The organism is Ornithinimicrobium carbonis, from assembly GCF_977012275.1.
Genome location: NZ_OZ348993.1, coordinates 1,366,499 through 1,481,841, shown reverse-complemented (window position 1 = coordinate 1,481,841; position 115,343 = coordinate 1,366,499). Strand labels below are relative to the sequence as shown.

94 protein-coding genes and 2 riboswitches (1 of these 96 cut by a window edge) are annotated in these 115,343 nt (G+C 73.1%); of the genes, 43 read left to right on the top strand and 51 right to left on the bottom strand.

Annotated features, from left to right (window positions below; all coding sequences use genetic code 11):
• Positions 1-144 precede the first annotated feature (144 nt).
• Together ACWHYA_RS06585 and ACWHYA_RS06580 are read right to left on the bottom strand one after the other, a co-directional pair.
• Positions 145-933, bottom strand: coding sequence for a dienelactone hydrolase family protein (locus ACWHYA_RS06585; RefSeq protein ID WP_425942114.1), 789 nt, complete (start codon positions 931-933; stop codon positions 145-147).
• 1 nt (position 934) lies between these two features.
• Positions 935-1,312 carry a phage holin family protein gene (locus tag ACWHYA_RS06580; RefSeq protein ID WP_425942115.1) on the bottom strand — a complete coding sequence of 126 codons (378 nt, stop codon included), beginning with the start codon at positions 1,310-1,312 and terminating at the stop codon, positions 935-937.
• A 180-nt stretch (positions 1,313-1,492) separates the two neighbouring features.
• Here ACWHYA_RS06580 and hisC point away from each other — a divergent pair, with 180 nt between their 5' ends.
• Positions 1,493-2,599, top strand: a complete 1,107-nt coding sequence (gene hisC, locus ACWHYA_RS06575; protein WP_425942117.1) for a histidinol-phosphate transaminase — start codon at positions 1,493-1,495, stop codon at positions 2,597-2,599.
• Positions 2,600-2,729: 130 nt separating this feature from the next.
• Here hisC and ACWHYA_RS06570 read toward each other — a convergent pair whose 3' ends face one another.
• The 12 genes from ACWHYA_RS06570 to ACWHYA_RS06515 form a co-directional block, all read right to left on the bottom strand.
• Positions 2,730-3,131 carry a hypothetical protein gene (locus tag ACWHYA_RS06570; RefSeq protein ID WP_425942119.1) on the bottom strand — a complete coding sequence of 134 codons (402 nt, stop codon included), beginning with the start codon at positions 3,129-3,131 and terminating at the stop codon, positions 2,730-2,732.
• Position 3,132: 1 nt separating this feature from the next.
• Positions 3,133-3,942, bottom strand: coding sequence for a bifunctional hydroxymethylpyrimidine kinase/phosphomethylpyrimidine kinase (locus ACWHYA_RS06565; protein WP_425942121.1), 810 nt, complete (start codon positions 3,940-3,942; stop codon positions 3,133-3,135).
• An 82-nt stretch (positions 3,943-4,024) separates the two neighbouring features.
• Complete coding sequence (locus ACWHYA_RS06560; RefSeq protein ID WP_425942123.1) at positions 4,025-4,252, bottom strand: RNA-binding S4 domain-containing protein; 228 nt, start codon at positions 4,250-4,252, stop codon at positions 4,025-4,027.
• Positions 4,249-4,644, bottom strand: coding sequence for a GNAT family N-acetyltransferase (locus ACWHYA_RS06555; RefSeq protein ID WP_425942125.1), 396 nt, complete (start codon positions 4,642-4,644; stop codon positions 4,249-4,251). Before ACWHYA_RS06555 ends, ACWHYA_RS06560 begins: the two co-directional genes overlap by 4 nt.
• Before the next feature lie 25 nt (positions 4,645-4,669).
• Positions 4,670-5,539, bottom strand: a complete 870-nt coding sequence (locus ACWHYA_RS06550; protein WP_425942127.1) for a CPBP family intramembrane glutamic endopeptidase — start codon at positions 5,537-5,539, stop codon at positions 4,670-4,672.
• Positions 5,540-5,593: 54 nt separating this feature from the next.
• Positions 5,594-6,178: a hypothetical protein gene (locus ACWHYA_RS06545; protein WP_425942129.1), complete on the bottom strand. Its 585-nt coding sequence runs from the start codon at positions 6,176-6,178 to the stop codon at positions 5,594-5,596.
• Positions 6,175-8,775, bottom strand: a complete 2,601-nt coding sequence (locus tag ACWHYA_RS06540) for a phosphotransferase (protein WP_425942131.1) — start codon at positions 8,773-8,775, stop codon at positions 6,175-6,177. The genes ACWHYA_RS06545 and ACWHYA_RS06540 overlap by 4 nt, the downstream gene beginning before the upstream one ends.
• Complete coding sequence (locus tag ACWHYA_RS06535; RefSeq protein WP_425942133.1) at positions 8,772-10,589, bottom strand: ABC transporter ATP-binding protein; 1,818 nt, start codon at positions 10,587-10,589, stop codon at positions 8,772-8,774. Before ACWHYA_RS06535 ends, ACWHYA_RS06540 begins: the two co-directional genes overlap by 4 nt.
• The gene (locus tag ACWHYA_RS06530) at positions 10,576-12,003 is read right to left on the bottom strand and encodes a glycosyltransferase family 4 protein (protein ID WP_425942135.1); all 1,428 of its coding nucleotides are present in this window, start codon (positions 12,001-12,003) and stop codon (positions 10,576-10,578) included. The genes ACWHYA_RS06535 and ACWHYA_RS06530 overlap by 14 nt, the downstream gene beginning before the upstream one ends.
• Positions 12,000-13,544: a glycosyltransferase gene (locus ACWHYA_RS06525; protein ID WP_425942137.1), complete on the bottom strand. Its 1,545-nt coding sequence runs from the start codon at positions 13,542-13,544 to the stop codon at positions 12,000-12,002. Before ACWHYA_RS06525 ends, ACWHYA_RS06530 begins: the two co-directional genes overlap by 4 nt.
• A complete protein-coding gene (locus ACWHYA_RS06520) occupies positions 13,534-14,901 on the bottom strand; it encodes a glycosyltransferase family protein (protein WP_425942139.1) in 1,368 nt (455 codons plus the stop codon). Before ACWHYA_RS06520 ends, ACWHYA_RS06525 begins: the two co-directional genes overlap by 11 nt.
• A gap of 334 nt (positions 14,902-15,235) precedes the next feature.
• Positions 15,236-15,901, bottom strand: coding sequence for a response regulator transcription factor (locus tag ACWHYA_RS06515; RefSeq protein WP_425942141.1), 666 nt, complete (start codon positions 15,899-15,901; stop codon positions 15,236-15,238).
• Between the two features lie 279 nt (positions 15,902-16,180).
• Here ACWHYA_RS06515 and ACWHYA_RS06510 point away from each other — a divergent pair, with 279 nt between their 5' ends.
• Positions 16,181-17,227: a hypothetical protein gene (locus ACWHYA_RS06510; RefSeq protein WP_425942143.1), complete on the top strand. Its 1,047-nt coding sequence runs from the start codon at positions 16,181-16,183 to the stop codon at positions 17,225-17,227.
• A gap of 461 nt (positions 17,228-17,688) precedes the next feature.
• Positions 17,689-17,949 (top strand): hypothetical protein, encoded by a 261-nt coding sequence (locus ACWHYA_RS06505; protein ID WP_425942145.1) that lies wholly within the window; start codon positions 17,689-17,691, stop codon positions 17,947-17,949.
• 114 nt (positions 17,950-18,063) lie between these two features.
• On the opposite strand, the gene ACWHYA_RS06500 is transcribed toward ACWHYA_RS06505, so the two are convergent.
• On the bottom strand, positions 18,064-19,587 hold the full coding sequence (locus ACWHYA_RS06500; protein ID WP_425942147.1) for a sensor histidine kinase: 1,524 nt from the start codon (positions 19,585-19,587) through the stop codon (positions 18,064-18,066).
• A gap of 17 nt (positions 19,588-19,604) precedes the next feature.
• Positions 19,605-20,879 (bottom strand): DUF2891 family protein, encoded by a 1,275-nt coding sequence (locus ACWHYA_RS06495; protein WP_425942149.1) that lies wholly within the window; start codon positions 20,877-20,879, stop codon positions 19,605-19,607.
• Between ACWHYA_RS06495 and ACWHYA_RS06490 the strand changes: the two genes are divergently transcribed.
• The gene (locus ACWHYA_RS06490; protein ID WP_425942151.1) at positions 20,878-21,687 is read left to right on the top strand and encodes a thioesterase family protein; all 810 of its coding nucleotides are present in this window, start codon (positions 20,878-20,880) and stop codon (positions 21,685-21,687) included. The genes ACWHYA_RS06495 and ACWHYA_RS06490 overlap by 2 nt on opposite strands.
• Before the next feature lie 238 nt (positions 21,688-21,925).
• Here ACWHYA_RS06490 and ACWHYA_RS06485 read toward each other — a convergent pair whose 3' ends face one another.
• Positions 21,926-22,543, bottom strand: coding sequence for a DUF4230 domain-containing protein (locus ACWHYA_RS06485; protein ID WP_425942153.1), 618 nt, complete (start codon positions 22,541-22,543; stop codon positions 21,926-21,928).
• Between the two features lie 267 nt (positions 22,544-22,810).
• Between ACWHYA_RS06485 and ACWHYA_RS06480 the strand changes: the two genes are divergently transcribed.
• From ACWHYA_RS06480 to ACWHYA_RS06470, 3 genes are all read left to right on the top strand, one after another.
• Positions 22,811-23,431 carry a hypothetical protein gene (locus ACWHYA_RS06480; protein WP_425942155.1) on the top strand — a complete coding sequence of 207 codons (621 nt, stop codon included), beginning with the start codon at positions 22,811-22,813 and terminating at the stop codon, positions 23,429-23,431.
• Positions 23,432-23,484: 53 nt separating this feature from the next.
• Positions 23,485-24,654 carry an SGNH/GDSL hydrolase family protein gene (locus tag ACWHYA_RS06475; RefSeq protein ID WP_425942157.1) on the top strand — a complete coding sequence of 390 codons (1,170 nt, stop codon included), beginning with the start codon at positions 23,485-23,487 and terminating at the stop codon, positions 24,652-24,654.
• A gap of 138 nt (positions 24,655-24,792) precedes the next feature.
• Positions 24,793-27,729: a S8 family serine peptidase gene (locus ACWHYA_RS06470; RefSeq protein WP_425942159.1), complete on the top strand. Its 2,937-nt coding sequence runs from the start codon at positions 24,793-24,795 to the stop codon at positions 27,727-27,729.
• Between the two features lie 431 nt (positions 27,730-28,160).
• Here the strand turns inward: ACWHYA_RS06470 and ACWHYA_RS06465 are convergent, their stop codons facing one another.
• Complete coding sequence (locus tag ACWHYA_RS06465; RefSeq protein WP_425942161.1) at positions 28,161-29,774, bottom strand: N-acetylmuramoyl-L-alanine amidase; 1,614 nt, start codon at positions 29,772-29,774, stop codon at positions 28,161-28,163.
• Between the two features lie 225 nt (positions 29,775-29,999).
• Between ACWHYA_RS06465 and ACWHYA_RS06460 the strand changes: the two genes are divergently transcribed.
• Positions 30,000-30,683 (top strand): RDD family protein, encoded by a 684-nt coding sequence (locus ACWHYA_RS06460; RefSeq protein WP_425942163.1) that lies wholly within the window; start codon positions 30,000-30,002, stop codon positions 30,681-30,683.
• 61 nt (positions 30,684-30,744) lie between these two features.
• Here the strand turns inward: ACWHYA_RS06460 and ACWHYA_RS06455 are convergent, their stop codons facing one another.
• Positions 30,745-31,734, bottom strand: coding sequence for an ABC transporter ATP-binding protein (locus tag ACWHYA_RS06455; RefSeq protein ID WP_448095581.1), 990 nt, complete (start codon positions 31,732-31,734; stop codon positions 30,745-30,747).
• Positions 31,735-31,747: 13 nt separating this feature from the next.
• A complete protein-coding gene (locus ACWHYA_RS06450) occupies positions 31,748-33,493 on the bottom strand; it encodes an ABC transporter permease (RefSeq protein ID WP_425942167.1) in 1,746 nt (581 codons plus the stop codon).
• A riboswitch (TPP riboswitch) is annotated at positions 33,484-33,590 on the bottom strand. It overlaps the preceding gene by 10 nt.
• A 395-nt stretch (positions 33,591-33,985) precedes the next feature.
• Between ACWHYA_RS06450 and ACWHYA_RS06445 the strand changes: the two genes are divergently transcribed.
• Both ACWHYA_RS06445 and ACWHYA_RS06440 read left to right on the top strand, forming a co-directional pair.
• A complete protein-coding gene (locus ACWHYA_RS06445; protein WP_425942169.1) occupies positions 33,986-34,612 on the top strand; it encodes a sugar transferase in 627 nt (208 codons plus the stop codon).
• 5 nt (positions 34,613-34,617) lie between these two features.
• The gene (locus ACWHYA_RS06440) at positions 34,618-34,860 is read left to right on the top strand and encodes a hypothetical protein (protein WP_425942171.1); all 243 of its coding nucleotides are present in this window, start codon (positions 34,618-34,620) and stop codon (positions 34,858-34,860) included.
• A gap of 1,046 nt (positions 34,861-35,906) precedes the next feature.
• Here the strand turns inward: ACWHYA_RS06440 and ACWHYA_RS06435 are convergent.
• The 5 genes from ACWHYA_RS06435 to ACWHYA_RS06415 are packed head-to-tail and all read right to left on the bottom strand — an operon-like array spanning position 35,907 to position 41,786.
• Positions 35,907-37,163 carry a glycosyltransferase gene (locus ACWHYA_RS06435; RefSeq protein ID WP_425942173.1) on the bottom strand — a complete coding sequence of 419 codons (1,257 nt, stop codon included), beginning with the start codon at positions 37,161-37,163 and terminating at the stop codon, positions 35,907-35,909.
• Positions 37,164-37,194: 31 nt separating this feature from the next.
• Positions 37,195-38,334 (bottom strand): glycosyltransferase, encoded by a 1,140-nt coding sequence (locus ACWHYA_RS06430; RefSeq protein ID WP_425942175.1) that lies wholly within the window; start codon positions 38,332-38,334, stop codon positions 37,195-37,197.
• Positions 38,331-39,359 carry a glycosyltransferase family 2 protein gene (locus ACWHYA_RS06425; protein ID WP_448095580.1) on the bottom strand — a complete coding sequence of 343 codons (1,029 nt, stop codon included), beginning with the start codon at positions 39,357-39,359 and terminating at the stop codon, positions 38,331-38,333. The genes ACWHYA_RS06430 and ACWHYA_RS06425 overlap by 4 nt, the downstream gene beginning before the upstream one ends.
• 28 nt (positions 39,360-39,387) lie before the next feature.
• On the bottom strand, positions 39,388-40,509 hold the full coding sequence (locus ACWHYA_RS06420) for a glycosyltransferase (RefSeq protein ID WP_425942178.1): 1,122 nt from the start codon (positions 40,507-40,509) through the stop codon (positions 39,388-39,390).
• The gene (locus ACWHYA_RS06415) at positions 40,506-41,786 is read right to left on the bottom strand and encodes an oligosaccharide flippase family protein (RefSeq protein WP_425942180.1); all 1,281 of its coding nucleotides are present in this window, start codon (positions 41,784-41,786) and stop codon (positions 40,506-40,508) included. Before ACWHYA_RS06415 ends, ACWHYA_RS06420 begins: the two co-directional genes overlap by 4 nt.
• Positions 41,787-41,860: 74 nt before the next feature.
• Here ACWHYA_RS06415 and ACWHYA_RS06410 point away from each other — a divergent pair, with 74 nt between their 5' ends.
• The gene (locus ACWHYA_RS06410) at positions 41,861-43,327 is read left to right on the top strand and encodes a polysaccharide biosynthesis tyrosine autokinase (RefSeq protein ID WP_425942182.1); all 1,467 of its coding nucleotides are present in this window, start codon (positions 41,861-41,863) and stop codon (positions 43,325-43,327) included.
• Positions 43,328-43,356: 29 nt separating this feature from the next.
• Here the strand turns inward: ACWHYA_RS06410 and ACWHYA_RS06405 are convergent, their stop codons facing one another.
• A complete protein-coding gene (locus ACWHYA_RS06405) occupies positions 43,357-43,572 on the bottom strand; it encodes a hypothetical protein (RefSeq protein ID WP_425942184.1) in 216 nt (71 codons plus the stop codon).
• A gap of 211 nt (positions 43,573-43,783) precedes the next feature.
• Between ACWHYA_RS06405 and ACWHYA_RS06400 the strand changes: the two genes are divergently transcribed.
• Positions 43,784-44,020, top strand: a complete 237-nt coding sequence (locus ACWHYA_RS06400; RefSeq protein ID WP_425942186.1) for a hypothetical protein — start codon at positions 43,784-43,786, stop codon at positions 44,018-44,020.
• A 56-nt stretch (positions 44,021-44,076) separates the two neighbouring features.
• On the top strand, positions 44,077-45,300 hold the full coding sequence (locus tag ACWHYA_RS06395) for a glycosyltransferase (RefSeq protein ID WP_448095578.1): 1,224 nt from the start codon (positions 44,077-44,079) through the stop codon (positions 45,298-45,300).
• 157 nt (positions 45,301-45,457) lie between these two features.
• Here ACWHYA_RS06395 and ACWHYA_RS06390 read toward each other — a convergent pair whose 3' ends face one another.
• On the bottom strand, positions 45,458-46,663 hold the full coding sequence (locus ACWHYA_RS06390; RefSeq protein WP_425942187.1) for a thiamine ABC transporter substrate-binding protein: 1,206 nt from the start codon (positions 46,661-46,663) through the stop codon (positions 45,458-45,460).
• Positions 46,664-46,769, bottom strand: a riboswitch (TPP riboswitch).
• A 37-nt stretch (positions 46,770-46,806) separates the two neighbouring features.
• Here ACWHYA_RS06390 and ACWHYA_RS06385 point away from each other — a divergent pair.
• On the top strand, positions 46,807-47,091 hold the full coding sequence (locus tag ACWHYA_RS06385) for a DUF4235 domain-containing protein (protein WP_425942189.1): 285 nt from the start codon (positions 46,807-46,809) through the stop codon (positions 47,089-47,091).
• A gap of 55 nt (positions 47,092-47,146) precedes the next feature.
• Here the strand turns inward: ACWHYA_RS06385 and ACWHYA_RS06380 are convergent, their stop codons facing one another.
• Both ACWHYA_RS06380 and ACWHYA_RS06375 read right to left on the bottom strand, forming a co-directional pair.
• Entirely contained in the window at positions 47,147-48,682 is a 1,536-nt protein-coding gene (locus tag ACWHYA_RS06380; RefSeq protein WP_425942191.1) for a sugar transferase, read from the bottom strand.
• A gap of 276 nt (positions 48,683-48,958) precedes the next feature.
• Positions 48,959-50,218 (bottom strand): ATP-grasp domain-containing protein, encoded by a 1,260-nt coding sequence (locus tag ACWHYA_RS06375; RefSeq protein WP_425942193.1) that lies wholly within the window; start codon positions 50,216-50,218, stop codon positions 48,959-48,961.
• A gap of 71 nt (positions 50,219-50,289) precedes the next feature.
• Between ACWHYA_RS06375 and ACWHYA_RS06370 the strand changes: the two genes are divergently transcribed.
• Together ACWHYA_RS06370 and ACWHYA_RS06365 are read left to right on the top strand one after the other, a co-directional pair.
• Positions 50,290-51,720, top strand: coding sequence for a polysaccharide biosynthesis tyrosine autokinase (locus tag ACWHYA_RS06370; protein ID WP_425942195.1), 1,431 nt, complete (start codon positions 50,290-50,292; stop codon positions 51,718-51,720).
• A gap of 3 nt (positions 51,721-51,723) precedes the next feature.
• Complete coding sequence (locus ACWHYA_RS06365; protein WP_425942196.1) at positions 51,724-52,608, top strand: hypothetical protein; 885 nt, start codon at positions 51,724-51,726, stop codon at positions 52,606-52,608.
• Between the two features lie 49 nt (positions 52,609-52,657).
• Here the strand turns inward: ACWHYA_RS06365 and ACWHYA_RS06360 are convergent, their stop codons facing one another.
• Entirely contained in the window at positions 52,658-54,511 is a 1,854-nt protein-coding gene (locus tag ACWHYA_RS06360) for a penicillin-binding transpeptidase domain-containing protein (RefSeq protein ID WP_448095575.1), read from the bottom strand.
• 302 nt (positions 54,512-54,813) lie between these two features.
• Here ACWHYA_RS06360 and ACWHYA_RS06355 point away from each other — a divergent pair, with 302 nt between their 5' ends.
• On the top strand, positions 54,814-55,602 hold the full coding sequence (locus ACWHYA_RS06355; RefSeq protein ID WP_425942199.1) for an RDD family protein: 789 nt from the start codon (positions 54,814-54,816) through the stop codon (positions 55,600-55,602).
• A gap of 55 nt (positions 55,603-55,657) precedes the next feature.
• Here ACWHYA_RS06355 and ACWHYA_RS06350 read toward each other — a convergent pair whose 3' ends face one another.
• From ACWHYA_RS06350 to ACWHYA_RS06320, 7 genes are all read right to left on the bottom strand, one after another.
• Positions 55,658-56,938, bottom strand: coding sequence for a phenylacetate--CoA ligase family protein (locus ACWHYA_RS06350; protein ID WP_425942201.1), 1,281 nt, complete (start codon positions 56,936-56,938; stop codon positions 55,658-55,660).
• A gap of 28 nt (positions 56,939-56,966) precedes the next feature.
• Positions 56,967-57,827, bottom strand: a complete 861-nt coding sequence (locus tag ACWHYA_RS06345; RefSeq protein WP_425942203.1) for an ABC transporter ATP-binding protein — start codon at positions 57,825-57,827, stop codon at positions 56,967-56,969.
• Positions 57,824-59,044 carry an ABC transporter substrate-binding protein gene (locus ACWHYA_RS06340; protein WP_425942205.1) on the bottom strand — a complete coding sequence of 407 codons (1,221 nt, stop codon included), beginning with the start codon at positions 59,042-59,044 and terminating at the stop codon, positions 57,824-57,826. Before ACWHYA_RS06340 ends, ACWHYA_RS06345 begins: the two co-directional genes overlap by 4 nt.
• Before the next feature lie 33 nt (positions 59,045-59,077).
• Complete coding sequence (locus tag ACWHYA_RS06335; protein ID WP_425942207.1) at positions 59,078-60,136, bottom strand: branched-chain amino acid ABC transporter permease; 1,059 nt, start codon at positions 60,134-60,136, stop codon at positions 59,078-59,080.
• 4 nt (positions 60,137-60,140) lie between these two features.
• On the bottom strand, positions 60,141-61,013 hold the full coding sequence (locus ACWHYA_RS06330; RefSeq protein WP_425942209.1) for a branched-chain amino acid ABC transporter permease: 873 nt from the start codon (positions 61,011-61,013) through the stop codon (positions 60,141-60,143).
• 70 nt (positions 61,014-61,083) lie between these two features.
• Positions 61,084-63,087: an AMP-binding protein gene (locus tag ACWHYA_RS06325; RefSeq protein WP_425942211.1), complete on the bottom strand. Its 2,004-nt coding sequence runs from the start codon at positions 63,085-63,087 to the stop codon at positions 61,084-61,086.
• 1 nt (position 63,088) lies between these two features.
• A complete protein-coding gene (locus ACWHYA_RS06320) occupies positions 63,089-64,006 on the bottom strand; it encodes an ABC transporter ATP-binding protein (protein WP_425942213.1) in 918 nt (305 codons plus the stop codon).
• Positions 64,007-64,157: 151 nt separating this feature from the next.
• On the opposite strand from ACWHYA_RS06320, the gene ACWHYA_RS06315 reads away from it, so the two are divergent.
• From ACWHYA_RS06315 to ACWHYA_RS06300, 4 genes are all read left to right on the top strand, one after another.
• Positions 64,158-64,919 carry an IclR family transcriptional regulator gene (locus ACWHYA_RS06315; RefSeq protein WP_425942215.1) on the top strand — a complete coding sequence of 254 codons (762 nt, stop codon included), beginning with the start codon at positions 64,158-64,160 and terminating at the stop codon, positions 64,917-64,919.
• Positions 64,912-66,918, top strand: coding sequence for an acyl-CoA synthetase (locus tag ACWHYA_RS06310; RefSeq protein WP_425942217.1), 2,007 nt, complete (start codon positions 64,912-64,914; stop codon positions 66,916-66,918). The genes ACWHYA_RS06315 and ACWHYA_RS06310 overlap by 8 nt, the downstream gene beginning before the upstream one ends.
• Positions 66,919-67,311: 393 nt before the next feature.
• On the top strand, positions 67,312-67,968 hold the full coding sequence (locus ACWHYA_RS06305; RefSeq protein WP_425942219.1) for a helix-turn-helix domain-containing protein: 657 nt from the start codon (positions 67,312-67,314) through the stop codon (positions 67,966-67,968).
• Between the two features lie 4 nt (positions 67,969-67,972).
• Positions 67,973-68,527 carry a PIN domain-containing protein gene (locus tag ACWHYA_RS06300; protein ID WP_425942221.1) on the top strand — a complete coding sequence of 185 codons (555 nt, stop codon included), beginning with the start codon at positions 67,973-67,975 and terminating at the stop codon, positions 68,525-68,527.
• Positions 68,528-68,699: 172 nt separating this feature from the next.
• On the opposite strand, the gene ACWHYA_RS06295 is transcribed toward ACWHYA_RS06300, so the two are convergent.
• Positions 68,700-69,443, bottom strand: a complete 744-nt coding sequence (locus ACWHYA_RS06295; protein ID WP_425942223.1) for an esterase family protein — start codon at positions 69,441-69,443, stop codon at positions 68,700-68,702.
• Between the two features lie 375 nt (positions 69,444-69,818).
• Here ACWHYA_RS06295 and ACWHYA_RS06290 point away from each other — a divergent pair, with 375 nt between their 5' ends.
• A complete protein-coding gene (locus ACWHYA_RS06290; RefSeq protein WP_425942225.1) occupies positions 69,819-71,165 on the top strand; it encodes a sensor histidine kinase in 1,347 nt (448 codons plus the stop codon).
• Positions 71,162-71,851: a response regulator gene (locus ACWHYA_RS06285; protein WP_425942227.1), complete on the top strand. Its 690-nt coding sequence runs from the start codon at positions 71,162-71,164 to the stop codon at positions 71,849-71,851. The genes ACWHYA_RS06290 and ACWHYA_RS06285 overlap by 4 nt, the downstream gene beginning before the upstream one ends.
• Before the next feature lie 200 nt (positions 71,852-72,051).
• Here ACWHYA_RS06285 and ACWHYA_RS06280 read toward each other — a convergent pair whose 3' ends face one another.
• Positions 72,052-72,465, bottom strand: coding sequence for a hypothetical protein (locus ACWHYA_RS06280; protein WP_425942229.1), 414 nt, complete (start codon positions 72,463-72,465; stop codon positions 72,052-72,054).
• 248 nt (positions 72,466-72,713) lie between these two features.
• On the opposite strand from ACWHYA_RS06280, the gene ACWHYA_RS06275 reads away from it, so the two are divergent.
• From ACWHYA_RS06275 to ACWHYA_RS06255, 5 genes are all read left to right on the top strand, one after another.
• Positions 72,714-73,520, top strand: a complete 807-nt coding sequence (locus tag ACWHYA_RS06275; protein WP_425942231.1) for a 4-hydroxy-tetrahydrodipicolinate reductase — start codon at positions 72,714-72,716, stop codon at positions 73,518-73,520.
• Positions 73,521-73,555: 35 nt separating this feature from the next.
• Positions 73,556-74,578, top strand: a complete 1,023-nt coding sequence (gene dapA, locus ACWHYA_RS06270; protein ID WP_425942233.1) for a 4-hydroxy-tetrahydrodipicolinate synthase — start codon at positions 73,556-73,558, stop codon at positions 74,576-74,578.
• On the top strand, positions 74,575-75,489 hold the full coding sequence (locus tag ACWHYA_RS06265) for a 2,3,4,5-tetrahydropyridine-2,6-dicarboxylate N-succinyltransferase (RefSeq protein WP_425942235.1): 915 nt from the start codon (positions 74,575-74,577) through the stop codon (positions 75,487-75,489). The genes dapA and ACWHYA_RS06265 overlap by 4 nt, the downstream gene beginning before the upstream one ends.
• Before the next feature lie 73 nt (positions 75,490-75,562).
• Complete coding sequence (locus ACWHYA_RS06260) at positions 75,563-76,828, top strand: pyridoxal phosphate-dependent aminotransferase (RefSeq protein ID WP_425942237.1); 1,266 nt, start codon at positions 75,563-75,565, stop codon at positions 76,826-76,828.
• On the top strand, positions 76,825-78,021 hold the full coding sequence (locus tag ACWHYA_RS06255; RefSeq protein WP_425942239.1) for a hypothetical protein: 1,197 nt from the start codon (positions 76,825-76,827) through the stop codon (positions 78,019-78,021). The genes ACWHYA_RS06260 and ACWHYA_RS06255 overlap by 4 nt, the downstream gene beginning before the upstream one ends.
• 70 nt (positions 78,022-78,091) lie before the next feature.
• Here ACWHYA_RS06255 and ACWHYA_RS06250 read toward each other — a convergent pair whose 3' ends face one another.
• Entirely contained in the window at positions 78,092-78,733 is a 642-nt protein-coding gene (locus tag ACWHYA_RS06250; RefSeq protein WP_425942241.1) for a class I SAM-dependent methyltransferase, read from the bottom strand.
• A 43-nt stretch (positions 78,734-78,776) separates the two neighbouring features.
• Positions 78,777-78,908: a hypothetical protein gene (locus ACWHYA_RS06245; protein ID WP_425942243.1), complete on the bottom strand. Its 132-nt coding sequence runs from the start codon at positions 78,906-78,908 to the stop codon at positions 78,777-78,779.
• A 176-nt stretch (positions 78,909-79,084) separates the two neighbouring features.
• Between ACWHYA_RS06245 and ligD the strand changes: the two genes are divergently transcribed.
• The 4 genes from ligD (at position 79,085) to ACWHYA_RS06225 (ending at position 85,111) form a co-directional block, all read left to right on the top strand.
• Positions 79,085-80,713 (top strand): non-homologous end-joining DNA ligase, encoded by a 1,629-nt coding sequence (ligD, locus tag ACWHYA_RS06240; protein ID WP_425942245.1) that lies wholly within the window; start codon positions 79,085-79,087, stop codon positions 80,711-80,713.
• 305 nt (positions 80,714-81,018) lie between these two features.
• Complete coding sequence (locus ACWHYA_RS06235) at positions 81,019-83,901, top strand: HNH endonuclease signature motif containing protein (protein WP_425942247.1); 2,883 nt, start codon at positions 81,019-81,021, stop codon at positions 83,899-83,901.
• Positions 83,902-83,987: 86 nt separating this feature from the next.
• Entirely contained in the window at positions 83,988-84,533 is a 546-nt protein-coding gene (locus tag ACWHYA_RS06230; protein ID WP_425942249.1) for a GNAT family N-acetyltransferase, read from the top strand.
• A gap of 47 nt (positions 84,534-84,580) precedes the next feature.
• Positions 84,581-85,111 (top strand): DinB family protein, encoded by a 531-nt coding sequence (locus ACWHYA_RS06225; RefSeq protein ID WP_425942251.1) that lies wholly within the window; start codon positions 84,581-84,583, stop codon positions 85,109-85,111.
• Positions 85,112-85,132: 21 nt separating this feature from the next.
• Here the strand turns inward: ACWHYA_RS06225 and ACWHYA_RS06220 are convergent, their stop codons facing one another.
• Positions 85,133-85,372, bottom strand: a complete 240-nt coding sequence (locus tag ACWHYA_RS06220; RefSeq protein ID WP_425942253.1) for a hypothetical protein — start codon at positions 85,370-85,372, stop codon at positions 85,133-85,135.
• 165 nt (positions 85,373-85,537) lie between these two features.
• Positions 85,538-86,041: an Lrp/AsnC family transcriptional regulator gene (locus tag ACWHYA_RS06215; protein ID WP_425942255.1), complete on the bottom strand. Its 504-nt coding sequence runs from the start codon at positions 86,039-86,041 to the stop codon at positions 85,538-85,540.
• A 115-nt stretch (positions 86,042-86,156) separates the two neighbouring features.
• Between ACWHYA_RS06215 and pdhA the strand changes: the two genes are divergently transcribed.
• The 5 genes from pdhA to ACWHYA_RS06190 all read left to right on the top strand — a co-directional run bounded on the left by pdhA (position 86,157) and on the right by ACWHYA_RS06190 (position 92,293).
• Entirely contained in the window at positions 86,157-87,281 is a 1,125-nt protein-coding gene (pdhA, locus tag ACWHYA_RS06210; RefSeq protein WP_425942257.1) for a pyruvate dehydrogenase (acetyl-transferring) E1 component subunit alpha, read from the top strand.
• On the top strand, positions 87,278-88,363 hold the full coding sequence (locus tag ACWHYA_RS06205) for an alpha-ketoacid dehydrogenase subunit beta (protein ID WP_425942259.1): 1,086 nt from the start codon (positions 87,278-87,280) through the stop codon (positions 88,361-88,363). Before pdhA ends, ACWHYA_RS06205 begins: the two co-directional genes overlap by 4 nt.
• The gene (locus ACWHYA_RS06200) at positions 88,360-90,072 is read left to right on the top strand and encodes a dihydrolipoamide acetyltransferase family protein (protein WP_425942261.1); all 1,713 of its coding nucleotides are present in this window, start codon (positions 88,360-88,362) and stop codon (positions 90,070-90,072) included. Before ACWHYA_RS06205 ends, ACWHYA_RS06200 begins: the two co-directional genes overlap by 4 nt.
• Positions 90,069-90,683, top strand: a complete 615-nt coding sequence (locus ACWHYA_RS06195) for a nucleoside deaminase (RefSeq protein WP_425942263.1) — start codon at positions 90,069-90,071, stop codon at positions 90,681-90,683. The genes ACWHYA_RS06200 and ACWHYA_RS06195 overlap by 4 nt, the downstream gene beginning before the upstream one ends.
• A 128-nt stretch (positions 90,684-90,811) precedes the next feature.
• Positions 90,812-92,293: an alanine/glycine:cation symporter family protein gene (locus tag ACWHYA_RS06190; RefSeq protein ID WP_425942265.1), complete on the top strand. Its 1,482-nt coding sequence runs from the start codon at positions 90,812-90,814 to the stop codon at positions 92,291-92,293.
• An 80-nt stretch (positions 92,294-92,373) separates the two neighbouring features.
• Here the strand turns inward: ACWHYA_RS06190 and ACWHYA_RS06185 are convergent, their stop codons facing one another.
• Positions 92,374-94,347 (bottom strand): cell wall-binding repeat-containing protein, encoded by a 1,974-nt coding sequence (locus ACWHYA_RS06185; protein WP_448095572.1) that lies wholly within the window; start codon positions 94,345-94,347, stop codon positions 92,374-92,376.
• Between the two features lie 58 nt (positions 94,348-94,405).
• Between ACWHYA_RS06185 and ACWHYA_RS06180 the strand changes: the two genes are divergently transcribed.
• Genes ACWHYA_RS06180 through recD form a run of 4 tightly spaced genes read left to right on the top strand, consistent with a single transcriptional unit; the run spans position 94,406 to position 103,662 of the window.
• Positions 94,406-94,870: a YbaK/EbsC family protein gene (locus ACWHYA_RS06180; protein WP_425942269.1), complete on the top strand. Its 465-nt coding sequence runs from the start codon at positions 94,406-94,408 to the stop codon at positions 94,868-94,870.
• Between the two features lie 43 nt (positions 94,871-94,913).
• The gene (gene recC / locus ACWHYA_RS06175) at positions 94,914-98,468 is read left to right on the top strand and encodes an exodeoxyribonuclease V subunit gamma (RefSeq protein ID WP_425942271.1); all 3,555 of its coding nucleotides are present in this window, start codon (positions 94,914-94,916) and stop codon (positions 98,466-98,468) included.
• A 5-nt stretch (positions 98,469-98,473) separates the two neighbouring features.
• Positions 98,474-101,848 carry a UvrD-helicase domain-containing protein gene (locus tag ACWHYA_RS06170; protein WP_425942273.1) on the top strand — a complete coding sequence of 1,125 codons (3,375 nt, stop codon included), beginning with the start codon at positions 98,474-98,476 and terminating at the stop codon, positions 101,846-101,848.
• Positions 101,845-103,662 (top strand): exodeoxyribonuclease V subunit alpha, encoded by a 1,818-nt coding sequence (gene recD / locus ACWHYA_RS06165; protein WP_425942275.1) that lies wholly within the window; start codon positions 101,845-101,847, stop codon positions 103,660-103,662. The genes ACWHYA_RS06170 and recD overlap by 4 nt, the downstream gene beginning before the upstream one ends.
• A gap of 187 nt (positions 103,663-103,849) precedes the next feature.
• On the opposite strand, the gene ACWHYA_RS06160 is transcribed toward recD, so the two are convergent.
• The gene (locus tag ACWHYA_RS06160; RefSeq protein WP_425942277.1) at positions 103,850-106,588 is read right to left on the bottom strand and encodes an FtsX-like permease family protein; all 2,739 of its coding nucleotides are present in this window, start codon (positions 106,586-106,588) and stop codon (positions 103,850-103,852) included.
• Positions 106,588-107,373, bottom strand: a complete 786-nt coding sequence (locus ACWHYA_RS06155) for an ABC transporter ATP-binding protein (protein ID WP_425942278.1) — start codon at positions 107,371-107,373, stop codon at positions 106,588-106,590. The genes ACWHYA_RS06160 and ACWHYA_RS06155 overlap by 1 nt, the downstream gene beginning before the upstream one ends.
• A 161-nt stretch (positions 107,374-107,534) precedes the next feature.
• On the opposite strand from ACWHYA_RS06155, the gene ACWHYA_RS06150 reads away from it, so the two are divergent.
• On the top strand, positions 107,535-108,671 hold the full coding sequence (locus tag ACWHYA_RS06150; RefSeq protein ID WP_425942280.1) for a hypothetical protein: 1,137 nt from the start codon (positions 107,535-107,537) through the stop codon (positions 108,669-108,671).
• A 310-nt stretch (positions 108,672-108,981) separates the two neighbouring features.
• Here ACWHYA_RS06150 and ACWHYA_RS06145 read toward each other — a convergent pair whose 3' ends face one another.
• From ACWHYA_RS06145 to ACWHYA_RS06125, 5 genes are all read right to left on the bottom strand, one after another.
• Positions 108,982-109,773, bottom strand: coding sequence for a response regulator transcription factor (locus ACWHYA_RS06145; protein WP_425942282.1), 792 nt, complete (start codon positions 109,771-109,773; stop codon positions 108,982-108,984).
• A complete protein-coding gene (locus tag ACWHYA_RS06140) occupies positions 109,770-111,167 on the bottom strand; it encodes a sensor histidine kinase (protein WP_425942284.1) in 1,398 nt (465 codons plus the stop codon). The genes ACWHYA_RS06145 and ACWHYA_RS06140 overlap by 4 nt, the downstream gene beginning before the upstream one ends.
• A gap of 130 nt (positions 111,168-111,297) precedes the next feature.
• The gene (locus ACWHYA_RS06135; RefSeq protein WP_425942286.1) at positions 111,298-112,749 is read right to left on the bottom strand and encodes an MBL fold metallo-hydrolase RNA specificity domain-containing protein; all 1,452 of its coding nucleotides are present in this window, start codon (positions 112,747-112,749) and stop codon (positions 111,298-111,300) included.
• Positions 112,750-112,882: 133 nt separating this feature from the next.
• Complete coding sequence (locus tag ACWHYA_RS06130; protein WP_425942288.1) at positions 112,883-113,758, bottom strand: aldo/keto reductase; 876 nt, start codon at positions 113,756-113,758, stop codon at positions 112,883-112,885.
• A gap of 3 nt (positions 113,759-113,761) precedes the next feature.
• Positions 113,762-114,733 (bottom strand): DUF308 domain-containing protein, encoded by a 972-nt coding sequence (locus ACWHYA_RS06125; RefSeq protein ID WP_425942290.1) that lies wholly within the window; start codon positions 114,731-114,733, stop codon positions 113,762-113,764.
• Positions 114,734-114,759: 26 nt separating this feature from the next.
• Here ACWHYA_RS06125 and ACWHYA_RS06120 point away from each other — a divergent pair, with 26 nt between their 5' ends.
• A protein-coding gene (locus ACWHYA_RS06120; RefSeq protein WP_425942292.1) for a S66 family peptidase crosses the window boundary here: on the top strand, positions 114,760-115,343 show its 5' portion. It continues 442 nt past the right edge of the window; the window shows 584 of its 1,026 coding nt (coding positions 1-584); it begins with the start codon at positions 114,760-114,762; its stop codon lies off the right edge, out of view.

Below are 115,343 nucleotides of genomic sequence, written 5' to 3'. Positions count from 1 at the left end.
GGCGGGAGCCTGCCGGACGTGAACGTCAAGCAGTGAGGGAGGGGTATGCCGCCCGTGCCGCAGGCGCCTGCCGCCGCCCGTGCCGGACGGGTGCCGCTCGTGCCGGACGGGTGCGCCGCCCCTCCCGCTGGCGCCACCGCCCGCCTAACGCCCCGTCGGGAGGTGCTCGGCGAGGAACTCCTCGGCCTGCGCCCACGCCGCCCGGCTCGCCTCCTCGTGGTGGAACATCGGGTTGGGGTTGTCGAACGCGTGCCCGGCGCCCTCGTGCAGCTCGAGGCGCACCTGCTCCCGGGTGCCGCCGGCGGTGACGGCCTCGCGGATCTGCTCGACCTGCTCGCTGGGGATGTAGCTGTCGGCCGTGCCGAAGACGTGCAGGCTGGGGCAGGTGACGTGCTCGGCCTGTGCCAGCAGCCCGGGCAGCGCCGATCCGTAGAAGCTGACGAGCGCCGCGACCGGCGCGCCGGCCTGGGCTGCCCGGGCGGCCACGTCGAAGGCCAGGCCGCCGCCGAAGCAGAAGCCGACCAGACCCACCGACAGGTCCTCGACCTCGGGCATCGCGACGAGCGCGTCCCGGGCTCCCAGGACGTCCCGGACCGCCAGCTCCCAGTCGACCTGCCCGACGAGGCCCATCGCCGTGCCGAGCACGTCCGGGTCGTCGTCCTCCACCGCCTCGACGGGCGGGGCGAGGCGGGCGAAGACCTGGGGCGCGAGCACGGCATACCCCTGGTCGGCGAGGTCCGCGCCGCGGGAGCGGATGTAGTCGCTGAGCCCGAAGATCTCCTGCACCAGGACCAGCCCGGGGACCGGGGCGTCCGCCGAGGCACCCTCGGGCAGCCAGAGGAGTGCGGGCAGCGGCCCGTCGGCCGTGCTGATCTCGTGCCGGACCGGCTCGCGCCGGGACCCGCCGGCGGACGCGGTCGACCCGCCGGCCATCTCAGTCCTTCCCGTCGGGCAGGAGCATGTCGACGACCGTGGCCACGGCACCGACGATGATGCCGCCGAGCACGGCGTCCCAGAAGAAGGACTGGACGCTGAAGTCGAGCCCGATGACGCCGGAGAGCCAGGAGGTCAGCAGCAGCATCAGGGCGTTGATGACGATGAGGAACAGGCCGAGCGTCAGGATGACCAGGGGCAGCGAGATGAGCTTCAGCAACGGCTTGACCAGGGCGTTGACGAGCCCGAAGACGACGGCCACGCCGATGATGGTGATCAGCTTCTGGGTGCCGCTGCCGCCGAACTCGATCCCGTCCAGCAGGAGGGAGGCCACCCAGAGGGCGACGCCGTTGGCGACGATCTGCATGAGGATGCTCATGGGTCCATCGTGGCACGCGGGTCCGACAGCCCGTCGGTCGTCCCCCGTCCCGTCCGTCCAGCGGCGGGGCCTCGGCCCCAGTCGTCCGTCCGGGGTCCCGCCCTCCGTCGGTCGGGGTTCCGTTCCCTCCGTCGTCCGGGTCCCGTCCCCTCCGTCGGTCCGGCTCACTAGGCTGCGGCCATGACGTCCGAGCAGTCCGCCGACCGGCCCGTCCCCGTCCGCCTGCGCGAGGCCCTGGCGAAGGTGCCCGCCTACTCCCCCGGCCGCCCGCCGGCGCCGGTGGAGGGGATGACGGCCTACAAGATCTCCTCCAACGAGAACCCGTTCCCGCCGCTGCCCTCGGTGGTGCAGGCCGTGGCCGACGCGGCGCGGAGCATCAACCGCTACCCCGACATGGGCGTCGTGGAGCTCACGCGGGCGCTCTCGGAGCACCTGGGGGTGCCGGCGGAGCACCTGGCGACCGGCACCGGCAGCGTGGCGGTGCTGGCCCAGCTGGTCCAGATCACCTGCGAGCCCGGCGACGAGGTCGTCTACGCGTGGCGCTCGTTCGAGGCCTACCCGATCGTCGTGGCCCTCTCCGGCGCCAGCTCGGTGCAGGTGCCGTTGACGGCCGAGGCCCGGCACGACCTCGACGCCATGGCCGCGGCGGTCACCGAGCGGACCCGGCTGGTCCTGGTCTGCACGCCCAACAACCCGACCGGTCCGGCCGTCACCGAGGAGGAGCTGCGGGCGTTCGTGGCGAAGGTGCCCCGGGACGTCGTGGTCGTGATCGACGAGGCCTACCTGGAGTTCACCACCGACGAGACGGTCCCGGACGCGCTGGCGTTCTACCGCGAGCACCCCAACGTGGTCGTGCTGCGCACCTTCTCCAAGGCCTACGGGCTCGCGGGTCTGCGGGTGGGGTATGCCGTGGCGCAGGAGGACGTGGCCACCGCCCTGCGCAAGGCGGCCACGCCGTTCGGGGTCACCGACCTGGCCCAGCAGGCCGCGATCGCCTCGCTGCGGGCGCGCGACGAGCTGATGGTGCGGGTCGAGGAGCTCGTCGCCGAGCGGGAGCGGGTGCACGCCGCGCTGACCGAGCAGGGCTGGGACGTGCCTGCGGCGCAGGGCAACTTCGTCTGGCTGCCGCTGGGCGAGGACGCGGTGCCCTTCGCCCAGGCATGCCAGGCCCGGGCGCTGACGGTGCGCCCGTTCGCCGGCGAGGGCGTGCGCTGCTCGGTCGGGGAGAGGGAGGCCAACGACCGGTTGATCGGCATCGCCGGGGAGTGGTTGCGCAGCCGGGGGTGAGGAACAGAGCGACCGGCGGCCAGGGTGCCCGGCGGGGTCCCCGGGCCGGGTCTGGACCGGGTCCGGATCGGGTCCGGGCCGTGGCCGGGCCGGGTCCGGGGCGATCGGGAGGCCCCGGTGCGGACCTGACCTACAGGTCCTCGAACCGGAACATCGCGACCCGGGTCAGCGTGGCCACCACGTAGGTGACGGTGAACCCGACGACGAGCACGAACAGGGTCGGCAGCCACACGCCGTCGCCGCCCAGCTCGATGGCCAGGTCGAAGAACCACGGCACGGTGATCCCCACCGCCCCCACGACCGCCATCCAGACCGGCCGCGCCGCCCGGCCGGCGATGAGCTGGGCCGGGGCGGCGATGACCGCGAGCGTGCCGAACGCCATGAGCAGGGAGAAGAACTCCCCGAAACCCCGCTCCACGCTCCAGGACTGACCGGAGATCCAGCCGAGGACCCCGCCGACCAGCATGATCGACCACGCGCGACCGGGGTGCCCGGTCACGACGGCGTTCGCACCGCTCGGCGAGAGGGTCACCTCAGGCGCCCTGCCAGACCACGTCGAAGGGCGCCGCGCTCGTCAGCCGCGCCTCGATCCCCCGGGTGACGAACTCCTTGGCGGCCCTCGCGGCGCCGAAGGGCTCGTCGCCGAGCGCGAGGCGGGCGGCCACGGCGGCGGCGAGCGTGCAGCCCGCCCCGGCGACCTGCGCGCCGTCGCCCAGCTTGGGCGCGGACAGGACCTCGACCCGCTCGGCGTCGACGTAGACGTCGACCGCGTCGTCGCCCGGCAGGTGCACCCCGCCCTTGGCCAGCACCACCGCGCCGGAGCCCTCGTGGATCCGGCGCGCCGCCTCGGTGAGCTCCTCCACGGTCTCGATCGACTCCATGCCGGACAGGGACAGGGTCTCGAAGTGGTTGGGGGTGACGAACGTGGCCAGCGGCAGGACCTGGGCCTTGAGCGCCTCGTCCGTGTCGAGCGCGGCGCCCGGCTCCTGCCCCTTGCAGATGAGCACCGGGTCGAGGACGACGTGGTCGAACCGCCGCTGCTGCAGGGCCTCGGCGACCGTGCCGATGGTGGCGGGCGTGCCGAGCATGCCGATCTTGGCCACGCGCAGCTGCTCCGGGGGGTAGGCGGTCGTGATGACCTCCAGCTGGTCGGCGATGACCTGAGGCTCGACCGGGACGAACCGGTGGTTCCAGTCGTCCTGCGGGTCGAAGGAGACGATGCAGGTCAGGGCCATGCAGCCGAAGACGCCGTGCTGCTGGAAGGTCTTGAGGTCGACCTGGGCGCCGGCGCCGCCGGTGGCCTCCGACCCTGCGATGGTCAGTGCGACAGGAGGGGTGTGCATCACCCGATGATCGCAGGTGCCTCCGGAGGGTGCGAACGCGCGGAGGGGGTGCCGCGGGTATGCCGCCGGACCCGCCGCCCGCTCACCCGTGGGTGGGGGTGATCGCCTGGCCGGCGTACTCGACGACCTGGCCCGGGCGGATCTGGGTCCCGCGACGCATCACGGTCTCACCGTCCACGGTGACCTCGCCGTTCTCCACGACCATCCGCGCCATCGCCCCGTCCTGGACAAGGTTGCCCAGCTTGAGCAGCTGTCCGAGACGGATCGACCCGTCCCGGATCGGCACCTGCTGGACCGGCCCGTCGCTCACGGCGCCGGGTCGGACGGGGAGCGCCCGCCGGACGCGCCCTCGCCCGCCTTACGCTGGTCCCCGGACGAGTCCTCGTCGGCCGCCACGTCCTGGTCCTCGGGCAGCAGGCTCGGCTCGAGCAGGTCCTGGTGCTCGGGGTGCTGGTCCATCCAGGCCCGCACGTAGGAGCAGGTCGGCCGCACGCTCATCTTCTCGGCCCGGATCTCCCGCACGGCCTCCTCGACGAGCGCGGCGGCGACACCCTTGTTGCGGTGGGCCGGGTCCACGACCGTGTGGTGCAGGTCGACGGTGTTGCCGATCGTGTCGTAGGACAGGTGGCCCACCACGTCCTCCCCGCTCATGGCCTCCCAGCGGGACTCGGCGGGTCGGTGCACGACTGCGACGTTGGTCATACGCCCACCCTAGCGGCGAGGCCCGTCACAGCCACCCGACGCGGTCGGCGAGCACGGCATACCCCACGAAGGCCACGACGTCGAGGAGGGTGTGCGCCACGACGAGGGGCATGACCCGGCGGGTGCGCGTGTACACCCAGCCGAGCAGCAGCCCCATCGCCACGTTGCCCACGAACCCGCCGAAGCCCTGGTAGGCGTGGTAGGCCCCGCGGACCAGCGCCGAGGTCACGATGATCGCCGCCGTCGACCAGCCGGCCTGCGACCACCGGCGGAAGAGGTAGCCGACCATGACGACCTCCTCCAGCAGCGCGTTCTGCACCGACGCCAGGATCAGCACCGGCACCGCCCACCACACGGACGGGAGGTTGGCGGGCGCGATCGTCGTGCTGAGGTCGAGCGCCCGCGCCCCGAGATACAGACCAAGACCGGGTATGCCGATCGCGGCGGCCAGGGCGGTCCCGTGCAGCAGGTCCCGGGCCGGCCGGGCCAGGTCCAGGCCCATGAGGCGGGAGGGGGAGACGGGGGTGCCGCCCGGGCCGCGGTCGCGCGCGTCGCCCGGGCCGTGGCCCACCGCGTCGCCCGGGCCGTGGCCCACCGCGTCGCCCGGGCCGTGGCCCACCGCGACGTCCGGGCCGCGGTCGCGCGCCAGCAGGTGCAGCGCCAGGAGCACGGGGACCAGGGCCAGGGTGATCTCGGCCAGCTGGTAGGCCAGGTCCAGCCAGGGCCGGTCGGGGGCGCGGCTGGTGTTCATCGACGTGGTCTGCGCCGACAGCGGAACCTCGGCGGTGAGCTTGCGCACCAGCGACAGCAGCGACCAGACCGCCGAGGCGCCCAGGCTGACACCGAGGACGAGCACGGTCTCCGTCAGGAGCGTGCGGCGGTCGGGGGTGGTCACCGGGTCACGGTAACCGGGCGAGCAGGGGATCAGCCGTGGAGGAGGGGGCGGGCGTCAGTCGTCGTCGTCATCGTCGTCGTCGTCGTCATCATCGTCGTCGTCGTCGTCGTCGTCCCAGTCGTCCTCGTCCGCGCCGGGAGCCACGGGCGCGGGCTGGACGGGGATGGGCGCTGGCTGCTCGGCGGCGCGACGCTCCTCCTCGGCGGCACGCTCCTCGGCCTCCCGCCGTTCCTCGGCGGCGCGCTCCTCGGCCTCCCGCTCGGCCTCCTCCCGCTCCTGCGCTGCGTCGGCCTCCTCCTGGGCCGCCCGCTCGGCGGCCTCGACCGTCTCCTGCCACCGCTCGCGCAGCTCGGCGGAGGCGTCCGTGAGCACGTCGACCGCGCGGTCGGCCCGGGCCGGGTCACGCCGGACGGCGCCGTCAGCCCCGCCCGCGGTGCTCGCACCGTCGACCTCCGGGGCGACGGGCGGGCCGTCCAGCCCGGCCGCCTCCGCCAGCTCGCGGGCGGTGGCCGGGTCGACGGCACCGGTGATGACCACGCCGGCCCGGTCCTGACCCGCCTCGGCCGTGGCGTCGTACCACAGCCACACCCCCGTCAGACCGACGAGCAGCAGCGCGAGCGCCGACGCGAGGACCTTCATGACACCCAGGATGCACGGTCCGCAGGAGAGGGGGGTGAGACGTCGATGAGAAAGGTCTCATCGAGCGCCCGGGCCCACCGCTCCTCGGCCCACCGGTCGACGGTGCCGCGCCACCGCGGCCGGAACGCGTACACGCACACCAGCCGCACCACGGTCGCCAGCTCGGCCCTCCGGCTGGCTGCGACCCCGTCGTGGCCGAGCTCTCCCAGGACCTCACCGACGGCTCCGACGACGACCTCCGACGACGCCGGCGCCCAGAGCCCCTGCGCCCGGCGCAGGTCGGCGTGCACGGCCAGGTTGACCGGGTCCAGGACCGGGTCGGCCAGGCAGACGGTGTCCAGGTCGAGCACACCCAGCCGTGGACCGCCGCGCGCCGGTCCGTCCCACAGCAGCTGCTTGTCGTGCAGGTCCCGGTGGGTGGGCACGAGCCTGGCGGGGGGTCCTGCCGATCGCAGCCGGTCGGCGACCCACCGGCCCCGCTCGACCCACCGGCCGCCCAGCAGACCCGCCTCCTGCGCGCGGTCGACCCAGGTCAGCACGACCTCGGCCTCGTCCGCCGCCGTGTGCCGAGGGAGGTCGGCGACCAGCCCGTCCAGCTCCTGCAGACGCGTCCACGCCCGCGCCCAGTCGCGCCATACCTGCGTCCACTGCGGGGAGCCGGACAGCTCGTGCACCGACCGGCCCGGCAACCGCGCGAAGGTCACCGTGTCGTCGTCGGCTGCCAGGACGGCCGGCGCGGCCAGCCCGGCGGCCCGCGCGAACCCGGCACCGACCCGCCCGGCCTCGGCGACCGCGGGGGCGCGACCGGGGCGGAGCACCTTGACGTACCCCTCCCCCGTGCGCACCACCGCGCGCCGCCCGGCCCGGTGCACGACGACCTCGCCGTCGGCGACGCGGGCGAGCGCGGGCAGGCGGGGGTCCTCCGCGGGCGGCAGGAACCGAGGTATGCCGTCGCGCCCCACGGTCCCGGCCCGCACCCGGCCGAGGTGGTCCCGGCCCTCCACGGTGGTCTCGCGGAACCCGTTCCGGACCCGGCCCGGCCAGGCGCGGTCGACGCCGATCCGGTGCCGTGCGTCGGCACCCCGGCCCGCAGCTGCGGGCTCGACGGGCGTCGAGGGTGCGGCGTCGACGGGCGTCGAGGTGGTGAGAACCGTGGCGGGGCTGGCGACAGGACTCCCCGCGTCGGAAGGGGCCGGGGCCCGCGTCGCGCGCGGCCAGGCGTCCTGCTCGGGGACGAGCCGTGCGGCCAGGAGGCTGCGGCGGGCGGTCTCGGCGTGCCAGCCGGGGCGCTGGGCGCGCCAGGGCTCGGCCACGCGGGCGAGCAGGGCCGCCGCGACCCAGGGTCCGGGGACGACGAGGGGGGCCCCGGTCGTCGTGGCGTACCCGTCGGCGAGCGCCGCCAGCGCCTCCGGAACGGCCAGCACCGGGTCGTCATCTGCGAGCGCGGTGGCCAGGAGCACGGCGTGGTCGAGGACGGGGACCGACAGCGCCGCCCGGTCCAGGTCGGTGAGCCGGACAGCTGGCCGGTGGGTGGGGCGGTGACCGATGGGCGGCTCGTCGGTGGCGTGCCGACCCACCAGGACGAGGCACTGGTCGAGCGAGAAGTCGCCGTGGACCAGGACGAGGGGGACGTGCGGACCCGGGTTCTCCTCGGGCAGCAGCGCCAGGGCACGGGCCGCGGCGGAGGCTGCCCCAGGGGCGACCTGCTCCAGCAGCGCGACCGAGTCGGCGGCGGCGGCGCGCAGCTCGGACCAACCCCGCCGCGGCAGGTCGGGCCGGTCCGACGTGCCGGCCGGGTCCGCCCGGTGCAGCCGGCCGAGGGCCTCACCCACCGCCCGCAGGACGTCGGGGTCGGTGCTCCCGGAGGCATCCTTTCCGGGGACCCAGGGCCACACGGAGGTGCGGGAGGAGGCGGCCGGGTGGGAGCGGTTGCGGGACGAGGAGGCCGTGTGCGGAGGGCCGTCGCTCACCGGGTCGGCCGGGGAGCGCCAGGGGCCGACCAAAGGGATCCCCTCCGCGACGAGCGGGCGGGTCGTGCGTTCCAGGCGACGACGGTGCCGGTCCGCCGTCACCCTCAGCACGAGGTCGTCGTGGCGCAGGACGAGACGGCGCAGCGGGTTGTAGCGAAGGATCGTGGACCGCCCGACCAGGTCCTCGGCGCTCCCGTGGACCCCGGGCACCGGCAGGACCACGGGCGGCCTGCTGCCGCGGGACCCCGGCGGCTCGCTCGGTCCCACCCCGCCCCGGACCTCTCCCATCGCGGCCGCCACGCCCACCAGCTCCCGGGCCAGCCGCAGGTCGGTCGCGACCGGACCCCACTGGACCACGGTGTCGCGACCGGTGAGCTCGGCCTCACCCAGGCGGTCGGCCAGCCCGACCTCCTCGGCCACCGCCCGGGCCTTGTCCGCCTTGGCCCGGGCGTCGCCGGTCAGCGTGCGGATCCAGCCCCAGGGCCGTCCCTCCCCGTCGACCAGGGCCGCCGTCGTGCTGACGCCTGGCTTGGGCCGCAGGTGGGTGGCACGGACCGGCCGGCCCACGAGGGCGGTCAGGCGGTCCGGGTCCAGCAGCAGGGACAGCCCCGCGTCCGCCAGGCTCACGAGACGCTCCGCAGGGCGTGCTGATCGTGCGGACCGGCAGCGGTCGTCTCCTCCTCGAGCACCCGCTCCAGCGGCGCGTCCTGCGGCGACCCGTCCCAGGTCACCCGGCCGCCCTCGACCACGACGACCCGGTCGGCCCGGCGGGCGGTCTGGGCGTCGTGCGTGACGACCAGGCAGGTCCGGCCGCGGGACAGCTCCTCGATGGCCCGGCTGACCAGCTCGACGTTCTCGGGGTCCAGCCCGGTCGTCGGCTCGTCCAGCAGCAGCACCGGCGCGTCCCGCAGGAACGCGCGGGCCAGCGAGATCCGCTGCCGCTGACCGCCCGAGAGGCTGCCGCCGCGCTCGGTGACGAGCGACTGCATACCCTCCGGGAGGGCGTCGGTGAACTCGTCCACCCCCGCCAGCCGCGCGGCGCGCGCGACCTCGACGTCGCTCGCCCCGGGGCGGCCGTGGCGGATGTTGTCCTCGACCGTTCCGGTGAACAGCACCGCGTCCTGCTGCACGAGCGCGGTCTGCGCCCGCAGCCCGGTGACGTCGAGGCGCCGCAGGTCGATGCCGTCGAGCCGCACGCTGCCCCGGTCGGGGTCGACGAGGCGGAGCGCGAGGGCGACGAGCGTCGACTTGCCGGAGCCGGACGGACCGACGAGCGCGACCTGCTGACCTGCGGGGACGTGGAGGGAGAAGCCCCGCAGCACGGGAACCTCGGGCACGAAGGACAGGTCGACGTCGCGCCACTCCAGCTCACCGCGGACGGTGCGCGGCAGCGGGGTCGGCTCGGCCGGGGAGGTGATGTCCGGGACGACGTCGAGCAGGTCGGCGACCCGCTCGCCGGAGGCGGTCGCGCGGGCGATGCGGCCGGTGTACTTGGCCATGTCCCGCAGCGGCTTCATCGCCGTCTTGAGGTAGGTCAGCACGATGACCAGGTCGCCGGGGGTCATCGCGCCCTGGACGACGCGCAGCCCGCCGATGAACAGCACGGCCGCCGTCGCGACGCCCACCAGGACGTCGGTGCGCCGCTCGAGCCCGGCCGCCAGCCGCTTGGCCTGCACGCCGTCCTTGAGCGCGCGCGAGTTGGACCCCCGGAAGTGCTGCGCGCGGTCGTCCTCCATCCCGTACGCGTGCACGTGCGTCATCCCGGAGAGCGTCTCCTGGGCGATGTTGGCCAGGTCCCCCTCGCTGCGGCGGGTCTTGCGCGAGGCCTGCGTGATCCGGCTGCTGCTGCGCGGCGAGGACAGCGCGAACAGCAGCACGGCCACGAGCACGACGAGGGCGATGACCGGGTCGAGCCAGGTGATGACGCCCAGCATCGCGACGAGCGTGATGACGTTGACGAGCAGCGGCATTCCCGCCGAGACGGCGACCTCCTGCAGCCGGCCGACGTCGGCCACGAGCCGCTGGACGGTGTCGCCGGACCGCGCAGTCCCGTGGAAGCTGCGGCTGAGCGACTGCACGTGGTCGAACGCCTGAGCGCGCAGCGCCGTCGCGATCCGCGACCCGCCCAGCGCGAACGCCACGGTCGCGCCGAAGTTGCACACCGCTCGCAGGCCGATGATCGAGACCGTCGCGAGCGCACAGGCGAGCAGGAGCTGCACGCCCGCGGTCGGGCCGGCCTCGCCCAGGTCGGCGCCCAGGCTGCGGGTCACCGCGTCGACGACCAGCTTGGTGGGCCACGGCTCGAGGATGCGGAAGCCGACCTCGAGCAGCAGCAGCCCGCCGCCCCCGGCGAGCAGCAGCCGCTGCCCGGGCAGGTGCGGGCGCAGCAGGCCCAGGGTGCGCCGCAGCGCGGACGGGTCGACGGTGTCACGCGAGGCCACGGGCACCTCCGGCGAGGACGGGGTATGCGGTCGCGCCACCGGGCGCGCCCGTGGACGGGACGGGAACCGGGCGAGGGTCGGTGGGCGACCCGGCGAGCGGGGCGAGCGTCGCCTCGAGGACCGCGTGCCAGGAGTGGGAGGCCACCATGGCCTCGCGGCCGGCCCGGCCCATCTGCTGCGCCCGGGCGGGGTCCGCGACGAGGGCGTCGATCGCGGCCGCCAGGGCCGCGGGGTCGGACGGCGAGACGAGGACGCCGGTGCGCCCGTCCTGCACCACCGCAGGGATCTGGCCGATGCGGGAGGCGACGACGGGCAGTGCGGCCGCGGCGTACTCGTAGACCTTGAGCGGCGAGAAGTAGTGGTCTCCCGACTCCGGGTAGGGCGCGACCGCCACGAGAGCCCCCTCCAGGGTGGCCGGGACCTGCTCCGGCGCCACGGCTCCCATGAGCTCGACCGGCCGGCCGCAGGTGGCGGCGAGCTCCTCGACGACCTGGCGCTGCGGCCCGTCGCCGACGATCCGCAGCCGCCAGGGCCGGTGGGCCAGGGCCGCTGCGCGGAGCAGGTCCTCGACCCCGTGCCACGGCTTGAGGGTGCCGACGAACACGACGACAGGATCGTCCGACAGGTCGGGGGTGGTCGGGCGGATCCGGTCGGTGTTGACGCCGTTGGGCGTGACCACGACCACCGGACCCTCCTGCGTCCAATCCCACCCTGGACAGGCGTCCACGGGTGCGGGGACAGAGGCGTCCGCCGGTTCAGCACCACCGCCGTGCATCGCTGTCGTGTCACCGTGGTCGTCCTGGCGACCGATGTGACACGACTGCTGTGCACGGTGGTCGTCACGGACCGCTAGACGCTCGACCATCTGGCCCCGCACCCAGTCGGCGACGGGTTCGGAGACGCAGGCCACGACGTCGGCGGCGGCCAGCTGGTCGGCCAGCGCACGGCGGGAACCCGTCTCGTCGACCAGGACCCGGTGGGTGCGCTGCTCGTCGATCAGCGGGGCGTTGACCTCCAGGACCGTGGCCACCTCGGCACCGCGCGCCGCCAGACCGGCCCGCACGTCGACCAGGACGGTCGAGAACAAGGAGTACCGCTCGTGCACGACGTCGGGCCCCCGCTCGAGGACCATCCGGGCGATCTGCGCGGCGGCCTTCTGCTGGGCCGACTCGCGTTCGACGACCTGGTCGCGCGACGAACCCTCCCGGGGGACCTTGGCGACCGGCACGACGTGCACCGGCAGGTCGGCCAGGTCGGCGGGGACGTCGTCACCGCGGCGTACGGCGTACACCTCGACGGAGGCGCCCCGTGCCCGCCACGCCCGGACGAGCTCCTGGATGTGCACGCTCGCCCCCTTGGTCCCGAAGACCGGGATGCCGGGGTCGGCGCAGACGTAGGCGACGGTGAGGCTCATCGCGCACCGGCCATCGTCGGGACGGCACCCGTCGGCTCCTCGTCGGTGCCGTCCCCGGCGGACGCTTCGGAGGTGGCGGCCCGTGCGGGGTCCTCTGCGGCGACGCCGAAGGCTTCACCGTCACCGGAGCCGGCGCGCGGCATACCCTCTAGCGCAGCCAGGCGACGGCTCTGGCGGGCGGTGTCGAACTCCGCCTCCACCAGCGCCCGGGCGGCCCGGGCCACCTCCACCCGGGGCCACGTCGGGTCCGCGACCTCGGCGAGCCCACCGGCGAGCCGCTCCGCGAGGTCGGACGGGTCGGCGCCCAGGAGGATGCCGGTCGCCGGGCCGTGCTCGCCGCCGGGATGGACCGCCTCCGAGATGCCGGTCACGTCGGTCGCGATGCACGGGACGCCGCTGGCCATCGCCTCGAGGAGCACGGTGGGCAGGCCGTCCGCGTTGCCGTCCGCGCCGACGATGCAGGGCGCCACGAGGACGTCGGCCGCGGCGAGCTCCTCGACGAGCTCGGCCTGGCTGCGCGGCCCGAGGAGGGTGACGGTCCCGCCCAGCCCGGCGGCCTCGACCTGGGCGGCGAGGTCCGGCCCGAGCTCGCCGTCGCCGACGATCCGGACCTCGAGCGACAGTCGCCCGGGGGTGCGGTCGGGGGTCCGGTCAGAGCCGGGCGTTGCCGCCGCCGACCCGTCCCCGGCTGGCCCGTCCCCGGCTGGCCCGTCCCCGGCTGGCCTGTCCCCGGCTGGCCCGTCCCCGGCGTGGCCACCCCCCGCCAGCAGCCGCGCGGCCTCGACGAGGTGGGTGAACCCCTTCTTCTCCACCAGCCGCCCCACGGCCAGCACCCGAAGCCGGTTCCGCGGCATCTGCGGGTCCCGGTAGCCGAACCTCGACAGCTCCAGCCCGTTGCGCACCAGCACGACCGTGTCGGCCAGCGTCGGGTCGAGCGCGAGGAGGAAGCGCCGGTTGTAGTCGCTGATCGCCACCACCCGGCTCGCCCGTCGCAGCACCTCGCGCAGCACGACCCGGTCGACGCTGTCGTGGAAGAGGTCCTTGGCGTGCGTGGTCACGGTGTAGGGGATGCTGGTCAGCGCCGCGGCGATCGCGGTCGCCCACGAGGCCATCGACGCGAAGTGCACGTGCACGTGCGTGATCCCGTCGGCCCGCAGCCGCAGCGCGAGGTCGACGCCCTGGGTGACGACCGAGGGGTCGAGCCGCACGAGCAGCGGCATGAGGGCCCCGAACCGCTCGCCGAACCCGGGCAGCTCGGCCTGCGCCCGCGCGAGGACCTCCCACTCGGTGGCCAGCTTGTGCGGCCGCGGCAGGTGGGTCACCGGCGCGCGGACCTGCGCCAGCTGTGGGTGGAAGCGCGCGTCGCTCGTGGGCCGCAGCGCGTAGATCGCCAGCTCCTCCCCCGCCGCCTCGCGGGCCAGGATCTCGGTGACGACGAAGGTCTCGGAGAACCGGGGGTAGACCTTGAGCACGTAGGCCGTGCGCCGCGGGGGTGCCGCGGGGGCGGTCACGGGTGCGAGGGTGGTCGGTTCAGCCTGCATGGCGCAGCTCCTCGGATCGGGCGGCAGGGATCGGGTATGCGGTCGCGTCGGCCAGGTGGTCGACCCGGGCGGAGGTGGCGGTGGAGGTCGCCGCCCCGTCGCAGGTCAGCCGGACCGTGGACCGCACCACGGCGGACAGGCCGGCGAGGTCGAGGTGGCTTCGGTCGACCCGACGGTCGACGGCACCGGCCCACCAGTCGCCGATGCGGGCGGGGGACAGGTCGCGCTGGCGCAGCACGTCGGCGGCACCCGCCTCGGCCAGCCCCTCGGCGCGGATCAGCTGCTCCCGGCGGGGCCACTCGCGGGGCACGAGCAGCGCGGGGACGTCGGTGGCCATCGACTCGGCGACGGTGTTGTACCCGGCCATCGAGACGGCGGCGACGGCTTGACGGATCAGGCCGCCGGCGTCGGGCACCGAGCGGACGACCCTGGTGCGGGGCCCGGCCGCCAGCTCTACGCTGCGGTGGTCGGCGTCGGCCATCTGCGGCCCGGTGACCACGACGTGGCGGTGGCCGGCGGGGACCGGTGCGGCCGCGGCGGCCAGGCACAGCGCCACCCCGTCGCTCCCGCCGCCGGCCGTGGTGATGAGGTAGGGCCGTTCGGGGTGCAGGTCGTCGGGGTCCTCGGCGCGGCCGTGGGACAGGTAGCCCTGGTAGCGGGCCAGGTCGTGGAGCGCCTCGGGGAGCTCCCCGGTGGTGCGGAGGTCGTGGACGCGAGGATCGCCATACACCCAGATCTCGTCGAAGAGCTCCCGCACGACGGACGCGGGGGTGCGCGACCACTCGGCCGCGACGGCCGACGGGTCGTCGAGGACCTCGCGCAGACCCAGGACGGTGCGGGCGCCGGCTCGGGTGGCGCGCAGCTCGGCGAGGGCGGGGGCCAGCTCGCCGTCGACGCCCAGCGCGTGCCGGTCGACGACGACGAGGTCCGGCGCGAAGGCGTTGAGGGTGGCGCGGACGATCTCGCTGCGCAGCCCGGTGACGGCGGCCATCCCGATGCCGAGGTTGCGCGGTCCGTAGCCGGTGCCGCTCTTGCCGACCGCTGGGAGCGTGACGACGTCGAAACCGTCGGGGACCGAGGCGCCCGATGTGCCGGCCACGCCGTTGACGAGCAGGCCGGTGACCTGCCGACCGGTGAGTCCGGGCAGTCCGCCCGCGAGCGCATGGGCCAGCGCCCGGTTGCGCCGGAAGTGGCCCAGGCCCTGGGAGTCGTGGGAGTAGAAGACCACCCGGACCGGCTCGGCCACGGCGTGCCGGACGGGACCGGACGCGGGATGGGCGACCGGGGCCGGTGCGGCATCCTGGGCGGGACCGGACGTGGGATGGGCGACCGGCGGTGGCACGGTGTCCCTGCTCATGGTCGTCCTCCTCGTCCCAGCCGTCGGGATGACGGCTGTGGAACGAGTCAACTACCGGGGGATGAGCACAGGATGACGTCCCGGTGAGAGTGCTCTCATGCGTCCGCCAGCAGGTCCTGGCCGAGCGCCGCGAAAGGGTTGCGGCCGCGACCGCGCGACCACGCTGCCTGGTCGCTGCAGGTGGGGGTCGAGCGCCCGATCACGCTGGCGGGTGGATGCAGGTGGGGCAAGCGGCCGATCACGCTGGCTGGTCGCTGGAGGTGAGAGTCGACCGTGCGATCACGGTGGCTGGTCGCTGGACGTGGGAGGCGAGCGGTGCCGAGGTGCGGCCTCGTCAGGATTCGAAGCGGTAGCCGATCCCGCGCACGGTGGTGATCCGGTCGGCACCCAGCTTGGTGCGCAGGTAGCGGATGTAGACGTCGACGACGTTGGAGCTGCCCGTCACCTCGTACCCCCAGACCCGGTCGAGGAGCTGGTCGCGGCTGAGGGCCTGGCCGGCGTGCTCCATCAGCTCGCGCGCCAGGGTGAACTCCCGGGCGGACAGGTCGACCGGCGTCCCGTCGACCTCGGCCGTGTGGGCGACGAGGTCCAGGACCACGCCTCCGGCTATGACCTGCTGGGCGTCGGTGCTGACGTGAGTCTTCTGCCGAAGCCGGACCTTGACCCGGGCCAGCAGCTCCTCCACGCGGAAAGGTTTGGCCAGGTAGTCGTCCGCGCCGTTCTCCAGTCCGGAGACCGTGTCCTCGACCGAGTCGCGGGCCGTGCACATGATGATCGGGACCGGGTCCTCCATCGTGCGCAGCATCCTGAGCACGGTGAACCCGTCCATCCGCGGCAGCCCGACGTCGAGGACGACGAGGTCGACGTTGCCCTCGGCGACAACCTCGAGCGTGGCCAACCCGTCGCTCACGACGGTCGTCCGGTAGCCGGCCCCCCGCAGACCGCGATCGATGACGCGGGCGATGCCCTCCTCGTCCTCCGCGATCAGGATGTGATGCATCCGGTCAGGGTAGTCGGGGGCGGGAAGGGCCACGACGGCGAGCGGGGGGTCGGCCGATAACGAAGGTGTCATCCACTTTGCCCGCAGGCCGGACGAGATGACCTGGGCAAACGCGGGTGGGATTCGTCCAAAGTGGATGAGACCCCTGGCCCGACGGCTGACAGGCCCGACGGCTGACACTTGAGCAGATCGGGCGATCATTGTGCGGCGGTCGTGTCGTCCACAGGCTGGCGCGGTGCGGCAGCGGCGGGAGGCCCCGATGCGTCATCGTGCTGCGGCATGGATGGGGACCTGGAGAGCTACCTGGCCGAGCACGACCAGATCGTCACCGCGCGGGAGGCCAGGTCGGTGGGGATCAGGACCGAGAAGATCCGCGCGGCGGTGCACACCGGAGAGCTGGTCCGGGTGGTCCGCGGGGGTTACGTCACGAGGTCGGCGATGCTGGCTGTGCGATTCGAGGCGCGGCACGTCCTCAGGACCACCGTCCTGCTGCGCACCCGCCCCGAGGACCTCGCGGCCAGCCACACCAGTGCGGCGGTGATGTGGGGTCTGCCGGTGACGACCTCGGCGATGGAACGCATGCATGTCTGCCACCGGACGCGGAAGGGAACGACCCGTCTGCACCGCGAGTTCACGGTGCACTGCTGCCCGGGCGAGGGCGCCGTCGTCGCGGCACAGGTCGTCCGGTCCTCGAACGCCTTCGGGATCGTCCTGCCTGACCCCACGTCTGACCGGGCCCATGCCGTCGCCGGACCCTCCCGGTGCGAGGCACCGACCGTGCCGGTGGTCCATCCGGCCGTCGCCGCCATCCAGAGCGCACTCCTCACCCGCCCGAGCATCGCGGTCAGCATCATGGACGCCGTCCGTCACCGTGGCCTGGCGACCGTCCCCCAGCTGCAGGACTGGCTCGGCCGGATGCGCTTCGTCCCCGGCATCCCGCACGCCCGTGAGGCGCTGGAGAGGTCGGACGGGTTGGCCGAGTCGTCGCCCGAGTCCTGGCTGCGGCTCATCCTCCTCGAGCTCGGGTACACGGTCGTGGCGCAGCACGCCATCTGCGAGGACGGCCGGGTCTTCGCGCGGGTCGACTTCTACCTGCCCGAGCTGGGGGTAGTCGTGGAGTTCGACGGGCGGGTGAAGTACGTCCGGGCCGACGGAACGGGTGACGCTGACGCCGTCGTCGCCGAGAAGCACCGGGAGGACCGCATCCGGCGTCTGGGGTATGGCGTGGTCCGCGTGGGGAACGAGGATCTGACGAAGCCTGAGCTCATCGACCGCTACATCAAGGACGCCGCGAGGACCGTCCCACGGGTCAGGCCCGCCTCCTGAGCGTCGGCATCACTGCATCTCATAGCCGTCGCATCGTTCACCGGCGAGCACCCTGGGCAGGGTCTCGTCCACTTTGCACAGATTGCTAAAAGCGCGACCTGCGAAAACGCGATCGGCAGATGTGCAAACCGGACGACACCCCCAGGCGGACACCGGACGAGACCACGGGCCCAGTGCTGGAGGACACCCCAGGGCCGGCGCTGGAGGACGACCGGCCAATCCCGACAGCACCACGCCAGCACGCTGCGACGCCCCCCGACAGCACCACGCCAGCACGCTGCGACGCCCCCCGACAACACCACGCCAGCACGCTGCGACGCCCCCCGACAGCACCACGCCAGCGCGCTGCGACAGCCGTCGACGATCCCCAGACAGCCCCCTGAACAGCGACGATGCGGGTCCGCCACATCCCTGTGGACAACAGACTTGGGAAAGCCTGGGAGCGGGGTTATGGTCCTCCGATGCGTTCACTCAACCTCGTGCGCGTTGGCGTCGTCTGCCTGATGGTCGGCCTCGTCCTCCTGGCCGCCGGATCTGCCCTCGTCGACCGGACCGCAGCCTCCGAGCTCCTTCAGCCCCTGCTCACCGCCTGCACCTACGCACTGGTGACCAGCGGGGTGGGTCTGCTGGCCATGGGGGCGGCCTTCCCGGACATCCCCGACAGCGAGCCGGGCCACGATCCGGCCGCCGCGCACCCCACGACCCCCTTCGCCCACCGCTGACCCGGGTCGGCGTGCCATCCCGGCTAACCCGGTCCACGCGCACCTCGACGACCCGCCCACGCTCATCCGTCGCTGACCCGGTCCGCACCCACGAACCAGAGCCGTCCAGCCCCGTCAGTCGCTGACCACACCCTGAGGCACCCCGTCCCGGTGCTCCGCCTGGCGGCCATCCCCCTCAAGGCCACCCTCCTCCGGCCTCCCCAAGTCGGGCAGGAAGATCCGGAACGTCGACCCGACGCCCTCCTCGGACTCCACCCCGACCGCGCCGCCGTGCGCCTCCGCGATCACCCGCACGATCGGCAGGCCGAGACCGGACCCCTCGGTCTGGGCGGCGTTCTCGGCGCGGGTGAACCGGTCGAACACCCGCTCCCGGCTCTCCCGCGGTATGCCGATCCCCCGGTCGCTCACCCCCAGCACCAGGTAGCGCGGGGCCGGGCGGGCACCGAGCTCCTCGGCCAGACGGCCCAGGCCCGACCCCGCCGGCGCCCACGCCGTGGACAGCTCGACGGTCGACCCCTCCCCGCTGAACTTCACCGCGTTCGCCGCCAGCTGGACCAGCGCCTGGAGCACACGCTGGCGGTCCAGCTCCACGACCCCCTCGGCCCCGACGTCCAGCCGCCAGGCCCGGGGCCCGAGCGCCGTGATCCGGTCCATGGCCTCCACCGCCAGCTGGGTCACGTCGGTCCCTGCCGGCCGCAGGAAGTCCGGCCGCTGCGAGCGCGCGAGCATGAGCAGGTCGTCCACGAGCCGCTGCATCCGGTCGACCTCCTCGAGGATCAACCGCCGCGAGGCCGCCACGTCCTCGGCGTCCCGCGTGTCGAGCAGCTCGGCGTTGCCCCGGACGATCGTCAGCGGGGTCCGCAGCTCGTGGGCCGCGTCGTCCAGGAACTGCCGCTGCTCCCGCACGCCGGCCTCGATCCGGTCGAGCATGTCGTTGTAGCGCACCGCCAGCTCGGCCACCTCCGTGTCGGCCGACTCCACCTCCACCCTCCGGCTCAGGTCCTCGGTGGTGGTCTCGGCGGTCGCCTGCTGCAGGTCGCGCAGCGGCCGCAGCAGCCGTCCCAGCGACAGGTGCGCCAGCAGCGCCGCGACCGAGAGCACGGCCAGCGACAGCCCGGCGTACGTCAGCGCCTGCCGGGTGACCTGCGTGCTCTGCCGCCCCAGGTCGATGACGACGACGAACGTGGCCTCACGCGTCTCCCCCGGCAGCTGGACGTCGCTGACGAGCATCCGCAGCGAGGTGTCCTGCGAGCTCAGCGTCGTCATCCGGGCCCGCCCCTCCTCCACGGCCAGCTCCTCGACCGCCTCCCGGATGTCCGGGTGCCGCACGTCGAACGGCCGCTCGCCGCCGGAGTAGAGGACGACCTGCCCGTCGACCACCGCCAGCAGCGCCTCGTCCTCCCCTGCCACCGCGGTCTGCAGGAAGGTCAGGAAAAGCTGGTCGGCGTCCCGGTAGGGCTGCCCGTCACCGTCCGGCCCCGATTGCGCGAGCAGCAGCAGCTCGGACTGCTCCTGCAGCAGCTCGGCGTCCACCCGCTCCACGAGGGAGCGGTAGCCCAGCGCGTAGTTCACCAGCCCGGTCACCAGCAGGCCCACCGTCATCACCGCGACGATGAGGGCCAGCAGGCGTTGTCGCACGGACCACGCGCGCCCCCTCACGGCGAACCCCCGTCCTGCCGGCGCGAGGACGCGCCACGGCCGCCCTGCCGGCGCGGCGTGACACGGCCGTCCTGCCGGCGCGGCGCGACGCGGCCGTCCTGTCGGGGCGAGGGCGGGACGCCACGAGACCCGGCCCCGGCCCACCGCTCCTCCAGCACCCCGCGGGCCAGCAGCGCGAACGACACGAGCCAGTGGGTCGCCATGAAGTCCCCGTCGGTGATCTGCCGCAGCACCGCCGCCTCCTGCGCGTCGGCCGCCGCCCGCAACCGCCCGGCCACTCCGTCAACCTCGACCCGCCCCGCCAGCACCCTCAGCTGCCAGGCCCGGCTGAGCGCGAGCCCGAGCAGGTGGGCGTACTGCCCGTTCGTCGGGTCGCCCACCTCCGGCACCTCCAGCAGGTGCTCGTGCCGCCCCTCGCCGAGCCCGGGCAGGAACCCGTCCAGCCACGCCGCGAGCGCTCCCGGCTCGAGCACCCGCGTCATGAGCCCGGCCTCGGTCAGCGCGGGGCTGAGGAAGTCGGTGCCCCCGGGCTCCCACGCGGTCGGCGCACCCGCGTCCTCCCCGAACCACGTGAGCGCCTTCTCCCGGCACGCGGCCACGACGTCGTCCCGCCCCAGCCGCTCGAAGGCGTCGACGAGCAGCCACAGCGCGAAGGCGTCGTTCTGGTGCTTCCCGTGCCGCACCGGGTACGTCTGCCGCGGCAACCACCCCAGCACGTGCTCGGCCAGGACCTCCCCCAGCGGCGCCAGTGCGTCGGCCCAGGACGACCAGGGGGTATGCCGCGCGCCGGCGGAGCCCTCCCCCGCCCCGCCCGCGGTCCCCGGCTGGGAGTTGTCCCCGTGCTCCTCCGCCCGCTCCATGGCGTCCGAGCCCAACCCCGCCACCCCCTCCGTCACCGACGCGACCAGCTGGGCGGCCCAGGCCCAGCCGTAGGGCCGCTCGAAAGCCGGGCGCTCCCGCAGGTAGGCCACCTCGACCGTGAGGTTCTGCGCGGTCAGCCGCTCCCCCAGCAGACCGACCACGGCGGCGCTCTCCTCCTCGCCGAGCGCGTCGGCATACCGGAGCAGGAGGGTGACCAGGGACCACTGGACGTGCACGCAGGAGTGCCAGTCCAGGGACCCGTGGAAGGCGGGGTGCAGACGCTCGGGGACGAGGGTGGTGTCGTCGGGGCCGGTGACGACGTGGCCCGGCGCCCACGGGTAGGGCGTCGTGACGACCGCGCGCGCGATGCGGCTCCAGGCGGCGGCGTCGGGCGGCGGGAGGGGGGCCATGGTCCATTACTACACTCGCCGGGTGAGCGCGGATGAGAACCAGGACTTCTACTACGTCGCGCAGGGGAAGGGTCGGTACGCGCCGACCCTCCGTGCCCAGGGCGCCTGGCAGGAGACCGAGCAGCACATGGCGCCGGTCGCCGGGCTGCTCGTGCACTGCCTGGAGCGGCACGACCCGCGGCCCGAGCTCCAGTGGGCGCGGATCACCTTCGACATCCTGGGGATGATCCACCTGGAGGAGACGACCGTGGTCACGCGCACGCTGCGGCCGGGGCGGACGATCGAGCTGGTGGAGGCGACCGCCAGCGCCGGTGGGCGTGACGTCGTGCGGGCGACCGCGTGGCGGCTGGCCAGGGCCGACACCGCGCAGGTCGCGGGCGTGGAGGCGCCGTCGCTGCCGGGGCCGGACGGGGTGCCGCCGTGGACGGGGATGGAGCACTGGGGCGGCGGGTTCATCCACTCCCTGGAGTTCCTGTCCGCGGAGTCGAGGCCGGGGCGGGGGCAGGCCTGGGTGCGGACGCCGGTCGGGCTGGTGGACGGGGAGGAGAGCAGCCGGTTCGCGCGGTGGTGCGGGCTGCTGGACGTGGCCAACGGGGTCGCGAACCGGCGGCCGCCGACGGAGTGGCTCTATCCGAACGTCGACCTCACGCTGCACCTGCACCGCCAGCCCGAGGGTGAGTGGGTCGGGCTGGACACCTCGGTCAGCTGGGGGCCGGGCGGAACCGGCCAGACGTCGTCGGTGGTGCACGACAGGTCGGGACCGGTCGGGACGGTGGAGCAGTCGCTGACGATCCGGGCGAGGGGGTAGAAACGGCGGTCCGGGGGGCGATTCATCCAGCGCCGCGGAAAGTGTGATGCAGATCACACGAAACGGGGGCAACGTCTAGCAGTTCCCCGACGTCTTTACTGATGTCGGGACGGGACACCCGATGCAGTCACGAGGGGCGTCGCAATGGCGCGTGGCTCACTGGGGGGAGCAGGGGTGGGGCGCTGGTTCAGGGGACCGGCGCTCCACCTCCTGCGCACCGGCTGACGATCCGCGGTGTTCAACCCTCCACGACCGTCAGCTGGATGTCGAGGGCGCCGAACATGCCGGTCAGCATCTCCCGCGTGTTCTCCTCGGCCTGCTGCACCAGCCCCGACTCCTCGGCTGCGGCCAGCATCCTCTGCTCGGCCTCCTGGTAGAGCTCCTGCTGATCCTGCGCCGAGAGGGCGTCGCCGAGGCGGTTGATCACGCCCCGCTCCTGGGAGACCAGGTAGGTCCGGTCGTGGTCGAGGTTGGGCGCGTCCAGCTGCGGCGCCGGCAGCCGGATCCGTGCCGACGTCCCGTCCGCCGACAGGGTGAGGTCGCCGTCGGCCAGGCCGGAGAGGTCGACGTAGGCGTTGACCGTGCCGGCCGCGACGAACAGCGAGCGCTCGCCGGCGATGAAGCCCGGCACCCACCTCACGTCGTCCTCCTGGTCGAGGACGATCTCGAAGCTGCCGACCGCGGCGTGGAACTGGCTGATGTCCTGGACCGACCGCAGCAGCGCCGGGTGGTTCCGGTCGACCCGTTCTGTCTGGAACGGGAACGTGACCCCCGCCAGACCGGCCGCCCCGATCACCCCGACCATGGCCAGCGCCCCGACCACCAGGAGCGACACGACCTTGAGCACCCTGCCCATGAGGAGTCCCTTCGACGACCACGGTGTCGCGCCATCCCCGGGCACGACCGGATGGCGGAAGCGTAGCCGCGTCCCCGCCACCGGCCCTACCTTCCGCCCTACCCTCCCGCCATGGACGACGTCCATCGTCCGGTCCTCGTCACCGGTGCGGCTGGGTCTGGCGCGGCACGGAACGGGACCGGTCGCGCAGGCGTCGCACCCCCAGGAGTGAGATGCTCCGCTCGTCGGCCGTCGGGCCGGCGGGAGCAGACCGGTCGAGGAGGACCCATGCGCAGAGCCGCCACCGGACGGGCTGGCCGTCCGCGCCCCGGCGCGCGGGCGGTGCTGGCCCTCACCGCCGCCGGCGCGCTGCTCCTCGGGGCGTGCGGGGACGCCGACGAGCCGGCCGAGACCGACGGGACGGCGGCGACGGCGCCGGGCCAGGCACCCGCCGACGACGACGCGAGCGCCGAGCCCACCCGGACCGACGAGCCCGCCCCCACGACCGACGACCCCGGCGACGACGCCACCACCACGGAGGACGACATGGACCCAGGCCTGACCCCGATCCCGGTCCCCGGACCCGCGCTGCCGACCGGCCCCGTGCCGGACTCGATCGTCCAGAGCGACGCCGTGCAGGAGGCGATCGCCGCCGAGGCCGCCCGTCGCGGCGTGGAGCCCGAGGACGTCGAGGTCGTGGGGTACGCCGCGGTGACCTGGCCGGACGGCAGCCTGGGGTGCCCCAAGCCGGGGATGATGTACACCCAGGCGCTCGTGCCCGGACGGCAGCTGATCCTGGCGGTCGACGGGCAGACGGCCAGCTACCACGCGTCCAGGGACGGCTCGTTCAGCTACTGCGCCGACCCGTCAGCACCGACCGGCGGGGGCGCGAACCCGACCGACATGTGACCTGAGCCACGTCTCCCCTTGCCGGGAGCGCCGCCGGGTGCCAGCATTCCCCCATGTCAACGACGACACGTGCACTGACGGCCCTCTGCGCGACCGCACTGACCGCCACCCTCGCCGCGAGCCCGACCCAGGCCGCCGGCGAGCACTACGTCGCCCTCGGCGACAGCTTCTCCGCCGGCACCGGGACCCGGGCATCGACGGACGGGTGCTACCGCTCGCCCTACGGCTACCCCGCGCTGCTCGCCTCCAGCCAGCAGCTCACCCTCGACTACCAGGCCTGCTCCGGCGCGACGACCGCCGACGTGCACGCCAACCAGCTGGGCACGCTCACGGACGCGACGGCATACGTGACCATGACGATCGGTGGCAACGACGTCGGGTTCGCCGACGTCATCACCGAGTGCGCCCTGCCGGGGTGGCTGAGCAACTGCTACGGCGAGATCGACCGGTCCCGGAGCATCCTGACCGGGGTGATGCCGGGCCGGTTGGACGCGCTCTACGGCGAGATCCGCGCGGGCGCACCGAGCGCGACGGTCGCGGTGGCCGGCTACCCGTACCTGTTCAACGGCGAGGACTGCAACCTGGCCACCTTCTTCTCCTCCGGCGAGATGCGCGAGCTCAACGCGGGCACCGCCGAGCTCGACACGCTGATCCAGGCCAGGGCGACCGGAGCAGGCTTCACCTACGTCGAGGTGCGCGACGACTTCCTCGGCCACGCCGTCTGCGACGACCCGGAGTGGATCAACGGGCTGAGCAACCCGATCGTGGAGTCCTACCACCCCAACAGGCTGGGCAACGAGGGGTATGCCGTCGCGATCGCCCCCGCGCTCGTCCCCTCGTCCGGTGGCGGGGGCGGGGACGACGGCTCGACCGGTGGTGGCGGGAAGGGCGGCGGCAAGGGTGGTGGCGGCAAGGGCAAGAAGGTGACCAGCGCCGACGCGGACCTGGGCCCGACGGGCAGCACCGAGCGGTCGACGTCGACCGAGCTTCCCGCCCGCGGGACCGACCTGAGCGTGCGTCAGCAGGCCGAGGCCGTCCTGGCGATGGAGATCGACAGCCCCGCCAACCTGCGCCGGGCCGAGGTCCAGGGCGTGGACACCGGCCGCGTCACCCGCGCGGTGGCCAAGCTGCGCAGCCCGAACACCGCGGTCCAGGAGGCCGGCCTGGTGGAGCTGCAGGGGCTGGACGAGGAGTTCGAGGACCGGTCCCACCCCGAAGGGTGACTTGCTGGTAACAATTCGGCAAAGACCGTGTACTTCCGGCGTCGCGGGGCGCAGGATCAGGGCGGATCTGGGAATCAGGCCACACCGTGGTGGCCGCCCAGATCCGTCCCGTCCCTGTGAGAGAGGAACCCCGTGGGTATGACGTCCCCGCGCCGGGGTGCACGCATCGCCGCGTTCGCCACCGCCGCCACCGTCGTCGTCTCGCCGCTCGCCATGTCGGCCACTGCAGCACCAGAACTGCAGCTGGACCAGAGCCGCAAGACGTACATCGTCCAGCTCGATGACGCGCCGATTGCCAGCTACACCGGAGGCGTCGCCGGCATCCCGGCCACCAAGCCCGCCAAGGGCGAGAAGGTGGACACGGAGTCTCGCAATGCACGCGCATACGAGGTCCATCTACGCAACGAGCACGCCAAGGCGTTGCGCCGTGCAGGTCTTCCCACCGAGGCCAAGGTTCACGAATTCACGGTGGCGCTGAACGGCTTCACTGCGGACCTGACTGCAGTCGAGGCGGCAAAGCTCTCCAAGTCCCCCGACGTGGTCCAGGTCTGGGAAGATGAGATCCGGTATGCGGACACCGCCACCACCCCCGACTACCTCGGGATGACCGGCGAGGACGGTGTCTGGGCCGAGCAGTTCGGCGGCACGGCAGACGCCGGCAAGGGAGTCGTGGTCGGTGTCATCGACACCGGGATCGACCCGGAGAACCCAAGCTTCGCCCAGACCGACAAGGTGAAGAAGCCCAAGGGGAAGTACAAGTGCGCCACGCCCAGGGACCCCAAGTTCAAGTGCTCTACCAAGATCGTCGGGGCTCGCTACTACGGCACTGACTACGGGAACAACATCGCGTACGACTACGAAAGTCCGCGCGACATGAACGGTCACGGTTCTCACACCGCGGGGACCGCCGCCGGAAACCACGGCGTCCCCATGACGGTGCAGGGCCAGGACATGGGCACCGGCTCCGGGATGGCTCCTGCTGCGCATATCGCGGTCTACAAGGCGCTCTGGCAGACGGAGGACGGCGGTGGATCCGGCACCACGTCCGGCCTGGTCGAAGCCATCGACGACGCCGTCGCTGACGGCGTCGACGTCATCAACTACTCGGTCTCCGGGTCCAGCACCTCGGTCGTCGGCCCGGATGAGATCGCCTTCCTCTTTGCAGCCGACGCCGGAGTATTCGTCTCGACGTCCGCCGGCAACAGCGGTGACAGCGTCGGTGTCTCGTCCGTGGCGCACAACGCCCCATGGACCATGACCGTCGCAGCCAGCACGCACGACCGGGGTGCGTTGAACACTCTCACACTGGGCGACGGTCGTACGTTCGAGGGCGTCGGCTACGGCGGTCCCCTCGACGCCACCGACCTTGTGCTCGCTGCTGATGTGGCGGCCGCTGGTGCGGAAGACCCTGAGCTGTGTCCCACGGGGAGCCTCGACGACGAACTGACGGCTGGCAAGCTGGTCGTGTGCGACCGCGGTGCGTACGCACTCGTCGACAAGGCTGCGGAGGTCAAGAACTCTGGTGGAGCCGGAATGGTGCTCGTCAACCTGCCCGGGGGTGCTGCCAACCAGAACGCCATCATCTATGGCCTGCCCGCCACCCACCTGACGGCGCCGGACGGCGCCGAGGTCAAGGAGTACGCGGCTGGGCAGGCTGGGACCGGGGCGATCTCGGAGACCACCACGGTCCAGGTCGACGCCCCCTCGATGGCGGGCTTCTCCTCCTACGGCCCTGCACTGGCCGGTGGCGGTGACCTGCTCAAGCCGGACATTACAGCCCCTGGTGCCGATGTCCTGGCAGCCGTCGGCGAGAACCCGGAGACGGGAGAGTCGCAGTACGACCTCTTGTCGGGAACGTCGATGTCTGCCCCGCACGTGGCCGGACTCGGTGCGCTGCTCAAGCAGAAGAACCCCATGTGGAGCCCGGCAGCGGTCAAGTCCGCCATGATGACGACTGCTCGTCAGACCACCGACGCCGGCGAGCCCATCATGCGCGGACCGTCCGTCGCGACCCCGTTGAACTACGGTGCCGGTGAGGTGCAGCCGATCGAGTCCTACAACCCGGGCCTGGTCTACGACGCCGGGTGGAACGACTGGCTCGCCTACGCGTGCGGCATCGGTCAGCTCGCAGCCCCGTGTCCGGAGACCCCGGTCGACCCGAGCGACCTGAACTACCCGAGCATCTCGGTCGGAGACCTCGCGGGTTCCCAGACGATCACCCGCACCGTCACCAACGTGGGACAGGGGCCGATGACCTACACCGCACAGGTGGAGGCGCCGGCAGGCACGACGGTCACGGTCGAGCCGAGCACCATCGAGGTGCCGGCCAAGGGTGAGGCCACCTTCGAGGTGACCATCACCCGGACGGATGCCGCGCTCAACACCTACGCATTCGGCGCTCTTACCTGGCAGCCGTCCAGCACCAAGGTCCAGCCGGTCCGAAGCACCATCGCGGTCCGTCCGGTCGCCGTGGCCGCTCCGGGTGAGGTTTACGCGTCCGGCGCCTCCGGTTCTCTCGAGCTGGACATCACCACCGGCTTCAGCGGTGTGATGAACACCGACGTGGACGGCCTCCTGCCGTCAACGGTCCTGCCGCTAGACGTCATCAAGGACGGCACAACAGTCGTCGATGGTGGTGACTTCTTCGAGGTGCCCGCGGGCACGAAGGTCACCCGTCTCTCCACCTTTGCGGACGAGGTGCAAGCCGAAGACATCGACCTCTATCTCGCTCGCCTGACCTCTCGCGGCCTCGTGCTGGTGGATTCCAGTGGCAACTTCGATTCGGGCGAGGAAATCACCGTGGAGAGCCTTGAGCCCGGTACGTACGCGGCCATCGTCGACCTCTACAGTGACGAAGCGTCGGTCACCGCACCGGTGCACATCTGGAATCTGGGTGACGAGGATGAAGCCAACCTCACAGCCTCGCCTGCATCACTGACGGTGACCCAAGGCACCACGGTGACGGTGACCGCCTCGTGGGACGGATTGCTTGGTGGTGAGCGCTACCTCGGTCAGGTCAACTTCCTCGAGGGCACGACGCTCGCGGGCAGCACGCTCGTGACTGTCAACCCCTGAGGATGACCACCGACGATTAGACCGTCGACCCAACGAGGAGGCCCCTCCCGGATCCGTCCGGGAGGGGCCTCCTCCGTGTGGGTCCGGTTGCCCCCGGGTCGAAACGGACATGTCACCGCTGACGCCATCGACGAAGACACACCCTGGCAGAGATGTCCTCATCGGCTGCAGACGTATGCGCCACTGAGGAGACGCCTGGACAGCCCGGCCAACCTGCGCCGTGCCGAGGTTCAGGGCGTGGACACCGGTCGCGTCACCCGCGCGGTGGCCAAGCTGCGCAGCCCGAACGCCGGGGTGTCCAGGAGGCCGGCCTGGTGGAGCTGCAGGGGCTGGACGACGGGTTCGAGGCCGCGCGGACCAGGGGCTGAGATCAGCGTGACCGGTCGTGGTCGTCAGGACGACCACAGCCGGTCGCGCTCCGAGGCCTGCGGCTAATTCACCCGTACGACCGTGATGGTCGTGCCGTTGGAGTCGCCGTCCGGATCGGTGTTGGCGGCCGGCGCATAGTCGAGGCCTGTCGCCATCACGGATTCGACGACGAAGGTGAGGGCGTTGTCCTTCTTACCGGTCGTCGCGGCGACCGTGCACGTCCCGCCGGCGTCCGTGGTGCACGAGTCGGACCCACCGGTCGTGGTCCAGGTGCCCACCACCTCAGCACCGTCGACCGGCCCACCGTTGCCGTCCACGACCGTGACGGTGACATCGGCGCGCCACTGGTTCTTGTCGTCAACGGTCGTCGCGTCGAGGTCCCCGACGTGCACGGTTGTCGCGGGTTCCGGGTCGGTCGGTCCCGGATCGGTCGGATCCGTGGGCTCGGTCGGATCTGTGGGCTCCGTCGGCTCGGTCGGGTCCGTCGGCTCGGTCGGGTCCGTCGGGTCGCCCGGGTCCGTGGGGTCGGTGGGCGCCGGGTCTTCCGGGCCTCCGGCCATCCGCTCCGCCACCGCCGTCCGGATCGCCGGCAGCTGCGCGTAGAGCCGCTCTCCCGGGCAGGCGGTCGCGTTGTAGTCCCGGTGGCCACCGATGGTCTGAACCACCTTCTCCTCGAAGCTGACCGGGTTCAGGTACGTGATCTCCGCCCCAGGACTCAGGTCGTGCCGCACGGACAGGTCGGCCAGCAGGCCCTCGAGGGCGTCGACAGCCGCAGGGGCCGGATCCGCCGCAGAGACAGTCGGCGTCTCCTCGAACGTCCCCAGGAGGGCGACCCCGACGTTTCCGGAATTCCACCCACCCGTGTGAGCACCGGTCACGACGCGGTCCGTGCCCTGCTCGTGGGCGAAGTCATCGCAGGTCGAACTGTCGCCTCCCGACCAGCGGCCCTCGTAGACGGCGCCGCTTTCGCCGATCAGGTACTGGTAGCCGATGTCGCCCCACCCGTTGTCCACGGCGTGCCAGCGGTAGATCGCGCGGACTGTCCCCGCCGGGTCCGGGTCGTCGTTGGCGGTCACGGTGTGGTGCACGGTCAGCGCCTGGACGTCCTGGTACTCCGGCGTGTAGCGCTTGTTCCTCCCCGTCGTCCGCCAGCTTTCGTCCGCACCCCACTCGGCCCGCGTCACGCAGTCCGCGGTCGACAGAGCGTCCGCCGCGCCGCCCGGCCGCTCCCCCACCTTCTCCAGCGGGCCGTCCGTGGTGTTGATGGCAACTGCCTTCGCGTCCAGGGCCGCCGCGGGCACACCCCGGACCTGGTATGCCGTCGCGCCGGCTGCGGAGACGAGCGCGCTGGTCCACCGGTCCTCGGCCTGGGCGCCGTCCTCCTGCAGGGGCATCCAGGTACCCCATACCCCGTCGTGGCGGAGGCGGACGGCGGCCTGCGAGGCGGCGTGGCCGTGCTCGTTGTCGTGGCCGTGCGCCCCAGGGGCGTCGTAGAGCACGCCGACGTAGTCGATCGGGAAGTCGGTCTCCACGGGTCCTGCCTGCACGGGCTTCTGGTCGGCCAGCGTGCTGGGGGCCATGACGGCCACCGACGGCTGGATCCAGACCAGCATCGAGGCCAGGACGGCTACCAGGGCGACGTGGACGACGGACCGACGGCTGAACAGTACTGCCATGAAAGCTCCAGGGGGGTGTCGCGAGAGGCTCGGACACCCACCGGTGTCGAGGGCACGACCCTAACCGCAGGCTGTGACGGACGTCTATGGCCCGGCCCGGTGCTGTTGCTCACACCGTAAGCACGGAGCCACCCGGTGTCGCTGCCCAGCTCCTCATGTCCGACACTGGGAGGGCGCCGCTGTCTCGCTCCGACGGCAGCGTGCGCCCAGAGCAGGAGGGACACCATGAGCTGGCCACCCCAGGAGCCGAACGCCCCGCGGCACCCGCAGGACGACGGCCGCGACAAGGAACGCCCCGTCGGACCGTTGGACGACGCGCCGTGGTCGGCCGGCCCCCCGCCGATCCCCACCTGGTCGCCCCCGGGGGCCGGGGTCCCGGAGACGCACCCGGGATGGACCACCCAGCCGCACGTCGGCCACCCGGTGCAGCCGCATCAGGGGAACGGCCCCGCCCCCTCACCGGCAGGGTCGCGCTACGCCGACTGGGCGGAGCGGCTGGGCGCCGGCCTGGTCGACTCCGGGATCCTCCTGGGCACCCTGGTCGTGCTGGGGACCCTGACGGACTTCTCCGACACGCTCGGCGGTCTCGCGGCCATGCTCTGGATCGGGTTCGCCGGCTACCTCGCCTGGCTCAACGGCAGCAAGGGTCAGTCGCCCGGCAAGGCCGTCATGGGGCTCCGGGTCGTCCGGGACGTCGACGGGACCACGCTCGGCGGCCCGGTAGGACTGGTGCGCTCGGCGATCCTGTGGGTGCTCGGCGGGGTCACCGGTGGGATCTTCTTCGTGCTGGCGGTGCTCTGGCCCCTGCGGGACCGCAAGAACCGCGGGCTGCACGACCTGATGACCAGCTCCTCGGTCGTCGCCGGCTACCCGCGTGCCCGGTTCGGCAAGGACATCTTCCGCCCCTGACGCCCACCGGGCAGGTCGGTGACGCCTGCCTCCGGTCTGCAAGCCCCGCGTCAGCCCCGCATCAGGCCCGTGACGCCCCGCTCAGACCCGCGACCCCTCTCCGGTCCAGCCGCAGCCGTACCGTCTCCCCCGGCTGGTGGTCCGGCTCGTCGGCGAGCGCCGCGACGGTCCCCACGCCGTCGACCTCGACGTCCAGGTGCACCGCGTCCGACACCGTGACCGCCCGCCGCACGACCCCGACGAGCTCGCCGGCGTCCTCGACCCGCAGCGCGCTCGGGCGGAGGGCCACGATTTCATCTCCGGCCCGACCCACGACACGCTCCGCTGCCTCCCCCTCCAGGAACGTCTCGTACCCGATGAACTCCGCGACCTCCCGCGACACCGGCGAGCGCCACACCTCACCGGTCGGCCCCTCCTGGGCGATCTCCCCCTCGAGCATCACCGCCATCCGGTCGGCCACCGTGAACGCCTCGTCGTGGTCGTGCGTGACCATCACCGCCGTCGTCCCGGTCTGCCGCAGGATCTCCCGCAGGTCCCCCGCCAACCGGTCCCGCAGCGACCGGTCCAGCGCCGACAACGGCTCGTCCAGCAGCAGCAGGGCCGGGTCTGCGGCCAACGACCTGGCCAGCGCCACCCGCTGCTGCTGACCCCCGGACAGGGTCGAGGGGCGGCGGTCGGCATACCCCTGCATCCCCACCAGCTCGAGGAGCTCCTCCACGCGCGCCCGGCGCGCCCCGCGCCCGAGCCCCCGCAGGCGCAGCGCGTAGGCGATGTTCTCCCCCACCGACGCGTGGTTGAACAGCTGCCCGTCCTGGAACATCAGCGCGAACCCGCGCTCGTGCGTGGGCACCCCCGCCAGGTCCCGCCCGTCCCAGACGACCGACCCGGCGGTCAGCGGCTCCAGCCCGGCGACGGCCCGCAGCAGCGTCGACTTCCCGCACCCGGACGGGCCGAGCACGGCGAGCACGTCCCCCTCCGCCACGTCGAGCGAGACCGACCGCACCGCCGCCAGTGCCCCGAACCGCACGGTCACGTCCCTCAGCTCCAGCATCGCCTCTCCCATGTCAGAACGTCCCGACCGACCCGACGCGCAGCCGCTCCACGACCGCCATCACCACGACCGTCAACCCCGCCAGCACGACCGACGCGGCGAGCGCCATACCCAGGTTCTCCGCACCCGGTCGCGAGATGAGCTGGTAGATCACCACCGGCACCGTCGGCCGGTCCGGCCGCGCCAGGAACGCCGTCGCCCCGAACTCCCCCAGCGACACCGCGAACGCGAACCCGGTCGCCGCCGCCAGCGGCCTCGCCAGCACCGGCGCCTCGGCCGTCCACGCCGCCCGCCACGGCCCGGCCCCCAGCGCCGCGGCCGCCTCCCGCTGCCGCGGGTCGACCGAGCGCAGCACCGGCGTCAGGGTCCGCACCACCAGCGGCAGCGCCACCATCGCCTGCGCGATCGGCACGAGCACCGGCGAGGAGCGCAGGTCCAGCGGCGGCCGGTCGAGGGTGATGAGGAAGCCGAAGCCCACGGTCACCGCCGAGATCCCCAGCGGCAGCATGAAGGCCCCGTCCAGCACCGACACCGTCCGCGCCCACCGCGGCGAGCGCGGCCGGCGCGAGACCACGAGCGCGACGACCAGCCCGAGCGTCATGGCGATGACGGTCGCGTCGACGGCGGTGCGCAGCGAGTTCTCCACCGCGTCGACCACGCTGACCCGCAGCACCGGCGTCGAGGCCGGGTCGGTCAGCATCCGGTAGTTCTCCAGCGTCCACCCCCCGCCCCGCCGCAGCGAGCGCACCACGAGCGTGCCGACGGGCACGAGCACGAGCGCCACCGCCAGTCCGGTCACCACCAGCGCGGGTATGTCGTCCGCGCGCGGCCCGCGCGCCGCCGCCTTGGCACCCACCCGCTTCAGCGCCCCCTCGGTGCGCCGCCGGGTCCGTGCCGCCAGCGTCAGCATCGCCACGACGGCCACCAGCTGCAGCACCGACAGCACCGCCGCCCCCTGCAGGTCGAGGAACTGCGTGGTCAGCAGGTAGATCTCGGTCTCGATCGTCCCGTAGCGCAGCCCGCCCAGCGTCAGCACCACCCCGAACGCGGTCGAGCAGAAGAGGAAGACGAGCGTGGCCGCCGAGACGACGGCGGGCGCGAGCGCGGGGAGGGTGACGGTGCGCCATACCTGCCAGGGGGTGGCCCCGAGGGTGGCGGCGGACTCCTCCGCCCGCCGGTCCAGCCCCTCCCACATCCCCCCGACGGTACGCACGACGACGGCCAGGTTGAAGAAGACGAACGCCAGCAGGATCGGCACCCACGTGCCGTCGACGCCGAGGAACCCCAGCGGCCCGCCGCTGGAGAGCAGCGAGCGGAACATCACGCCGACGACCACCGTCGGCAGCACGAACGGCATGATGACGACCGCCCGCAGCAGGCCGCGGCCGGGGAAGCGCAGGCGGTAGAGCACGTACGCCGTCGGCAGCCCCAGCAGCAGCGTCCCCACAGTGCCGGCCGCCGAGCTCCACAGCGTGAACCACAGCACCCGCAGGGTGCGCGCCCGCCCGAGCACGTCGGGCACCCCGGAGAGGTCCAGCCGCCCCTCGGGCAGGAACCCGCGCGCCAGCATCCCGCCGACGGGCAGCAGGAAGAAGACGGCGAGGAAGGCCAGCGGGAGCAGCGCCGCCAGTCCGAGCACCAGGCCCGGCCCGGAGGGGTATGCCGTCCGCCCCCGCCGCGCGGTCCTGCCCCCGGGCGCGGGGCCGGGCGGGGTCGGGAACGGCGACCGGCGCGCCGGTGCGGTGGTGGGCGGAGTCATGGTCGACTTCCTTCGCCGGTGCTGACCGGATCAGGTTCGGAGGGTCTGCGGCTGCGGGCCGCACTCTCAGCGCCGGGGCGCTCCCCTGTCGTGTACGGGTTCGAGCGTACGCGACGGGGTGGAGAGGGGCGCGCGTGGACCTCGCGCTCCTAAAGCGCAGGTCAAAGGGAGGTAAAGACAGAGGAGACCAATCTCACAAAATCTCTATCCAGAGCGGACTCAAAGCGATACGCTCAACCGTCATCGATCGTCCCGTGACGATGAAGGAGTGGGGACAGATGAGGCTGTGCGTGTCGGGGAGTCCACGCCGAGCAGGAGACGGGTTACGCGCCTGGGCCGATCCACCGGATCCTCCATGGCCTGACCGACCAGGGGCCTCACGGCCGGCCTGACAGACAGTCTCGGGGGCTGCAGATCATGGCGACGCCGACGATACGTTCGGCCGTTCAACAGTTCGGACATGCAGGCACGACGCTGCGCGTCCCGTCACGGGTGAGGTTCGTTCCGGCGACCGTCGACACCCGACACCCGCTGGTGGCCTCCCGGACCAAGCGGCTCCTGGACGTCTCGGGGGGTCTGGTCCTGCTCGTGGTCCTCGCGCTGACGCTGCCCCTGATGGCCCTGCTGCTCAAGCTGGACAGCCGTGGTCCCGTCTTCCACACCCAGGTCCGGGTCGGCCTGGACGGTCGACCCTTCTCCATCTACAAGCTGCGCTCGATGGTTCCGTGCGCGGAGGAGGACGGTCTGCCCCGCTGGACCTACTGCGGGGACCCGCGGGTCACCCGCCTCGGCCGGCTCCTGCGGGCCAGCCACCTCGACGAGATGCCCCAGGCGATCAACATCCTGCGCGGGGACATGTCGCTGGTCGGTCCCCGTCCGGAACGTCCCGAGCTGGTCGGGCTCCTTACCGCGGAGTTCTCCTCCTTCCCCCAGCGGCACAGCGTCCGGCCCGGGCTGACCGGCCTGGCCCAGGTCCGGCACTGCTACACCACCTCGGTGGCAGACTGGCACCAGAAGCTCGACTACGACCTCGACTACGTCCGCCGGGCCACCTGCCTGACGGACGTGCGGATCCTGCTGGCCACCGTCGTCGAGGTGGTCCGATTCAAGGGGATGTGACGCCGGTGCCCGACCAGATCCCGCGCACGGCCGTCCTCTGGTTGGAGAGCACCGCCCCGGAGCAGCCTGACTGGCCCCCGGAGGTCGACCTGCTGGCCCGGGCGGTCCGCAGCCTGCTGGAGCCGGGCGTCCGCGAGCCGCTGGCCGAGCAGGCGCGCGCAGCCGGTGCCGGGGGCGGGTGGGAGCAGCACGGGCGCGTGCTCGCGGACGCGGACGGACTGCACCGGCTGCGGGAGCCCGCACCGTGACGACCGTCGCGATGACCCTGTTCGTCGCCTACCTCACCCTCGGGGAGCGGGTGCACCCGGGTCGGGTCCCCGGGTTCCCGGGGGTGCCGGTGCTGGAGATCGCGTTCGTCGCCGCCGCCTTCCTCGCCTGGATCCAGGCCGGCTCGCCCCGGCCCACCATCCGCGGCGGCTGGGTCGTCAGCGTCGGACCGCTCTTCGTGCTGCTGCTGGTCCTGCCCCTGCTCGGGGTCCTTCTCGGCACCTACGGGATGACCTCGCTCTACTTCTGGATAGTGGTGCTCGTCCCGCTCGCCGTCCTCGCCCTGACGGCCGCGGCCGGAGCCCGGCTGCTGCCGTTCGTGCACGCGGCGATCCTGGTCCAGGGGGGCTACGGGCTGGGGCAGACCCTCTTCCGGGTGGGCATCGTGCCGGACGCGCTGTGGACGCCCCTGCAGGAGTGGGACGCCGCCACGCAGCGCTCGCTGTCGGAGGCCTACGTCATCTACGGGCGCTCCACGGGGCTCTTCATCAACGCCAACGCGTTCGCGCTGTGGTCGGCCGTGGCCCTGGTCCTGTCCTACTTCTACCTGAGCGGCTGGCGGCGGTGGAGCGGTGTCGCCGTAGCGGTCCTGGGCATCGTCGGCAGCCAGTCGCGCACGGGACTGGCCTGTCTGACGGTCCTGCTCCTGCTCTGGGGCGCCCAGGCCCTGCGCGACTCGACCCAGGCCAGCAGGCACGTCCTGCGAGCCGCCGTGCTCGGGCTCCCGCTCCTCGTCGTCGCCTGGGCCATGGGGCTGTTCCAGATGGTGCTCGCGAGCACGCTCGTCGCCCGGCTGACCACGGCGCTCTCCGTCGTCACCGAGGGCGTCGACGCGGACGAGAACCTCCTGGGCCGGGTCGAGGCGTGGCAGCTGGCGCTGAGCTACTCCCCCCTGGACCCCCGGTTCAGCCTGGGCACCCTCGGACCTCCACAGGTCCAGTTCATCAGCTTCATCGACAACCAGTTCGTGGCGTACTACCTGCAGGGAGGGGTGCTGCTGGTCGGGACCTACGTGCTGGCCCTGCTCTCACCGCTCCTCCTGCACCGCCGGGGCGCGCGCAACGTCGTTCCGCTGATCGTGATCAGTGCGGTCGTGACTCTGGCCTCGTTGACCCTGACCCCGATGTACACGCCGCAGGCGATGAGCCTGGTGTGGGTCGTCGCCATGCTGAGCCTGCTCGGTCTCGACCGCGGCGACCAGGCCCTCGTAGGCGGTCCGGAAGCGGTCGACGCCGTAGCGCCGCGCCCGGGCCCACAGAGCCTCGATACCGGGCGGTGACTCGAGGACAGCGTGGACGGCGTCGGCCCAGCGGCCGGCAGCGCCGGTCTCCAGCAGGACCCCGACCCCGCCGGCGAGCAGCTCGGCCGACCCCCGGTTGCGCCGGGAGACGACGGGCGTGCCCGCGGCCAGCGCCTCGAGGACCACCCGCGGCAGCCCCTCGCGGTGGCTGGGGGCCAGCAGCACCGCGGCGTGGGCCATCCACCGGGGGACGTCGTCGGAGCGGTCGACGAGGTGCAGCCACGGACGGGTCCGGGCCAGGTCGGCCACCCCGGCGGTCAGCGGGCCCTCGCCGATGACGACCAGGTCCAGGGCCAGGCCTTGTCGTCGGCACTCGGCGACGGCGTCCACGGCGCACAGCGGGTCCTTGTTGGCGTTCAGGTCCCCGACGAAGAGCGCGTAGGGCCCCTCGGGCAGGCCCGGGGGACGCCCGCCGCCCAGGGCGGCGTCGCGGTACTCCTCGACCGGGACACCGGCGCCCGGCAGGTCCGCCAGGACCCGGGGCCTCAGGGGACGCGGCAGGCGGCGCACGAACGCCTGGTCCGCCGCGCTCACCGTCGCGAGCGCCAGCGTGCGGTGCGCCAGCGCACCCTCGAGGAACCGCACGGCCAGCGCCTTCGCACCCCGCTCACCGGGCTGGAAGTGGAACCCGTGGACGACGTAGACCGTGCGCCGGCGGGCACGAGGCGTCGCCACCACTCGCCACAGGACGGAGATGATCGGCGACTGCACCTGCACCAGGTCCCAGTCCCGCCGGCTCAGCGCCCGCAGGTGCCCGGCCAGCCCGAGCAGGGTGCGGGGGCGCAGGCTCCGCTCGGCCCGGATCTCGTGGAAGGCGCTCCCGGGGTGACCTGCGAGCAGGCGGTCGGTCCACGTGTCGCGGGCGGCCGCGAACGTGATCGTGTACCCCCGGTCGCGGAGCACCCGCCAGGCCTCCGGGCTCTGCAGCGCCAGGCTCCTGGAGACGGTGGCGACGGTCAGTGCCTGCCGCGGTGTCTGCCCCATGGGTCATCCTGACACCCCGGCCGCGCCGGTGTCAGGACCCGCAGCCGCGGTAGATCGCCAGCTCCCGAGCCCCCACGCTGCGCCAGGAGAACGGCCGGGCAACGTCCACCAGGCGGTCCCGGGAATCCTCCTCCGACCGCAGCACCCGCACCACCGCGCGGGCCAGCGCACCTTCGACGTCGGGCCCGTTCGGGACCACGCACCAGGGGTCCACGACGGTCTCGGGGATGCCGCCGACCGCCGTCCCCACGACCGGCGTGCCGGCCGCGTAGGCCTCCATCATCACCGTGGGCCCGCCCTCGGCCCGGCTCGGCAGGACCAGCACGTGCGCCTCCCCCATCTGCCGGGCCACCTCTGTCTGGTCCAGCCGTCCCAGGAACCGGACCGTCGGACCCGTCAGCTCGCGGTGCAGCGCGCCCTCCAGGGTCCCCGCACCGACCACGGTCAGGCGGGCCTCCGGCAGGGCGTCCTGCACCCCACGCCAGATGGCCGGCAGGCGGTCGGCCCCCTTGACGTGCTCGAGGTTGCCGACGTAGAGCACCGTGGGGGCGGCCGCCCGCGGGGACGGGCGGAAGAGGGACAGGTCGACACCGTTGGGGACCACGTGGGCCCGCGGGTGCGGGGGGACGAGGGAGTGGGCCCGGTCCTTCAGGGCGGTGCTGACGTAGACGGTGGCGCAGGCTCCGGCGAGCACGCGGCCGTAGAGACCGGTCCGTCGCGGCATGAGCAGGTTGACGTCGGTGCCGTGCATGGTGACCACGTAGGGGACGCCCAGCCGGCCGGCCACCGCCTGGGCGACGAGACCGGCGGGCAGGTCGTACATGCCGTGCGCATGCACCACGTCCACGGGTCCGGTCACGGACGCCAGCACCGACCCGGTCACGGCGTCCAGCCACCGTCCCCCCGACCGCGTCTCCAGCCGTCGCCGGCGGGCGTGCGCGGGTCCCAGGGGTGCCGTCGCCTCCCGGAAGGGCTCGCTCGGAGGATCCTCCACCTGACGACCCGCCAGCCTCCGCAGCACCTGCGCCGTGGGGGTCCACGTCGGCCGGAGGGCGACCGGCACGACCTCCACCCCGTGGGCCACGAGCGCGTCGAGGCGGGAGCGGATGAACGTCGCCGCGTTCGGCACGCCCGACGTCGGGTAGATGTTGGTCAGCAGCAGGACCCTCACGACCGGCCCCCCCGCCCCGTCACCCGGCGAGCCGCGGAGCGTGCCGCCACCCACGACCGGCGCACCGCCGGGTAGCGGTGCCGCGCCGCGAGCAGGAGCGCGGCCCGGGCGGCCGTGGCGGGGTCGTGCCGGGCCAGGCCGACGGCGTCCCTCCACCGGGCACCCTCGAGGGCCTGGCGCAGCCATTCCTGCCTCTCGGTCGCGTCGAGGGGCGCACGCGCCGCGGTGCCCGCGACCGCCAGGTGCCACTCGCGGTAGCGGAACACCCGCAGCGCGGCGTCCACCGCGGAGTCCGCTGCTGGACCGGCGGGGTGGGTCCTGGCCAGGACGGCGACCCGCTCGGCGATGCGTAGGGACTCCCGCAGGGTCGACAGCTCGGGATGGCGTCCGGTCGTCAGCGAGCCCGGCCGCCGGACGTGGTGGAAGAGCACCTCGGGAAGCAGGCATGCCGTGGGTTGCGCGGCCATGCGCTCGACGGACCCGGCGAAGTCGGACCGCGTCCGCCGCTCGGGGAAGGGCGCCTCCCCCAGGACGGCCCGGGCGAATAGCTTGTTCCACAGGTAGCCGCGCAGGCGGCCGTCGAGGATCGCCACGCCGATCTCCCCGCCCCTCAGCAGGGTGGGGCGCGGCACCGTGCCCAGCAGCTCGCGACGGCGACCGTCCTGGTCGACGAGGTCGGCCCCGCACCCCACGACGGGCGCGCCCGAGGCGAGGTGCGCGGCATACAGCGCCTCGACGATCCGCGGGTCCCAGCGGTCGTCCCAGTCGACGAACCAGACCAGCTCCCCCGCGGCCCGCCACAGGCCCAGGTTGCGCGCGGCGGCCACCCCCACGTGCCCGGGCGTCGTCAGCACCGTCGTGCGCAGGCCCCCGAGGTCGGTGCGGCGCAGCAGCTCGGGGGTGCCGTCGGTGGACCCGTCGTCGACCACGACGAGCTCGTCGGCGTCGGAGAGCGTGGCCCTGACCGCGGCGAGGCTGGAGGCCAGGCCCGGACCCGGGTCGCGCACGGGAAGGACCGCGCTCACCCGCACGCGACCTGCTGGGCGAGTGGTCTCAGACACCGAGCACCCCCTCCCAGGCGGCCAGCGTGGCCGCCGCGTCGAACTCCCGCCGGCGGCGGTCGTCCGCGGCGAGGAGTTCCGACGCTACCTGCGGGGTGGAGAACCGCCGCAGCGCCGTGCCGATCGCGGCCGCGAGCGCGGCAGGGGTGGGGGCCGTGAGGACGCCGGGCACGAGGTCCGGGACGAGCGCGTCCATGACCGGGGCGTCGGTCGCGACCACCGGGAGCCACTGCTCGGCCGCCTCCAGCAGGACGTAGCCGAAGGTCTCGGAGGCCGAGGGGTGCACGAGCAGGTCGCTGTCGGCCATGAACCCGGCGGGATCGGCGACGTGCCCGTGCCAGGTGACGCGGTCGCCGACGCCGAGCCCCTTCGCCAGCTCCTGCAGCCCGGCCACCTGCCCGCCGCCCACCATCGCCAGCCGCCAGTCCACGTCCAGGAGCGGCAGCGCGCGGACCAGCACGTCGTAGTTCTTCACCGCCCGCGCCTCACCGAGCGCGAGGAGTCGGGCGGGGCCGTCCGCTCGGGCGGGCGGCGGGGCACCACCCTGCGGGGTATGCCGCCGCGCCCCGGGCGAGCGCGCCGGCAGGTCGAGCAGGTTGGGCACGACGAGGGACTCCACGCCCCAGCGCTCGCGCAGCGTCGAGGCGACGGGGGCGCTGACGCTGACGACCCCGGCGCAGCGCCGGTATGCGCGGGCCACCGCCTCGGCGCGCAGGCGGAACAGCCGCCCCGTGACCAGGCGCCGGGGCGTGACCGAGTGCTCCCACGCCACCGCGGAGCGGAACCGCCAGGGCGCCGCCAGGAGCAGCTGCGCCCCGGCCCACACCCCGGTCACGACCAGCACCTCCCTCCCGGCCGCGGACCGCAACCGCCGGCGCAGGGACCTGCGGGTCCGGCGCTCGCTCCCCGCGTCGAGGCAGGTGATCCTGACCCCGGGCACGCGCAGGGGGCCGGGGTCGTGCAGGACGAGGACCTCGACGTCGTGCCGTTCCGCGAGCGCCGCGGCCAGCCGCAGCAGGGCGTTCTCCATCCCCAGGCGGGGCGTGAGCACCGTCGCCAGGAAGGTCACCCGCCTCGGAGACAGGGACGACGCCGGCGCGGCCCGGCGTCTCATCCGGTCTCCTGCACCATCGGCGCCCGTCCGCCGTGCGGCCGGCGCAGCCAGACCACCAGGGCGACCCACAGCGCGACGGCGAGGGCGGCCTCGGAGGCGAGCGTCGCCCAGGCCGCCCCCCAGACGCCGTACCGGGGGATGAGCCACAGGTTGAGCAGCACGTTGCCCGCCAGGACCACCACCTGGATGGTCGTGCGCACCCCCTGCCACCCGATCCCGGTGAGCACGTCCGCCGGCAGGTAGTGCAGGCAGCGCAGCAGCACGACGACGGCCAGGACACGCAGGAGCGGCACAGATTCGGCGTAGGACTCCCCCAGGAGCGGGACCAGGAGGGCCGCGCCGCCGACCATGGCCGCCACGACCACCGTGCTGTAGAGCAGCGCCGGCCCGGCGACGGCCCTGACGAAGGGCAGCATCTCGACCGGTCCGCCCCTCGCGTGCCGGAAGATGCGGGGCCAGGCCGCCCCCAGCGTCGCCCGCACCGGCAGCCAGGCCGTGTCCACGACGCGGTAGGCCGCGCCGTAGAGGCCCGCCCCGACCGGACCGTCGATACGGCCAAGCATCACCTTGTCGACGTCGTTGTGCGCCGCCTGGATGCCGATCCCCACGCTGAAGAGCGCCGCCTCCCGCCAACGTCCCCGGAACGGCGCCAGCCCCAGGACCGGCCGGCCGACCGCCCGCACCGCGAGGACCAGGCAGACCACGCCGGAGACCGCCGAGCTGACCACGAGCGCGAGGACCCACGTCCCCAGGCCGACCGGAGTGGGCGAGAGGACCAGGGCCACGGCGGTGAGGAGCCGCAGGGCGGGCACGAGGACCTGGCAGAAGGCGGTGACGTGCATCTCCTCCCGCGCCACGAATACCGAGGAGGACAGGTCCGCGGCCCGGGCGAAGACGAACTCGGCGAGGAGCAGCCCGGCCACGACGGCCAGGCCCGTCCCGACCGGGACCAGGAACGGGGACAGCAGGAGGAGCAGCGCACCGACCAGCACCGAGCCCAGCAGGCTCATCGTCAGACCGGCGCCCAGCCAGTGCCGGGTGGTGCCCGGGTCGGTCGCGCCGTACTTGACGATGAGCGCGCCCGAGCCCAGGGCGGAGAACGGCGCCGCGATCATGATGAGGGCGGCGACCGCCGTGAGCCGGCCGAAGGACTCCACCCCCAGCGCCCGCGTCGCCACCACGAAGTAGACGGCCGTGATCGGCACCCGCAGGACCTGGCCGATCAGCAGGGCCCCGACGTTGCGGGCGAACCCGCGGTCGAGCCGGTGGGGGGGCACGTGCGTCATCATGCCGGATCACGACCCCCTGGACTACGCTCCGGATACGACGAGCAGGACTCGGGAGGTCGGTCATGGAGCTGCACGACTATCTGCGCGTGCTGCGCCGGCGGTGGCGCTGGATGGCCCTGGTCTTCGTGCTGTGCGTGGGCGGGGCCGTGACCGCGACCAACCTGACCACCCCGGTCTACCGGGCGACGGCCCAGCTGTTCATCTCCACCAGCCCCGCCCAGAGCAGCGTGGCCGACCTTGCGCAGGGGAGCTCGTTCACCTTCCGGCAGGTGACCACCTACGCCGACATGGTCACGGCCCCGGTGGTGCTCGAGCCGGTGGTGAGGCAGCTGGATCTGGACGTGTCACCGGAGGCCCTGGCAGGCCGGATCAGCACGTCGGTTCCCAATGACACGGTGCTCATCAACATCAGCGTCACCGGGGAGGACGGAGAGCGCGAGGCCGAGATCGCCAACGCCGTCGCCGAGCAGTTCACCCGCACGGTGGCCGACCTGGAGCAGTCCGACGGCGAAGGTGTCAGCCCGGTGAAAGCCTCGCTCATCCGGCCGGCCAGGGCCGCCACCGTCCCGGTCTCGCCCAACCCCTCCCGCAACCTCGCCCTCGGTCTGAGCCTCGGCCTCATGCTCGGGGTGGCCGCGGCCGTCCTGCGGGAGATGCTGGACACCCGGATCACCGGGGCGAGCGACGTCCAGCGGGTCAGCGACCGGCCCGTCATCGGCGGGATCACCTTCGACCGCAACGCGCCGCGCAACCCGCTCATGGTGCAGGACGGCGACTACAGCCCCCGGGCCGAGGCGTTCCGCGCCGTCCGCACCAATCTGCAGTTCATCGACGCGGCCGAGCAGCCCCGGGCGCTGCTGTTCACCTCGTCCCTGCCCGGTGAGGGCAAGTCGACCACCGCGGCCAACCTCGCGCTGACGCTTGCGGCGTCGGGCGCGTCCGTGTGCGTGGTCGAGGCCGACCTGCGCCGTCCCAAGCTGCTGGAGTACATGAGCCTGGACGGCACCGCCGGCCTGACGTCGGTCCTGATCGGGCAGGCCTCGCTCGACGACGTCCTGCAGCCCTACGGCGACCACCTGACGGCGCTGGGCGCGGGCGCGATCCCGCCGAACCCCAGCGAGCTGCTCGGCGGGCCGGCGATGCGTGCTCTCATGGACGACCTGCGGTCCCGCTTCGAGTACGTCGTCGTCGACGCTCCTCCGCTCCTGCCCGTGACCGACGCCGCGGTGCTGTCCAAGGTCGTCGACGGCACGATCGTGGTGGTGGGGTCGGGCATCGTGCGCCGGCACCAGCTGGCCCAGAGCCTGGCCACCCTCAACAGCGTGGACGCCAAGGTGCTGGGCGTGCTGCTCAACCGCCTCCCGTCCAGCGGGGCCAGCACCTACGGCTACTACCACGAGTACGGACCCTCAGCAGCGACCGATCCGCCCCGGCACGGTCGGCGCGAGCGCGCCGCCCCAGGACGCGAGGCACGGTGGTGGAACCGCCCCCGGCGCACCGTCGAGACGGTGGGCGACCAGGCGCCCTGACCCGGGTGTCTCGGACCGCCGTCGCCCCCCTACGCGCAGCGCCCGTCCTCGCCGTCCCGCCCCTCACCCCTCGCGCCGCGCGACCGCCGGTCGTCGTCGCCGGGGTCCTCGATCTCGCTCCGGGGGTCCAGCCACGTCCCGGCCCCGCGGATCACGTCGCGTGCGTGCCGGGCGGAGAGGGCCAGGACGGCGACGACCAGCAGGACGAGGACGATGACGACGGCGACGACAGTGATGGTGGGCACGCGACCCTGAGCCTCCCCGAGAAGACCGTGAGCTTGACCCGCGCAGACTATCTCCCGGCGGGCCACCGTCACCACGGGCACCAGGAGGAACCCGCAAGGTCCGGCGCTCCCCACCCCCGTCGCCGCCCGACCTCCCTGCGACACAAGTGTGAAAAAATATGCCCTCAGTCCACGCTCTGGGGAGACGACCGTGACACGTCTAGTGGTGAAGATGAACGACCGAGGCAGCTGGGAGGTGCTCGACGACACCGGCCAACGCCTCTTCCACGGCGACAAGCTGCGCGCCCAGGGGTACGCGCGCCGTCGCTGCGCCGACGGAGGCGGGACCGTCACCGTGGTCAGCCGCACCGAGGAACAGCTGACGGAGTATGCCGTCGCACCCGCGGTCGAGCAGCAGCGCGGGCGGGGGAACCCCTTCTCGAAGCCCAGCCGCGACCGCAGGCGCTAGCCGCGACGGCCCGACAGCCCACGACCCACGGGGCCGCACCACCTCACCCCGTCGCGATGTCCGCCCACTCCCGCAACCAGGTCTGGCTACAACACTTACATGGCTTTGCCGCAAACCGTGGTTGGGTTCCGGTGGACGACAGCGATCAGCAGAGAGGACGTCTCGTGAAGGACGTTGTGTTGGTCTGGTTTGAGTCGGCCGAGCCTGGAACGGCCGCAGGGCAACATCTGGAGGGAACTCTTCAACGGCTCGATGAGGCGGCAGTGCCCGTTGCACACGTCGTCGCGCAGACCGGAGCTTCCAGGCCCGGATGGATCGCGAGAGTCAAACGCCTAGCGCTTATGCAGGTGAGGGCCGTCCGGGCGGGCGGCCGAGAGCGGCTCCTACTGGGTCGTATGCACCCTGCCAGCCTTCTGCCGGTCGCGCTCCAAAAGCTGCGCGGAGGTTCTGTCGTACTGATGGTCCAGGGGAACACTGCCGATATGCACGCGGCTTACCCGTTCACGGCTAGACTGCCAATAGAAACGTTATTCATCAAGCCGACGATCGCCATGTCTACGTCCCTTGTCGCACCGAGCGCTGGGATCTTGGATTGGATCAATCATGATCTGGGACTGACGACCCCGCGTGGGTTCGTTCTCGAAAATGGGTTCAACGGCGATAGCGTCGCTGCAGTGTCACCCATCTCCACGGAGGAGTTGGCACAGATGGGCCTTCGGCATAATGGTTTCGTCGTGTTTGTGGGGAAGTTCGCCACTTGGCAGGGAATCGACACGATTCTAGCGGCTCTCGATTCCGAGCATTGGCCTGACGACCTGCCAATCGTCTTCGTGGGCGATGGGGCGGACGAGCCACTGGTCGTGGCTGCCGCGGCTAGAGACTCTCGCGTTCACTACGTAGGACGGGTGAGCGCTGAACGAGCATTAGCTTGGACTGGAGGTGCGGCCATGTCTTTGGCTGTGCGAAAAGCCGGCCCAGCTTCTGAACGCGGGGTGTCCCCCTACAAGGTTCTCGAGGCTGCAGCGCTGGGAACGCCGGTCGTGGCAACACGGGTGAGGGGCCAGTCAAGCCTGGTTGAGGCCCTCGAGAGCGGCGTGCTGATCGATCCCGACGACCCTCCCGCTCTTGCAGAAGCCATTCAACACTTGTGGCATGATCGCGATCTGCGCGAACGACTAAGTGTTTCGAGTAGGCAACGTTCTGGGGCCTACACGTGGCGAGCGGGCGCTCGGGGGCTCGTGGCGGCCCTTCAATCGGCGGGATGGCATCGGAATGAGTAAAGCCCTTTCCGTGACCTTGGTCGCCCGACTCCGGACGGGGTATGCCGTCGCACCCGCGGTCGAGACGTAGCGCAGGAGGGGGGAGCCCCTTCTCGAAGCCCCGCCGCGACCGGCGGCGCTAGCCACCTCGGCCCGCCAAATCACGGAGCCGCGACACTCACCCAGTCGCGATGTCCGCCCACTCCCGCAGCCAGGTCTCCCGCTCCTCCTCGATCTGGTCGGGGTGCACCACGATCGGGTCCTCGGCCACGGCCGCCCACTGCGCCCACAGCTCGGGCAGCGCCACCTCCTCGTCCACCGGGAACATGAACATGTTGTCCGGGATCGAAGCCTGCACCTGCGGACTCACCAGCCAGTCCACGACCGCCTGCGCACCCTCAGGGTTCTGCGCCCCCTCCAGCACCCCGGCGTACTCCACCTGCCGGAAGCAGGTCTCCATAAGCGCCCGCGTCGTCGGCTGGAACCCACCCTCGGGGATGGTGAACGGCGGCGAGCTGGCGTAGGACAGCACGATCGGCCGGTCACCACCACCCCCGCCGGCGGTGAAGTCCACCGTGTAGGCGTCGGTCCACCCGCTGGTGACCTTGGCCCCGTTGGCCATCAGGTCCTCCCAGTAGCCCTGCCACTGCCCCGGCCCGAACTCCCCGACCGTGGCCAACAGGAACGCCAGCCCCGGCGAGGACGTGCTCGCCCCCGGCGTGACGAACAGGTCCTCATACTCCGGCTCCGTCAGGTCGGTCAGCGTCTCCGGCGGGGCGATGCCGTTGTTTGCGAACCACACGTCGTCCACGTTCACGCACACGTCACCGAAGTCGACCGGGGTCAGGTATGCCGCGCCCCCCTCCAGCGCGTGCTCCTCCGCCGACTCGGGCAGGTCCGAGGGGGTGTATGCCGCGAGCACCCCCTCGTCGACCGCGCGGCTGGCATACGTGTTGTCGATCCCGAAGACGACGTCCCCGATGGGGCTGCCCGAGGTGAGGACCAACCTGTTCGTCAGCTCGCCGGCGTCGCCGGAGGACTGGATGGTCAGGTCCCAACCGGTCTCGGTTTCGAACGCGGCGACCAGCTCCTCGGGGACGGTAAAGGAGGAGTGGGTGACGAGCACGACCTCGTCGGTGGTGGGGGCCGCCGCGGTCCCGGTGCTGCGGTCCGCGTCGTTGCCGGAGGACGCGGTCGCATTGTCACCGTCGAGCCCCGAGCCGCCCGTGGCCGTCCCCTCGTCTGCCGGGTCCTGGGTCGGCGCGGGCGCCGGTGCTGGGCTCGGCTCCTCGTCACCCCCCAGCAGGGTGCACGAGCTCAGGACCAGGCCGGCGGTGGCGCTCAGAGCCAGGGCGCGGAGGGTGGACCGGTGGATGGGCATCATCGAGTCTCCTTGTCGACTTCCTTCGCCGGTGCTAACCGGTGCAGGTTCGAGGGTCTGCGGCGGGTGCCGCACTCTCAGCGCTCAGGGCGCTCCCCTGTCGTTTCCGTTATCCACGCTAGCACCGCTGTGGCAGGATCGCTCTCATGGGTAACCTCGTCGCAAAGCTCGCCACCACCGCCGCCGCGATCGGCGCCAGCGTCGTCGCCCGCAAGATGACGGACGGCACGTGGAAGTTCGTCACCGGCAAGGACTCCCCCAGCAACCCGGAGGACCCGGACATCGACATCAAGGAGGCCATCGCCTTCGCGGTGCTGTCCGGTGCGGTCGTCGGGATGGTCCGGATGCTGGCCAACCGCGAGACCACCAGGGTGGTCGCCAAGGGCCAGCGCAAGAGCCCCAAGCAGCTGGCGGACGAGACCAACAAGTAGCGGATAGACCGCCTAGGAGAGGTCCCGGCGGTGACCCAAAGCCCCGCCCAAGCGTTCAGTAAGCGCTGTTCTCGTCGGGCTTGAGCACGACCTGGACGGTGCGCCACAGGATCATCAGGTCCAGCACCGGGGTCCAGTTCTCGACGTAGTAGAGGTCGAGGCGGACCGACTCCTGCCAGGAGAGGTTGCTGCGCCCGCTGATCTGCCACAGGCCGGTCATGCCCGGCTTGACCAGGAGTCGACGATGGGTGGCCGCCTCGTAGGCGGCGACCTCCCGCGGCAGCGGCGGGCGCGGCCCGACCAGGCTCATGTCGCCGCGCAGCACGTTGATCAGCTGGGGCAGCTCGTCCAGGGAGTGGCGCCGGATGAAGGCTCCCACCCGCGTCACCCGCGGGTCCTCGGGCACCTTGAACATCGGCCCGGCCCCCTGGTCCACCGCCCGCAGCGTGGGCAGCATCTCCTCGGCCTGCACCACCATGCTGCGGAACTTCAGCATCGCGAACGTGCGTCCGTCACGGCCCACCCGCTCCTGCCGGAAGAGCACCGGACCGCCGTCCTCGCCCCGCACCGCCAGCGCCACCAGCCCCATCACCGGAGCCATGACCACCAGCACCGCCACCGCCGCCATCCGGTCCACCACGTTCTTGGCCACCAGCTGCGGACCGGCGAACCGCGGCGACTCCACGTGGATCAGCGGCAGACCCTGCACCGGACGGGTCAGCACCCGCGGCCCGGCCACGTCCATGATCCCCGGCGCGACGACCAGGTCGATGTCGGTCCCCTCCAACGCCCACCCCAGCCGGCGCAACCCCTCCTGGCCCAGCCCCGCGGAGGAGGACACCGCCACCACGTCCACGTCCATCTCCAGCGCCTTGACCAGCACGTCGGACTCCGGCCCCAGGACCGGGACCCCGGCGACCCGGCCCTCGCTGGCACCGTCCACACAGGCCCCCAGCACCTGGTAGCCCGCGTCCGGCGCCCGCCCCAGCGCCACCACCAGGCTGGCCACGTGGTCCCGGTCCCCCACAAGAAGCACCCGGTCCGAGAGCGCACCCTCCCGGCGCCGGCGCACCAACCATCGGCGCGCACTCCAGCGGGCCACCAGCAGCAGCACCGTCCCCAGCGGGAAGGCCAGCACGACATACCCCCGGGCGAAGTCCGCCTTCAGCGCCAGCGCGACGATCGCCACGATCGCGAACAGCCAGGTCGAGGCCTGGAACACCTGCTTGTACTCCTGCACGCCGTGCCCCACCAGGCGCCCGTCGTAGGAGTTCTGCAGGTGCAACGAGGCCATCCACCCGGCCATCAGCGCCAGCGAGACGGTCGTGTAGCTCACCGCCCCGAGCGCGCTCTGCAGCTCGCGCCCGTCGGTCCCGAACCTGAACAGCTGCGCCGCCACGACGGCCACCGCCACCACGAGCAGGTCGGCCACCCGCACCACCGACAGGTAACCCGTCAGGTACCTGCGGGCCTGGGGCAGCCCCCTCCGTCGCCCACCCTGCAGTCCGTCGGGGACGACGAAGAGCGGCGTCGGGGCGGACCCGACGCCGAGACCGTCGCGAGCCCCCTGCGGCTCACGCGGGATCTCCACCGAAGAAATCAAGAAAAGTTCCCATCTACCCGACCAGGCCGCCCCACGGCGGTCTCACCGGACCGCCAGCCCTTTACCCGTGCAATACCTGGGATAGTTAACCAGCCGGTAGCCATTGGGTCCAACTGCGGCATCCTCATCACTAGGCCTCAGGGTGATGCCGCCCCCATGTGGGCTGTGGCTGGCGGTGGGGGCGGCTTGGGGCCATCGCGTTGTCGGTGTCCCGGCCCCATCGGTCCCTACACCGCCCGTACATCCCCTCCGCCCTGAGACGCTTCACCCCTCCCGCGGGCCGAGGCCAGTCTGATCGGTCACCCACATCCCCGTCAGCCCGCGAAAGTGCGCGACGAACTGCTCGTGCTCGTGCTCCGGGTAGGTTGCTTTGACCGTCTCGACCAGCAGCCGGTCGAAGTCGTCCGAGCTGACCCACTCCAGCACCCGCGCCGGTAGGTAAGGCAGGTTCCGCTCGCACCACTCCCAGTAGCGGTCGGTCTCGAACTCATCGTCCGCCAACTCGCGGTAGGCCTGCATCTTCTCCGCGTAGCTGCGGTCCGGGTCGTCAGCGATGTCGAAGTAGGCCCGAGGCGAACGCACCCCGATGAAGGACCGGCGGCCGGTCACCATGCAGTAGGTCGACCAGCGGACGAGCGCGGTGATCGCCCATGGGAAGTAGTAGTGCAGCGAGGTCAGGGCGACGTCGGGGCAGGCGTTGGCGTAGTCGATCGGGTGGACCTCGTCGCCCTTGACGAGCATCTCGCAGCTGTTGAACTCCCAGCCGAAGAAGGCGTTGACCACCTTGCTCACCGTCTCGGTCTCCCACCCGGCCTGCGGGGAGAGGAAGTCGTGGGTGACGGCATACCTGCTGTGCATGGGTTCGCCGGGGCGGAAGTCCATCACCATGGTCTCCGGCCCGATGGACAGCGCCCGGGCGAAGTGGTCGTAGTCGACGGTGGCCTGCAGGTGCATGAGCATCTTGTCGGACTCGTCGTAGGACCGGTGCAGGTCGTCCACGTTGTCGACCCGCGACACGCCACGCCAGCCACCCCCGTCGAAGGGCTTCATGTAGAGCGGGTATCCGACCTCCTCGGCGATCTTCTCCAGGTCGAACGGGTCGTTGTAGCGCGAGGAGGTGTAGGCCCAACGCACGTTGTCGACGGGGTTCTTGTAGGGCACCAGGACGGTCTGGGGGATCTTCATGCCCAGCCGCAGCATCGCGACGTAGGCGCTGTGCTTCTCCATGGCCTGGAAGGTGAACGGGCTGTTGAGCAGATAGGTGTCGTTCATCAGCGACGCCTTCTTGAGCCACTCTCGGGGGTGGTAGTACCAGTACGCGAGGCGGTCGATGACCAGGCCATGGCGCACCGGGTCGGTGAGGTCAAAGGGGTGGATGCGCACCCGTTCGCTCGAGATCGTGTGCGTCTGGCCGCCCGCCTTGAGCGGGCCGACCATGCCGAGGATGGTCTCGAAGGCGCGGGGCCAGTCCTCCTCCGCGCCGAGCAGCAGACCGATGAGGTGGGTGCGCACGTCGTTCGCCATGGGGGAACGCTACCCGGTCCGGTAGGTTGGGCGTCGTTTGGCCGATCGTCCCACCGAGCCCAGGATCGTGAATGGAACTGTCTGACTATCTGCGCATCGTCCGGCGCAGCTGGCGGCTCGTCGTCGCCGTGCTGCTCGCGACGATCGCGGTCGCCGCGCTGCTCACGGCGCTGGCGCCGCGGGAGTATCGTGCGGAGGCCGAGCTCTTTATCTCGACGGCCGCTGGAGACAATGTTTCAGACCTCGTGCAGGGCAGTTCGTTCACCCAGCGGCAGGTCGCGACGTATGCCGACATTGTCACCACGCCCGCTGTGCTGGGACCGGTGATCGACGACTTGGGTCTTGACTTATCGGCCAGTTCGCTGGCGGAGCAGGTGACAGCGACGGTGCCACTGAATACGGTGCTCATCGACCTCGCCGTGATTGATCGCGACCCGGAGCAGGCCGCGCAGATCGCCAATAGTGTCGCCGGCCATCTCACTGAGACGGTGCAGGAGCTGGAACGGGTTTCGGACGACGCCCAGAGCCCGGTCAAGGCAACGGTCGTGCGGCCCGCCATCGCGCCGGAGTCCCCCGCCAAGCCCGATCCGCTACTTAACCTCGCCCTCGCCACGGTGCTGGGAACCCTGCTTGGGCTAGTACTCGCCGTGCTGCGCGATCTGCTGGATCGCCGCGTCCGTGGGGAATCCGACATCGCCCGGGTCACTGAGGAGCCGACGATCGGCGCGATCTCCTTCGACAAGGACGCCCCTGCGCACCCCTTGGTCATCGAGATAGACCCCCACAGCCCCCGGGCCGAAGCATTCCGGGCGCTGCGGACCAACCTGCTCTACCTCGACCCGGACGACCAGCCGACAACCTTCCTCATCACTTCGTCGGTCCCTGGGGAGGGCAAGAGCACGACCACTGCGAACTTGGCGCTCACGATCGCCGAGACCGGATCGACGGTCTGTCTCATCGAGGGCGACCTGCGCCGTCCCCGGCTACTTGACTACATGGGCCTGGAGAACGCAGCCGGCGTCACCGACGTCGTCGTGGGACGGGTCGAGCTCGCCGACGTGCTGCAGCCCTACGTCGAGGGCCTCTACGTCCTCGGCTGCGGCCCGATCCCGCCAAACCCGAGCGAGCTGCTCGGGTCAGACGCGATGCACCGTATGCTGGAGCGGCTCAGCACGGAATTTGACTATGTGCTGATCGACGGCCCGCCGCTCCTCGCCGTTACGGACGGCGCCATCCTTTCCACGCTGACCGACGGTGTCCTGGTGGTGGTCGGAGCCAACGTCGTCCGACGGGACGAGCTGGAGCGGGCCCTCGGCACGCTTGAGCGAGTGGGCGGCAAGCTGCTGGGCCTGGTCGCCAACCGTCTGTCGACCAAGGGCCCGGACGCCTACAGCTACTCCTACGGCAACTACCGCCCCGACACCGAGCTTGAAGGCCGCGGACGTCGGCCCCGGTCACGGAAGGCGCGGCGCGAGACGCAGACGCCGGTCGCCCAGGGCTGATCGATGGAACTGTCGACCCGCAGCCAGAACGCGCTCATCGCCGGTCTCGCCGCCCTGGCGGTCGCGAGCTCGGCCTATGCGGTGTGGAGCGTCAACCGTCCGCACCCCTCGCTCGACGGGCCGGCCGGGCAGGTCGCCGGATGGGCCTCGACCGCGGAGCCGGACGGCGCCGCAGTGACCACCGGTGTGGGTGAGCAGGGCGCCGACGGTGCGGCTGTCACGTCGTCCGACGGTGCGACTCGGACGGAGGGCTCGGTCGAGATGGCCGCGCCTACCACCGACGCTACGGATCCCGCTGACCGTGCGACGGTGGAGGCCTGGGTTCACGCCTGGTCGGACGAGAGCGACCTCCTGGTGATCGGCGACGGCTACAGCAACATGCCCACGCAGTGGGTGCAGCTCTGGGGCGATGAAGTCGGGAGCGACCGCCCCGTCACCATCCACCACTGGGGTGAGGCGGCGGACGTCACCTTCAACGACCCGATCGTCCTGTCCGAGGAGGACGGTCCTCAGCTGACGATCTGGAGCGCGAGCCGGGACGGCACGTCCATCGCCGACGCCGCCGAACGGGTCGACCGGTTCGCCGACGAGGCGGGCGACGTGGACGCGGTCCTGGTCTCGCTCGGCATGGACAGCGAGGACGAGGACGTCGCCGCCTCGCTCGACACGCTGCTGGCCGAGGTGGACGCGATCGACGAGGACCTGCCCGTGCTCGTCGCCGTCGCCCCTCCGGAGCTGTACGGGCCGGGCGTCGCCGACGAGATCCTCGCCTGGGCGCAGGACAACGCCGACCGGGTGGCGGTCGTCGACCTGTCCACCATCGCCTCCGACGACCCGACGGCCGAGGAGTGGGCGCTGGCCTTCGCCGAGATCCTCATCGAGGGCTGAGGACGGCCCCGCTGGTCGACGCACGGGTGGCCGGCCCACCGCATACCCGTCAGCCCACCGCCTCCGTCAGGAACGCGTCCATCAGCGGTCCGACGGTCGTCGAGCCGAACTCCCCCTCCTCCACGAAGATCGCCACCGCCAGGTCGCCCTGGACGGCGACCATCCACACGTGTGTCTGCGGCGGGTCCTGCGTGCCGAACTCCGCCGTGCCGGTCTTGGCCAGCACCGGCTCGCCGGGGTTGTCGGCGAGCATTGAGGCGCTCCCCTCGGTCACCACGGCCCGCATCATCGTGCGCAGCCCATCGGCCTCCTCGGTCGAGAGGCCGCCCTCCGGCTCCGGCACCTCCTGGTCGAGGACCACGCGCGGCACCAACGGCCCGCCCTCCGCGACGCTCGCCGCCACCGCCGCCATCGCGGCGGGCGAGGCCAGCACCGAGCCCTGCCCGATGAGGCTGGCGGCGTGCTCCGTCTGCGAGGCCGCCTCTTCGGGGACGCTGCCGCTGAACGCCGTGACCGGCATCTCCCACACGGCCCCGATCCCCAGGTCCCGCGCGGCCTGCGCCAGCTCCTCCATCGGTATGCGGTCGCGCTCACCGATGAGCGCGGTGTTGCAGGAGTTGGCCATCGCCGTCACGAGCGGGATGTCGCCCAGCGCGGCCTCGGGGTAGCCGGTGACGTTCGTGAACTCGTAGCCGTCCACCACCAGCGACGGCTCGCACCGCACCGTGGACTCGGGCGTCAGGCCCTCCCGCAGGAGCGCGAGCGCGGACGCGATCTTGAACGTCGAGCCGGGCGGGTACTGGCCGGCGAGCGCAGTCGACGTCCCCTCGGACCCTGGGCCGTTCGCCAGGGCCAGCACGTCGCCGGTGCTGGGCTGGAGCGCCACGAGGGCGCTCGCCGGCCCGACATCGGCGAGCACCTCCTCGGCCAGCTCCTGCAGGTCGGTGTCCAGCGTGACCTGCAGGGGCTCGGGCTCCACCCCCTCGCGATCCAGCAGCTCGGAGCCCTCGCCGGTGTCGGGGTCGACGGCCGAGACGCGCAGCCCCGGCTCGCCGCGGAGCTGGTCGTCGAAGGCCGACTGCAACCCCGACAGCCCGACCACGTCGCCCAGCGCGTAGCGCTCCGGGTCGGAGTCCACGAGCTCGGCGGTGACCTCTCCCACCGTGCCGAGCAGGGGCTGGGCGAAGGTCCGCGTCGGTCCCAGCACCTGGGTGGCGTCCAGGGCGACCGCACCGGGGATCTCCTCGGTGGCGGCGACGAGACTGTCCCCCTCCTCGTCGCTCTGCCGGTAGGTGATGAGCCGGACGAAGGCCTCGGGTCCTGCGGCGGCGACGGAGGCGGCATACCCCGCCGGGTCGGTCCCGGCCGCCTCGGCGAGCCGGCGGGCGGACTCCTCGACCTCATCGGCCCCGACCTGGGTCTTGTCGATGCCGACGTGCCAGACCGGCCGGGAGGTGGCCAGCCCCTCGCCGTCGCGGTCGAGGATGTCGGCACGCGGCTGCTCGGTCTCCTCCAGGTCGAGCACCTGACCGTCGGGCACGCCCAGCAGCGCGTGCTCCCAGGTGGCGGTCCACTCCTCCTCGACGACCTGCATCCGCACCGGCACCTCGCGCACGAGGTCGTCGCCCTCGCCGGGCAGGTCCAAGGTCAGCTGCAGCCGTCCCTCGGCGGTGTCGTCCTCCTCGGTGACGTCGAGCACCTGCACGTCGAGGGGCACCTCACCGAGCCCGGCGTACGCCTCCTCACGCTGGGCCTGGACGTCGGCGGGGACGGCGTCCGCCATCGGCACCGCGTCGAAGGTCCCCGTCTCCAACGCCGCGGCCACGGCGGCGGCGACCTCCTGGGGCGAGCCCTCGACCGCCGGCTCGCAGGCCGTGAGGACGAGGGCACCGACGAGGCTCACGGCGAGGGCAGGACGGCCTAAGGCCGGGCGGCTGAGGTGCATCTGCACACCGAAGCAGGTCGACCGGTCGCGGGACAAGGTTGTGGCGCAGATGCACCGTCGACGACCTGGTATCCGGTGCACACCCTTGTCCGTGCAGGGCTGGTGCAGCAGGCCGGCGGCACCCTTCCCAGGCCCGCGGAACCTCGCTACGGTGGCGGTGGCCGACGTCGACGGGGGCTCGGCCCGCGGCGTCTCCTCCTGAGCACCGGGGCGAGCCGTGGCAACCAGGACGAAGGAGTGCATGCACGATGACGGATCCGATGTCGCCACAGCCCAGGCCCGAGGACGAGCCCACCGAGGGTGCCAGCGCCGCGCCGCCGCCTCCTCCCGGGGGCTACCAGCAGGCGCCACCACCCCAGAGTGGTCACCAGCAGCCCCCGCCGCCGCAGGGCGGCTACCAGCAGTCCCCACCGCCGCCCTACCAGCAGCCATCGCCGCAGGGTGGCTACCAGCAGCCCCCACCACTGTCACAGGGCGGCTACCGGCAGGGCACGCCGCCGCAGGACGGGTACTACCAGCAGCCGGGACACCCCGGCACCCAGGCGGGGGGCATGGTGGGGCGCCCCGCCGAGCTGCTCGACCGCTTCCTCGCGCGGCTCATCGACCACGTCATCCTGCTTGTCGTCAACTTCGTCCTCGTCTCCTTCGTCGTCGTCGGGTCGCTCATGGGCGGGTCCGGCGGAATGTTCGGCGGCGGAGGCAACTTCCTCACCGGGGCCGTCGGCTCGGTGCTCGCCACGGCGATCTACCTGGGCTACTTCGCCTACCTGGAGTCCAGCCGCGGGCAGACCATCGGCAAGATGGTCGTCAAGCTCGAGACCCGGGGCGCGGGCGGCGGTCGCCCGACGATCGAGGAGGCCGTCAGGCGCAACATCTGGGTCGCCCTGACGCTCCTGGGCATCCTCCCGTTCGTGGGCGGCTTCCTGGCCGGCCTGGCCCAGCTCGCCGCCATGATCGCCATCGCGGTCGGCATCAGCAGCGACACCGCCGGGCGGCGGGGCTGGCACGACAGGTTCGCCGGGGGCACCCAGGTGGTCAAGGTCGGCTGACGGCCCTCGTCCAGGCGCGGGAAAGGGACGCGGGCGCGGCCCCCTCCACCGGCGGTCAGCTCCAGTCCCGCACGTCCACGACCGGCCCGTCGCCCGGCGACAGCGCCTCGACCACCTGGACGCGGGTGCTGAAGCGCAACCCCTCGCGCACCCGGTCGGCCACCCGGCGGGCCAGAGCCTCGCCTTCGGGCCCGGTGGTCGTCGCGCCGGCGCCGGGCTCCCCGCCGCTGGCGGCGGCGGGCACCACCTCGCACCGCAGCTGGTCGACGTGGTCGACCCGCTCGATGACGAAGCGGTAGTCGGCGACCCCCTCCACCCCCTCCATGACCGAGGCGACCTGGCGCGGGTGCAGGAACATCCCCCGCACCTTCACCGCCGCCCCGGTCCGGCCCAGCACCCCGCGCAGCCGCAGCGAGCCGTCCGGCCCCAGCGTCCACCCAGACAGATCACCCGTGCCGAAGCGCACGAGCGGGTAGTCGCTGCGCAGCAGCGTCACCACGACCTCCCCCTCAGTCCCGTCGTCGACCGGCCGCCCGGTGCCGATCTCGCACACCTGCACGTCCACCCCGTCGGCCAGCACCATCCCGTGCCCGGCCAACGGGTCCTCCCCCGCCGGCTCCCACGCCAGCAGCCCCGTCTCCCCCGTCCCGTAGGCCATCCGCGCCGCCGGCACCCGCTCGGCGATCACGGCCCGCAGCGACTCCGGCAGCGGCTCGGCCGTCATCAGCGCCCGCTCCAGCCGCCAGCGGTCGGCCGCCACACCCTCGAGCCCGTCGAACCGCTCGATCAGCGCCTTGAGGTAGGACGGCAGCCCGACGTACCCGGTCACGCCCAGGTCGGCGAGCGCCCGCGCCTGCAGGTCCTGGTTGCCGATCCCGCCGGGCACCACGGCCGCCCCGACCGAGCGCACGCCCTGCTCGAGCATCGCCCCGGCCGGCGAGAGGTGGTAGCCGAAGCAGTTGATCACCACGTCCTCGGCGCCCACGCCCAGGTCGGCCAGCGCCTGCCCCCACCGCCAGTCGGCGCCCTCCAGCTGCGGCTCGTAGAGCGGCCCCGGCGACTGGAACCACCGCGCCACGTCCGCGTCCGCCGCCAGCATCCCCCCGTGCGGGGGGTCGGCCTGCTGCCGCTCCACCAGCTCGTCCTTGGACAGCACCGGCAGCTGCCCCAACACTTCGGAGACGGCATGCCCTGCTTGGAAACTGTCCGGCGTCAGACCCGCCTCGGCGAGCCGGGCGGCGAAACCCGGCACCCGCTCGGCGGCCCGCCGCAGGCTCTGCTCCAGCGCGGGCGCGAGGGCCTCCTCACGAGCCTTGAGGGCAGCCTGGATCGACATGGGTCACTCCTTGTGGAAGGTGGGGGGTCTACAGCCAGCGCTTGCGGCGCTTGTAGTGCTTGACGTCGCGGTAGCTCTTGCGGCTGCCCTCGTCGCCGAGGCCGAGGTAGAACTCCTTGACGTCGGGGTTCTCCCGCAGCTCGGCCGCGGGGCCCTCGAGCACGATCCGGCCCTGCTCCATGATGTAGCCGTGGTCGGCCACCTCCAGGGCCCGCCGGGCGTTCTGCTCGATGACGAGCACGGTCAGCCCGGTCTCGGTGTGGAGCCGCTTGATGTAGCCGAAGATCTCCTGCACCAGCAGCGGCGCCAGCCCCAGGCTCGGCTCGTCGAGCATGAGCAGCGTGGGCCGGGCCATCAGCGCCCGCCCGATGGCGAGCATCTGCTGCTCGCCGCCGGAGAGGTAGCCGGCGACCCGGGCCCGCATGTCGGCCAGCTTGGGGAAGAACTCGTAGACGACGTCCAGGTCCTGCGCCGACTCCTTGCCCGAGCGGGTGTAGGCGCCGGCCACGAGGTTCTCGGAGACCGAGAGGTGCTCGAAGACGTGCCGTCCCTCCATGCACAGGCTCATCCCGCGGGTGACCCGGTCGGAGGCCTCGATCCGCGTGATGTCCTCGCCGCCGAAGTGGATCGACCCGTCGGTGACCTCGCCGCGCTCGCTGGGCAGCAGCCCGGAGACCGCCTTGAGCGTCGTCGACTTTCCGGCCCCGTTGGAGCCGAGGAGCGCCACGATCTTGCCCTCCGGCACGCCGAGCGAGAGGCCGCGCAGCACGAGGATGACGTCGTCGTAGATGACCTCGACGTTGTTGAGGACGAGCAGGTCGCCCGTGCCGGGGCCGCCCCCCGGCGCAGCCGAGGCTGCGCCGGGGGTGGCTCCTGCGGTGGTGCTCATGGCGTGGCGCCCGCCTCGACCTCGACCATCTGGCCGCCCTCGGCCATGTAGATGCCGGCGCTGGTGGAGCCGCGGTGGGAGTCGGCGGAGAACTCGATGTTGCCCTCACCGATGACGCCGCCGGTGTCGATGGCGCCCATGGTCTCCAGGGCCTCCTTGATGGCGGGGCCGGTGATGTCCCCGTCTTCGGCGGCCTTCTCCATGCCCTCGGCCATGACGTGCATGACCATCCAGCCCTGCACCCAGGAGGTGCCCTTGCTGGCCGGGTCCTCGCCCTGCTCCTCCAGGTAGGCGGTCATCTCCTCGTGGCCGTCCTTCTCGGAGGTGATCGGCGCGAACGGCTGGATGAGCATGTGCCCCTCGGCGGCCTCCTCGCCGGCGGTGGTGATGAACAGCTCGTTGCCGCACCAGTTGAGGCAGACGATCTTCATGTCCAGGTTCTGGGCCGCGATGTCCTTGGCCACCTGCGCCGCCGGGGAGGCGACGTTCTGGATGACGATGTACTCCGCGCCCTGGCTCTGCGCCTGGGAGAGCAGACCGACGTAGTTCTGCTGGCCGCCGGGCATCGCGTAGGCCTGGTAGCCCAGGTCGAGCCCCTCCTCCTCGACCCACGCCTCGCCGTCGCCGACGGGGGCCTGGCCGAACGGGCTGTCGTGGTGGAAGACCGCGACCTCGGCGCCGCCGCCGGAGTCCTCGTTGATCCAGTTGAGCGCGATCCGCATCTGGTCGGAGTAGGTCGGCGCGACGACGAAGTTGTAGGGCGCCTCCTCCGGGTCGGTGAGGCTCTCGGCGAAGGAGCCGGACATGAACGGCAGCTCGTCGGCGGCGACCTTGGTGTGCAGCGCTTCGGTGTCGCCGGTGCCCCAGCCCTGGATGGCCACGACGCCGTCGTTGACGTACTGCTTGTAGAGCTGCTCGGCCTGCGGGACCTCGTAGGCGTAGTCGTTGGAGATCGGCTCGAGCTCGCGGTCGGCGACGCCGCCGTTGGCGTTGCGCCACTCGACGTAGGCCAGCATGCCCTCGTTGTAGGGGGCGCCCACGTCGCCGGTCGCGCCGGTGAGGTCGGCGATCATGCCGACGCTGATCGGCTCGCCGGAGTCTCCGCCGGCGTCACCGCCGCCGCCACCGTCTCCGCCGTCGTCGCTGCCGCAGGCGGACAGGCCCAGCGCCAGCGCGGCGAGGGAGGCGACGAACGCGCCACGTCCAGTGCTCTTCATGGTGTTCTCCTTGTGGGGGGTGGTGTGAGGTGACTAGTAGCGGAAGGGCCAGAAGCGGATGTACTCCTTGGCGCGTTCCCACAGCCGGTTGAGGCCGCGGGGCTCGATGATGAGGAACAGGATGATGACCAGGCCGAAGATCGCGTTCTGGATCGCCGGGAGCTGGCTGGACAGCCACGGGGCGGCGGGGCCGACGACGTCGGCGAGCTCGCGGATGAGCACCGGCAGCAGGGACATGAAGACCGCGCCGTAGACGGCGCCGGCGATGCTGCCCAGGCCGCCGACGATGATCATCGCCAGGTACATGATCGAGACGTTGAGGGTGAACGCCTCCCAGGTGACCGTCTCGGTGTAGTGCGCGGTCAGCGCGCCGGCCAGGCCGACGAACCCGCTGGAGACCGCGAACGCGGTGAGCTTGGCCCGGGTGATGTTGACCCCGATCGCCTCGGCGGCGATGTCCTGGTCGCGCACGGCCATGAACGAGCGGCCCAGGCCGGTGCGGAAGAGGTTGCGGGCGGCCATCACGGCGATCCCGGCCAGGACCACCAGGATCCAGTACCAGCTCTGCTCGAAGGACTCCCGCGGCAGCGTCCACCCGAAGACGTCGAGCCGGGAGAGGCTGATGAAGCCGCGGTCCTCGGTCAGCCAGCCCCAGCGGCGGATGATGAACTCGATGATCTGCTGGGAGGCCAGGGTGGCGATCGCCAGGTAGAGGCCCTTGAGCCGCAGGCCGGGCAGGCCGAAGAAGGTCCCGATCACCGCGGTGAAGACCACCGCGGACGCGATCGCGAGCGGGACCGGCATACCCATCCGTTCGGAGAGGATCGCCGAGCTGTAGGCGCCGACCGCGAGGAAGCCGCCCTGGCCCAGGCTGATCTGGCCGGTGTAGCCGACGAGGATGTTCAGGCCCACGGCGCCGATGACGGCGATGAGGATCGTGTTGACGATCGAGAGCCAGTAGTTGTCCAGCACGAACGGCAGGACGACGAGGAGGGCCAGCATGAGCCCCAGGCGGAAGAGCTCCGCGCGGGTGCTGCGCAGGCGCAGCTCCGAGGAGTACGTGCGGTGGTAGATGCCGGTTGCGGTCGCCATCGCTTCAGACCCTCTCGATCCGCTGCTCGCCGAAGATGCCGTAGGGCCTCACCAGCAGGATGAGCACCAGCACCACGTAGGGGATGACCGTGGCCAGCCCCGGGTCGAGGTAGCCGGAGACGAACTGCTTGAGCAGGCCGATCGTCAGCCCGCCGACGATGGTGCCGGGGACGGAGTCGAGCCCGCCGAGGATGACGACGGGGAAGACCATGAGGCCGAAGGCGGCCAGGTTCTGGTCGACCGCCGAGATGTCGGCCAGCAGGACGCCGGCGATGAGGGCCGAGACGGCGGCCAGCACCCAGGCGAGGGCGAAGATCCGCCGCACCGAGATGCCCATCGTCATCGCCGCCTGCTGGTCGTCGGCGACGGCGCGCATCGCGATGCCATGCCGGGAGCGGCGGAAGAAGATCGTGAAGGCGGTCAGCACGATGGCGGCGATGAGGATGACGAGCAGCCGGTTGAGCGGCACCGTCGCGCCGAAGAACTCCACGGAGCCGCGCGGCAGGATCGCCGGCTGGCTCTTGGGGCTGGTGCCGTAGAACATCTGCACCAGCGCCGAGAGCAGCATCGACAGGCCGATCGTCACCATGATGATGCTGATCGGGTCCTCCCCGACCATCGGCCGCAGGATGAACCGCTCGACGACCACACCGACGATCGTGGCGACGACGACGCCGACCGCGACGGCCGCGATGAGCGGGAGCCCCAGGACGACGAAGGCCGTGTAGAACATGTAGGCCCCGACGAGCAGGAACTCGCCCTGGGCGAAGTTGATGACGCTCGTGGCCTTGTAGATCAGCACGAAGCCGAGCGCGGCCAGCGCCAGGATCGCCCCGTCGGCCAGTCCGTAGACCAGCAGGTTCAGAAAGGCGCTCACAACGTCTCCTCCGACCAGCTCCGCGGGTGCCTGCGGGCCTCGCAGGCTCGTGTCCTCGTCACCCTGTCGCTCATCGGCGGCCGCTCCAGACGGGTCGACGACCCCGGCCTTCCGGGATCGAGTAGGTGGTCAGGTCGAAGATCGTCAGCGACAGCTCGCGCAGGACCGAGCTGCCGTCCTGGTAGGTCACCCGGCTGGAGATGCCCACCGAGTCGTCCCCCCGGCGCAGCGAGGCGATGAGGTCCGCATAGCGCTCGTCGATGACGTTGCGCCGCACCTTGCGGGTGCGGGTGATCTCGTCGTCGTCGGGGTCGAGCTGCTTGTGCAGGAGCAGGAAGCGGGCCACCCGGATCGACTCGGGCAGGTCCTCGTTGGCCCGGGTGATCTCCTCGGCGAGGAGCTCGTAGACCTCGGGCTTGCCGGCCAGGTCGGTGTAGGTCGTGTAGCTGAGCCGCTCGTGCTCGGCCCACGACCCGACGGTGCCGGGGTCGATGGTGATCATCGCGGTCATCCGCTCGCCCTCGCGGGTGGGGCCGAAGACGACCGCCTCCTCGACGTAGGGGCTGAACTTCAGCTTGTTCTCGATGAACGCGCTGGAGTAGCGGCTGCCGTCGGGCGCGGTGAGCACGTCCTTGGCCCGGTCGATGACGACCAGGTGGCCGTCCTCGTCGAGGTAGCCGGCGTCGCCGGTGTGCAGCCAGCCCTCGGCGTCGACCGTCTTGGCGGTCTCCTCCGGCTGGCGGTGGTAGCCGCGGAAGATCGAGGCGGACCGCAGCAGGATCTCGCCGTCGTCGCTGATCCGCAGGTCGGTGCCTGGGATCGGCTGGCCGACCGTGTTGAAGGCGATGTCGTCGTCGCGGTGGACCACGGCGATGCCGCAGATCTCGGTCTGGCCGTAGATCTGCTTGAGGTTGACGCCGATGGCGTGGAAGAAGCGGAAGACGTCCGGCCCCAGCGGCGCACCGCCGGTGTAGGCGCGGCGCACCCGGGACAGGCCGAGCTGGTCGCGGACCGGGCGGGTGCTGACCTGGTCGGCGACCCAGCCGAGCGGGCCACCCCCGCCCCTGCCCTGGACGCGCGCCTGCGCGGCCCGGTCCCCCACGTCATACCCCCATCCGAAAATCTTGCGCTTGAGCCAGCCGGCCTCGTCGATGCGCACCTGGACCTCCGAGAGCATCGACTCCCAGATGCGCGGCGGGGAGAACATGACGTCCGGCCCGATCTCGCGCAGGTCGTTGCGCTGGGTGGAGGCGTCCTCGGGGAAGGAGATCGTCAGGCCGCGGGAGAGGCCGATCGCCACCGCAAGCATCTGCTCGCCGATCCAGGCGAAGGGCAGGAAGGAGACGTAGCGGAAGGTGTGGTCGGCCGGGTCGATCTCGGTGAGGTGGTCGGCCATCGTCAGCAGGTTGCGGTGGGACAGCTCGCCGAGCTTGGGCTTGGAGGTCGTGCCCGAGGTGGTGCAGATGACCGCGATGTCCTCGGGGGTGCTGCGGGCGATCTCGTCCTCGAACCAGGTCGGGTGCGTCTCCGCGCGCCGGCGGCCCTGCGCCTCGACCTGGGTGAAGTCCACCAGCCACGGGTCGTCGTAGGCCTCCAGCCCGTGCGGGTTGTAGGAGACGACGCGCTCCACGAGCAGGCTGTCGCTGGTCTCGCGCAGGCGGAGCAGCTTGTCGACCTGCTCCTGGTCCTCGGCGACGACGACGCGGGCGCGCGACGTCGTGAGGATGTGCTCGAGCTCCTCCCCGATGGAGGTGGGGTAGATGCCCACGACCGCGGCGCCCATGCTCTGGGCGGCCAGCTCGGCGATGAGCCACTCGGGGCGGTTGTCGCCCAGGACGGCGACGATCTCGCCGCGCTGCACGCCGTACCCCGCCAGCCCGTGGGCGAAGTCCTCGACCCGCTGGCGGTAGTCGGCCCAGGTCAGCGGCTGCCAGATGCCGTAGAGCTTCTCCTGCATGGCGATGCCGTCGGGACGGGTGGCGGCCAGGTCCAGGAGCAGGCGGGGGAAGGTGGCGGTGTCCAGGTCGACCGGGGTCTGGTCGGTCTTCTTCATCCTGGTGCTCGCGGTCGCCATGTCAGCCCTCCGTCCTGGTCGCGCCGGCGGCGGGTGCGGGGGCCTGGGCGTCCTCGTCCTCGTCGGCGCCGAGGTAGGCCTCGACGACCGCGGGGTCCTTCTTGACCTCGTCGGGCGTGCCGTCGGCGATGAGCTTGCCGAAGTCCAGGACGCTGACCTTGTCGGAGACGTCCATGACGACGTTCATGTCGTGCTCGATGAGCATGACGGTGACGCCGGCGAGCTCGTGGACGTCGAGGACGTAGCGGGCCATGTCCTCCTTCTCCTCGGCGTTCATGCCGGCCATCGGCTCGTCGAGGAGCAGGAGCGCGGGCTGGATGCACAGGGCCCGGCCGAGCTCGACCCGCTTCTGGATGCCGTAGGCCAGGGCGCCGACCGGCTTGTTGCGGAACTCCTGCAGCTGGAGCAGGTCGATGACCTCCTCGACCAGGTGGCGGTGCTCGATCTCCTGCTTGCGGGCCGGGCCGAACCAGAGCATGGAGGCCAGGACGCTGTGCTTCATGTGGATGTGCCGGCCGAGCATGAGGTTCTCCAGCACCGTGAGGTGGGAGAAGAGCTCGATGTTCTGGAAGGAGCGGGCCACGCCGAGGCGGGCGACCTTGTAGGGCGGCAGCTGGGTCAGCAGGTGGTGGCCCTCGGCGACGTCCTTGCCGGAGACGTCCTGCCCGCCGCCGGTGTGCAGGCGGATCTGGCCCTCCTGCGGGTGGTAGATGCCGCTGATGCAGTTGAGCAGGGAGGACTTGCCGGCGCCGTTGGGGCCGATGATCGCGTGCACGTCGCCCTGGGTGACGGTGAAGGAGACGTTGGTCAGCGCCTTGACGCCGCCGAATCGCAGCGAGATGTCGTCGACCTCGAGCAGCGGCAGGCCGGCCGGGCGGCTGCTGCCGTTGAGCGAGTGCTGGTAGGCCCTGGTCAGCACGGGCGGGTCCTCGTCACGGGGGCTCCTCGGTCGTCGTCGATCCGTTCGGAGACTGACGCTACATTTTCACTATCTGGAAATCAAGCGTTGTCTACAGAAAGTTTCTGCCGGATGGTGGTACGAAGTCGACACGTGGTGGAAGATGGCCCTCATGCCCAACCATGACGCAGGGGGCGAGGCCGCGGCCCGGGGCGGCCTGGGGACCGTCCGCAACGCCGTGCAGCTGCTCGAGCTGCTCAGCGACGGCCCCGCCTACCAGCACCTCACCGACCTGGCCGAGCGCAGCCAGTTCTCGGTGCCGACGGTCCACCGCCTGCTGCGCTCGCTCGTGCTGGCCGACCTCGTCGTGCAGGACCCGCGGTCCTCGCGCTACGGCCTGGGGCCGGAGCTGACCCGGCTGTCCAACCACTACCTCTCGCGACTGCCGCTGCTCGGCGCGCTGGCCCCCTACCTGACCCAGGTGCGCGACCAGGTCGGCGCGACGGTCCGCGTCCAGACGCTCGTGCGCTGCGAGGTCGTCGACATCGACCGGGTGGACGGCCAGGACCGGGGTCCCTACCGCGACACCCACCGCGTGCACCACGCGCTCGACAGCGCCGGCGGCCGGATCCTCGGGGCCCGCGGCGACACCGACCAGTGGGAACGGCTGCTGCAGACGGCCTCCGAGGATCTGATCGAGATCGCCCGCGGCCAGCAGCAGGCGTGGGCCTCGGCCGACCACCTGGCCGTGACCCCCGAGGACCCGATGCTGCCCGCCGAGGTCGCCGTCCCGGTCGTCGACGGCCAGGGCACGACCGTCGCCGCGCTGGCCGCCACCGTCGACGACACGACCGACGAGGCGCACGTGGCCACCGTCGCCGCCCACCTCGGCCGGGCCGCCCGCGCCGCCGGACGGACGCTCGGCCATGCGTGAGGACGAGGTGACCGTGGCGGGTCGGCCGCCGGCGGACCACGCCGAGGTGAGCTCCTCGGCATACCCCTCCTCCACCGCCCCGAGCGAGGAAGAGGTGAGCTCCGCCGCATACCCTCGGTCCATGACGGGGCCGGACGAGCTCGCGTGGGCGGGCGTGGTGGAGCGGTTGGGGCTGCTGTCCGACCACGGGACGCTGTGGGAGCCCGGCGCGCGGTCCGGGACGTGGATGTCGGGGGCCACGATCAACCTGTCGGTCTCGTGCGTCGAGCGGCACCTGCCCGAGCGCGGCGATCAGGTCGCGCTGCACTGGGAGGGTGAGCCCGGGGACCGGCGGAGCCTGACGTACGCCGAGCTGCACGAGCAGGTCGTGGCGCTCGCGCGGTCGCTGCGGCAGATGGGCGTGGGCGTCGGCGACCGGGTGGGGCTGCACCTGGGCTGGCTGCCCGAGACCGTCGTGGCGATGCTGGCGTGCGCGCGGATCGGAGCCGTGCACACGGTGCTGCCTGCGCCGCTGCCGGTGGAGCCGCTGGCCGACCGGCTCTCGCTGCTGGACCTCAAGGTGCTCTTCACCCAGGACGGTGCGTGGCGGCACGGGACGGTGCTGCCGCTCAAGGCGCGCGCGGACGAGGCGATGCTGGCCGCGGGCGGGATCGAGCACACGGTCGTGGTGCGGCGCACGGGGATGGACGTGCAGTGGTACGAGGGCGACCGCTGGCTCCACGACCTGCTCGCGGGGTCGCGGCCGGGGCTGGACGGGGCGCGGCCGGAGGTGAACGGTGACGCGGTCGCGCTGCCGGTCGACCACCCGGTGGCGAGCATCCCGCTGGCGAACCGGGGCGGCCAGGCCCTCTCGATCGTGCACGGGACCGGGACGATGCTGGCCGGCGCGGTGGCGGTGCACGAGCACCTGTCGACAGGTGGGCCGTTCTGGTGCGTGGGGGACATCGCGTGGGCGGTGACGCAGTTCCACGGGATCTACGGGCCGCTGGCGTGCGGGGGGACGACGGTGATGTACGAGGGCACCCTCGACGTGCCCAACCACCAGCGGGCCTGGGACATCATCCGCCGGTATGACGTGGAGTCCCTCCTCACGAGCCCGTCCGTCATGCGCACGGTGCGGGGGTGGGCCAGGGAGATGCCCGAGGTGTCGGGGATCCCCACGCTGCGCCGGGTGGCGACGGCCGGTGAGCCGGTCGAGGAGGAGCTGGCGTCGTGGCTGCGGGGGGCGTTCGGGGTCGAGGGCACCGAGGTGGCCGACGCGTGGGGGCAGCTGGAGCTGGGCGGGATCGTGCGGATCACCGGGCTGTCCGACGCACCACCGCTGCCGGACTGCGGGCTGACGATCGTGGACGTGGACGGCGTGCCGGTGCCGGTCGGCGAGACCGGTGAGGTGGTGCTGACCCGCCCGTGGGCGGCGACGATGGTCGGCGTCGAGGGCGACTCGTCCGGGGTGGCCGAGGCGCACTGGACGCGGCACCCCGGCGTGTATGCGACCGGTGACCTGGGGCGGTTCGACGAGGACGGGTGCGTGCAGTTCCTCGGCCGGACCGACGACGTGGTGTCGATCTCGGGGCAGCTGGTGTCGTTGCGGGAGGTCCGGGAGGTGCTCACCGAGCATCCCTACGTCGACCGGGCGGAGGTGACCTGGCGGAAGGACCCTGAGCTGGGACGGTCGCTCGTGGCGGCGGTGACGTTGTCGGGAGCGGCGGGGGTGTCGGGCGGGTCTGGTGGGTCGGCCGGTGGCGCCGGCTCGGCCGGTGGCGCGGGTTCGGCCGACCTCGACGCCATCGCCGTGGATCTCATGGACACGGTGCGCGAGCTGCTCGGCGGTCTTGCCCGACCCCGTGCGCTGCTCGTGGTGGACCGGTTCGGCGAGGAGCTGGGCCGCCGGGAGCGGGCGCAGGCCATCGCGACACTGGCCACGCCCGACCGGCTGGGCGCTCCGCGGTCGGTGACCTGGGAACAGGTGCTGGTGGCGGCCGGGCATCCGGTGGGCTGAGGTCCCGGGTCGGGTGTCGGCCGGTCTGCGGGAGGTGCCGCGGCCGTTTCGCGCACTGCCGGCCGGTCGGCCGAAGGTGTCGTCCGGTTTGCACAGACGCCGACCGCGTTTCCGCAGGTCGCGATCCGACGCGGGTGTGCAAAGTGGACGACACCTCCCCGCCACCAGGGTCTGTCAGCCGGCCTCACCCTGACTATCAGCCGGTTGTTGACGTGGCTCACGACAAAACCGCAGGTCACGATGAGGCCCTTCGACAAGAACCGGCCGACAGTGCCCGGAATGAAGCCGAGGACGCCCGCTGAGGGTCGGCACCGCGCCCGATCCGGTCCCATCGACCCCTCCCCATCGGCGGCTCTGGCTACTAGCATCGAGTCCTCGGTGGGAGGAGACGTCATGGGACATCCTGTGCGGTCGGTGGAGCCGGAGACGTACGTGCCGGACGAGGAGGAACAGGCCCAGCTCATCGAGCTGTGCACCGCCCTGGAGGCCAGGAACCGCTCGAGGGTGGAGGCCCAGGCGGGCGTCATCACCGACGACGGCATCCTGCACGAGATCTCGCCGCGGCTGACGGACCTGCTGGCCCGGGTCTGCCGGACGCTGGCCGAGGGGCAGGGCGTCAGCGTGGTCCCGCGTCACCGGTGGCTGACCACGCAGGAGGCCGCCGACCTGCTGGGGGTGCCGCGGCCCACGCTGCTCGGGCTGCTCGGTGACGGCACGATCCCCCACGAGATGCGCGGCCGGCACCGGCGGGTCCGGCTCGACGACGTGCTCAGGCACCAGGACGCGCTGCACGGCGAGCGGGCGGATTCGCTGGCGTCCATGCAGGTGGACGCCCAGGTCGAGGGTCTCTACGAGCTGCTCGACGGCCGGCCCGCGCCACCCGGCGGCAGCACCACACCCCCCGGCGGGACGTCACCAACACCCGGCCGCACCACCGCGACCCCCGGCGGGACGTCACCGCCAGCCGGCCGCACCACCACACCCCCCGGCGGGACGTCACCACCAGTCGGCCGCACCACCGCGCCGACCCTCAGCAGGGCAGGGCGGTAGCGCCGTGTTCCCGGTCCTGCTCGACGCCGGCGTCCTCGTCCCGCCCACGCTGGCAGACACCGTCCTGCGGGTCGCCGAGGCCGGGGTGGTCGGCCCCCGCTGGTCCCGGCGGATCCTCGACGAGGTCGCCGAACGGATGGTCTCGGCCGGCGCGTCGGCGAGCGCAGCCTCCCGGCGGGTGGGAGCCATGACCTCTGCCTTCCCCTACGCCGAGGTCGCCGGCCAGGAGGAGATCGAGCCGATCCTCACCAACACCCCCGGTCGCCGTCACGTCCTGGCCGCCGCGATCCGGTCCGAGGCGCACACCGTCGTCACCTTCGACCTGGACGACTTCCCCGCCGAGAGCCTCGAACCCTGGGGCATCGAGACGGTCCACCCGGACCAGTTCATGTCCAGCCAGCTGGACCTCACGCCGGGCCTGGTCCTGGAGGCCCTGGGCCGGCAGTCCGAGGGCTACACCCGACCGCCGCGCCCCATCAGCGAGATCCTGGGCACCCTCGGTCGCAGCGGACTGCCCGACTTCGCCGACGAGTGCCGGCGCTACCTCCCCGAAGGTTGAGCACCGACACGCGAGGGCTGAGCGGTGCTGCGTGCCTGAAGCTGAGCACGACACACGAGGGCTGAGCGGTGCTGCGTGCCCGAGGGCTGAGCACGACACACGAGAGCTGAGCCGCGCTACCTGCCCGGGATCTGAGAGCCCCAGAGCTGAGCACCGACGACCCGCACCAACCTCAGCAGAACCGCGGCAGGTGGTGGGCCAGCTGCTGGCGCCACCACGGCCAGTCGTGCGCCGAGTCGTAGCCCCACACGTCCAGCTCGTGCGGGATCTGCTTCTGGGCGAGCAGGTCGGCGAGCTGGTGGGCGCCGGGCAGCGACTTGGTCGGGTGCACCTCAAAGGCCCCCTGCCCCACGACCAGCACGATGCTGGCGTTCGCCCGCACCCAGTCCAGGTGGCCGTCGTCCATCCCCGGGACGTATGCGCACGGGTTGGCGAAGTAGGTCGCCTCGCCCAGGTCGCCCCAGCAGTGCCAGGACGTCGGGTCGTAGTTGCCCGACAGGCCGATCGCCACCGGGAAGACGTCGGGCCGCTTCAGCCCGAAGTTCACCGCGTGGAAGGCGCCCATGCTGCACCCGGTCGTCACGATGCCCGAGTGGCCGGGCGAGTCGTCGCTGATCCGCGGCACGACCGTCTCCAGGATCCACCGCTCGTAGACCCCGTGCCGCCGCGCCCGCTCCTCGGTCGGCAGGCTGTTGTCCGACCAGCTCACGTGGTCGAAGGCGTCCACGCAGTAGAGCTTGACCCGTCCCCCGTCGATCAGGTCGCGGATCGCGTCGATCATCCCGTTGTTCTCGAAGTCCCACGCGCGCCCGGCCTCGGAGGGGAACACGAGCACCGGCCGCCCCCAGTGGCCGTACCGGATGACGGTCCCGCGGCCCACACCCTCGGTGTCCAGCTCGACCTGCACGCGCTCCATGGGTCCTCCTGGTGCCTGGTCCGCGCCGCGACCGGGACGCTGGACGTGTGCGCCCAGCCTGCCACAACCACACCCCCCGCCGACGGGGCGCAACGTCTCAGGTGACGCCCAGAAATCACTCTCCAGGATGACGCCGTACGCAGATCCGGCGCCCAGACTGGCAGGCGTTGCATCTCGCAGAGACCTCCTACGGGAATCCTCTCCGCCTCGAGGGTGCGGCCGCGCGGTGTTGTCAGGGGTGTCGCGCGCCCGTGGATGCATCGCGCGCTCGTCCCTGCCGCTGCAGGGGGCGGCAGGGACGAGCGCCGACCCCACGGCATACCCCGGCTCTGCTAGGAATGGTCGGCAGAGCCCGCCGCGCCGAGAGGGGGAGGTATGACGTCGCGCACCGACCCTGCCCCGCGGGCCCGGTCCTCGGGCGGGACGCCGACGGGTGCTTCGCGGACGGGTGCCTCACCCGCGGGCGCGTCGCCGGCGCGGGCGGGCTCGCGCCGGGCGTCGTGGTTCCCGCCCGAGCGGCTGCGGCAGGTGGGGTTCGTGCTCGGCACGGTGACGGCATACCTGCTGGACCTGTTCCTCACGATGGCGCCGGCGAGCGAGCGGGTGGGGCACCACTGGCTGGCGTTCGGCCGGTGGGACGTGGACGTGAGCACGTACGTGATCCTGCTCGCGGGTGCCTACTCGGCGCTGTTCCTGCGCCGGCGCTGGCCGTTCGCGGTGCTCGTCGTGATGACCGTCCTGGCGCTGGTGCTCAGCTACGTCTCCGAGCTCGCACAACCGATCGTCGGCGTGCTGGTGGCCCTCTACGCCACGGCCGCGGTCGTGGAACGGGCCTGGATCGCCCGGACGTCGCTGGTGCTGGGGGTGGTCGCGGTGGCCGGGCAGATCCCGCTGCACCAGGACCGGGGGTACGACGTGCTGATCGCCTCCGCGATCGGGGCGGCCGTGGCCGGCGGGGTGTGGCTGGCCGGGCGGCGGGAGCAGCGGGCGGTGCGCAGCACGGCCGCGCTGAGGGTGGAGCTGGCGCACCTGCAGGAGCACGCGGCCGCGGCCGAGCGGCAGCGGATCGCGCGGGAGCTGCACGACATCCTGGCCCACTCGGTCAGCGCGATGATGATGCAGGCGGCCGGGGGGCGGGCGGTGGCCAGGGCGATCGGGCGGGACGCGGAGGAGGGCGGGGTCGGCGAGGGTGATCCGCGCTGGGCCAGCGTCGAGCAGGCGCTCGCGACCGTCGAGGCGACCGGGTCCCAGAGCATGCGGGAGCTGCAGCGGCTGCTCGGGGCGCTGCGGGAGGACGAGCCGGCGGTCGGCGTGACCACCAGCCCGCCGGGGCTGGAGGCGCTGGAGGACCTCGTCCGGATCACCCGCAGCAGCGGGCTCGTCGTCGAGCGGCACCGTTCCGGGCAGGAGCGGCCGGTGGACTGGTCGGTGGGGCTGGCGGGGTACCGCGTCGTGCAGGAGTCGCTGGCCAACGCCATGAAGCACGGCGGGCAGGGTGCGGTGGTCGAGGTGTTCGAGTCCTGGCTGCCTGGTGAGGTGAGGCTCCAGGTCCGGTGCCGGTCCGGGCACCAGGGGTTCCGGCCCGACGCCCGCGGTGGCGGCAAGGGGCTCGTCGGGCTGCGGCAGCGGGTGGAGCTCGTCGGCGGTCGGTTCGAGGCCGGGTGGGTCGGGGACGAGTTCGTCACGACGGCCGACCTGCCGCTGACCGGAGCGGCCCCGTGATCCGGATCGTCGTCGCGGACGACCAGGCGGCGGTGCGCGGAGGGCTGTCGATGATGCTCTCCGCCGAGCCGGACGTGCAGGTGGTGGGGACGGCCGAGGACGGGGTCCAGGCGGTGGCGATGGCCGAGCGGGAGCACCCCGACGTGGTGGTCATGGACATCCGGATGCCCGGGATCGACGGGGTGGAGGCGACCCGGCGGATCACCGAGGGGCACGCCGCGCACGAGCCGGGCCGGCGGGGCGGACGGTGCAGCGAGACGGTCGCGGTCCTCGTGCTGACCACGTTCGACCACGACGACGTGCTCTACGGGGCGCTGAAGGCGGGGGCCTCGGGCTACCTGCTCAAGCAGTCCGCGCCGTCGACCCTCGTCGACGCGGTCCGGGTCGTGGCCGACGGGGGGTCGTGGATCGACCCGAGCGTGGCCGGGAAGGTCATCGCCACCCTGCGGGCGAGCTCACCGGTCGACGGCCGAGGGCGCCCCACGCTGGAGAACCTCTCGCCGCGGGAGGTCGAGGTGCTGCGGCTGATGGCGGACGCCCCCACCAACGCCGAGCTGGCCGAGATGCTGTTCGTGTCCGAGGCCACGGTGAAGACGCACATCTCGCGGCTGCTCATGAAGACGGGGTCGCACGACCGGGCCCAGCTGGTCGCGCTGGCGTACCGCTCGGGGCTCGTGCGTCCCTGAGGCGCGGGGCCTGCCGCCAAGGGGGGCGCGCCGAGGGGTTGGGAGGGTTGCACGGCGGGAGGGGTTGCACCGCGGGACGGGTCGCACCGCGGGACCGGTTGCCCGGTGGACGGGTTGCACACCGAGGGCGGCGGACGCGTGAGTCCGCCGCCCTTGGGGGATGGTTTCCGATTCGATGGCCCTGCAGCGAGGGTCCGGGGTCAGCCGGCCAGCTTGGGGCAGTGCCGGAAGGCGGGGAAGTCGGGGTCGGGCTCGATGAGCTCGAGGTAGAGGGGCACCGTGCCCTCTGGCGTGGGGACGGTGCCGATCTCGACGAAGACGCCCGTGCCCATGACCTTGGAGTTGGGCTGGTCGTAGTTGAAGACGATCCTCATCCCGTCATTGTGCGGGGCAAGCCCACCGATGAACCCGCTGGCCTGCAGCGGCTTCGCGAAGTTGTCGGCCTTGCTGCCGCCGCTGATACCCGGCGGGCTCAGCTCGCCCTGGCCGGAGCACCACTGTCCGACGATCTCGTGGACGGTGGCCGAGGCAGGGGCTGCGGTCATGATCATCGCTGCAGGGGCCACCGCGAGGGCGGCCGAAGCGGCGAGGTACTTCCTGAGCGATCTGTTCATGATGTCTCCCGAGGCGACGTCCGGTCGACCTGGCTGGCCGAAGGTGACGCAACGTCAAGCGTGGCACCGTGGACAGGTCCGTGGCAACGCCCGTACCAACTTCTTCTCCATCCACGGGACGTCCACGACCGGATCGCCACCCAGCGACAGGAGATCGTCCCGTCACTCCCCGCGATCGCCGTACACACCCTTTCTGACCTGCGGAAACGTGGTCCGACAGGGCGCCTGGACGGCGGCATACTCAATGCATGCCCCTCTCCGTCGGACTCCTCGGCACCGGCCGCCTCGGCGCGGCGGTCCGCGCTGCTGCCGCGCCCCGCGACGACGTCGAGATCGTCTGGGCGGTCGGCCGAGGCGCCGAGCTCGAGAGTCTGCCGCCCGTCGACGTCGCGATCGACGTCAGCAACGCCGCCGCGGTCCCCCAGCACCTCGGCTGGGCGCGGCGCACCGGCACGCCGATCGCCGTCGGCACCACCGGCTGGGACCGGGCCCTGGTGCCCGACGACGTCGACGTCCCCGTCCTGCTCGCCTCCAACTTCTCCCTCGGCGTCGCCCTGGTCGAGCAGCTGGCGCGGGTGCTCGGACGGTATGCCGCGCACGCCCCCTCCCCCGTCGACCTGGCCGTCACCGACACGCACCACCGGCACAAGGTGGACGCACCGAGCGGCACGGCGATCGTCCTGCGGGACGCACTCGTCGACGGCGCCGGCAGTGACGTCCAGGTCCAGACCACCAGCCTGCGGGTCGGTGAGGTCGTCGGGCGGCACGAGGTCGTCGCGGCCTCAGCGCTGGAGACGATCGCGCTCACCCACGAGGCCCACGACCGGGCCGTCTTCGCGACCGGCGCCCTGACCGCCGCCCGCTGGCTGGTCGGCCGCCCGGCCGGTCGCTGGTCGATGGCCGACCTGGCGGCCGAGCAGCTCGGCGACCTCGCCGGCCGCTCGGGCAGCCCCGCACCGGAACCGGGCGGGAGCGACCCCGACCCGGGCCGCGCGCACGGCATACCCCCCACCCCTTCGACCCCCGGCGCACCCGCGCCGCACGCGGCCGCCTGACCGGGCGCGCCGCATACCCCCGAGGAAGGTCCACCATGTCCGTCCACCTGGCTGCTGCCCCGTTCACCGGTCTCGGCGTCGCCCTGGCGACCCCGTTCACCACCGGCACCGACGCGGTCGGGGCGGGGCGAAAGCCGGAGGTGGACCACCCGGCGTACGCGCGGCTGCTCGACCACGTGCTCGCCGACGGCCGGGGCGTCGACTTCCTCGTCGTGCTCGGCTCGACCGGTGAGGCCGCGACGGTGACCGACGCCGAGCGGCACGCCCTCGTGCGGCAGGCGGTCCAGCACGTCGGCTCCGCGCGACGTCAGGGTCGGCTGGGGCGGCGCGTCCCGGTCGTCGTGGGCGTCGGGCACAACGACACCGAGCGCACCTGCGAGCTGGCCGCCGAGGCCGTGGCCGCAGGGGCGGACGGGCTGCTGGTCGTCACGCCGTACTACAACAAGCCGCAGGTCAGCGGTCTGGTCGCGCACTTCCGGGCCGTCGCACAGGCGGCGCCGGGCGTGCCGATCGTCGCGTACAACGTGCCCGGCCGCACCGGCACGAACCTCACCCCCGAGGCGATGCGGCGGATCTGGGAGGTCGACGAGGTGGTCGCCGTCAAGGAGTCCTCCGGCGACCTGCGGCAGATCGCGCGGATCTGCCAGGAAGCGCCCGCGGGGCGGGTCGTGCTCGCGGGCGACGACGACCTCGCGCTGGCCTCGATCGCCGTCGGTGCGCAGGGGCTGGTGTCGGTGTGCGGCAACGTCGCCCCGGTCGAGACCGCGCAGCTCGTGCGGGCGGCGCGGTGCGGGGATCTGGAGGGTGCGCGGGCGGCGTTCGCGTCGTTGGCGCCGCTGATGGAGGCGATGTTCGTCGAGACCAACCCGGTGCCGGTCAAGGCCGCGCTCGCATGCCTCGGGCTGGGGACGGCGATGGTGCGGCTGCCGCTGTCACCGGCCGAGCCGGGGACCTGGTCGCAGGTGCAGACCGCGCTCGCCGGGGTCGTCGCCGCCCGCCGGGCCGCCCGGACGGATCCGCCGGCGCGGGAGAGCCTGGGCGGACGGGTGGCGTCGTGACGGTGGAGACGCAGGAGCAGACGGAGAGGAACGACGTGGACGAGGTGGAGGTGCCGGGCCAGGCGCAGGCGGGTGAGCGGCAGGTGCCGGGCCAGGCGCAGGCGCCGGGTGCGTCGCAGGTGCCCGGCCAGGCGCAGGCGCCGGGTGGCGAGCGCCCGGTCGAGACGCCCGAGCAGGTCGAGCAGCTCCTCGCCGACCTCGAGGCCGGGACGGTCCGGGCGGCGACCCGCGACGCGGACGGTCGGTGGTCGGCGCACGCCTGGGTCAAGGAGGGCATCCTCACGGCCTTCCGGCTCAGCGACACCGTCGAGATGGAGTGGCCCGGCGGTGCGGTCGACAGGTCGCTCGTGCCCGCGCGCACCTTCGGGGCGGTCGACGGCATCCGCGTCGTGCCGGGCGGGACCTCGGTGCGCCGTGGTGCTCACGTGGCGCGTGGGGTCGTCGTCATGCCCCCGAGCTATGTCAACGTCGGCGCGTACGTCGGTGCCGGGACGATGGTCGACAGCCACGTGCTCGTCGGCTCCTGCGCGCAGGTCGGCGAGCGCGTCCACCTCTCGGCGGCCGTCCAGCTGGGCGGCGTGCTCGAGCCGGTCGGCGCCCGCCCGGTGGTCGTGGAGGACGACGTCTTCGTGGGGGCCCAGTGCGGTCTCTACGAGGGGGTGGTCGTCCGCTCGCGCGCCGTCCTCGCGCCGGGGGTCGTGCTGACGGCCGGGACGACGGTGTACGACCTGGTCGAGGAGCGCGAGTGGCAGGGTGAGGTGCCCGAAGGCGCGGTCGTGGTGCCCGGGTCCCGCCCGGCCCGCGGCGACTACGCCGACGTGCTGGGGCTCTCGCTCTACGCTCCGGTGATCGTCAAGTACCGCGACGCCGGGACCGACGCCGCCACGGTGCTCGAAGGGACGCTGCGGTGAGCGTCGCCCAGGCCCTCCTCCGGGGGGTCGCTCCGGTGAGCGTCGTCCAGCCTCTCCTCCGGGGGACGCTCCGGTGAGCGTCGCCGCACGGGTGGGCGGGCTGGCCGTCTCGCCCATCCGACGCATGGCCGTGGGCGCTCCCGAGGGCACCGTCAGCCTGGCCCTCGGCGAGCCCGGCTGGCCGATGCCGGCCCCCGCCCGCCGGTCCCTCGCGCACCAGGGCCGGGCAGACGGGCCGCTCCCCTACGGCCCCAACTCCGCCTCCCCCGAACTGGTCGCGGCGGTGGCGGGGCAGCACGGCATACCCCTCGCGTCGGAGCAGGTCATGGTGACTTCCGGCAGCCAGGCGGCGCTGTTCGCGCTGTTCCACGCGCACGTCGAGGCGGGCAGCGCGGTGCTGGTGCCGGACCCGGGCTTCGTCGCGTACCGCTCGCTCGCGCAGCTCTGCCAGGCGCACCCCGTGGGGTATGCCGTGGGGCCCGGGGGCGCGCTCGACGCCGACCTTCTCGAGGAGGCGCTGGTCGGGGCGCTGCGGGGCGCGGCTGGACGAGGTGCGCCTGGACGGGGCAGGGCTGCACGAGGTGGGGCTGCACGCGTCGGGGCTGGACGGGGGGACGCGACCGACGGGCCCCGGCCCGTGTCGATGGTCGTCCTCAACCACCCGGCGAACCCGACCGGCGGGCTGGCCGACGCCGATGCCCTGCGACGGGTCGCCGAGGTGTGCGCGCGGCACGGAGTGCTGCTGGTGAGCGACGAGGTGTACCGCGAGCTCTGGCTGGGCGAGCGACCCGCCGGGCTGCACGAGGCCGCCGGGCTGGAGGCGGGGGTGGTGCTGGGGTCGGTGAGCAAGGCGTACGGAGCGCCCGGCCTGCGCGTCGGGTGGGCGGTCGGTCCGGCCGAGGCGCTGGCCCCCGCGCGGATCGTGCACAACGCGATGACGACCGCGCCGGCCAGGCCGTCGCAGGACGCGGCGACCGCGCTGCTGACGTCGGCGGGCGAGGTGCTCCCGGCCGCGCGGCGGGAGGTCACCCGGCGGTGGGAGGTGCTCGCCGAGGTCGCGCCCGAGCTGCTGGCGCTGGCGGACGAGGCGGCGGGCAGGGCGACGACGCCCGTCACGCCGCGCGCCGGCTTCTACCTCTGGCTCCCCCTCCCCGCCGGGACCGACCCGGTGGACACGACCGCCTTCGCGCTGCGGGTCCGCGACGAGGCCCTGGTGACGACGGTGCCGGGCGACGCGTTCGGGCCGGCCGGTGCCGGCTACCTGCGGGTCAGCCTCGGCGGCCCGGTCGAGGAGCTCGTGGAGGGCCTGGTGCGCCTGGCGCCCTGGTGGGAAGGATGATCTTGGCACCCTCGACGACCGACCTGTTCACCTTCGGGGCCGAGCGGCTGCTCGACCTAACGGCCGACCGCGCCGGCCCGTTCTTCGCCTACGACCTGGGCGTCGCGCGCGAGCGGTTCGCGCGGCTGCGGGCCGCGCTCCCGGAGCGGGTACGCCTCGCCTACGCCGTGAAGTCCAACCCGGGCCTGCCGCTGCTGGAGACGTTCTCGGCCGCCGGCGCGTGGTTCGACTGCGCGAGCGCCGGCGAGGTCTCGGCCGTGCTCGCGGCCGGGGGCACGGGCCGGCGGATGGTCTTCGCCGGGCCGGCCAAGTCCGAGCGTGACCTCCACGCGGCGCTCTTCGCCGGCGCCCGCGTCCAGGTGGACGGGATCGAGGACGTGGCGCGGCTGCATACCCTCCACACCGGCGACGACCCCCTCGAGGTGAGCGTGCGGGTGAACCCGGCCTCGGGTGTGTCGGAGGTCGCGACCATCATCGGTGGCGGCGGGCCGAGCGCGTTCGGTGTCGACGAGGAGGAGGTGGCGGAGTTCGTCGCGGCGGCGCGGGCGTACGACCGGGTGCGCATCACCGGCCTGCAGGTGTTCGCGGCGAGCAACGAGCTCGACGCCGGGCGGCTGCTGGCCAACCACCGGACCGCGCTGCGCATCGGTCGGGATCTGGCCGGGCTGCTCGGGCGCGGGCTGGACCTGATCGACCTCGGTGGCGGCCTGGGGGTCAGGTATGCCGCCGGCGAGGCGAGCCTGGACGTGCGCGCCCTGGGTGCGGGGCTGGGGCGGGTGCTCGCGGAGCACCCGTGGTTCACCGGTGAGCTGCTGCTCGAGCCGGGCCGGTGGCTGTCGGCGCCGACGGGGGTCTACTGCGCCCGCGTGGTGCGGACGAAGGTCTCGCGCGGGCAGCGCTTCGTCATGCTCGAGGGCGGGATCAACCACCTGCTGCGACCGCTGCTGACCGGGCAGTCGTTCCCGACCCTGGCGCTGCGGCCGGGGGTGGGGGTGCTGTCGCAGGACCTCGTCCCGACCACGCTCGCCGGACCGCTGTGCACCTCGCTCGACCGGGTCGGCACGGGTGACCTGCCCGAGGACCTGTGTCCGGGCGACGTCGTGGTGTTCGGCCAGGCCGGCGCCTACGCCTTCACGCAGGCGATGAGCCACTTCCTGTCGCACCCGGAACCGGAGCAGGTCTGGCTGGGCTGAGCGGCCGCTCAGCGCCGCCGCGCGACCAGGACTGCCGCGCCATCAGCGCCGGCGCAGGACTGCCGCGCCATCAGCACCGGCGCAGGAGCAGCACCGCCTGGTCCTCCGCCTCCCTCCCCTCCGGGGCACGCACCATCCGGACCACCTCCTGGCACCCTGCCCGATCCAGGAGGTGGGCCATCGCGTCCGCCGTGCGCCGGTAGCGCTCCAGCACCACGGCGTGTCCGTGCCGGCCGTAGGACCCGGCCAGGTCCACGACGCCCTCCCCGGACTGGAACGCGACGAGCAGGTGGCCGCCCGGCCGCAGCACCCGGACGAGCTCGACCAGGACGCCGGGCAGCTCGTCGTCGGGGGTGTGGATCGTCGAGTACCACGCCATCACCCCCGCGAACCGGTCGTCCTCGAAGGGAAGCTCGGCGAGTGAGGCCACCGACAGATCGAGGTCGGGGTGGGTGCGCCGCCCAGCGGCCACCAGCCGGGGTGAGAGGTCCACACCCCTGACCCGGCATCCCCGGTCTGTCAGGTGCCGCGCGATCCGCCCGGCCCCGCAGCCGGCGTCGAGGAGCTCCCCCACGTCCCGCACCCGTTCGACGAAGACGTCGAGAACGGCCAGGTCCAGGGTCGTCTCCGCCCGGGTGTCCGGCAGCAGGCGCGCGTAGTCGTCCGCCACCAGGTCGTAGGCGGTCTGCACCGTGACCTCGGACTGCGCCATCACCCCACCTTCCCGCAGACCCTTCCTTCCGCGCAGACCTCGCCTACACGGCGCCCCGACGATCGAGCGTGAGGACCAGCCCGAGGGCCCGGTCCACGGACTCCTGGTCCGCGAGCCCGAGGTGACCGACCAGCGGACCGAGCCGCCCCACGTCCAGCGTCCTCAGCTGCTCCACGAGCACGCACGTCCGCTCCCGGCCAGGATGTGGAAGAAGGATTCGACCACCACCGGGCGCCGGCCCCCTCCCCGTGGCACCGTGGAGGGGTGGCGCGCGAGCGGCATACCCCAGACGAGGACGCGTCCCCAGAGGCGGGACCGACGCCCGAGGAGGCTCTGCGCACCTATCGGAGGATGCGGGACTTCGGGAGGACGCCGGAGCCGAGCGGGGGGACCCCCGACGACCGCTCGGATCACGGCGACCGGACCGGTGACGACGAGCGACCAGGCACCGGCGACCGACCGCAGCCCGACAGACCGAGCCCCGACCCCGTCTTCGTCGTCCAGCGGCACCGGGCGACCCGCAGGCACTACGACGTCCGGCTCGAGGTCGACGGGGTGCTCGCGAGCTGGGCTGTGCCGAAGGGACCCTCGCTGGACCCCGAGGTGCGGCGGCTGGCGATCCACGTGGAGGACCACCCGATGGAGTACCTCCACTTCGAGGGCGTCATCCCGGCCGGGGAGTACGGCGGGGGCGACGTCATCGTCTGGGACACCGGCACCTGGGACTCGCACGACGAGGACCCGGCCGCGGCGATCCGCGCGGGGACGCTGCACGTGCGGCTGCACGGGGAAAGGCTGCGGGGCGAGTTCATGCTCGTGCGGACCGGCCGGCAGGAGGGGGACAAGGAGCAGTGGCTGCTTTTCCACAAGCACGACGAGCACGTCGAGGAGGGGTGGGACGCCGAGGACTTCCCCCGCTCGGTGCTCAGCGGGCGCACCAACGAGGAGGTGCGGGCGGACCCGGAGCGGGTATGGCGCAGCGACCTGCCCGCGGAGCGTGCCTCGCTGCAGGTCGGTGGGAGGGAGATCGACGGGGTGGGGGACGACGAGCTGGCGGCGCTGGACGAGCTCGGCGGGTCGGGGAGCTGGGTTGTATTCGGCCGGACGCTGCGGGTGACGAACCTCGACAAGAACCTCTTCCCCGCACGAGAGGGTGAGGAGCCCGTCACGAAGCGCGACCTGATCAGGTATGCCGCGCAGGTCGCCCCGGTCTCCTTGCCCTACCTCGCGGGACGGGCGCTCAACCTGCACCGCTTCCCGGACGGCGCGGACAGCAAGGGCTTCTGGCACAAGGAGCTGCCCGGCCACGCCCCCGACTGGCTGCCGCGGTGGGACAACCCGGAGGCCGGCCCTGGGGAGACGAGGACGTACCTGGTCGTGGATGAGGCCGCGGCGCTCGTCTGGGCGGCGAACTTCGGTGCGCTGGAGTGGCATCCGTGGACCTCGCCGACGGAGGCGCCGGACCGTCCGAGCTACGTGATGTTCGACATCGACCCGGGTGAGCAGACGACCTGGGAGCAGACGCTGGAGATCGCCCGGCTGCACCGGACCGCCCTGGACCACATGGGGATCCGGGGGTATCCGAAGGTGACCGGTCGGAGGGGGTTCCAGGTGTGGGTGCCTATCCGACGGGGCCCGAGCTTCGCGGACACACGGGCGTGGGCGGAGAAGGTGTCCAGGAGCATCGGGGCCGTCGTGCCGGAGCTGGTCAGCTGGAGCTGGTCGGTCAAGGAGCGGGGCGGGCTGGCACGGTTGGACTACACGCAGAACGCGGTGAACAAGACGCTGGTGGCGCCGTACAGCCCGAGGCCGGCGGCGGGCGCGCCGGTGTCGGCGCCGATCTCCTGGGACGAGCTGGAGGATCCTGAGCTGCGGCCGGACAGGTGGACGGTGCGGACGATCGTGGAGCGGCTGGCCGAGCGTGGGGATCTGTTCCGGAGCGTGTTGCAGGCGGGCCAGAGGCTGCCACGGGTGAGGTAGGGCGTCGCGCGCGGCAGGCGCGGTCACAGGGGCTAGACGCGGCGACACAGGGCAAGCGCAGCGGCGGGGTAGGCGCGGCGCGGGGTAGGCGCAGCGGCGGGGTCGGCGCAGCGAGGCTGAGGCACGGCGAGGCTGCTGCTGTCCACATCCGCAGGTGGAGCCTCCCCTTCATCCACAGCCCGCTTCGCTCAGTCAGGTATGTCGTACAGGTGTCCTAATATGGTCACATCGTCGGAAGGAGCGGCGGTAAGGCGCATGAGGGGGGACCGTCCTGGCGGTCCTGGTTCGGACAGAGGGGAGGGACGATGAGGCCACCGCTGGAGCTGCCGCGGCAGGAGGGGCCCGGTGAGTCCCCGCTGGAGCGGGAGCTGGAACACCTTCTCTCCTTCGCCCCAGGACCCAGGCTGGCCGGGCAGGTCGTGCGCGTGGAGGTGGGCGCACCGCACAGCGGACCGGGCTACGCAGGCCTTCTCTCCCCGGGGGACAGCGACGGTCCTTCCGGCACCGCCACCGACTCCCCCACCACCTCCACGGTCCCCACCAGCCCGTCCTCGGACACCCCGACCATCGAGGAGCCCACCGCTTCAGGGTCTGGTGATCCGGTGGAGGTGCGGTTGCGGGAGGTGTTGTCCGAGATGGGTCTGGATGCGGGGTCGGTGGCGTTGTTGTCCTCGGCGGCCACGACCCTGGCCGCGGTCCGCACCGGCCGGTCGCTGGCGCAGATCGCCCCCTCGACCACGACCCGAGCCAACCGCCCCGCCGTCGGCGCCGGCGACCCCGAGGGGAGGGGTGAGAGGGTCGATGAGGAGGAGCGCTGCACGAATGCCGACGCCGATGCCGACGCCGGCGTCCGCGGGCACGGGGCCGGCCCCGGTGCCCCCGGTGAGGGGGGTGAGACCGGGGTGGGTGTCCCCGACGCCGGGGCGGCCCGCCGCGCCGGGCAGGGCGTGCTGGACCGGATCGAGGACCTTCTGGACCTGGGCGCCCGCCTGGACGGGGCGCTGCTGGCCGCGACCGGGCAGCTGGCCACGGCCAACGCCGCCCTGCTGCTGGCGGCCAAGGGCGCCACCGACCCGGCCGAGCTGTCTCCCACCGCCCGGGAGCGGTGGGCCGCCCGGTCCCGCTCGGCCACCGCGCACGAACTGTCCGCAGCGTCCGGGTGGGGCATCGGCGAGGCCCGCGACCTGGTCGCCGTGGCCACCGCCCCGGCAGCCATCACCGGCCCCGTCCTGGACGCGCTGGGCACCGGGAGCGTCCCGTGGCGCCTGGTGCGCCGCGCCTGGCGCACCGCCCACGCCGCGGGGCTGGACGTGGCCGCCACCGCCCACCTGGCCCAGGTGATGTTCGGCACCGACCCCGACCGGGTCGCCGTCGAGCGCCTCACCCCCACCGGGACCGTGTCCACCCTGCCCTGGGGCCACCGGGCCTACCACCACGCCCTGGACCGTGAGACCGCCAAGCTCACCCGCGGCGAGGCCCCCGCCGCCCGGGCCGCCCGGGCCGGTGCCCGCGCCGCCCGTGACGCCACCGCCCGCATCGACGACGACGGCACCGCCACGGTGAGCATCACCGCGACCCCCACCCAGGCCAGCGCCCTGATCGACCGGCTGCACGCCGCCGCCCGCGCCGCCCGCCGCCACGGCGACACCCGCACCCTGGCCCAGCTGCGCGCCGACACCGCCACCGCCCTGCTGCTGCACGGCACCCTGCCCCTGCCCGACACCCCCACCGACCCCGACCAGATCACCGTCGAGCACATCAGCGCCCTGGCCGCGATCCTGGAAGGCCTGCCCGCCGCCACCCTCAACGTCATCACCCCCTGGCACCTCCTGCCCGGCACCAAAGACACCGGCACCGGCAGCACCCCCGGCACCGGCACCGGCACCGGCACCGGCACCGGCAGCGGGCACGAGCACCCCCACCGGTGCACGACCACCCCCTGCCCCGCCGCGTCACCACCGCCCCGCCCCGCCGCACCACCTGGAAGGAGCGCAACGACCATTCCGGCCGCGCCGTCCGGGACGATCCCGCCGCAGAAGCCTGGGGCGTCCGCAGCACCCGGAACGACGGACCGGACCCCGGACCCGTCAGAACTTTCCACCCCTTCAGCCGGCCCGCCCGGGACGGACCCACCCGGCGATGGGCAGGAGATGCTGCTGGCGGTGGCGCAGGCGAGCGGCACCACTCCCGCGTTCCTGAACGCCACCGACATCGCCGGCCTGGTCCTGACCCCGGGCACCACCCTGCACCGGCTCGTGATCGACCCCCTGGACGGGCGGTGCGTGGAACGCTCCACCACCGCCTACCAGCCCGACGCGCACATGCGCGCCCAGGCCACCGCCGCCGACGGGACCTGCCGCGCCCCCGGCTGCACCCGACCGGCGATCTACACCCAGCTGGACCACGTCCACGAGCACGCCACCGGCGGGGCGACCACCCTGTGCAACCTGCAATGCCTGTGCACCACCCACCACGACCTCAAGACCGCCCGCCACTGGCACGCCACCATAGACGCCCACCGCAACCTCACCTGGCAGACCCTGCTAGGACGCATCTACGCCACCCGGGTCCGCGACCACCGCGCCTACACCACCCTCCTGAACACCGCCATCGCCACCGTCCACCACGCCGCAGCCACCGCAGCCACCGCGACCGGCCAGGACCCCCGCACCGCCCGGGCCGAAGCCATCGACCACGCCATCTACACCGCCCTGTGCCACCGCGCACCCACCGACCCCCTCCCCACCGCCGAGGAAGACCTCACCCCCTACGACAACCCCTACCACCGACCCCACCACGACGGCGGCCGCGCCGGCCATCGTCGCGACGAGCACGGCGAGCCCAGCGGCGACACCGACCAGGTCTTCACCGCCGACGCCGCCACCACCCTCACCCACACCGACCCCGACGGTCGACGCCGCTGGGGACCCCCGCCGACCGAGCCGGACCAGACCACCACCCCCTGCGACGCCCCGACCGTCGGCAGCGGTGGAGGTACGCCGATCAACCCGCTCGCCCCGACCGGACCGACCCAGCCCCCCGCGCCGTGCACCTCGACCCGACCGGGTCACGCCGCCGACGACGGCGATGACGCTCACGGCGACCGCGACGACACCCACGGCGACCACGGCGACGCCAACGGCAACACCCCCTGGGGCAAGCGCACCTACGGCACCCCACCCTTCTGACCGTCCTCGTCCCCTATGGGAACGCGCGCCCCGCAAGCAGCCTTCTCGGACCGATCGTTGCAAGCTGGGCGGGTAGCCTCCCCCCGGTGAGCATCTCCCTCCGTCGCCTCGACCCCACCGGCGCCGACCACGAGGACCTGGTGGCCTTCATGACCGACAACGAGTTCCCCTTCCACGTCGTCCCTCGCCCCACTCGGGCGCAGGTGGAGTCCTGGGTCGGAGAAGGCGCCTACCGGGACGAGGACAACGACTCCTTCTGGGTCGAGCACGACGAACTGGGGCGGGTCGGCTTCTTCCGCCTGGAGGATCTGTCGGACGACGCGCCACTCTTCGACCTCCGGCTCGCGCTGGACTTTCGTGGGCGTGGGTTGTCCCGGGAGATATTGAGGGCAGCCACGGACCATGTCTTCCGGACGATGCCCCAGGTCAATCGATTCGAGGGACAGACCCGCGAGGACAACCTCCCGATGCGGCGGACGTTCCTTCGCTGCGGTTTCCTCAAGGAGGCCCACTACCGGGAAGGCTGGCCCGTCGATGGCGCCGACCCGGTCGCCTCCGTCGCTTACGGCATCCTGCGTCGCGACTGGGAGACGGGCACCGTGTCGACCTTCGTATGGGAGGACCTCGCGTAGGAGCGCCGGCTCTTTACCCATCGACGGTACCGTGCCACCGTGGAGCGATGGCCCCCGACGAGACCGCTCCCGAGCCGGTCCAGGGCGACGAGGCCGAGGTGCTCCTCGACATCCTCGACCGTCACCGGGCTGCCCTCCGTCACAAGTGCGCCGACCTCGACTACCCCCAGCTCAACCAGCGGCTGCCCCCGTCGACGATGACCCTGGCCGGGCTGCTCAAGCACCTGGCCTACGTGGAGTCCAGCTTCTTCTCCGAAGACCTGCTCGGCGGGCCCCTGCTCGAGCCCTTCGACACCGTCGACTGGTCCGCTGACCCCGACTGGGAGTGGCACTCCGCCGCCCAGGACTCCCCGCGCCAGTTGCTCACGCTGTATGACGCAGCCGTCACCCAGTCCCGGAGGATCACCGAGGACCTGCTGGACACGCCCGAGGGCCTGGACACCCTCGCGGTGCGACCCACCTACCTGGGTGTGCCGGCGAAGATGCGCTGGATCCTGGTGCACATGATCGAGGAGTACGCCCAGCACAACGGCCACGCGGACCTCCTCCGCGAGTCCATCGACGGCCGCACGGGATGAGCTGACAGCCGAGCAGTCCTGTCAACCCACCCGGTCGTCGACCGCGACGTCTCCCTCGGAGTCCTTCGCGCAGTGGGCGCAGCAGTAGAACCGCCCGTCCACCTCGGTGCCGTGCCCGATGACCTTGCAGCCGCAGTGCTCACACACCGGCGCCATCCGGTGCACCGCACACTCGAAGCTGTCGAACACATGCCGCTGGCCGGCAGCGATCACCTCGAAGCTCTTGTCGTAGTCGTTGCCGCAGACCTCGCAGACCGCCATGGTCCTCCGTCCTCTCCCGGGCCGGTCGGGTCGGCCCGACACCCTCGACCGTAGGGGTCGGGGCCGGACCGTGCCACTCCTGCCCGGGGAGCGGCTCCGGGCCACCGCAGAGACGTCGCTCCATGGCCACGGACAGGTGAGACCCGGCAGGGTGCAGGTGCCCCCTCACGTGCTCCACTCGTCGAACACCAACCACGTCCGCGTCGCCCGCACCCCCGGCACCGCCTGGATCTGCTCGAGCACCACGTCCCGCAGCTCGTGGTTGTCGTGCGCCCGCACCTCGACCAACATGTCGAACTCCGCCCCGACCAGCGCCACCTTCTCCACCCCCGGCAGCTGCTCGAGCACCCCCAGCACCTCGCGCCAGGACCCCTGCTCGATCGAGACGGACACGTAGGCCGACGTCATCAGCCCCAGCCGCACCGGGTCCACCCGCACCGTGAACCCGGTGATCACACCGTCCCGCTGCAGCCGCTCCAGCCGGGCGTAGGCGTTGGCCCGCGAGATGTGCACCTGCTCGGCCAGAGCTCGCACCGACATCCGCCCGTCCGACCGCAGCGCTGTCACGATCGCCCGGTCCGTGTCGTCCACCCCCACCGCCCCCGCGGCCACCCGTCTCCCCGACCCGGACGTGTCCGGGGTCACACTGGACGATCTGTCATCGCTCATCTACACACTATGCCAGACGTCTCGACTCATCCCCAGGATGCCGGGGCCACGACCCCCGTGCGAGACGATGGACGTCACGATCGTCTTGCCGACCACCACCCGTGAGGACTCAACGATGAGCGAGATCGACGACCTGCTCCCCTGCCGCGAGCCGGTCCGCTTCCTGTCCCCCGACGGGACCGAGGCCGCACCCACGCAGGAGATGACCGACCGCGGCTACGCCATACCTCCGCTGGAGGACCTGGTGAAGGTCTGGCGCGCGATGGTGGTCGGCCGCCGCTTCGACGCCCAGGCCACGGCGCTGACCAAGCAGGGGCGCCTGGCGGTCTACCCCTCCTCCCGCGGCCAGGACGCCTGCCAGGTCGCGCCGGTGCTGGCGCTGCAGGAGGACGACTGGTTCTTCCCCACCTACCGCGACTCGATGGCCCTGGTCACCCGCGGCATCGACCCGGTCGAGGTGCTTACCCTCCTGCGCGGCGACTGGCACTGCGGCTACGACCCCCAGGCCACCCGCACGGCCCCCCAGTGCACCCCCCTGGCGACCCAGGCCGTCCACGCGGCCGGCACCGCGGACGGCCTGCGCCGCAGGGGATCCGACGCCGTCGCCCTGTGCTTCATCGGCGACGGGGCCACCTCCGAGGGCGACTTCCACGAAGGCCTCAACTTCGCCGGCGTCTTCAAGGCCCCGGTCGTCTACCTCGTGCAGAACAACAAGTACGCCATCTCCGTGCCCCTCGCCAAGCAGACCAAGGCACCTGCGCTGTCCTACAAGGGGATCGGGTATGGCGTGCGCGCCGAGCAGGTGGACGGGAACGACCCGGCCGCCGTCCTCGCGGTGACCCGCAAGGCCTACGAGCACGCCCGCTCGGGGCAGGGCCCCTTCCTCATCGAGGCGCACACCTACCGGATGGAGGCGCACACCAACGCCGACGACGCCACCCGCTACCGCACGCCCGACGAGGTGGACGGGTGGACCGGGCAGGACCCGCTCGTGCGTCTGCAGGCCTACCTCGTCGCGCAGGGCGCCGTCGACGACGCCCGCGTCGAGGAGGTGCGCCAGGAGGCCGAGGAGCTCGCCGCCGACCTGCGCGAGCGGATGAACGCCGACCCTCAGGTCGACCCGGCCGACCTGTTCGCCCACGTCTACGCCGAGCCCACCCCCCAGCTGCGCGAGCAGGCGGAGATGGTCGCGGCCGAGCGCGAGGCCAGCCGGCCCGAGACCGAGGAGGTGGCCCGATGAGCCGACCCACCACATACGCCCAGGCCCTCAACACCGCCCTGCGGGACGCGCTGACCGAGGACGAGAACGTCCTGGTCTTCGGCGAGGACGTCGGGGCGCTCGGGGGCGTGTTCCGCATCACCGACGGCCTGACCAGGGACTTCGGCGAGGACCGGTGCTTCGACACCCCCCTGGCCGAGGCCGGCATCGCGGGGTTCGCGGTCGGACTGGCGATGCAGGGCTTCCGGCCGGTGATCGAGATGCAGTTCGACGCCTTCGGCTACCCGGCGTTCGAGCAGGTCGTCTCGCACATCGCCAAGATGCGCAACCGCACCCGCGGGCGGCTCACGATGCCGATCGTCATCCGGGTGCCCTACGCCGGCGGCATCGGCGGGGTAGAGCACCACTGCGACTCCTCCGAGGGCTACTACGTCCACACCCCAGGCCTCCACGTCGTCACCCCGTCGACCCCCGCCGACGCCTACAGCCTGCTGCGCGAGTCGATCGCCTCCGACGACCCGGTCGTCTTCATGGAGCCCAAGTCGCTCTACTGGTCCAAGGCCGAGGTCGAGCTGCCCACCACCACCGAGCCGATCGGCCGGGCCGCCGTGCGCCGCGAGGGGTCGGACGTCACCGTCATCACCTACGGCCCGCAGGTGCCCAACGCCCTGCGCGCCGCCGAGGTCGCCGCCGCCGAGGAGGACTGGGACCTCGAGGTCGTCGACCTGCGCACCCTCGTCCCGTTCGACGACGCGACGGTGATGGCGTCCGTGCGCAAGACCGGTCGCGCCGTCGTCCTCGCCGAGGCGCAGGGCTTCGCCGGCATGGGTGCGGAGATCGCCGCGCGGGTCCAGGAACGCTGCTTCCACTCCCTCGCCGCGCCGGTGCTGCGGGTCAGCGGCCTCGACATCCCCTACCCGCCGCCGATCCTGGAGCACTCGCACCTGCCGGGGGTCGACCGGATCCTCGACACGGTCGCGCGGCTGCAGTGGGACGACGAACCCGACCTCAGGTATGCCGTGCCGCCCGCCTCGGGCGGGGCGTCACCCAGCGCGGGCACGGTGCCGTCCGGCCCGGGCGCGGACCGGGAGGTGTCTGCGTGAGCGGGGGTTTCGTCTTCCGGCTGCCCGACCTGGGTGAGGGCCTGACCGAGGCCGAGGTCGTCGAGTGGCACGTCGCCGTCGGTGACGAGGTCTCCATCGACCAGGATGTCGTCACGGTCGAGACCGCCAAGGCGTCCGTCGACGTGCCGTGCCCGTACGCCGGCACGGTGGCCGAGCTGCACGTCCAGGCCGGCACGGTGCTGGCCGTCGGTCAGCCGCTCATCACCGTGGGCGAGGTCTCGGCAGCGGCCGAGCCGGTGCCGGCGGCCGAGGAGGGCTCTGGAGCGCAGGGGGGCGGGGCGTCGAACGGCGGGGCGTCGAAGGGCGGGGTGTCGAACGGCAGGGCGTCGAACGGCGGGGCGTCGAACGGCAGGGCGTCGAACGGCAGGGCGTCGAACGGCGCAGCTTCGAACAGCAGGGCGTCGAAGGGCGGGGCGTCGACCAACGGCGCCGGCGGTTCCGAGGCGGACCACGCCGTGGAGCAGTACCGCACCGAGGAGCGTGCCGGGGCGAGCGTGTCGGTCGGGAGCGGCTCCGCTCAGTCCGAGGACGGGGGGCCTGAGCGGCCGCTCATCGGCTACGGCGCGGGCGAGGCCCCCGAGCGGCGACGGCGGGGCGGTCGTCGACGCGGCGGTCGGAGCTCCTCCGTCCCGGAGATGGGCACGTCCGACGGGAGCGGCCCCGCTCAGGAGCAGCGGGCGCGGACGACGTCGGCCCCCTCGGAGGGCAGTCAGAGGGAGACGACGGCAGCCTCCTCCGACAGCCGGCAGGCCGTCCGTGTCATCTCGCCGCTGGTCCGCCGGTTGGCCGCCGAGTGGGGCATCGACGTGCGGACCGTGAAGCCTGGCCCGACCGGCGTGGTCCGACGCGCCGACCTCGAGGCGGCGCGGGACGCCCGAGGTCCTCAGGACGTGCGCACCGGTGGCCGCTCCGGCGGCGGCGCGGCTGCGGATGTGGCCGCCACGGACGGGACCGGCGGCGGCACCACGGCATACCCCTCCTCCCCCCGGACCCGCGAGGACGTGCGCGTGCCGATCCAGGGCGTGCACCGGCTCATGGTCGACCGCCTGACCACCTCCCGGCGCGAGATCCCCGACGCCACCACCTGGGTCGACGTGGACGCCACCCGGCTGATGCGGCTCAAGGACACCCTGCGCGAGGCGCGGCCCGACGCCCGGATCGGCGTGCTGCCGCTGCTGGCGCGGATCGTCGTCGCCGGGCTGGCGCGGCACCCTGAGCTGAACGCCTCGGTCGACGTCGAGGCCGGAGAGATCCTCCGGCACGGACGGGTGAACCTCGGCTTCGCCGCCCAGTCCCCCCGCGGCCTCGTCGTCCCCGTCGTGCACGGCGCGGACGCGATGAGCACCACCGAGCTGGCCTCCGCGCTGAGGGAGCTGACCGCCTCGGCCCGCGAGGGGACGCTGTCGCCGGCGCAGATGAGCGGCGGGACGTTCACGCTCAACAACTACGGCGTGTACGGCGTGGACGGCTCGACCCCGATCATCAACCACCCCGAGGCCGGCATGCTCGGCGTCGGCCGGATCGTGGAGAAACCGTGGGCGCACAGGGGGAAGGTGAGGCTGCGGCAGGTGACCCAGCTGTCGTTCACGTTCGACCACCGGGTGTGCGACGGGGGGACGGCCGGGGGCTTCCTGCGGTACGTCGCCGACGGCGTCGAACGGCCGGGCACCCTGCTGGCCGACCTGTGAGCGAGGGTGAGGTCGGGGGACACGTCGGGACGGAGGCGGACGCCAGGGACCACGGCCGGACGGAGGCCGACGCCGACGCCGGGGATCACGGTCGGACGGACGCCGTCGCCGAGGGTCTCCGCCGCACGGAGGACCACGACGCCGAGCACCGCCGCCACCTCCTGCGCGCCGTCGAGCTGGCCCGCGAAGGGTCCGACCGCGGTGACGGCGGCCCCTTCGGCGCGGTCGTCGTCGTGGACGGCCGGGTCGTCGCCGAGGCCTGGAACGAGGTCGTGGCGACCGACGACCCGACGGCCCACGCGGAGATGGTCGCCGTCCGGCGGGCGTGCGCGGCGCTCGGAAGCTTCCAGCTGACCGGCGCCCACGTGTACGCCTCCTGCGAGCCGTGCCCCATGTGCCTGGGGGCCCTCTACTGGGCCCGCCCGGCGCAGGTCCACTTCGCCGCCACCCACGAGGACGCGGCGGCCGTGGGCTTCGACGACTCGCTCATCTACGAGGAGCTCGGCAGGCCGGCCGAGGAGCGCCGGCTCCCCCTGCACCGGCTCGACGTCCCGGAGGCCGCCGAGGTCATGCGGCGGTGGTCGGAAGGACCAGGGCGCACGACCTACTAAGCCGGGCGGACTACTGAGCCGGGCGGACCTCGGGACCGCGAGCGACGGCATACCCCTGGGTCCCTCCGGTGGGCACTGCGCCCGGTGCGCGCATAGTCTGCCTCCACCCTCCCGGAAGGCCTGCGCCCATGCTCGACACCGTCATCGCCAGGGTCAACGAGCTCCTCTGGAGCACCCCGATGGTCGTCCTGGTCCTCGCGGCCGGGGTCTGGTTCACCGTCAGGATGGTCGTGCCGCAGGTGCGGCGGCTGCCCGACATGGTCCGCTACCTCGTCGGCGGCGACGACTCCACGCAGGGCCTGTCGTCCTTCCAGTCGTTCGCGATGGCGCTCGGCGGGCGCGTCGGTGTCGGCAACATCGCCGGCGTCGCGACCGCGATCCACTTCGGCGGCCCTGGGGCGCTCTTCTGGATGTGGGTCACCGCGTTCGTCGGCGCGGCCGTCGCCATCGCGGAGAGCTCGCTGGCGCAGGTCTACAAGGAGGAGGTCGGCGGGGAGTACCGCGGCGGGCCGGCCTTCTACATCGAGAAGGGTCTGGGGTGGAAGTGGCTGGCGGTGCTGTATGCCGCGGCCGCGGTCTTCGCGCTGACGATCACCGGGCCCTCGATCCAGTCCTACAACATCGCGGTGTCGGCCGAGTCGGCCTTCTCGGTCCCGCCGTGGATCACCGGGGTCGTGGTCACCGCGCTCTTCTGCCTCGTCGTCTTCGGCGGCATGCACCGGATCGGGCGGGTCGTCGGGCTCGTGGTGCCGATCATGGCGGCGGCCTACATCCTCCTCGGGATCGTCCTGCTGGTGATCAACGCCGACGCCGTCCCAGAGATGTTCGGGTTGATCTTCAGCAGCGCGTTCGGGACGGACGCGGCCTTCGGCGGCATCGTCGGCGCGGCGATCATGTGGGGCGTCAAGCGGGCGATCTACTCCTCTGAGGTCGGCACCGGCTCGGGCGCGCAGGCCGCGGCCGCCGCCGAGGTGTCGCACCCGGTCAAGCAGGGGCTGGCCCAGGGGTTCTCGGCGTACGTGGATACCCTGCTCATCTGCACCGTCACCGGTCTGATGATCCTGGTCACCGGGTCCTACAACGTCGAGGGACCGGACGGGGAGATGGTCACCGAGAACGTTCCCGGGCTCGTCCAGGGGCCGGAGTACACCCAGGCCGCCATCGACGCCTCCTTCCCGGGCCTGGGATCGGCGTTCATCGCGGTGGCGATGTTCTTCTTCGCCTTCACCACCCTGCTGTCGTTCGCCTTCTACGCCGACACCAACATCGCCTACCTGCTGCGCAACAGCCGCCGGGAGCGGCTCGTCGTCAACATCGCGTGGGTGGTCCTGGCGGGGTCGATCTTCCTCGGTTCGCTGCGCTCCGCGACCTTCGCCTGGAACCTCGCCGACGTGGGCCTGGGGATCTACACGTGGATCAACCTGGTCGCGCTCGTGCTGCTGAGCAAGCAGGCCACCGCGGTGGTGCGGGACTACGACCGGCAGCGCTCCGCCGGCCTCGACCCGGTCTTCGACCCCGAGGACATCGGGATCACCAACGCGCCGGTGTGGAAGGAGATTGCCGCACGCAAGCTCGCCCGGGACCGCGAGGTCACTCGACGAGACGGATGAGCCCCCGCTCGACTATTCGCAGAACGCGAGTCACTCGACGAGACGGATGAGCCCGCGCTCGACCTCTCGCAGACCGCGAGTCACTCGACGAGACGGATGAGCCCGCGCTCGACCTCGTCGGAGACCGCGCCTCTCCCGCCGGCCAGGACGATCCTGGTGGGTGCGAGTCCGCGCACGCCGGCCGCCGTCGCGGAGGGTATGCGGTCACCCGGCACGAGCAGGACGGCACCCCCGGCGGCGGCGGCCGCGGGCGCGGCCGTGAGCGCGTCGGCGTAGGACGTGCCCGAGGCCACGTGCAGGAGCCGCTCCCCCGTCGCCTGCCCGAACGCTCCCTGCGCGAGCGCGACGGCCGTCTCGTACCGGTTGGCGCCCGCCTGCCGGACGACCTCACCGGGCACCAGCTCCGCCAGCCGGTCGACGACGTCCTGCGAGACCGAGACGGTGCCGCCGGCCACCACCACGCGGCGGGGGGCCAGCTCGCGGAGCACGGACTCGGTGACCTGGGGCACCGAGTCCTGCTTGACGAGCAGGACCGGGGCGTCCCGCTGCCCGGCCTGGGCCGCCGCGGCGAGCGCGTCCGGGAAGTCGGTCCCGGTCGCCACGTAGACCGTCCCGCCCGAGGACGGCCCGTCCAACCGGGCCAGCGCGGCCGCGGTCTCGTAGCGGTCCGTCCCGGCGACCCGGCGCACCACCGGGCTGTAGTTCCGCAGCGCGAGAAGCACCTCGTCGTGGATCCGAAGATCGCCGCCGACGAGCACGATCTCCCGAGGACGGAGCCTGGTCAGGGCCGCCCGGGTGGCCGAGGGGAGGTCGATGTCCTTGGCAAGGAGCACGGCGCCACCGTCCTGACCCGCCTGGGCCGCGGCGGTGAGCGCGTCGGCGTACTCCTGGCCGCTGGCGACGAAGACCCGGGCACCCGGCTCGACGTCGCCGGCCATCAGCGCCCCGGTCTCGTACCGGTTGGCGCCCCCGACCCGGTCGACGCTGGGTCGGTAGCGGGCGACCCCGAGCTCGTGGAGCCGCTCGTGGATCGGGTCGGTGAGGCTCGCGCCGTAGGCCGGGGCCATGTGCGAGCCTTCCGCGTACACCTGGGCGCTACCGACCACCGCCGGACACCGAGGGCTCAACCAGGTGGAAGGGCAGACCCAGTCACGCAGGTCGACGAAATCAGCGCCCTCGACCTGGGCGGCCGCGGTCCGCATCGACGGGTTCCCGCTGACGCTGTCCGGGAGCAGTGTGGCGCACGCCGTGAGATCGGTCCCGCCCGAGAGAGCGGCCGCGACGCATTCGGCCGGTTGCACATCCGGGACAGGGGTGTCCCAGAACGACACGATGCGCTCGACACCGAGCTCGCGCAGCCACGTCCACGTCTGGACGTAGCCGTCGGTCACGCTGCGACGCATGCCACCGGTCAGGACGAGATCAGGGGGGTCGGCCGCCAGGTGAGCGCGCAGCGCCTCGTTGTAGACGTTGCACTCGGCGTAGGACGAGTGCGGGGTGTGCACGAACGCGCAGGCGCTCTTGGTGTACGCCCGCAACCGCCAGCCCTCCCGCCGGGCGATCTCGTCGAGGGCCCCGAAGAGCTGTCCCACCTTGGAGCTTCCCACCATGGCGACCTCGACCGTGCCGGCAGGATCGCCATAGGTGCAGCCGGGAAGAACCTTCGTGCCGCTGGCGTCCACGTGACAGCCGTCGTCGTAGTAGCTCGGGTTCTCGTTGTAGAGCGTCTCCAGCGGCGGTGTCATGGGGACGACGGGCCCGCTGCGGGTGATGTCGTCCGGCTCGGCCACGGGGGTGCTCCAGGTCGCACCCCTCAGGGCCCTGGCTCCCAGGTCGTCCGCGTCGTCGGTGAGCGCCTGGGCCGGCAGCCCGATCCCTGCGACCACGAGGAGCAACGACACCATCGTCGCGAGGACCGACCTGCTCACGACCGACCCGCCCAGGACCGACCTGCTCACGACCGTCCCGCTCACGACCGACCCGCCCACGCCTGCACCGCCCACGTCCGCACTTCCCCTCCGTCGCTCGATCTGGCGCGACAGCCCCGACGTCACGCCACCTCCCCGAGCGTGCTCAGTGTAGAGGCGGGCACCGACACGGCATACTCCCCGCATGCGCCCCCGCAACCAGGTCGTCCAGGACGCCTTTCGCGTCGCCGGCGTCGAGGCCGAGATCCGCCTTCTCGACGAGCACGCCCGCACGGCCCCGCTCGCGGCCGAGCAGCTCGGCTGCCCGGTCGGTGCGATCGCCAACAGCCTGGTGTTCATGGCCGACGACGCACCCCTCCTCGTCATGGCCAGCGGTGCCGCCCGCGTCGACACCCAGGTCATCGCCGCGGCCGTCGGCGCCGGGGCGGTGACCAAGGCCTCCGCGGACCAGGTGCGCGCGGCCACCGGTCAGGTCATCGGCGGCGTCGCACCGGCCGGCCACCCCACCCCGCTGCGGACGCTGGTCGACGAGGACCTGCGCGCCTACGGGACCGTGTGGGCCGCCGGCGGGACACCCGACTCGATCGTGCCGCTGACGTTCGAGGAGCTCGTCCGGGTGACGGGTGGCGAGGTCGTCCGCGTGCGCTGAGGCCCGGCCCGGGTCTGTCGGGGCCGGTGGGTAGGGTCACCGCGTGACGTTGATCGTGCACCGGGCGGCCGGGACGGGGGTGCTGGCCGACGGTCTGGCCGAGCTCCTGGGGAGTCCGCTCGAGGACCCGTTCGCCGAGGAGGTCGTCGCCGTGCCCGCCCGCGGGGTGGAGCGGTGGCTGGCCCAGCGCCTGTCCCACCGGCTCGGGGCCGGCCCGTCGGGGCACGACGGGGTGTGCGCGGGGGTGCGCTTCCTCAGCCCGCACTCGCTCGTGACGATGGTCCTCGGCGTCGAGCGCGACGACCCCTGGCGGCCCGGGCAGCTCGCGTGGGCCGTGCTGCGGGCGGTCGACGAGAGCCTGGGTGAGCCGTGGGCGACGACGCTCGCCGACCACCTCGGGTATGCCGAGACCGGCACCGAGCGCGAGCTGAGGCAGGGCCGCCGGTATGCCGTCGCCCGCCGACTGGCGGGTCTGTTCGCCGACTACGCCGCCCAGCGGCCCGCGGTGCTGACCGACTGGCGGGCCGGCGGCGACGGCGACGGGCTCGGCGGGCGGGTGGCCGACGACCTGGCCTGGCAGCCCCCGCTGTGGCGCAGGGTGCTCGAGGTGGTGGGTTCGGAGGCGCCCGACGAGCGGCACGCCCGGGCGGTGGAGGCGCTGCGCGCCGGACGCCTGACCGGGCTGGAGCTGCCCGGGCGGTTGTCGCTGTTCGGGCACACCCGCATCTCCCGCAGCGAGGTCGAGGTGCTCGGCGCGCTCGCCGAGCACCGGGACGTCCACCTGTGGCTGCCGCAGGCCTCGCCGGCGGCGTGGGAGGAGCTCGCGCCCACCGTCGCGGTCGGACCGGTGCCCCGGGATGAGGACCGGTCCGGCGAGCTCGTGCAGCACCCGCTCCTGGCCAGCCTGGGCCGCGACGCCCGCGAGCTGCAGCGCACCCTGGCCCTCACGGGCGGGCGCGAGGAGCTGGTGGGTCCGCCTCCTCCCGGCGGTGCGACGGGCGCGTCGGGCGCGTCGGGCCTGGCTGCGTCGGCAGGCGGCGCGGGGGCCGGCGCGGAGGGCGGCACGGGGGGCGACGGCACAGAGGCCGGGTCTGACGACGAGGTCAGCCTGCTCGCGATGCTCCAGCACGACGTCCGGGCCGACAGGGCGCCGGACCGGGCGACCCGGGCGGGGCGACAGGTGCCGGCGGACGACCGGAGCGTGCAGGTCCACGCCTGCCACGGGCAGTCGCGCCAGGTCGAGGTGCTGCGCGACGTGCTCGCCGACCTGCTGGAGCGCGACCCCACGCTCGAGCCCCGGGACATCCTCGTGATGTGCCCCGACATCGACGCCTACGCCCCGCTCGTCCACGCGGGTTTCGGTCTGGGGGAGGTCGTGCGGGACGGCGCGACCCGCACGCACCCGGCCCACGGCCTGCGGGTCCGGCTCGCGGACCGGGCCCCGGTGCACCTCAACCCCCTCCTGCGGCTGGCGCTGCACCTCACCGAGCTCGCCGGAGGACGGGTGACCGCCGGGGAGGTGCTCGACCTGGCCCGCAGCGCGCCGGTGCGGCACCGGTTCGGGTTCGACGACGACGCGCTGGAACGCATCGGCGACTGGGTCGGGGCCACGACCGTGCGGTGGGGCCTGGACGGGGAGCACCGCGCCGACTACCAGCTGAGGAACGTCGTCCAGAACACCTGGCGGGCCGGGCTGGACCGCATCCTCGTCGGCGCCTCGGTCGACGGGCAGGACGTCGACCACGTCGGTCGCACCCTGGGGCTGGACGACCTCGACAGCGGCGACCTCGACCTGGCCGGCCGTCTCGCCGAGCTGGTCGAGCGGCTGGGTCGCACGCTGCGCGGCCTGCGCACCGCCGACACCGCCGGCCAGTGGCTGCGGGTCGTCGAGGAAGGGGTGCTCGACCTGGCCGACGTGCCGTTCAAGGACGCCTGGCAGGTCGCCCAGCTGGAGCGCGAGCTGCGGCGCACCGCCGAGGCGGCCGGGCGGGTCGCCGGCGGGGGCGGGGTCTCGCTGTCGCTGGCCGACGTGCACGCACTCCTGACGGAGCAGACGGCCGGGCGGGCCACCCGCTCCAACTTCCGGACCGGCACGCTCACCGTCTGCACGATGGTGCCGATGCGCTCGGTGCCGCACCGGGTGGTCGCCCTCGTGGGCATGGACGACGGGGACTTCCCCCGGTCGACCACCCCCGACGGCGACGACGTCCTGGCGCGGCGCCCGGTCACGGGCGAACGGGACCCCCGCAGCGAGGACCGCCAGCTGCTGCTCGACGCACTGATGTCCGCGGGCGAGACGTTCGTCGTGACCTACACCGGCTTCGACGAGCACACCGGGCAGACGCGCCCGCCGGCCGTCCCCCTGGGCGAGCTGGTCGACGCCCTGCGCGTCACGGCGACCGGGGAGGGGGTCGAGCGGGTCCTGACCGAGCACCCGCTGCAGCCCTACGACCTGCGAAACCTGGGCCGCACCCCGGACGGCACCGTCCCGCTGCTGCCCGACGACGCACCGTTCAGCTACGACCCGTCCGCGCTGGCCGGCGCCCGGGCCCTGCGGGAGCGGCCCACCGAACCGGTCCCGCTGGCCCGGCGCACCTTCGCGCCCTGGCCCCGCGAGGACGTGCTCCTGGACGACCTCGTCCGCTTCTTCGACAACCCGGCCAAGGCCTTCCTCCGCTCCCGGATCGGTCTCTACGTGCCCGAGGTCCCCGAGCTCCGGGGCGAGGGCATCCCCGTGGAGCTCGACGGCCTGCAGCGGTGGGTCATCGGCGAGCGGATGCTCACCGCCGTCCTGGCAGGGCGGGACGCCTCCGCGACCTGCGAGGCCGAGCTCTGGCGCGGCGAGCTCCCGCCGGACGCCCTGGGCCACCGCACCATGGAGCAGCTCACCGGCCAGGTGCAGGAGCTGTGCCAGGCCACCTGGCGGGCCGTCGGTCAGGGCGGCTGGGGGCAGGCGCTGGACCGCGAGAGCCTCGACGTCGACATCGCCCTCCCGCTGCCCGACCACCGCCGTCTCGTCGGGACGCTGGCCGGGCTCGTCGGGGAGTCGGCCCTGACGGTCAGCTTCTCCTCCGTCAAGGCCAAGCACCGGCTGCACTCCTGGATCTACGCCCTCGTCCTGGCCGCGGCCGGGCAGGAGCACGCCCGCAGCCACCACCTTGGCCGCTACAGCTTCGGCAGGGTCAAGGGTGTCGGGCACGTCAGCCACGGACCGCTGCCGCAGGAGCTGGCCCTGCAGACCCTGGGACAGCTCGTCGACCTGCGCGACCGCGGTCTGGACGCGGTGCTGCCGCTGCCGGTGGAGACCAGCCGTGCCTGGGCGGAGCAGTACCTGAAGAACCGCAGCGTCCGGGCGGCCGACGAACGGGCCGCTCAACGGGGCTGGCAGACCCAGCAGGGCGGGTGGGGCATCCGTCAGGAGCAGCACGACACCTCCTGGCAGCACGTCCTCGGCGACGTCCTGCCGCTCCAGGACGTCGTCGGGACCCCGCTGGACGACGAACGGTGGGTCCCCGACGTGCCGCACCGCCTGGGCCAGCTGTCGCTGCGGCTGTGGGAACCCCTCCTGACCGGTCACGAGACGCTGGAGAGGGGCTGAGGACCGTGGACCACTTCGACATCACCGACCCGCTGCCGAGCGGCACCGTCCTGCTCGAGGCGAGCGCCGGCACGGGCAAGACGTGGACGATCGCGGCCCTGGTGGCCCGGTTCGTCGCCGAGGGCGAGGCCGACCTGCGCGACATGCTCGTCGTCACCTTCAGCCGCGCGGCGAGCCAGGAGCTGCGTGCCCGGGTGCGCGAGCAGCTCGTGCTCGTCGAGCGCTGCCTGCGCGAGCGGACCTGCCCCGCGGGCGACGCCCTCGTGGCGCACCTGCTCGCGGCCGACGAGGGGCGGCTCACCCAGATGCACCGACGGGTCCGCGCCGCCCTGACCGACTTCGACGCCGCCACCATCGCCACCGTCCACCAGTTCTGCCACGAGGTGCTGCGCAGCCTGGGCGTGGCCGGCACGACCGACGCCTCGGCCACCCTCGCGGAGGACCTCGACGACCTGCTCGTCGAGGTGGTCGACGACATCTACCTGCGCGGGTTCCGCAACGACCGGCAGGCGGTCTTCACGCGTGCCGAGGCGCTGGACATCGCCCGGACGGCCGTCGACGACATCCACGCCGACCTGCGACCCCAGGCCGCCGAGCCGGGCACCGTGCCGGCCCGGCGCGTACGCTTCGCCAGAGCGGTCCGGACGGAGTTCGACCTGCGCAAGCGCCGGCTCCAGGTGATGCACTACAACGACCTGCTCACCCAGCTCGCCGACGCCCTGGAGGATCCGGACTCCCTGGCCCGGGACCGCATGCGGCAGCGCTGGCAGGTCGTCCTCGTCGACGAGTTCCAGGACACCGACCCGGTCCAGTGGCAGGTCCTCGACCGGGCCTTCACCGGCCACTGCCGGGCGATGGTCCTCATCGGCGACCCCAAGCAGGCGATCTACGGCTTCCGCGGCGGGGACATCGCCACCTACCTCACCGCCGCCGAGGCGGCGGGCGTGCGCAGGACCCTGCCGCGCAACTACCGCTCCGACCCCGGCGTGGTCCGCGCCCTGGACACGCTGCTGCAGGGCGCCCAGCTGGGCGACCCGCAGATCGTGGTCCGGCCCGTCGAGGCGGCCAGGGACGACCGGCGGCTGAAGGGGGCCCCCAGCGACGCTCCCGTCCGGTTGCGGCAGGTCCTCCTCGAGGAACACCTGCGGGGCAGCGACCGGATCGGGGCCACCCGCGAGCACATCTACCCCGACCTCGCCCGCGACGTGGCCGGTCTGCTCGGGTCCGACGCCACCTTCGACGGCCGCCCCCTGCAGGCCAGCGACGTGGCGGTGCTCGCGCACAAGGGCAGCGACCTGGTCCGGGCCCAGGAGGCGCTGCGCGACCTGGGCGTCCACGCCGTCAGCGCCGGCGGCATGTCGGTGCTGCAGACCCGCGCGGCCCACGAGTGGCTCACCCTGCTGGAGGCGATGGTCGCCCCGCACCGCTCGGTGCTCACCCGCGCCGCCGCGCTCACCGACCTGCTCGGGCACGACCCGGTCGCCGTCGACGAGGGGGGCGAGGACCTCGACGACGTCCTGGCGCAGACCGTCCGGGACCTCGCCGCCGTCTACGCCCGTCAGGGCATGGCCGCGGTCCTGGAGCGGCTCGTCGCCGAGGGGCTGACCGCGCGGGTGCTCGGCCAGGTGGGCGGCGAGCGCACCCTCACCGACGTCGAGCACGTGGCCGAGCTGCTCCACGAGACCGGGCGCGAGGGGCAGCTCGGACTGGTCGCGCTGCTGGAGTGGCTGCGCGCCCAGATGGCCGAGGACGCCCCGCCCTCCACGAACGCCCGCACCCGCCGGCTCGACAGCGACGCCGCCGCGGTCCAGCTGCTCACCGTGCACGGGAGCAAGGGGCTGCAGTTCCCCGTCGTCTACCTGCCCGCCCTCACCGACCGCAACGTGCCCGACGTGCCGGACATCCCCCTGTGCCACGACGACCCCCCGGAGCGGACGCGCTCGATCGACGTCGGGGGCAGCACCGGCCCGCAGTGGAAGGACTCGGTCGCCCGGCACAAGGCCGAGGAGGCCGGCGAGTCGCTGCGCCTGCTCTACGTCGCGCTCACCCGGGCCCAGTCACAGGTTGTCACCTGGTGGTCGCCCACCGGCCGCAACACCTCGCCCTCGCCGCTGCACCGGATCCTCTTCGGCCGCGGTCCCGGCGACGGACCCGTGCCCGACACCACCCCGGTGCCCGCCGAGGACTTCGCCACGACCCGCCTGCAGGAGTGGGCCGCCCGTGGTGCGCTCGCGCTGGAACGGGCGGACCATGCCGAGCACGTGCCTCCGATGACGACCGAGGTGCCCCCACCGCCCCGCCCGGCGACCTGGTCCCGGCGGATCGACACCGACTGGCGGCGCACGTCATACACCGCCCTGTCCACGCCGCGCGACGCCCAGGGGCACGAGCTGACCGGTGGCGTCGGCAGCGAGCCCGAGCTCTCCCCGCGCGAGGACGAGCCCGACACGGTCGACCCCGTGGTGGAGCAGACCCCGTCCCTGCCGGGCCTGGAGGTCGTGCTGCCGGGGCAGGACGTCGCCTCGCCCATGGCCGACCTGCCCGTCGGCGCGACCTTCGGCTCCCTGGTCCACGGGGTGCTCGAGCACGCCGACCCGCAGGCGGCCGACCTGCGGGCCGAGCTGCTCGAGCACGTCCGGGAGCAGCTGGTGCAGTGGCCGGTCGAGCTGGACCCGGAAGCGCTGGCCGACGCGCTCGTGGACGTCTGCGACTCTCCCCTCGGCCCGCTCGCCCAGGGCTTGACCCTGCGGCAGATCGGCCGGGCCGACCGGCTGTGCGAGCTGGACTTTGAGCTGCCGCTCGGCGGGGGCGACCTGCGGCGCGACGCGGTCGTGGGTGCCGGCGGCGGGACCACGTACGGTGCCCGGCTCGGCGACCTCGTCCCCCTCCTGCGCGGTCACCTGCCGGCCGGCGATCCCGTCCGCGCCTGGGCCGACGTGCTGGACACATCCCCCGAGCTGGCCGAGCAGGCCCTGCGCGGCTACCTCACCGGGTCGGTCGACGTCGTCCTGCGCACCGGCGGCCGCTACCTGGTCGTCGACTACAAGACGAACTGGCTGGGCCGGCCCGAGGAGCCGCTGACCGCGGCCGACTACCGGCCGGAGAAGCTCGCCGAGGCGATGGGGCACTCCTCCTACCCCCTGCAGGCCCTGCTCTACGCCGTCGTGGCGCACCGCTTCCTGCGCTGGCGGCTGCCGGGGTACCGGCCCGACCGTCACCTGGGCGGGGTCCTCTACCTCTACGTCCGGGGCATGTGCGGACCCGGCACCCCGGTGGTCGACGGCCACCCCTGCGGCGTGTTCTCGTGGCGACCACCGGTGGCCCTGGTCACCGCGGTGTCGGACCTGCTGGACGGACGCACCACGGAGGGGGCGGCATGACGATCCTCGAGCTGTTCGAGCCGGTCGAGCACGACCGCCGGCTGGCCGTCGACACCCCCGGCACCCTCGGCGAGCTCAACCGTGCGGGCGTCCTCACCGCCGCCGACGTCCACGTCGCCCGCACCCTCGCCCGCGTCTGCGGCGAGCAGGACGAGACGGCCGTGCTCGCCGCGGCCGTGGCGACCCGGGCCGTCCGGTCCGGGTCCGTCGCCGTCGACCTCGCCGACCTGGCCACGACGGGTGCCGACACCCTGCCCGACCTGCCCTGGCCGCCGCCCGGGGGGTGGACCGACGCCGTGTCCGCCAGCGCGCTGGTCCGATCCGGGGCGCTGGTGGTCGACCAGGGGCTGGTCTACCTGCAGCGCTACCACCACCAGGAGGTCCAGGTCGTCGACGACCTGCGGGCCCGGGCGGCGCTCCCGGCCCCCGCGGTCGACGAACAGGTGCTGACCGAGGGGCTCGCCCGGATCTTCCCCGGGGAGGGGTATGCCGAGCAGCGCGCCGCCGCGAAGGTCGTCGCCCGTTCCCGGACGAGCGTGATCACCGGAGGTCCGGGCACCGGCAAGACCACGACCGTCGCGGGGGTCCTGGCGCTGCTGGCCGAGCAGGCCGCCGCGGCCGGCGAGCGCCCGCTGCGGATCGGGCTGGCCGCCCCCACCGGCAAGGCCGCCGCCCGGGTGCGGGTCGCGGTGAACGGGGCGCTGGAGGAGATCCTGGAACGGACCCCCGACCCCGCCACCCGGACGGTCGTCGAGCCGCTCCGCCACGTGGAGCCGAGCACGCTGCACCGCCTGCTCGGCTGGCGGCCGGACAGCCGCTCCCGCTTCCGCCACCACCGCGGCAACCGGCTCCCCCACGACGTGGTCCTCGTCGACGAGGCCTCGATGGTCTCGCTGACCCACATGGCCCGGCTGCTCGAGGCGCTGCGGCCGCAGGCGCGGCTCATCCTCGTCGGGGACGCCGACCAGCTGGTCTCCGTCGACGCGGGCGCCGTCCTGGCCGACCTGGTCGCCGGTGCCGAGGCTGCCGCCGACCCGCCGGTCGCCCTCGCCCGGCTGCGCACGGTGCACCGTTTCGGGGAGACGATCGGCGCGCTGGCCGAGGCCCTGCGGGTGGGGGACGCCGACGCCGTCGTCGCGGCCCTCTCGGCGGGCAGCGAGGAGGTTCGGTGGGTCACCGACGAGGACCCGGTGCCGGCCCTGCGGCAGATGCTCACCGCCCAGGCCTACCGCGTGCTCACCGCCGCCCGCGACGGGAACGCCGAGGGCGCTCTCACCGCCCTGGGCAGCCACAGGCTGCTGTGCGCGCACCGCACCGGCCCCCGGGGCGTGCGCACCTGGAACCAGCTCACCGAGACCTGGCTGGGCGAGGAGACCGGCCTGACGTTCTACGACCAGATGTACGTCGGCCGCCCCCTCCTCGTCACCGCCAACGACTACGCCAACGGGGTGCTCAACGGCGACACCGGGGTCGTCGTCGCCTCGCGCACGCCCGACGGGACGCCCGTGCGGATGGCCGTCGTCGAGGGAGCCACGGGGTCGCACCGGTTCGCTCCGAGCCGCCTGGGCGAGGTGGACACGATGCACGCGATGACGATCCACAAGGCCCAGGGCAGCCAGGCCAGGGAGATCACCGTCCTGCTGCCCCAGGCCGACTCGCCGCTGCTGACCCGGGAGCTCTTCTACACGGCGGTGACCCGGGCGGAGAAGACCGTCCGGGTCGTCGCTCCCGAGGAGGTCGTCCGGGCGGCGGTGGAGCGCCGGGTCGTCCGGGCCAGCGGCCTGCGTCAGCGGCTGGCGGCGTCGACGACCTGATGCATCGCACACCCCCGGCCTGAGCCCCCCGCAGCACCTGACCGCCCGGCCACCTCGACGAGGTGACCGGGCGGCGGGGCGTTCCCGCGTGTCCCGCGCGGGTCGCCGGGCCGGCGGGGTGTCCCCTCCCCGCCACGCCCCGACCGGGACCGGCCGCATCCCTGAGGGTCGCGACCGGGCCGGTGGTCTACCCCGTCGCCAGCCCCTCCGCCGGGGACACCCGCACGGCCCGCCGGGCCGGGAGCACGCTGGCCAGGACCCCGGCCAGCAGCGCCACCCCGACGATGAGCCCGACCCGTCCCCACGGCACGGCCAGCTGCAGCGGGACGTCCTCCGGCAGGAGCGTCTGGACGCCGAGCGCGGCATACCCCAGACCCAGGCCCAGGCCGATCAGCGCGCTGACCAGTGCCAGCAGCACACCCTCGACCAGCAGCATCGACCGCATCTGGCCGCGGGTCAGGCCCAGGCCGCGCAGCAGCGCGTGCTCGCGGTGCCGTTCGAGCACCGACAGCGACAGGGTGTTCGCGATGCCCACGACGGCGATGAGGACGGCCACGCCGAGCAGGGCGGTCGTGACGAGCACGAGCACGTCGAGCACCTGGGTGATGACGGCCCGCTCGGCCGCCGAGCCCGCGACCTGCAACCCCTGCTCGTCCGCGACGTCCGACACCGCACCCATGACGTCGGCGACGTCCGCACCGTCGGCCAGCCGTACCAGGACGGTACCGGGGGCGACCGCGTCGCCACCGAGCGCGGCGAGGTCCTCGACGTTGACGGCCAGGTCGTACCCCAGCGCGAACGGCACCACCTCCAGCTCGGCGCGCCCGCCCGGCCCGGACACCTCGACCCGGTCACCGGGCTCGAGCGCGTAGATGGACAGCATCCCGTCGGCCATCCCGACCGTGCCGGGCACCAGCGCGGCGAGCTGCTCGTCCCCGCGCACGACGTCCCCGTCACGGGCCGGGTCGATCCCGACCGCGGCGGTGCCGCCCCCGTCCTCCTCACCCAGGGTCAGGTATGCCGTGTCCGTCACCCGGGCGGTCGCCACCCCGTCGACGGCGGCGACCCGATCGGGCACGTCGGCGGGGACCGGCAGCGCGTGGAGGCCCTCGGTCCCGCCGCTGCCGGCACCGATCCCGTCGCCCCCGCCGTCGCCCCCGCCCGCACCGTCGCCCGAGCCGTTCCCACCAGCCGCGCCGTTCCCACCCGCGGGGTCGGAACCGGCAGCGGTTCCAGCCTCGGCGTACTCCGCACCGGCCGACAGCATCAGGTCGACCGAGTAGGACTCGTCGATCTCCCCCATCGCGGTGCGCTGCCCGGAGGCGGCACCGACCGAGGTCATTGTGATGAGCGTGACCCCGACGACGAGCGCGGCACTGGTCGCGGCCGCCCGGCCCGGGTTGCGGACCGCGTTGTCGACGGCCAGCCGTCCCGGCACCCCGGCCGCCCGGGCTCCCAGGCCCAGGGCACGGACCGCCGCCGGCACGACGACGACCGCCGCGACGAGGACCCCGACGAAGGAGACCACACCGCCGACCACGCCGCTGAGCATGTCGCGGGAGGTGGCGGCGTACACCATCGCGGCCACGCCGGCACCGAGGAGGACCACGGCGAGGACGATGCGCACGACCCCGACCTGCTGCTTCTCCCCGGAGGGGCCACTGGGGCGCAGCGCCGCCAGCGGCGAGACGCGGGTGGCCCGGACGGCCGGCCACAGGCTGGCGAGCACCGTGACGACGAGGCCCACGAGGAGCGGTACGCCCAGCACCACCGGCGTCAGCTCCAGGCCCTCGGGCAGGGGCAGGCCCAGGTCGAGACGGTCGCCCACGGCCAGCAGGCCGAGCGCCGCGACCAGGCCCAGCCCCACGCCCACCGCGGAGGAGACCAGTCCGAGCAGGCCCGCCTCCAGGACCACGAGCGAGCGGACCTGGCGCTTGGTGGCGCCCACGGCGCGCAGCAGCGCGAGCTCCCCCGTGCGCTGGGCCAGCGTGATGGTGAACGTGTTGGCGATGACGATCGCGGCGGTCAGCAGCGCGACCGCGCCGAAGCCCAGCAGGATCGCCCCGATCACGTCGGTCCCGCCGGTGAGCACGGCGACCCGCTCAGCGGCGGCCTCGGCCCCGGTCTGCACCGTGGCCCCGGGCACCGCGCCGGCCAGCGACTCCCGCGCCGCCGCCTCGTCGGCCCCGTCGACCAGCTCGACCATCACCGACCCGTAGGTCAGCCCGGGATTGACGAGCCGCAGCGTCGCGTCGTCGGTGGCGAAGGCGGGTCCGTACGACAGCATCGGGGCGGTGTCGCCGAAGTCGGCCACGCCGACGACGTCCAGGGCGGCCCGGTCGGTCGTGGCGGCCGGGCCGGTGGATGTCTCGCGCGTGGATGTCTCGCGCGTGGATGTCTCAGGGTCCGTGGAGGTGGACGGGGCGCCCGCACCGACGCTCCCATCGCCGCCGGCACCCTCGCCCTCCGACCGGCTCACCGCCTCCTCCAGCGGCACGACGGTCACCTCGAGCCTCTCCCCGACCGCGACGTCCTCGGCCAGCTCGGAGTTCACCACGACCTCGCCGGCGCCCCCGGGCATCCGGCCCTCCAGCAGGGTCACCCCCGTCGTCGGCACAGGAGCACCGGCCACCCACTCCTGGGGCGTCACCTCGGCCATGACGACCGTCTCCCCCCGGACCGAGGCGACCTCCTCGAGGGCGGCCGCGACGTCATACCCCGCGGTGGAGATCCCCTCCCCCTCCACGGTGAGGACGAGGTCCGCGTCCCGCACCCCGGCGGCGACCGCGTCCTCCATGCCGCGCTGGGCGGTGGTGAGCAGGGCCAGGCTGGCGGCGAGAAAGGTGACGCCGATGACGATGGCCACCGCCGCGGAGAGCAGGCGTCGGCCGCGCGAGGCCAGGCCCGCGGTGCGCCAGGTGCCCATCAGAGCCTCCCGAGGTCGCGCACGGCGGCCAGCACGGCGTCGACGGCCGGGTCGAGGATCTCGCCGGCCACCTGGCCGTCGGCCAGGAGGACGACGCGGTCGGCGACCGCCGCGGCGTCGGCGTCGTGGGTGACCATGACCACGGTCTGGCCCCACTCGTCGACGGAGCGCCGCAGCAGGGCGAGCACCTCGGCGCCGGTCGTGGAGTCCAGCGCCCCGGTCGGCTCGTCGGCGAAGATCACCTCCGGCCGCGTGACCAGCGCACGCGCGAGGGCGACCCGCTGCTGCTGCCCCCCGGACAGCTCGCCCGGGCGGTGGTCCAGCCGGTCGGCCAGGCCCAGCCCGTCGACGATGCGCCGCTCCCAGTCCGCGTCCGCGCGCCGGCCGGCGAGGTCGAGCGGGAGGCGGACGTTCTGCCGGGCGGTGAGCGTGGGCAGGAGGTTGAACGCCTGGAAGACGAAACCGACCGACCGCCGCCGCAGGGTGGTGAGCTGCTTGTCCGACAGGGCGGTCAGCTCGGTACCCCCGAGGAAGACCCGGCCCGAGGTGGGCGTGTCCAGGCCGGCGAGCAGGTGCATCAGCGTGGACTTGCCCGACCCGCTCGGGCCCATGATGGCGGTGAAGCGCTGCGCCTCGATCCCGACGGACACCCCGTCCAGGGCGTGCACCGCCGTCTCGCCGCTGCCGTAGGTCTTGGTCAGGTCCAGTGTGCTCGCGGCCAGCCCCGCGCCGGGGGCCTCTCGGGTGCTCTGCTCCGGGCCGGTCCCGGTCGTGGTGGTCGTCATGGTGCTGACGCTATGGACCGCGGGGCGTGCCGCGCGTCGGTCCACGGGTCCGACCCGGGGAGCCGGCTGTCAGACCGGGGTATGACGTGGGCCCGGGTCGGGCGCGCCGCGTCAGTCCCTGGGTGGAGGGGTGCGGCGGATGCGGCGGTTAACCTGCCGGGATGGAGGACCTGGTGGGCCGCTGGTCCGGGACGGCGTTCCAGCACCAGGCCGCCACCTGGGCCGACGAGGTCCTCGCAGCGCGGGGGCTCGTGCGGTCGGGCCCCCTGGTGCCGGAGAAGATCCGGTTCTGGTCGGCGGTGTTCGTGGTGCCCCTGCGCGAGGTCACCGGTCCCGGCGCGGCCTGGTCGCACGGGCGTGGTCCTGCTCGTGCCTGGCTCAAGGTCGGCAACCCCGGTCAGGCCTTCGAGGGCCGGCTGCTGGAGGCGCTGGGGGAGGTCGTCCCCGACCGGGTCGTCACCCCCTGGGCCGTCGACGACGACCCCGGCTGGTGGCTCCTTCCCGACGGCGGTCCCACCCTGGACCGGACCCGCCCGCAGGACTGGGTCGACCTGATCGGTGACGTCGCGGACCTCCAGCGGGCCTGCGCTCGCTCCTGCCGTCGGCCGGGGGCGTCGCCCTCAGCCTCACCGTCGACGTCGCCGTCAGCCTCGCCCTCGCCCTCGCCCTCGCCCTCAGCCTCTCCTTCGTCGACGGCCTCACCGTCGCCCTCGCCCGGCGGGCTGCTCGACATGGTCCCGGAGCTGTCCGCGGACGGCGCGGCCGGCTGGATCGCCCGGACGGTGGACCGGCTCGCCGGGCTCCCCGCAGCGGACCCCCAGCACCTGGACCCGGGACGGGCGAGGTGGATGAGCAGGCGGCTCGCCCGGTTCGAGGAGCAGATGGCCCTCCTGGCCGCGACCGGGCTGCCGGAGACCCTGCAGCCCAACGACGCCCACCCGCGCAACGCCGTCGGCCCGTCGTCACCCGGCGGTCCCGTCAGGCTGTTCGACCTCGGCGACTCCGTCCGCTCGCACCCGTGGGCCGTCCTGCACACCACCGTGCGGCTGGCGGCGGGCGTACGCCTCTCCGGCCCCCGGCCCGACACCCCGCTCACCCGACGGATCGTGGACGCCTACGTCGAGCGGTGGCCGGAGGTCCCCCGGCCCGACCGGCCGGAGGTCCTGGACGCCGCCGACCGTCTGGGTGCCGTCCACCGTGCGGCGTCCTGGCTGCGCCTCCTGGACCCGGTCGACCCGGACCGGCTCGGCGTGCCCACGCCGAGGATCACGGCCTGGATACAGCTCGCCCTCACCTGACAGGACGGACCGCAGTCGATAGGTGCCCCGGACAGGGCCACGACCGACTGCACGAGTGGTCAGACCTGCAGCCAAGTGGACAACCGGGCCGACCGCCACAGAGGTCGACCGCGAGGCCGCCGCTGGCGCTCATCTGGCGCTGGGGCAGGACGTCTTCTCCCTGGCGGTGTTCGCCCCCTACCTCGTCGGTCTGCTGCTGGCCCCGGCCGTCCAGGCCGTGGCGCTGCGGAGGACAGAGTCGTCCCGCTGCCGGCGGCCCGCGCGCCCTCGTGGAGCAGCCCGCCGGTGGCGTCGTCGAAGGGTCGCCCGTCTACTCCGGGCGGCCCGCCAGCCCCGTCTCGTAGGCGGTGATGACCATCTGCACCCGGTCGCGCAGGTCCAGCTTGTGCAGGACCCGCCCGATGTGGGTCTTGACGGTGGCCTCGGCCAGGTACAGCTCGGCGGCGATCTCGCCGTTCGTCAGCCCGTGACCGACGGCCCTGAGCACCTCGCGCTCGCGGTCGGTCAGCGGCGCCAGCCGGGCCTGGGCGGCGCGACGCTCAGCGGCCCGCGCCAGCTCGAGGTCGCCGTCGGGCAGCTGGGGCACGAACCGCTCCAGCATCCGCCGGGTCGTCGACGGTGCCATGGCGGCGTCCCCCTCGTGCACCGCGTGGATCGCCGCCAGCAGCTCGGCCGGTCCGGCGTCCTTGAGGAGGAACCCGGCGGCACCTGCCCGCAGAGCCGCGAAGACGTACTCGTCGAGGTCGAACGTGGTCAGCACCAGCACCTTGGGCGCGTCGACGGACTCCCTGATCCTGCGGGTGGCCTCGACCCCGTCCATCCGGGGCATCCGGATGTCCATGAGCACCACGTCCGGTCGGGTCGCGGCCACGCCCTCGACCCCCGCGAGTCCGTCCGCCGCCTCGCCGACCACGGTCATGTCGGGCTGGGCGTCGAGCACCATCCGGAAGCCGGCGCGCACGAGCTCCTGGTCGTCGACGAGGAACAGGCGGACGGGCCCTCCGATCGGACCTCCCCCGGTGGGGCCACCGTCACCCGGGCGTTCGTCACGGGGTCCTGCGCCCGGACCGCCGTGCCCCGCCCCGACCTCCTGGTCGTTCATGCGGTCCCTCGTCCTGCTCCGTGGCCCCGGCCCCCACCGGCGGCGGAGGGCATCCCGGAAGGAACCGCCGCCGTCGCTCCTCCAGGTCTCCCGGACGGCGCACCCACCGGAGTCCCTGTCGGGATGGTCGCCACGACCTCCCAGCCGCCGCGCTGGCGCGGCCCGGCGTGGACCGTGCCACCCAGCACCTCCACCCGCTCGGCCATCCCCCGCAGCCCGTTGCCGTCCGTCGCGTCCCCCTCGGGGTGCACCGCACGGCCCCGGGCGGGCGGGCCGTCCGCGTCGGTGCGCGGTGGGGCGCCTCCGTCGTCGGTGACCCGCACGAGCAGCACGGCGGGCGTGCGCAGGAGGTCTACGTCGGCCGCGGCGCCCGGCCCGGCGTGCTTCATCACGTTCGTCAGCCCCTCCTGCACCACCCGGTATGCCGCCAGGTCGGCTTCGCGCGGCAGTCCACCGACGTCCCCCCGCACCGCGAGGTCGACCCGGACCCCCGAGTCGCGCACGCGCTGGACGAGGTCGTCGAGCGAGGCCAGCCCCTGCGTCGGCTCGAGCTCGGCCGTCGACCCCTCGTCCCGCAGGACCCCGACGAGACGACGGGTGTCGGCCAGCGACTCCCGCGCGGTCCCGGCGAGCGTCTCCAGCGTCTGGGCGGCCCGTTCCAGCGCCGCCCGGTCCGGACCGATGGCCGGCGGCGCGGCGAGCGCCCGCTGCGCGGCGTACAGCGCCCCGTCCGCCTGGACGACGACGACGGCCAGCGAGTGCGCCACGACGTCGTGCATCTCCCGCGCGATCGAGGCCCGCTCGGACTGCGCGGCCAGCCGGGCCCGCTGGGCCTGGTCACGGGCGAGGGCGGCGCGCTGCTGCTCCAGACGGGCGATGACCGCCTGCCGCCGTCTGACGACGTCGCCCAGCACCCAGGCGACCGCGACGAACAGGCCGGTGAACGTCCCCTGGAACGCGACGACCACGAGGGACCGGGTGGCGTCCGGGGACGGGACCGACCAGTCGAGCGCCGCCACGAACGCCCCCACCAGCCCCAGCCCGAGCACGACCATCGAGTCCCGGCGGGTGCCGTACGCCGCCGCGCTGTAGACCGCCGCGAGCACCGCCACGTTGGCCGGGTGCGGTCCGTCGGTGGTGACCACCTGCAGCAGGCAGGCCGCGGCCACGCCCAGCGCCGCCTGCAGCGGATGGCTGCGCCGCCACAGCAGGGGCACCACCTGCAGGATCCCCAGCACGAGCATCCCGAACCCGGCGACGGCGCTGGAGACGAACACCCAGGCCAGCAGCCCGCCCACGACGAGCAGCTCGGGCCACCAGGGCCGGTCGCGCAGGCGCCCCCCGCCCCACAGCGCCTGCCACGACTCCCGCGCGGCCTCCGTCGTCACCCTCACCCCAGCAGCGTAGGTCGGCAGGGGCGCGCGGGCGTCATACCTGGGGCCCTCCCTGCCCGTGCCGGGTGGGACCGCGGTATGACGTGGGTCCCGGTCGACCGGTGGGTGGCCGAGGAGCTCCGGGCCGCGGTCACCCTGCGGGGTCCGGCGGCAGGTCCTCGGGGTGGGCGGCGCCGGGGACCAGGCTGACCACCTCTCCGTAGCGGGGCACGACGGCCGTCCAGTCCAGCTCCTCGGCGATCCGACCGGCGAAGTGCCGGGCGACGTCCTGCTCGCCGTGGGTGACGAAGACGGTCTCCGGCTCCCGCCCCAGGTCGCGCAACCAGTCGAGCAGGTCGGAGGCGTCGCCGTGCACCGAGAACTCCTCGTCACGCACCACCTCGGCCCGCACCCGGATGTAGTGGCCGTTGATCTTCACCGACCGGGCGCCCTCCTCGATGCTGCGCCCCCGCGTGCCCGCGGCCTGGTACCCGGTGAGGATCACCGTGTTGCGCACGTCGGGCAGCAGCCGGGCCAGGTGGTGCAGCACGCGCCCGCCCTCGACCATCCCGGAGGAGGCGACGATGATCATCGGGTCGAACCTGCGGTTGAGGGCCCGGGACTCCCGGGAGGTGGACGCCTCGATCAGCTCCGGCATGCCGGTGAAGTCGTCGGTGTCGACGTCGTCGCGCAGCTCCCCGAGAGACTCGTCGCGGTAGACGTCGAGGGCCTTGAGCGCCATCGGCGAGTCGACGACCACGGGGACCTCGGGGATCCGGCCCGAGCGCATGAGGTCGACCAGCACCTTGAGCACCAGCTGGGTCCGGTCGACGGCGAACGCCGGGATGACGACGAGGCCGCCGCGGGCCAGCGTCCGGCTGACGGCGTCGGCCATCGGCCCGTGCTCGACCTCGGGCTCGGGATGCTCGCGGTCGCCGTAGGTGGACTCGCAGACCACGAAGTCGGACGCCGGCGGTGTGCCCCGGGCCTTGAGCAGCGGATGGTCGTGCCGGCCGAGGTCGCCGGAGAAGAGCACGCTCGTGCCGCCGACCGCGAGCCGGACGCTGGCCGATCCGAGGATGTGCCCCGCCCGCGTCCACCGCGCGACCAGGCCGTCGCCGAGGTCGACGTCCTCGTCGAACTGCACCGTCTCGAAGAGCGGCAGCGTCTCCTCCACGTCGTGCACGTCGTAGAGGGGCTGGGGGTCCTCGTGCTTGGACCAGCCGCCGCGCCGGGCCTCCTCGGCGGCCTCCTCCTGCAGCTTGCCGGCGTCGCGCAGGACGATCTCGGCCAGCCGTCGCGTCCCCTCGGTCGCCCGGACCGGTCCGCCGAACCCCTGCCGGACGAGCGCCGGCAGGTAGCCCACGTGGTCGTTGTGCGCGTGGGTGAGGACGACGTCGCTGATGGTGGCCGGGTCGACCGGGAACTCCTCCCAGTTGCGCAGGCGCCACTGCTTCTCCCCCTGGAAGACCCCCGCGTCGACGAGGATCCGGCGCTCGCCCTGCCCACCGCCGTCCTCCGGCCCGACCGTCAGCAGGTACTTCGACCCGGTCACCGTCCCGGCCGCCCCCAGGAAGGTCAGGGTCACACGTCGCTGTGCCATGTCCCGACCATCCCACAGCCTCCCGACGCACCGCAGGCCGCCACCGACCTGCAGTCGATCGTGGCCCCCGGGGGGGCACCGATCGACTGCACCGATCAGGGGGACGTCCGGCCGACGCCGCAGGGATCCCCGATCAGACGAACTGACCCTCGATCCGGTCGAGCTCTTCCGCCGTCAGGTCCAGCTCGGCCGCCCGGGCCGAGTCGCTGATCGACTCCGGCCGGCTCGCCCCGGGGATGGGGACCACGTGGTCGCCGAGGGCCAGCTCCCAGGCGAGGACCACCTGCTGGGGGCTGACCCCTCGCGCCTCGGCGATCTCGTGGAAGACCGGGTAGGTCCGGCCGACCTCCTTGCTGGCCGCCCCGGTGCCACCGAGCGGGCTCCACGGCAGGAAGGTCACCCCGTGCTCGCCGCAGTGCTCGAGCGTGTCGCGCGAGCAGCGGAACCGGGGGGAGAACTCGTTCTGCACGCTGGCCAGCCCGCCCTCGCCCAGCACCCCCAGCGCCACGTCGATCTCCTCGACGTTGGCGTTGGAGATGCCCACGGCCCGGATCTTGCCCTCGTCCTGCAGGTCCTTGAACGTCTGCACGACCTCCCCGTAGACCCGCCAGCGGTCCGGCCGGTGCCACTGGTAGAGGTCGATGACGTCCCGGTCCAGCGCGCGCAGGGAGGCCTCCACCGCCCGGCGCAGGTAGGCCGGCGAGCCGTCCCGGCCCCACGTCTCCCCCTCTCCGCGGGTGATGCCGCCCTTGGTGGCGACCACGACGTGGCTGGTGTCCCCGTAGGAGCGCAGGGCCTCGGCGACGATCTCCTCGTTGTGCCCCATCGTGTCCCAGGACGGGGCGTAGATGTCGGCCGTGTCGACGAGGGTGACCCCCGCGTCGAGGGCGGCGTGGACGGTGGCGACGGCGCGGTCGCGGTCCGGCCGCTCGTTGGCGCCCATCGACAGCGGCATGGCGCCGAGACCGACCGCCGAGACGGTGAACGGGCCGAGAGCTCGGGTGCGCACCGGTCAGCCCCTCGGTCCGCCGGCGTCGTCCCCGCCCTCGCCCGAGGGTCGCAACCCGCCGGGCAGCCGCAGGTCGGCACCCTGCTCCATCTGCTTGGCGAGCGAGAGCATCATCACTCCGCCGAGGAGGTCGATCACGCCGATGCCCAGGATGAACCAGGTCAGCAGCCCGCCGTCGCCCGACGTCATCCGGAAGACGCCGAGGACGGTGAGGAGCGCGCCGATCCCCAGGTAGAGGTAGGCCCGTCGCCGCAGCGTCTTCGGGTTCTGCCGGGGGTCGGGGCGGGCAGGCGTCCCGTCCGGGTCCTGGGCACCGGCGTCGTCGGCGGCGTTGATGTCGGCGTCGGCGTCCATATGGTCAGCCAGGTCCCGGCCGGCGGTGCCCCCACCCCCATCCGCGCCCGCACCAACACCCGCACCCGCACCCGCACCCGCACCCGCACCCGCGACGGTCGCGCCCGCGGAGGCGGCGCCATACCCCTCGTCGTCCTCGGGGCCTGTCCCGGCGGGGTCGCTCCCACCCTCCGCCGCGAGCCGGTCCGCCTCGGCGTGCCCGGCCTCGTCGTCGAAGAGGCCGTCGAAGGTGCGTCCGCGCTGGGGGTCGTAGGCCTCGTACCCCGTCTCCTCGGCCACGATGCGCACCGCGTGGCGGGCCGACTCGTGCAGCTCGCCGCGCTCGGTGTCGCCGCCGTAGGGGAAGGCCACCGAGGCGGAGCGGTCGTACAGCTCGACCTGCAGGCCGCTGTCCAGGCCGGTCAGCTCGCCGTAGACGTCGCCCCCCAGCTCCTCGGCCACCCACGTGTCGACCGGCTCGGTCAGCTGCTCGCGCAACCGCGCCTCGATCCGCCGGAAGACCGCGAGGCCGGCGTCCAGGTCGGCCTGGGTGCCCTCGGGCCCGTCCTGCTCGTCGGCCTCGACCACCTGCTCCCAGGTCTGGCCGGGCTGCCGGGGGTAGAGGAGGATGTCGTAGCTCATGCCCCCATCCTCTCAAGGAGGACGCCGTGACCCTCTATCCCGCCCCGCTGCGCCCCGGGGACGTCGTCGGGGTGACCGCGCCGAGCAGCGGCGTTGGCCCCGCGCTGCGACCGCGCCTGGAGGTGGCGTTCGACGCCCTGCGGGGCGAGGGGTATGCCGTGCGGCCGGGCCGGTGCCTCGACGGCGGTGGGGTGGTCTCGGCCCCGGCGACGGAGCGGGCCGCCGAGCTGGAAGAGATGCTCTGCGACCCCGAGGTCCGGGCGGTGGTGCCGCCGTGGGGCGGCGAGCTGGCCATCGACCTGCTGCACCTCGTGGACTGGGACCGGGTCGCGGGGGCCGAGCCGACCTGGACGGTCGGCTACTCCGACATCTCGACGGTGCTCACGCCGCTGACGCTGCTCACGGGCTGGGCCAGCGTGCACGGGGCCAACCTCATGGACACGCCCTTCCGGCAGCCCGCGGGCCTGCTCCCCTGGTGGGACCTGTGCGTGGCGGCGCCGGGCGAGGACGTGCGGCAGTCCTCGCCGGGGCGGTACCAGGACGGGGTCTTCGTCGACTACGCCCTGCACCCGGGGGCCACCGAGCTGGAGCTCGACGGGACGGGGTCGTG

Coding starts and splice junctions, on each gene's coding strand:
- ACWHYA_RS06585 (WP_425942114.1), bottom strand. CDS start 933: ATGGCCGGCGGGTCGACCGCGTCCGCCGGCGGGTCCCGGCGCGAGCCG.
- ACWHYA_RS06580 (WP_425942115.1), bottom strand. CDS start 1,312: ATGAGCATCCTCATGCAGATCGTCGCCAACGGCGTCGCCCTCTGGGTG.
- hisC (WP_425942117.1), top strand. CDS start 1,493: ATGACGTCCGAGCAGTCCGCCGACCGGCCCGTCCCCGTCCGCCTGCGC.
- ACWHYA_RS06565 (WP_425942121.1), bottom strand. CDS start 3,942: ATGCACACCCCTCCTGTCGCACTGACCATCGCAGGGTCGGAGGCCACC.
- ACWHYA_RS06555 (WP_425942125.1), bottom strand. CDS start 4,644: ATGACCAACGTCGCAGTCGTGCACCGACCCGCCGAGTCCCGCTGGGAG.
- ACWHYA_RS06545 (WP_425942129.1), bottom strand. CDS start 6,178: ATGAAGGTCCTCGCGTCGGCGCTCGCGCTGCTGCTCGTCGGTCTGACG.
- ACWHYA_RS06530 (WP_425942135.1), bottom strand. CDS start 12,003: ATGAGCCTCACCGTCGCCTACGTCTGCGCCGACCCCGGCATCCCGGTC.
- ACWHYA_RS06525 (WP_425942137.1), bottom strand. CDS start 13,544: ATGCAGGCTGAACCGACCACCCTCGCACCCGTGACCGCCCCCGCGGCA.
- ACWHYA_RS06520 (WP_425942139.1), bottom strand. CDS start 14,901: ATGAGCAGGGACACCGTGCCACCGCCGGTCGCCCATCCCACGTCCGGT.
- ACWHYA_RS06515 (WP_425942141.1), bottom strand. CDS start 15,901: ATGCATCACATCCTGATCGCGGAGGACGAGGAGGGCATCGCCCGCGTC.
- ACWHYA_RS06510 (WP_425942143.1), top strand. CDS start 16,181: ATGGATGGGGACCTGGAGAGCTACCTGGCCGAGCACGACCAGATCGTC.
- ACWHYA_RS06505 (WP_425942145.1), top strand. CDS start 17,689: ATGCGTTCACTCAACCTCGTGCGCGTTGGCGTCGTCTGCCTGATGGTC.
- ACWHYA_RS06490 (WP_425942151.1), top strand. CDS start 20,878: ATGGTCCATTACTACACTCGCCGGGTGAGCGCGGATGAGAACCAGGAC.
- ACWHYA_RS06495 (WP_425942149.1), bottom strand. CDS start 20,879: ATGGCCCCCCTCCCGCCGCCCGACGCCGCCGCCTGGAGCCGCATCGCG.
- ACWHYA_RS06485 (WP_425942153.1), bottom strand. CDS start 22,543: ATGGGCAGGGTGCTCAAGGTCGTGTCGCTCCTGGTGGTCGGGGCGCTG.
- ACWHYA_RS06480 (WP_425942155.1), top strand. CDS start 22,811: ATGCGCAGAGCCGCCACCGGACGGGCTGGCCGTCCGCGCCCCGGCGCG.
- ACWHYA_RS06475 (WP_425942157.1), top strand. CDS start 23,485: ATGTCAACGACGACACGTGCACTGACGGCCCTCTGCGCGACCGCACTG.
- ACWHYA_RS06470 (WP_425942159.1), top strand. CDS start 24,793: ATGACGTCCCCGCGCCGGGGTGCACGCATCGCCGCGTTCGCCACCGCC.
- ACWHYA_RS06465 (WP_425942161.1), bottom strand. CDS start 29,774: ATGGCAGTACTGTTCAGCCGTCGGTCCGTCGTCCACGTCGCCCTGGTA.
- ACWHYA_RS06460 (WP_425942163.1), top strand. CDS start 30,000: ATGAGCTGGCCACCCCAGGAGCCGAACGCCCCGCGGCACCCGCAGGAC.
- ACWHYA_RS06455 (WP_448095581.1), bottom strand. CDS start 31,734: ATGCTGGAGCTGAGGGACGTGACCGTGCGGTTCGGGGCACTGGCGGCG.
- ACWHYA_RS06450 (WP_425942167.1), bottom strand. CDS start 33,493: ATGACTCCGCCCACCACCGCACCGGCGCGCCGGTCGCCGTTCCCGACC.
- ACWHYA_RS06435 (WP_425942173.1), bottom strand. CDS start 37,163: ATGGGGCAGACACCGCGGCAGGCACTGACCGTCGCCACCGTCTCCAGG.
- ACWHYA_RS06420 (WP_425942178.1), bottom strand. CDS start 40,509: ATGAGACGCCGGGCCGCGCCGGCGTCGTCCCTGTCTCCGAGGCGGGTG.
- ACWHYA_RS06410 (WP_425942182.1), top strand. CDS start 41,861: ATGGAGCTGCACGACTATCTGCGCGTGCTGCGCCGGCGGTGGCGCTGG.
- ACWHYA_RS06400 (WP_425942186.1), top strand. CDS start 43,784: ATGAACGACCGAGGCAGCTGGGAGGTGCTCGACGACACCGGCCAACGC.
- ACWHYA_RS06395 (WP_448095578.1), top strand. CDS start 44,077: ATGTCCGCCCACTCCCGCAACCAGGTCTGGCTACAACACTTACATGGC.
- ACWHYA_RS06390 (WP_425942187.1), bottom strand. CDS start 46,663: ATGATGCCCATCCACCGGTCCACCCTCCGCGCCCTGGCTCTGAGCGCC.
- ACWHYA_RS06385 (WP_425942189.1), top strand. CDS start 46,807: ATGGGTAACCTCGTCGCAAAGCTCGCCACCACCGCCGCCGCGATCGGC.
- ACWHYA_RS06375 (WP_425942193.1), bottom strand. CDS start 50,218: ATGGCGAACGACGTGCGCACCCACCTCATCGGTCTGCTGCTCGGCGCG.
- ACWHYA_RS06370 (WP_425942195.1), top strand. CDS start 50,290: ATGGAACTGTCTGACTATCTGCGCATCGTCCGGCGCAGCTGGCGGCTC.
- ACWHYA_RS06365 (WP_425942196.1), top strand. CDS start 51,724: ATGGAACTGTCGACCCGCAGCCAGAACGCGCTCATCGCCGGTCTCGCC.
- ACWHYA_RS06355 (WP_425942199.1), top strand. CDS start 54,814: ATGTCGCCACAGCCCAGGCCCGAGGACGAGCCCACCGAGGGTGCCAGC.
- ACWHYA_RS06350 (WP_425942201.1), bottom strand. CDS start 56,938: ATGTCGATCCAGGCTGCCCTCAAGGCTCGTGAGGAGGCCCTCGCGCCC.
- ACWHYA_RS06345 (WP_425942203.1), bottom strand. CDS start 57,827: ATGAGCACCACCGCAGGAGCCACCCCCGGCGCAGCCTCGGCTGCGCCG.
- ACWHYA_RS06340 (WP_425942205.1), bottom strand. CDS start 59,044: ATGAAGAGCACTGGACGTGGCGCGTTCGTCGCCTCCCTCGCCGCGCTG.
- ACWHYA_RS06335 (WP_425942207.1), bottom strand. CDS start 60,136: ATGGCGACCGCAACCGGCATCTACCACCGCACGTACTCCTCGGAGCTG.
- ACWHYA_RS06325 (WP_425942211.1), bottom strand. CDS start 63,087: ATGGCGACCGCGAGCACCAGGATGAAGAAGACCGACCAGACCCCGGTC.
- ACWHYA_RS06315 (WP_425942215.1), top strand. CDS start 64,158: ATGCCCAACCATGACGCAGGGGGCGAGGCCGCGGCCCGGGGCGGCCTG.
- ACWHYA_RS06310 (WP_425942217.1), top strand. CDS start 64,912: ATGCGTGAGGACGAGGTGACCGTGGCGGGTCGGCCGCCGGCGGACCAC.
- ACWHYA_RS06305 (WP_425942219.1), top strand. CDS start 67,312: ATGGGACATCCTGTGCGGTCGGTGGAGCCGGAGACGTACGTGCCGGAC.
- ACWHYA_RS06295 (WP_425942223.1), bottom strand. CDS start 69,443: ATGGAGCGCGTGCAGGTCGAGCTGGACACCGAGGGTGTGGGCCGCGGG.
- ACWHYA_RS06290 (WP_425942225.1), top strand. CDS start 69,819: ATGACGTCGCGCACCGACCCTGCCCCGCGGGCCCGGTCCTCGGGCGGG.
- ACWHYA_RS06280 (WP_425942229.1), bottom strand. CDS start 72,465: ATGAACAGATCGCTCAGGAAGTACCTCGCCGCTTCGGCCGCCCTCGCG.
- ACWHYA_RS06275 (WP_425942231.1), top strand. CDS start 72,714: ATGCCCCTCTCCGTCGGACTCCTCGGCACCGGCCGCCTCGGCGCGGCG.
- dapA (WP_425942233.1), top strand. CDS start 73,556: ATGTCCGTCCACCTGGCTGCTGCCCCGTTCACCGGTCTCGGCGTCGCC.
- ACWHYA_RS06255 (WP_425942239.1), top strand. CDS start 76,825: ATGATCTTGGCACCCTCGACGACCGACCTGTTCACCTTCGGGGCCGAG.
- ACWHYA_RS06250 (WP_425942241.1), bottom strand. CDS start 78,733: ATGGCGCAGTCCGAGGTCACGGTGCAGACCGCCTACGACCTGGTGGCG.
- ligD (WP_425942245.1), top strand. CDS start 79,085: ATGCGGGACTTCGGGAGGACGCCGGAGCCGAGCGGGGGGACCCCCGAC.
- ACWHYA_RS06235 (WP_425942247.1), top strand. CDS start 81,019: ATGAGGCCACCGCTGGAGCTGCCGCGGCAGGAGGGGCCCGGTGAGTCC.
- ACWHYA_RS06225 (WP_425942251.1), top strand. CDS start 84,581: ATGGCCCCCGACGAGACCGCTCCCGAGCCGGTCCAGGGCGACGAGGCC.
- ACWHYA_RS06220 (WP_425942253.1), bottom strand. CDS start 85,372: ATGGCGGTCTGCGAGGTCTGCGGCAACGACTACGACAAGAGCTTCGAG.
- ACWHYA_RS06215 (WP_425942255.1), bottom strand. CDS start 86,041: ATGAGCGATGACAGATCGTCCAGTGTGACCCCGGACACGTCCGGGTCG.
- pdhA (WP_425942257.1), top strand. CDS start 86,157: ATGAGCGAGATCGACGACCTGCTCCCCTGCCGCGAGCCGGTCCGCTTC.
- ACWHYA_RS06205 (WP_425942259.1), top strand. CDS start 87,278: ATGAGCCGACCCACCACATACGCCCAGGCCCTCAACACCGCCCTGCGG.
- ACWHYA_RS06190 (WP_425942265.1), top strand. CDS start 90,812: ATGCTCGACACCGTCATCGCCAGGGTCAACGAGCTCCTCTGGAGCACC.
- ACWHYA_RS06180 (WP_425942269.1), top strand. CDS start 94,406: ATGCGCCCCCGCAACCAGGTCGTCCAGGACGCCTTTCGCGTCGCCGGC.
- recD (WP_425942275.1), top strand. CDS start 101,845: ATGACGATCCTCGAGCTGTTCGAGCCGGTCGAGCACGACCGCCGGCTG.
- ACWHYA_RS06160 (WP_425942277.1), bottom strand. CDS start 106,588: ATGGGCACCTGGCGCACCGCGGGCCTGGCCTCGCGCGGCCGACGCCTG.
- ACWHYA_RS06155 (WP_425942278.1), bottom strand. CDS start 107,373: ATGACGACCACCACGACCGGGACCGGCCCGGAGCAGAGCACCCGAGAG.
- ACWHYA_RS06150 (WP_425942280.1), top strand. CDS start 107,535: ATGGAGGACCTGGTGGGCCGCTGGTCCGGGACGGCGTTCCAGCACCAG.
- ACWHYA_RS06145 (WP_425942282.1), bottom strand. CDS start 109,773: ATGAACGACCAGGAGGTCGGGGCGGGGCACGGCGGTCCGGGCGCAGGA.
- ACWHYA_RS06135 (WP_425942286.1), bottom strand. CDS start 112,749: ATGGCACAGCGACGTGTGACCCTGACCTTCCTGGGGGCGGCCGGGACG.
- ACWHYA_RS06125 (WP_425942290.1), bottom strand. CDS start 114,733: ATGAGCTACGACATCCTCCTCTACCCCCGGCAGCCCGGCCAGACCTGG.